Below are 100,062 nucleotides of genomic sequence, written 5' to 3'. Positions count from 1 at the left end.
AGCCTGAGATCTTCATTCTGTGGATGAAAAGGGTCGTTTTCTGATTACAGTGAACATTAACACTGTTTATAGTGAACATTCTACTCTCTATAGTGAATAAACTACTGACTACAGTGGATGCTTTACTCATTATAGTGAACGCGATCACCTTCTGAGGCCTTGTCTGGTGCGGGCTGCGACGATTGGGGATCTCTTAGGATCTCTTTTAGATCTCTATATGATCTTTCTTTAAGATCTATTCACTGTATAACTGAATAAGTTCAAGTCTGCAGCGGCTTTGGCGCGGCAATAACGGTAAAACAGCGTCATCGCTATAACATCTCATCCGATCCCTTAAAAACATCAGTTGTGTGCGATAAAGATCCTGAAGCTTCTCATTAAATGAACAACTTCCTCATTATTATTCATTTTTAAGAAACCTGTGCCCGGCGTAAGGTGGACGGCATTGAACATCACTTCACTATGACGAGGACATCTTTCATGACTGACAACGTTATCTCACGCAATCCCACTAACGGCGAAATCCTCGCAACCTATACACTGCAAAGCCCTGCTGAACTTGAGGCTTCACTGCAACAAAGCGCAGATGCATTTGCTGAATGGCGTTATACCGCCATGCCGCAGCGTGTGAAAGTGTTGCGTCAGCTCGCTGAACAGATCCGCCAGCGCCAGGATGAGCTGGCGAAAATGGCCACGTTAGAGATGGGTAAACCCATTGCTCAGGCGCGGGCAGAAGTACTGAAATGTGCCAACCTTTGTGACTGGTACGCCGAACACGGCCCAGCGATCCTTGCAGATAAACCCACACTGGTAGAAAACCAGCAGGCATGGCAATCGTTTCGGCCTCTCGGCGCGATCCTCGCGGTTATGCCATGGAATTTCCCATACTGGCAGGTTCTGCGCGGTGCAGTCAGCATGCTGCTGGCAGGTAACACCTATGTATTGAAACATGCTCCAAGTGTGATGGGCTCTGCCAACTTAATGTCATCATTGTTTGATGCCACCGACCTGCCTAAAGGCGGTTTTACCGTGATTAACGTCGATAACGAAGGCGTATCCGCGGCCATTAAAGATCCACGTATCGCTGCCGTCGCGGTTACAGGCAGCGTGCGTGCTGGCGGAGCTATTGCGGCACAAGCCGGTGCGGTACTGAAGAAAACCGTATTAGAACTCGGTGGGGCAGATCCATTTATCGTGCTTGCGGATGCCGACTTGGACGCAGCAGTGGCCTCAGCGGTCACAGGACGCTACCAGAACACCGGACAGGTGTGCATGGCGGCCAAGCGCTTCATTATTGAAGAGAGCGTTGCAGAAGCGTTTGAGGCGCGTTTTAGCGCTGCGGTGCAGGCACTCAAGATCGGCGATCCTTTAGACGAAGAAACCTACATCGGCCCGATGGCGCGTTACGATCTGCGTGATGAATTGGATCATCAGGTTCAGCAAACCCTTCAGGAAGGTGCTCGTTTGGTCTTAGGCGGTCATAAAATTGAAGGCGCAGGTAACTATTATGCGCCGACGATCCTCGCGGATGTCACTCCTGCAATGACCGCGTTTCAGCAAGAAATTTTTGGACCGGTTGCAGCCATAACGGTGGCTCGCGATGCACAACACGCTCTGGAGCTCGCCAATAACAGCGAATTTGGTCTGAGCGCTACCGTGTGGAGTAGCAATGAAACCGTTGCTAATGAGCTGGCAGAAAAGCTGGAAACCGGGGCCGTATTCATCAACGGTAACGGCGCATCCGATCCACGAGTGGCTATTGGTGGAGTGAAGAAAAGTGGTTACGGCCGTGAACTCTCCAGTTTTGGCGTACACGAGTTCTGTAACATTCAGACAGTGTGGAAAAATCGCCGCTAAGCCTTCAAGGGCGCGGCTATCGCGCCCTGACTTTCTCATTTACCACCTTCTCCTCAACGCTTATTTCCTGCTCAACGCGGTTGCCCACTGGTTAAAAATCTTGTGGGCGAGTTCAAAAAATCCACCAATGGTATTATAAAGGTATTATTTGTGGTGCTAGATTGGCCTCACCTACACCGGGGAGTCCTATTTATGAAAACAACAATCCCAAAACTGTCGTTCATGATGTTCTTAGAGTGGTTTATCTGGGGCGCATGGTTTGTACCGCTCTGGGCATTTCTCAGTAAAAACGGCTTTTCGCCGATTGAGATTGCCTGGTGCTACGCCTGTACCTCAATAGCGGCCATATTGTCTCCGATCCTGGTGGGATCGCTGGCCGATCGTTTTTTCCAGGCACAAAAAGTGTTGTCGCTTCTCACCATCGTTGGCGCAATTCTGATGTTCTTTGCTGCCCAGCAAACGCATTTTAGCGGCTTCTTCCCGCTGCTATTGCTCTATTCACTGACTTATATGCCAACCATTGCGTTGACCAACAGCATCGCATTTTCACACGTTGCGGATGTGGAACGAGATTATCCACGCATTCGCGTAATGGGAACCCTTGGCTGGATCGCATCGGGTATTGTCTGCGGCTTTCTGCCGCCACTGCTGGGATATGGCGACATCTCGGCAAGTAACGTGCCGTTACTGATCACCGCTGCAAGCTCGCTGATATTGGGCATATTTGCATTAACATTGCCGGCAACTGAACCCAAAAGCACCGGCAAATTCAGTGTTCGCGTTGCGCTCGGTCTCGATGCACTGCATTTATTAAAAGATCGGAGTTTCCTCGTCTTCTTTGTCTGTTCGTTCCTGTTCAGTATGCCCTTAGCGTTCTATTACATCTTTGCTGAAGGTTATTTAACGGAGGTCGGTTTGCCGCATGCAACCGGCTGGATGACGCTGGGTCAAATATCAGAAATTTTCTTCCTGCTGGCGTTGCCATTCTTCATCAAGCGCTTTGGTATCGGCAAAGTGCTGCTCCTGGGGTTAACCACCGCCGCGTTGCGCTATGTGTTCTTCGTGTTCGGCGGCGATCAAAACATGCTGACTTACGGTCTGCTCTTTATGGGCATTCTGCTGCACGGTGTTAGCTACGATTTCTACTTCATCACCGCCTACATCTATGTGGATAAGAAAGCACCGGTTGCGATGCGTAATGCCGCGCAGGGTCTTATCACGCTTGCCTGTCAGGGCATCGGCAGCCTGTTGGGTTACCGTCTTGGCGGGTATCTAATGCAGGAAATGTTTGCCTATGACACACCGCGCAACGGGCAAACCTTTAACTGGGCCGGCATGTGGATGTTCGGTAGCGTGATGATCGTAATCATCACCATCGCCTTTATTGTTCTGTTCCGCGACGGCAAAAAGCGCAGCGATGAACTTACCGCATTTAATAACTCAGCAACGGCTGAAAGCCATAAATAAGAGATTTCACCATGACGATGACACTGCAAGAAAAAAGGATTTTAGGCGCGTTTTACGGCCAGGCACTGGGGGACGCAATGGGCATGCCATCAGAGTTGTGGCCGCGATCACGCGTAAAGCAACACTTCGGCTGGATCGACCGGTTTCTGCCCGGGCCGGCTGAAAATAATGCCGCCTGCTATTTTGGCCGTGCCTCTTTTACTGATGATACGTCGATGGCGCTGGCATTGGCCGATGCCATCGTAACTCACGAGGGCGAGATCAATGCGGAAACCATTGGAGCGAATATTTTGCAGTGGGCGGAGGCGTTTGATGCGTTCAATAAGAACGTACTGGGGCCCACCTCCAAAATGGCGCTTAACGCGATGAAAGCTGGCACTCCAGTATCCCAGCTTGAAAACAACGGTATGACAAACGGTGCAGCGATGCGCGTTTCTCCGCTCGGTTGTCTGCTACCTGCACATGATCTTTCAGCCTTTATTGATGCCGTCGCGCTGGCGTCGAGTCCAACGCATAAATCTGACGTAGCCATTTCCGGTGCAACAGTCATTGCCTGGGCGGTGTCCCGTGCCATTGACGGTGCGGGCTGGACATCCATTCGTGATGAGCTTCCCGCTATCGCACGTGCAGCGCAGGAAAAGCGGGTGACCACCTTTAGCGCTTCCATGGCGGCACGTTTGGAGCTGGCATTGGATGTGGTGAAGCAGGGCAGGGGTGTGGAATCGACCATGCAGCAAATTTACGATCTGGTTGGCACTGGAACCAGCACCATTGAATCAGTGCCAGCAGCCATTGCCATGGTGGAACTGGCTGAGACCGATCCTAATCGTTGCGCGATCCTGTGTGCCAATCTCGGTGGTGATACCGACACCATCGGCGCGATGGCGGTCGCCATTTGTGGTGCGCTGAATGGCATCGATAGCATTGATAGCGAATTGAAAGCCGAGTTGGACGCTGCCAACGCACTGGATTTCACCCGCTATAGCGCCGCTTTCACCCGTTTCCGTCAGCAGCGGGAGGCCGCCTATGCTAACGCCTGACGATCTGGCGCGACTCGAAGGCCGTCTGCCGGTATGCGTGGTAGGTGCAGCGGTGGTTGATGTGATTGCAGATGCTTACTCATTGCCCCATCGAGGCAGCGATATTGAACTTCAGCAGCAGGGCGTCAATGTAGGCGGATGCGCGCTGAATGTGGCGATTACGCTGCATCGCCTGGGGATTCCATCGATCAACGCGCTGCCGCTGGGCACTGGCACTTGGGCCAGCATTATTCGTCAGAAACTAGCGGAATACGGTATTCACAGCGTGCTGGAAACGGCGAAAGGCGATAACGGTTGGTGCCTGGCGCTGGTTGAACCCGATGGTGAACGCACCTTTCTGTCGGTGAGCGGCGTGGAAAATCTGTGGGATGCAACGTTGCTTAGCACACTCCCGCAGCCGATCAATCGCTGGATCTATCTCTCCGGCTACCAGCTGACCAGCAAAAGCGGTGATGTATTGATTGATTGGCTGCAGCAGCAAAGCCGACCTTATCAGCTGCTGGTGGATTTCGGCCCACGTCTGGCGGATATCGGCGATACACAGTTCGAGCAGATTATGGCATGCCATCCACTGATTACAGTGAACAGACAGGAGGCGGAACTGCTGTGGTATGAGCGTCTCGGTCAGCCTGAACCTTTTGATGCTCGGCAGTTGATGACGTGCTGGCAGCAACGTTTTGCTGGTGCAATGGTGGTGCGATTGGACAGCGAAGGTGCCGGTTTCGTTAACGCAGATACGCAAGGTTGGATCCCGGCGCTGGCTACCAACGTTGTGGATACCATCGGCGCAGGCGACAGCCACGCTGGTGGCTTATTGGCGGGACTGGCATCAGGTTGGTCACTGGCGGAAAGCGTTGCGCTGGGCAACGTGGTGGCGTCTTACGTGGTATCGCAGCGTGGCGGCGATTGTGCGCCCGATCGCGCCACCTTAAGCGCCTATTGGCAACAGCGTTTTACTCAGCAATAAACACGTACATATCGCTGCGGCAGTAGCTGATGCTGTACTCCAGCGGATTGCCCTGTGCGTCCATTGCCAGTTGCTTAATCACCAGAACAGGCACATTGGCGGGCAGGGCTATTTGCTGCTGGAGCGCCTCGTCCGGCATGCGAGCGCTTACTCGACTTTGCGATTTCACCGGCAGAATTTGCTGCTGGTGGAAGTAATCATAAAGCGAAATACCAATCGCATCCGCGTCGGCTATATAGCGCGCCGGTACCCAGGATTCCTCAACCGATACCGCTTGTGCGTCGACATAACGAATACGCTTGAGCAGATAGACATCGCTACCAATACTCAGTCCCAGCTTCTCAGCAATCTCAGCGCTACAGTGAATTTTGCTTTTGTTGATCCACACCGTATCAGGTTTTTTGCCGCGCAAAACCGCCTGCTGTGACAAACCCTTTGGCTCTTTCAGCGAATATTCGAATTGGCTGGAAATCTGCGTACCATAGCCGCGTGAGCGCAGCACCACGCCCTCTTTTTCCAGGGAATCCATGGCTTTACGCACGGTGATACGTGAGATGTTCAGCAGTTGGCTAAATTCGCGTTCGCTTGGCAGGATCTCCTCATGCACTAACATTCCCTCACGCACCGCATCTTTAATTGCGGTGGCGAAGCGTTTGTACAGCGGGGTACGGCTTTCATCGGCAAGGATTGAAGTCAGCCGCGAAAATAGTGCAGTTTGATTGGTCATAGCAAAATAGATCACTCATTCCAGTAAGCGGCAGAACGCTATGATACTGACTTTTCGGCGCGTGCGAAGCACTCGATTAGCATGGATATCACTAATAAATGCTTTAAAAACAATAAAAGCCCCAGCGGGGCTTTTCACACTTTAACTACTTTCACCGCTCGTCAAATGGCACGCCGCCTTTTGATTTATGGTGTTTTGGCGTTTCGATGATGGAAACCGTCACCGAATTGGCATCGATCTCAAACGAATCCGCCACCGCCGCGGTGACCGCTCGCAATAATTTCTTCTTCTGCTCAACCGTACGACCTTCCGCCGCATACACAACGATTTCGGGCATATCTGCATCTCCTTAATGGTGGAGGTTCAGCATACCTCAGCGCAGGCCTGTCGTGCAGGGGCATCGCGATTAACGTTCAGGCGGTTGGCTGTCTCCGAGACCAAGTGAACGCTGCATCACCACGGTGTCGAGCCAGCGGCCATGCTTGAAACCGACCGACTTCATTATGCCAGTGTGCTCAAACCCGAGAGCGCGATGTAATCCCAGCGAGCCCTCATTGGCGCTATCGCCAATAATCGCGATGATCTGACGAAACCCCGCCGCTTCAGCCAGTGCGATGGCTTTTTGCAGCAGCGCACGTCCAATGCCTTTACCGGTTTGCTCCGTATCGAGATAAATCGAATCCTCCAGCGTAAATCGATAGGCATAGCGCGGGCGATACGGTGCCAGATAGCAGTAACCCAGCACGCGATCATTTTCCTGCGCCACCAGCCAAAACCCGCCGCGCTGCTGCACATCCAGCACGCGATTTTGCATTTCGCTTTCAGAGGGCGGCTCGGTTTCAAAGGTCGCAGTACCGTGTATTACGTGCCAGGCGTAGATTTTCTGAATGGCAGCAGCGTGATGAGGTCGAGCGGGAATGATGTCCATATGTTCCTGATTCTCAGCGTAGAAAATCACAGCATGCCATCAGGCCGCACGCTAATCACCGGATTTAACAATAGGAAATTGTGATGGATTGATATTTCCGGGTGCGCATCAATGCGCACCTTACGATAGAGGGCCGCCCTTAATTCTGCTCCGACAATTGTACAGCCATTGTGTCCGCTTCTAATGCTTCGAATACATGCGGTTCGTCAGCGGGGTAGCAGATGTAGTCGCCGGGATGCAGTTCGACAGGTTCATCGCTGGGGCCCACCAGCGCCCGGCCGCGCGCAATAATGATATGTTCTACCGATCCCGGAGGATGAGGTTTTGAGGCGCGCGGTGCGCCAGGCTGGCTGGTAATCAGATAAAGATCGCGCCGTCCGCCGGGCGGACAGCTTGCCAGCAATGCAGCCTGATAATCCGCCATCTCTGCTGATACCACCATCCCTTCGCCCCGGCGAATCACCTGCAAGCGCTTAACTTCAGGCTCCATTAGCCGTGCAAAAGGTATGTTCAACGCCACGCACAGTGCCCATAGCGTTTCGAGACTGGGATTCCCATTGCCCGCCTCAAGCTGTGAAAGCGTTGACTTAGCGATCCCCGCTCGGCGTGCTACTTCGGTTATCGATAGCCCCGCGCGCTGGCGTTCGCGTAATAATCCAACAGCAATAATGTCAATTGGCGTGGTCAAACCTGCTCCTGTTCTTTATATCGAACAATTTGTTCATCTTGTAAAACACTCGTGGTGCGTTCATTATAACGTCTTTCTTGTTCGATATGAGATGAAATTGTGATGCGTCTGGGTGCAGTGCCGCTTGATCGCGGTGTAATCAAAGCAATTATTCTGGTTTGTCTGGCCGATGGCATTGTCGGGCTCTCTTATGGTTCACTGGCGGCCGCTGAAGGCTTTCCGCTATGGGTACCCATTGCACTCTCAACCTTAGTGCTAGCGGGCGCGTCGGAATTTCTGTTTATCGGTATTGTCGCGGGCGGTGGTAGTCCACTGACGGCAGCCGCAGCGGGTTTACTGGTCAACGCCCGTCATCTGCCATTCGGTATCGCGGTAAAGGATTTAGTCGGCAAGGGCAGTCGCAGCCTGCTGGGCTGCCACATCATGAATGATGAAAGCGTCGTGTTTGGGATCTCCCAACCAAAGCTGGCTCAGCGTTGTGCGGCGTACTGGATTTGTGGATTAGGGATCTTCACTATCTGGCCGTTGACGGTCATCGGCGGTGCAGTGATCGGGCGCTTTATTCCTGATGTCTCGGCGATTGGTCTTGATGCGGTATTTCCAGCGATTTTGATCGCCCTGATTTTCCCGGCGTTGCGTCAGCGTCGCACGCTGATCCCAGCAACCCTTGGCACCGCATTATCCGTATTGGCAACGCCGTTTGTTCCAGCTGGCATGCCGGTGCTGTTTTCACTGCTGGGCTTACTCAGCTGGCGGGAGCGTAAAAATGCAAAATAATCTGATCGTTGCTGGCATAGCGCTGCTGGCGGTAGGAACGTATGCCATCCGCTTTGCCGGTTATCGCCTGGGAAGCCGCATGCAGATGTCCGATCGCGCGCGCAATATGCTTTCGGACGCGGCCACGATTTTGCTGCTGGCGGTGGCGGTGACGACGGCGCTATTTGAAGGTACCCACTTCGCCGGCGTGGCGCGCATCTCAGGCGTATTGTTTGCGGTATTTCTCGCCTGGCGCCGCACACCATTGATTCTGGTGATCATTGGCGCGGCGTTGATGACCGCCTTGCTGCGTTATTTAGGCGTCCCCTGATAATTTTGCTACTGTGAAGCATCACAGATTAATAGCCATCAGGAGGAGCAATGAAACCGCGTTTAGCCCGCTGCGATGAAACCGCCGCGCTGTGGCGCATTCGTAATCTCGCCATTCGCCACGGTTGCCAAACGGTTTATCCGGCTGACGTTATCGCGGCATGGACGCCCGATACGTTACCCCTCGGCTATTTCGAGGCGGTGAAAAGCAATCCGTTTTACGTTATCGATGATCCGGAACACGGCGTGGCTGCGACCGGTTTTCTCGATCTCCACAGCGGCAGCGTTGAAGCCATATTTACGCTGCCCGCCTGCAACGGCAAAGGTTACGCTAGCGCTATCATGCAGGCGATTATCGATGAAGCGAAAAAGCGCGGCTTCTCCCAACTGACGCTGGCCGCCACCCCTAATGCCAGTAGTTTCTATCAGCGCCACGGTTTTAGCGTGGTGCGCCAAGCGCTTTATCCCTCGGCGCTGGCCCAGGCTGACCTCGCCTGCGTTGAAATGGTTCGCGATCTTTAAGGCTATTATGATTCAAGGTGCAAACAACAAGGACCGGCCAAATATGGTAATCAACTGCGTCGCCTATCGTCACGGCAAGCGCGAAGAGCATGTCGATGTCGCCGACATTAGCGAAGTGCTCAAAGAGGAGAACTCCTTCGTCTGGATGGGGTTATATCAGCCCGACCCGGCCTTTATGCAGACGCTGCAACAGGAATTCAGCCTGCATGAATTGGCGATCGAAGATGCGCTGGTGGCACATCAGCGACCCAAGATTGAACAGTATGGCGATTCCGTGTTCATCGTGGTGAAAACTGCACATATGGACGATCTACAACGCATCAGCTTTGGCGAAACCCACTTCTTCTTAGGTAAAAACTTCCTGATCACCGTGCGTCATGGTTCATCAGAGGGCTATGCGGAAATTCGCAGCAAAGCAGAGAAAAATCACGCGATGTTGTGTGGCGGACCGGGCTATGCGCTCTACTGTATTCTTGATTTCATTGTCGATAATTACAGCAAAATCACCGCATCACTGAATGAGCGCATTGGTGGACTTGAAGAGGGGATGTTTACTACCCGCTTCGACAGCGATGCGCTACAAAATGTATATCATCTGCGGCGTGAACTGCTGGCGCTGCGTAACGCGGCGCTGCCGGTGACAGAAATCTGCCAGCAGCTGGTGCGCTTCCATGAAGATATCATTCCGAAAAATCTGCGCGCCTATCTACGTGATGTGCAGGATCATGCGCATCACGTAATGATCGATGCCGAAGACATGCGTGAGATGCTCACCAGCGCCATGCAGGTGAATCTGGCGCTGGTATCTGTGCAGCAAAGTGAAGTGAATAAAAAACTTGCCGGCTGGGGTGCAATTCTGATCGTACCGACAATTATCTTCAGCATGTATGGCATGAACTTCCCCGATATGCCCGAATTGCATACCCACTTTGGCTATCCGGCGGTGGTGGGCGTAACGGTAGTGATTTGTTGTGTGATGTGGTGGCGGCTGAAAAAAGCGAGTTGGCTGTAACGCATCAGACGCTTTTTTATTCAGACTTTTTTATTATCACAGCGGTCTGCAATGGACCGCTCAGGATGTGTTCCGCTGCTTGCCACGCAAAATAACGTCACCGCTGCGCAAAGCGAAAAACTGAGGGCGGATACGGCTTTAAAAAATGACTCTTCATTTTTTCGTCACCTTGCTGTCATTTTTACCGGTTTTTAGCCATCGGCTTTTCCTATTACTGCATCCTGACAAAAACAACATATCCCACATTAGTCACACTGTATGGGCTTGATTCGCACATCAACACTTGCCACTATCGTCTCATTATTGAGGCGAAAGGCAGGGCGTTAAAATGGCGGTTGAACGTAATTTATCGCAGAGTGTGCCCGATGTTCTTGGCGCATCGCAGCAAATGCACGCGGGTGAGCTGAGCAGTGAGGCATTGGTTGCGCGCTGTCTGGAAAACATAAAAACCCACAATCCCACATTGAATGCGTTTGGCGATGTTTACGCTGAGCAAGCGCTTGAAGACGCGCATCAATGTGACCTGGAGCGTCAGCAGGGCGTGCTGCGTGGTCCTTTACATGGCATCCCTTTTGGCATCAAAGATCTGTTCTCAACAGCTGGCCTGCGCACGACCAAGGGCTCGCTGACCTCACTTGATAATGTTCCCGACAGTGACGCGCCAATCATTGCGCGTCTCAAGCAAGCGGGAGCCATCCTTATTGGCAAAACCGCGACCACCGAATTTGGCTGGACGGGGTCGAGCTATTCACGGGTTTTTGGCCACGGTCGTAATCCCTGGGATCCCCGGCTTACCAGCGGCGGCTCCAGCTCGGGTTCGGCAATCAGCGTGGCGGCACGCATGGTGCCTGCGGCACTCGGTTCGGATGGCGGGGGATCGGTCCGAATTCCCGGGGCCTTTTGCGGCATCTTTGCACTTAAAGCGTCGCTGGGGCGCATTCCCACCTGGCCATGGTCCGCCACTGAAATGCTCAGCCATGCCGGGCCGATGACGCGTACGGTACGCGATAGCGCACTGCTGTTTGATCTGCTCTCCGGTCCGGATGCACGCGACCATCAGGCGCTGCCCGCTAAAACCGAATCCTGGCTGGAGCGCTGTGATGCGCCGTTAGCCCCACTGCGGGTGCGCTACAGCCCAACGCTGTTTAATACGCCGGTGGACGATCATATTGCTGCCTGTGTTGAGCAGGCCGTTGAACATATTGCGCATGCCTTACCGGTCACGCTGACCGCCCGTTCGCTGGCGTGGTCAACGCCATTCGATACCTTTGATACGTTGTGGAGCGGCGGCCGGGGTGTTGCTTACGGTTCAGCCTTAAAACAGCAGCTAGACAAACTCGATCCCGGCTTTGCTGCATTAATAGAACGCGCGCAGCATCTCGATCTGGCTGATTATCTTGCGGCACAAAAACAGCGCGCGGCCTTCGCCAATCAGGTACATGCGCTGTTCGATGAGGTGGATTTGCTGATTACGCCTACGTTGCCGATTCTGCCTTTTGCTGCCGATCGCCACGTGCCGGAAACGCAACCTGCGGGTGAGAGCGGCGTGGAGTGGGCGCGCTGGACGCCCTTTACCTGGCCGTTCAATTTGAGTGGTAATCCCGCCGCCACCCTACCCTGCGGATTTACCCCTGAAGGTCTACCGGTGGGATTGCAGGTTGTTGGCCGGCGTTACGCCGAAGCGGATGTCCTGCAGTTCTGCGCGGCGCTGGAAGCGTTGATGCCGTGGGACCAGCATTGCCCTGCGCTCTAACCGTCGCGAGCGGATTAATCGCGTGTTGGCAAAGCGGAGATCAACTTACAGGTATACTTGGTTTTTTCTCCGCAAAACATAAGGGTAAGCATGATCAATCAGCCGCGACTCGATGAAATTAAACGGATTTTAAGCCACGAAAAACGGGTGCGCGTGACCGAGCTGGCGCAAAAGTTTGTGGTCTCGGAAGAGACTATTCGACGTGATTTGAAGTTTCTTGAAGAGCAGGGCGTATTACGGCGAGTGCACGGTGGGGCCATTTTGCCGGTCTCCAGCGAGGAGCAGCCGCTGCAAATTCGCAGCCGTATCAAACCGCGGGCGAAAGTGCGGATTGGACAGTTAGCCAGCGATCTGGTGGAGGAGGGGATGGCGCTATTTCTTGATACGGGCACCTCAACCCTGGCGCTGGCACAGCAGTTAACGCGCTTTTCGCGTCTGAAAATTATTACTAATTCGATGGATATCGCCGCGTTGCTAACGCAACAAAGCGAGAACGCTGTGACGCTAACACCAGGGCGCGTTCGGCGAAATGATAACGCACTGATTGGCCCCCATACGCTGGAGTTTGCCCGGCAGTTTCACTACGACATCGCTTTCATGGGCATTGGCGCAGTGGATCGGGAAAACGGCTTTATGGACTACGAAGAGCCTGAGGCGTTGTTACGGCGCGTGCTGAGCACGCACTGCCGTCAGAGTGTGATTCTGGCGGATGAAGGCAAATTTGGACTGCGAACCTTTGTGAATACGCTGCCGTTTAGCGCGGTCGACACCTTAGTGACCAATGCGCCTCCTGCGGCAGCTTTTGTAGCGAGTCTGGAGAATGCACATGTCAACATCCTCCATCCCGGCACGGCCGCGGATGACATCACAAGACTATCAGGCGTTTGACGCGCTTTTCGCGCTGAGCAGCAGCATTGGTTCCACTGACGCGGGTGGTCTGCATCGTCTTACTGCTTCGGCTGCGGATAAACAGATGCGCGATGCCTTTTGCCTCTGGCTGAAGCAGCAGGGATTTTCGGTTCATGTCGACGAAATTGGCAATATTTTTGGCTTAATGACGCTGGTCGAAGGAGCGCCGTGGATCCTGTGCGGCTCACATCTTGACAGTCAACCGCAGGGCGGACGATTCGATGGCGCATACGGCGTAACCGGCGCAGCAGCCACTATCGCGGCGCTGGTGCGTCAGTTAAGCGAAAAACCAGCGCGTAATCTGGCGGTAGTAAACTGGACCAACGAAGAGGGCGCGCGATTTCAACCCAGCTTAACCGGGAGTGCTGTCTTTACTGGCGCACTGTCGCTTAAACACGCGCTGGCCTGTGAAGATGCTGAAGGTGTGACATTGCAAGCCGCACTGCGCAGCATTGGCTATGACGGTAACGCATTGCCCCCGCTGCCGTTAGCGGCCTACCTCGAGTTGCATGTTGAACAAGGTCCACATCTTGAGCAACAGCAAAAACAGATTGGGGTAGTAACGGAAACCTGGGCAGCACTGAAGTGGCAGGTGACCTTTTGCGGCGAACAAAATCACACCGGTCCGGCATTGATGTCGCGCCGACGCGATGCGCTGTTAGCTGCGGCACTGACCATTGTAGCGGTGCGCGCTGAAGCCGATCGCCACGGCGAGGTGCTACATACTTCGGTTGGCCGTCTGGAAACGGCGCCCAATTCACCTAATGTGGTGACCCGTGAAGCAACGCTGTTTATCGAATTTCGTTCTGCTGACGAAGCACTGCTGCAGCAACTACGTGACAGCTTCAGTCAGCAGATGCAATCCATTGCCCAGCAAACCGCGACGGATGTCAGCCTCGACCGCGCACAATTTCGTCCGCGTCAGCAGTTGGATAACAGCCTCAGTCAGCTGGCGCTGGCGCAGGCGGAAAAACTGGGATTCAGCGCCATGCCAATGCGCAGTGTCGCGGGGCATGATGCCATCAGCCTGAGCTATCACTGCCCCAGCGCGTTGCTGTTTGTTCCGAGCGTGAATGGGCTTTCGCATAACGAACGGGAATTTACCGCCGAGCAAGATCTGCATCGCGGATTAGATGTGCTGATGGCGATGCTCAGTGAACTCAGCTTAGCGCCGGAGGCCGCAGAATGATGAGACGTTTAGAGCAGGCGCTGGCGCGCTGGCAGCCTTCGCAACGCGTGGTGATAGCGCCGGGTACCGCAGGTGTGGCTTCGCCGCATCGCTTAGCAACGGAGTGGGCGGGATTTTATGTTACAGCGTCGGAGACACGCTATTACGCCAAAGTCCTGTTTGATGATCAAAAATCGCTGATCGACCTGCAGCGCACCACGGAAATTAGCCGCCAGGCGGGAGAACTGGGCATTGCGCCAGCACTCTGTCACGTTGACGCCGATTTAGGTGTGTTGATTTTTGCGGCGCTGGATGCCGATTATCGCTGGGCGAAGCTGGAGACCTTCCGCGATCCGCGTCACTTTAGCTCGCTCACTCGTACCCTGGATAAACTGCATCACGCCGGTTTACCACTGCCAAGCCAGCAGCGTCAGCAGGATATGTTGCAGCTGCGTCAGCACATTGCCCGGCAAAATGTGGTGTTACCGGACGAACTCCTTTGGCTCGGCGAGTGTGTTGATTTGGCCTGGCAGGCACTGAATGCTGTGCCGTATCAGCCCGTGCTGATTCACGGCGACAATATTGCCAGCAACTGGATGATCAACAGCAAAGGCAACTGGCAAATGCTGGATTTTGATTATGCTGCGCAGGGCGATGCCTGGCACGATATTGCTACTTTGATCCACGAACAGTTGCCCACTGACGATCGCTGGCGCGATGCGATTCGTGCCTGGCGTGGCGCCTGTAGCGAAGCGGATGTCGCGCGCTGCCGCCTATACGCGCTGGTTGATGATTATCACTGGACGCTGTGGGGCATGTTGAACGGCAGCATCAGTTCTCGTGGTCTTGAGTTTGCCAAGCTAGGGCAATGGATGCTGCTGCGCTGTCGACAAAGCGCCAGCGATCCTCGTTTTGAACGATGGTTAACCCTAACGGCGGAGGCAGCATGATGAGCAAACGTCCCGGAGAAGCACAAAACTGGCAGGAACAGCGCGTAGAGCAGGCAATTGCAGCCATGCCAGAATGGCAGGGCAGAGCGGTACATTATCGTCCGGTCAGCGGCGGGATTTCCAACGCAAACTGGCATGTCTCAGTCGACGGTGCGCCGTGCGCCTACTTTGTCAAAATTCCCGGCGAAGGCACCGAACGCTTTATTAACCGCGAAACCGCACATGAAGCGAGCCTGAAAGCCGCACAAACCGGTTACGGCGTGCCGGTGGTGGCCTTTCTACGCGAGTTAGGTGTTGAAGTCTTCGAATTTATTGATGGCTGGCGCGCTTCGTCTAATCTCGATTTTCAGCAGCCGGCCATTCGCCATCGCGCGCTGCATGGGCTGAAAAGCTTTAACGATCAGCCTTTGCTCAAGCAGAACAAAACGGTGTTCGACATGCTCAACGAACACATTGAACAAGTCAAAGCGCTCAATGTGGTCTTTACAGCAGAGGCGATATGGCTGCACAAACAAGCCGAGCGAGCACAACAGGCGTTAGAGGCCGCCGGTTTGGATTTAGTACCCTGCATGAACGATACGCTTGCCGGCAATTTCATGCTCAATGCGCAGCAGGATATTCGGCTGGTGGATTTCGAATATGCGTCAAATAACGATCGTTGCTATGAATTAGCATTGTGGTTTGGCGAAATGTTTTTCACACCGCAAATTGAACACGAATTACTGGAAGATTATTTTGGCAAAGTGGATAGCGCTTTATTTGCGCGCGTGCAGATCCATAAATATCTTGCCGATATGAAGTGGTCTACCTGGGCTATTATTCAGCATCATGTGGCAGATATTGATTTTGATTTTTCAAAATATGGTGCCTGGAAGAATTTACGCGCTCGCAGTGTATTACATCATCCCGACTGGGAGAATTGGCTGCGAGCGGTATAAAACGCCGGTCGCCACACTGGGTGTACATTCATAGGCACCTGCTATTCAATCTGTTTTAGCTTGAAGTGTTTTAAGTTCACCAGGAAGATGCTGTTTTCAGCAGGTAAGGGAGTGCGCAAACCGTCAATAAACGTTGAGGAGATCGCTATGAGTTCGATGGTCATCGGGCAACAACTGCGCGCCCGCATAAGTATTAAAAATAAAGTCTTTTCCATATATCTGCTTGCATTATTACTGTTAGCGCTTTGCCCACCACTTTATTTAAGTGTAAGTGGCAGCAGCGCTCTGTTTCTTGGGATTCCGCTACCGATTATTTACTGGCTGGCGATAGCCGTATTTTTAGGTATTGGTTTATGGGTAATGTATCTCGCGGAATGCGCATTTGGTGAAATTCCGGCCGATGAGGAAGTATCATGAAAATCAGTGCGGCAGAACCCCACTACGTCATTACTTTCGGCATGATTGGCCTATTTCTGGCCATCATGATCGCGGTGCTTTATGCCACCAATCGTAAAAGCACGTCATTTTCCGATTATGCCGTCGGCGGGCGCTCGTACGGGCCGTGGTATATCGCCATGAGCTATACCAACTCATGGTGGCCGGGCGCAACCTTTACCGCGTTCTTTGCCCTGTCGGTCAGTGGCGTGATCGGTTTTTACGGTGCGGTTTACTCCACGTTAGGCGTAACGGCGATGTATTTGATGGCGCGTCGCGCGTGGAAATGGGGGCAACACTTTAACCTGACCACGCAACCCGATCTGCTGGGCATGCGCTTCAACAGTCCGGCAGTGAAACGCGTGGCGTCAATCATCGGCATTATCTGCGTATTCCCGTGGGTGGTCATGGGGATTCAGGCTCTCGCGCTACTGGTTGAATTCGCCAGTTTTGGCCGCTGGGGCGTCACCACTTGCCTAATCGCAGGCGTATTGTTGATTCTGGTGCGGCAGTACTGGACGGTGAGCATGGGCATGCGTGGGCTGATCATGACCGATATGTATCAGGGCATTATCGCTTACGGGCTGGGCGCGTTGGTGTGTGTCATCCTGCTATTTAGCGGCGATCACGGTTTTGGTCAACTCGCCTCGCTGCCACCGGCAATGCTGCAAATTCCAGGTGCGGAAGGCTCGCATTACGGTCCGTGGTACATGTTCAGCCTGATCTTCACCGGCGTTATCGGATCGATGTGCTGGCCGATGAGCTTCCAGCGCATCTATACCGCCAGCGGTATTCGCGCAGTGAAGAAAGGTACGCTGCTGACTATTCTGCTGGTGGGCGGTTTCTACGCCATCCTGATGCTGTTTGCGACCGCGGTGAGCCAGGACGCTAACGTGCAGGCCAATCCACAAAACGGCTTCTTTACCGCGTTGTTCGATCAAGGCGGCCCGTGGCTGCTGGCAATCGCCCTGGTGATTGTGCTGGCGGCAAGCATTGGTCACGTGGATGGGTGTGTGCAGGTATGTGGCACGCAGTTCGCCAATGACCTCGCCACCTGGAATAAACCGCGAAGCGATCGTCAGTTAACGGTGCTGGCGAAATCAGGCATGGTGGTGTTTATTGTCGCCGCCGCGTTGCTGGCTTATTTCACCTTTAACTATTCGCGGTTGCAGCTGCTGGCGCAGATCTCGTATCAGGGCATTATTCAGCTGGCGGTACCGCTGTTCTTCGGCATCTTTAGTCGTTTTGGCAACAAGCAAGGCGCGCTGCTCGGCATGATGAGCGGCATCATTATCGCCATTGTGCTGACGGTATTCTATCCGGATGACATACCGGCTCTGGGTTCACTGACCAGCGGCATTGTCGGTCTGGCGGGTAACGTCGCGGTGTTTGTGATCTGCGGCCTGCTGATCCCGGTTGATGCTAAAGAGAAAGAGCGGGTGGCAGCACTGTTTGCACTGGCAGACGGTGTGAAACAGCCGCAGGCCAAACCCCTGCTGAATTAATCCATTGCGTTCCTTTGAAAAGCAAGGCCATGATAACGCTCTGATTGCTCATGGAGATTATCATGGCCGCTTCTTCGTCTATGACTATTGGTTTGCTGCTGTATCCCAACGTAACGCAACTCGATCTGACCGGTCCGTGGGAAGTCTTCGCCCGCATGCCGAACGTCACTAATTATCTGATTTGGAAAGATCGGCAGCCGGTGATGTCCGATCGTGGCCTGGCCATCGTGCCCACCGCCACGTTTGCTGACTGCCCCAAACTCGATCTGATCTGCATCCCCGGCGGTCCCGGGCAGATTGCGCTGATGGACGATGACGACACGCTGGAGTTCGTGCGCCGCATGGCGGAGAACGCACAGTGGGTAACGTCGGTGTGTACCGGTTCGCTGATTTTGGGTGCTGCAGGCTTATTGCAGGGATATCGCGCAACCTCGCATTGGGGTTCGCTCGATCAGCTTAGCCTGCTGGGCGCCACGCCGGTGTCAGAGCGCGTGGTACGTGACCGCAACCGTATCACGGGCGCAGGCGTTACATCGGGCATCGATTTCGCCTTAACGGTAGCGGAAGAGCTGTTTGGACGTGAGATTGCGGAAAATATCCAACTGCAAATGGAGTACGATCCGGCACCGCCCTTCCATTCTGGTTCTCCACGCAGTGCCTCACCGGCGCGCCTGGCAGAGGCGAAAGCGCAGATAGCAGAATTTATTGCCCGCCGTCGCGTGGCAACCGAGCAGGCCGCAGCGCGTCTTAAGCGCTGACTAACTGTCCCCATTCCAGCTTCAGGCAGCGGTCGGCAAGATGGAAGTAGCGGTCGTCATGTGTGATAACCAAGACGGTTTTTCCTCGCGCTTTCAGCGCCGGTAACAGCTGATGGTAAAACACCTCGCGGAACGCCGGATCCTGATCGGCTGCCCATTCATCAAATAGATAGAAAGGGCGATCTTCCAGCCATGCCACCAGCAGCGCCAGTCGTTTACGCTGTCCCGTGGAGAGCGCTAACGTGGAGAACGTTCCATTTTCAAGCGTCACTTTCTTCTCCAGCTGTAGCGATCGCAGCAATCTCTGCACATCGTTATCTAAGTGCGCGCTATCTATGCCTTGTAAATCGTCGAACAGGTGAAAATCATTGAATACCGTTGAAAATAGCTGGCGATACCCTGCGCGGTTCTTCTCATCGATCGCGACGTCGTCCAGCAACAAGGTACCGCTTTCGGCCTGATACAAACCGGTGATCAAGCGTGCTAACGTTGTTTTGCCGCTGCCATTGCCTCCGGTGAGATAGACCAGTTCGCCGGGCTGAAACTGTAGACTGATCGGACCGAGCTGGAAAACGTCATGCTGATAAGTCAGCGCACGCAGTTCCAGCCGCTGAAATGATTGTGGGGGCTTATCGAAGGCGGTGTGCTCCGGCGGCAGTTGCTGCTGCATTGCGGCGATACGTTTAAGCGCCACCTGCGTCAGGGTGAGGCCGGGCAGGGCGGAAAGCGCGTTTTCAATCGGCACGATCATGTATAGAAACACCATGGCAAAGCCGGACATCACGCTGCCCTGCAGATCCAGTACACGCGCAAGCAAAAACATCACAGCCCCGATAAACGCAAAGAAAAATACGCTGGCCCAGATATTCGCCAGCGCATAGAGCACGTAGCCACGCGTGCGTTCAACACGCACCTGTTCAATGGTGTGGAATAATTTATTATGCATGAAGGCGTGTTTGCGCGGAGCGTGCAAGCGTAGCTCTTTCGCGCCACTGAAAAGCGCACTGACTTCGCCCGTTAACGCCTCCTCGCGCTGGCGCGACTGACGCATCAGCTGCAGCGCGCGCCGATGGACGCTGCTGTAACCAAGTGAGCCAATCAAGATGGTGATGAGCGCAATCACCATCACAGTGAGCGATAAGTAACCGAGATAGGCTATGCAGCCGGTAATCACCGCCAGTGACATCACAAAGCTGGGCAGCGAGATAAAAAACACCACAACCTGATCGAGATCCTGCGTCAGAATACTGAGCGCACGCGGCATGCCGTGCTTTTCCAGATTGGCAAAGCCGGCGTCGGCCACCTGCTGTACCAGCTGGCGCCGCAATTCGGCCTTGCTGCGCTGGCCCATCGCCATAAATAGCGACTGACTCAGCGTTCGCGTGCCGAGCATCAACAGCGCCAGCAGAGCAAACTGCCATGCCAGCTGCAAACGTTGTGCATCGCTGGCGTTCAATCCCTGGTTAATTAACGCCAGTAGCGCGGCATTACTTAATCCACCCATCACGCTGCAACCCAGCGCAATAAAAAATAGCGCGCCGCTGGTGCGCAGTAACCGCCGATATATTGCCACATCATCTCCTATGCGTTGGCGCTATTGAGTGGTCGCCACAGCAGCAGTGCCAACCATGGCCCGCCAATTAATGTGGCCATGAGTCCAGCCGGAATTTGTCGCGGGTAGAGCAGATTGTTGCCCGCCCAATCGGCCAGCATTATCACTATTGCGGCGATCAACACCGCCAGCAGCAGGTGCGCCATCGGTTTGCGCGCGCCAAGCTGGCGTGCCAGCTGCGGCGCAAGTAAACCGATGAAGGATAATGGTCCGACAATGAGCGTAGCGACGCCCGTCATGGCGGCGGCCAGAAGCATCAACAGCAGGCGTGCATGGGCAACATTGAGTCCCAGCGACGGTGAAATGTTATGGAGCGGCAACAGCAGCAAGGCGCGCCGCAACAACGGTGTCAATGCCAGCAGCAGCAAGGCCAGCACGAAAGCGAGAGTCGCAATGGGCGTGCTGACATAATAGGTGGAACCGGTCATCAGCTGGCGCAGCATGGCGGCGGCAACACCGTTATTACTGATGACGATCGCCGCGACGGATTGAAACAGCGCGGTAATGGCCAACCCGCTAAGCAGCATGCGCTGAGGATTGAGCGCATAGCGGCGTGCCTGCCACAGCGTTAATCCAAGTGTGAAGAGAGCCCCTAGCGCGCTACTGGCTATCATCACCGCCATTCCCGCCAGTGGCCACAGCAGCAGCTGTGCAGTAATACCCAGCGATGCGCCTGCCCCAATACCGAGCAGTTCCGGACTGGCCATCGGGTTACGGCTAACGCGCTGCAAAATCACGCCGGCGGCGGCCAGCAGCACACCCGACGCGAGCGCGGCGAGCAGTCGCGGCACGCGGAATGGCAGCATCTGGCGCATTTCTGCCAGTGAATTCCAGTGCCAGCCGTGCAGACCTCGCGCAAAATCAAGCGCGATAGCCAACATCAGCAGAAACATCATGATCACCGGCAGCATTGCTATCTGATGGGTGGGAAAAGGAGCGGACGACGGTTCATTGACATCCGGTTGGAAAATGTGGCGCAGGCGCGGCAAAAACCACAGCAGTAGCGGTCCGCCAGCCAACGCAGTCATCATGCCGGTCGGTAACAGCAAACCGTTGATGCCATTCAGGCGACTCACGCCTTGATCGGTTAACCACAATAAGCCAGCAGCCAGCAGCGGCGACCAGATGAGTTTCTGATAGAAATTTTTCGCACCGCTTAACGCAGCGAGATGAGGTGCGGCAAGGCCGATAAAGCCAATCACGCCGACCACGCTGATAACAAGACTGCTGATGGTTAACGCTGAGAGCAGCGAAATAGCACGCACCCATCCTGCCGGTAAACCCACTGAGCGGGTGACGCGCTCATCCAGCGCCAGCAGGCGCAGAGGGCGCAGAATGAATAACACCGGCAGGGCGGCCATTACCAGTCGCGGCAGTAACCACCACAGCGCATGGCTGTTCTCCTGCGTCAATGCGCCTCCGCCCCAGATAAATACGGCAGACAATGAACGATCGTAGAGGATGGATAACAGCAGATTGACGGCACCGCAGTAGAGATTGACGAGCATCCCCGCCAGCGTTAACGCTAGCGGCGTAAAACCCTGGCGCAGGCTCAGCAAAAATACCACCGCAAAAGCGGTAATGGCGCCGCTTAAAGCGATCCATTCACGACTGGCCAGCAGCCAGGTTGGGCCAATCAGTGTCGCCAATGACAGTGCCAATGTCGCCCCGGACGCTATGCCAAGCGTCATCGGCTCTGCTAGCGGGTTACGCAGGGCTTGCTGCATGACAACGCCGGTAAAACCGAGCGCCAGGCCGCACAGCAGTGCCATGCCTTGACGCGGTAACCACATCAGCGTGAACATCTGCTGTTGCAGGCTCGGCATGGCGGTGCCACGTAGCGCTTGCCAAATCGCGCACCACGACAATTGATGGGCAAGTTGTTCAAGACACAACATGAGTGCCATCGCGAACAGCAACAATGTTAACCCGGCGCAGTGACGATTCATGTGTGCGCCTCTAATGCGGCTACTAATGCCTCGGCGAAGCGCACGGCGGTCAGAACGCCACCTTCGGCCGATAAACCGTCCGGCAGCGTCAGTAATCTGTGCCCACTCGGGCGCGTTAAGATGTGCCATAGCGGTGATTGGAGTATCGGATTGAGATCGATTTCCGGCCATGACGGCAACAGCACGAGCCAACCCGGCGGCAAGGAGGTGAGCTGTTCCAGCTCTAGCGTGGCGTAACCCTGCGCACCGACCGCAAATGGCGTGCTGTACGGCAAATCGAGTAAAGCCAGCACGTCATTAAATAAGCTTCCCGTGCCGAGCAGCATCACATGCAGCGTATCAAGAGGATGTAATAAATAGATCGGTTTGTCCTGAAAGCGTGCGGCGCGTTGCCGTGCGACAGCCAGCCGTGCTAGCAGACTGCGCATTACACTCTCGGCGCGCTGATTCGCACCGGCCAGCTGCGCTAGCGTATGCAGATTTTGCTGCGCGCGTTGCCAGGGCTGTGGGCCACTCACGGGAAAGTAGTGCAGCGGTGCGATACGCGAAAGTTGCGCTTCAGCCAGGCGATGCGCGGGCGTCACCAACAGCTGCGTCGGCTGTAACTCATACAGCGTTTCGTAATTGGGTTGAAACAGCAAACCCACATCTGCAACCTGCTGCGGCAGCGCAGGTTGGCTGAACAGGCGGCGATACCAGTCCGGCGCGGCCACCCCCACTGGCGTGACGTTGAGCAGCAGCGCCATTTCGGTCAATCCCCAATCGAGGATCACCCAGCGCGGCGCGGTATCCGCCCATGTGGGAAATGAATACAGGGCAGCGCCTGTCAGCGCGCCCAGTAAAAGTTGTCGACGACTGATTACCACTGATAGCTCACCGTGGCGATCAGTTGGCGACGTAAACCAAAGTGGCAACCGAGATCGTTACAGTTGCTGATGTACTGTTTATCGGTAAGGTTCTGTAGGTTGAGCCCCAGTTGCCAATCCTGCCAGCGATAGCGCATCATCGCGTCGTAAACCAGTGCTGCCGGCACTTTCAAGCTGTTGTCAGTGGTGGCATAGCTGGTTCCGACGTAGCGTCCGCCACCGCCAATCGTTATGCCCTCTAGCATGCCAGGCAAGGCGTATTCTGTCCACAACGTGGCGCTTTGGCGAGCAATGGCGACGGGCTGCTTACCTTCAGTGTCATCATTGGCAGACAACACTTTCGGGTTGGTCAGCGCATAAGAGGCGTTCACCAGCCAGCGCGAAGTAAGGTTAGCTTTGGCATCCAGCTCAAATCCCTGCGAACGGATTTCGCCGGTTTGTACTGAATAGTTAGCATGCTCGGGATCGGCGGTCAGCACGTTAGTTTGGCGCAGATCGTAAAGAGCGGCGCTGAACAGCGCGTTAAGGCCATTCGGCTGATACTTCACGCCAACTTCAGACTGCTTGCCTTTGGTGGGGGTAAAAGCGTTTCCGTCAAACGAGGTGCCGGCCTGCGGCTGGAAGGAGGTACCGTAGCTAATATAGGGCGCGATGCCGTTATCAAAGTGGTACATCAGGCCTGCTCGACCAGTGGTGGCGTAATCATTCAGTTCAGTACGCGAACCGGCAACCCAGTTCTGGCTGCGAGTTTGTGACCGATCGTAGCGCCCGCCTAGATTCAGGATCCACTGGTTCCACTTCATGCTGTCCTGCAGGTAGAAGCCGAGCTGAGTCATAAACGAGCGATTATGGTTATCGATCAACAACGGATCGACCGGCGTACTGTAATCAGGATTGAGATAGCTGATATCTGACGCCGTACCATAGCCGCTGTTTTGCCGCAGATCGTCGTGCACGTAATCAACACCAAGCGTCAGCGCGTGGTTGACTGGCCCCGTATCCAGATTGCCCTGCAGATTGGTATCCACGTCAAAGGCGTTAAACGACTCAATCACCCGCATGCTGTCACGGCTCACCGTGGCCGAACCGTCATTCACGGTGGCGTTTGGATAGACCATTTGATAATCGCTGCTGGTGTGCAGATAGCGCAGATTCTGGTGCACGCTCCAGATATCATCAAATTTATGCATAAAGTCATAGCCGATACTGGCTTGTTCACGGCGATAGTAATCAAAGCCCGGCTGGCCGCCGTAAAACTTATCGGAGTAATTGCCCTGCGCCAGTTTGATCAGGCTGCCTTCCAGCGGTAGCTGATTATAAAATCCGGTGTAGGGATCTTTGCGGAACTGCCCGAGCAGCGTCAGACGCGTGTCGTCATTCGGCTGCCAGGTGAGGGCAGGGGCGATGTCATAATGTTTGTATTTGGTGTAATCGACCTGGGTGTCATTGCGTGACCAGGTTCCGGTCAGGCGTCCCAGCCAATGTTCTTCGTTATCCAGCGCGCCGGAGAGATCGAGGCCGGTTTCAAACAGGTTATTGCTGCCGGTACTGACAAAAATCTGGTGGACCGGCTCAGCGGTTGGGCGCTTGCTGATTAGGTTTACCACGCCGCCGGGACTTGCCTGGCCGAACGTAACCGAACTTGGGCCTTTCACTATTTCAAGGCGATCTAATAGATAAGTATCGTAATTCGGACGTGACCAATAGGTAACGGTGGGTAAGCGCAGGCCATCCAGATACTCATCGGCAGAAAAACCGCGAATTGAGATGTCATCAAAGCGATAATCTGCGCCGCCACCCTCCGCGCCAATCCCGCTGTTATAACGCAAAGCCTGCGAGACATTCAGCGCCGCCTGCGAGGCCATCTGCGCCTGCGTTATCACCGAAATACTCTGCGGCGTTTCAATTAATGGACGCGTACTTTTAGTGACGCTATCGGCTTTTTTCGCCACCTGATTCCAGCTGTCAGCATCGCCGCTATCGCTCTCAATGCTGCTGGCGGTAACGGTAAGTGTGCTGTTATCAGCATTGTTTTTCTCCGCCGCCCAGCCCGATGCGCTGCTGATGATCATCAGTAAGAGTGCGCTTAAGGGCGTGCGTTTGAAGGTGCAGTGACCCGGCATTTATTTTCCCCGATATAGTCCAATGGCCTCATTTAGTGATACAAATGATAATCATTACTATTTTATTTAATAGCGTCCTGCTGGCGGCTTTACGCGGTATCACCGACGAATCGCGCACAACGGACATCAATCGGCAATCTAACGGGATTGGATGAGATGGTGTTGCAGAAATTAACGCAGGCGGAAGCGCTCCCGCCGCAGCCTTTAGTCGCCACGCGCGAGATGCATTACCACGCTGGACGTGAGGAGCGCTGGCACGCGCATGAAGTCGCGCAGCTGATACTCTGTTTTCAAGGAGTGATGCGAGTACAAACGCAGACCGCATCATGGACGTTAACGCCGGGCCGTGCGCTGTGGCTACCGGGGACTATTCCGCACGCCTTAATGGCATTAAGTGATATTCGCAGCCTGAGTTTGTACCTTGATCCCAAACTGGCGCGCGCCTTTTGGCCGCAGACACATAGCATGATGATTTCGCCGCTGCTGCAGGCGCTGATGCAAACGCTGCTGGAGAATGAGCAGCAGGCGCAGCCCGAGGCGGCGCGCGTAGAGTTAATCATGCCGCTATTACTGGATGAGATTCGTCGCGCACCGGCAGGCCCGGTGTGTAATTTGCCACTGCCCAGCGATCGCCGTTTGCTGAGTATTTGCCAGCAGCTACTGCAAGCGCCGGCCAGCAGCGATACGCTGGAAGCATGGGGACAGCGCGTCGGCGCGAGTTCACGCACGTTGGCACGTTTGTTCCGCGATCAAACCGGCATCACCTTTACGCAGTGGCGGCAGCAGTTACGATTATCCGAGGCACTGGTGCAATTGGCGCAGGGGCAAACGGTCGTTCGTATCGCCAATCAGCTGGGCTACCAAAGCCCCAGCGCATTTATCTCCATGTTTCGCCGTTTGATGGGGGAGACGCCGCAGCGATTTTTACGGATTTCAGCCTGAAATCGCCACGGCTTTGCAGGTTAATGGGCGCTGGCTTTGGGGCGTACGGTGATTTCACTGGTATCAACGTCGCCAGGTTGATCGATGGCCCAGCTCACCGCTTTGGCAATCGCTTCGGGTTTGAGTGCAATCTGGCGATAACGCTTCATGGCTTCCTGCGCCACGCTATCGGTGATGGTGTCAGCCAGTTCAGATTCCACCACGCCGGGATTAATCACCGTCACGCGCAGCTGTGGTGATTCCTGGCGTAAGCCATCGGAAATGGCGCGCACCGCGAACTTGGTGGCGCAGTAGACTGCAGCGGTCGGCGAAACGGTTAGCGCACCGACGGAAGCGATATTAATAATGTGGCCATACTGCTGCGCCTGTAGGGTGGGCAGCACCGCCGCGATACCATAAAGCACGCCGCGAATATTGACGTCCAGCATCAAGTCCCACTCCTCAACCTTCATTGAACTCATCGGCGACAGCGGCATCACGCCCGCGTTGTTGATCATCACATCAATGCGGCCATATTTCGCCAGGGCAAAATCGGCCAGCTGTTGTGTATCAGCGCGCTGCGTGACATCGGTGGCTAAATAATCCACGCTGGCGCCAGAAAAGCGGAGCTCTTCGCACAGCGTAGAAAGACGGTCGGTGCGGCGCGCGCCGAGCACGAGCTGATGACCAAGCTGTGCCAGATGGCGCGCAATGCCTTCGCCAATACCGCTGCTGGCGCCGGTTAAAATAATAACTTTTGGATTGCGTTGGGTCATGACGTATTCCTCGTTGAGTTGACGAGGTTATTGTCGATGCATCACGCCAGGCACAACAGACCGGATTGTGGCGCATGTTTGCCTGATTATCTCGCCGTCGTTGCGCATCGCTGATTTTAAACGCTATCCTTTGCCTGAATCTCTCACAGGAATAGTGATCATGTCGCGTACCGTTCAACAGCAAACCTGCGCATTACTTAGTCAGCTGGCACGTCAGGAAGGCTATACCGAATCACTGCTGGACAGCGTGCGCTTTATGCGTACCGATCGGCAATGGGCGCGCACGCCGGTGCTGTATGAACCGAGTATCATCATCATTTGCCAGGGATCGAAACGCGCCTTTCTCGCCGATAAAATGTATCGCTACGATGCGCAACATTATCTGGTGCTGTCGGTACCTCTGCCGTTTTCTGCGGAGACGGAAGCCACTTCCGAAGAACCATTGCTGGGCATTGCTATTCGTTTGGATGTTGCGATGGTGGCGCGGTTGGTGGCGCAATTAGCTCACGGGCAAACAGCCATTACTGCTGCACCAGCGAGCATCATTTCTACGCCTATCGATCGGGCGTTAGCCCAAAGCACGCTGCGCTTGCTCGAAGCATTGAGCGATCCGCTTGAGGCCAAGGTGTTAGGACCCGCACGGGTGGAAGAGATCTGTTTTCGCGTGTTGATGGGCGAACAGGGCGGCGCGGTGCGCGCGGCATTAACCTATCAGGGCCATTTTGGCCGGGTTGCCCGTGCTTTGCAGCGGATTCATGCCGACTGGCGTCAGCCGCTGGATGTGCCTTCTCTGGCAAAGGAAGCTGGCATGAGCGTGCCGCGTTTCCATCTGCATTTCAAAACTGTGACACAAACATCGCCGATTCAATATGTTAAATCGCTGCGTTTGCATCAGGCGCGTCTGATGATGATTCGCGACAATCTGACGGCCGCTGGCGCTGCGGCGCGGGTAGGATATGAAAGTGATTCGCAGTTTAATCGGGAGTTTAAACGGATGTTTGGACGTAGTCCGGCGGAGGAGGCGCGGGAAATGAAGCGGGCTTTTGAGCTGTTACCGCCGGAGCATTTGTCCGGCAGGCTACAGGCACACTGACTTAACGAATGCTCATCACCGCAACCACCACGAGAATCCAAAACAGGCCACAACCCGTCAGCATCCATTGCCACACCCGGCGGCGCTCAGCGGCAAAAAGTCTGGATAATTGTGAACGTAAAATAGGATGCATAGTGGCCTCACTTCAGAATATCAATAGAGAGATTGGCGGGCGAAATTAGGGTAATAGCGTCCGCGAACGTGAACATTCTGACCGTTTGTAAGGCGTAAGAGCGACGAGACCCGTCTTGCTTTTTGAGGGTAAAACGGCAAAGCCGCCATAAGGTGAGGATCTCTGGCGGCTTTACGAGACATGCTGCTGATCAGACGTTGCGCGTCACGCCGCCATCAACGCGAATATTTTGCGCCGTAATGTAGGCGGCACCCGGCGAAGCGAGGAAGGCGATGGTCGCAGCCACCTCTTCAGAAGTGCCATAGCGTTGTAAAGGTACGCTGTTACGGCGCTCATCGGTTTTCGGCAGGCTATCAATCCATCCCGGAAGCACATTGTTGATGCGAATATTATCTGCCGCGTAGGTATCTGCGAAAATTTTAGTGAACGAGGCTAAACCCGCGCGGAAAACGGCCGACGTGGGGAACATATCGGTAGGCTCAAACGTCCACGCCGAAGAGATATTGATGATGCTGCCGCCGCCTTGTTTCTGCATGATCGGCGTCACCAGCCGCGCGGCCCGTACCACATTGAGGAAATAGGTCTCCATGCCGCGCTGCCAATCCTCATCGCTTAATTGCAGAATCGGCGCACGAGGACCATGACCCGCACTGTTCACCAGCACATCGATACGGCCCCAGCGCGCCAGCGTTTGATCCACCAGCTTTTGCAAATCATCTACCGACTGGTTAGAACCCGTCACGCCCAAACCACCTAATTGCTTTGCTAGCGCTTCACCTTTTCCGGAAGAGGAGAGGATTGCCACTTTGTAGCCTTCGCTCGCCAGCTTCTCAGCCGCTGCTGCGCCCATGCCGCTGCCGCCAGCAACGATAACTGCAACTTTTTCTACTGTCATAGTATCTCTTCCTTATAAGTCAACATCGCTTAAACCCAGTATAAGTGCTAATTTCGACCGCAGAGAGCCACTCTTTTTGCCAGTTGACGATAGGAAAACTACAGGATGAACCAGGGATTTAGCGCGCTACCTCCGCTGAATGCGTTGAAGGTCTTTGAAGCGGTAACGCGCCATCTCAATTTTCGTTTGGCGGCGGAAGAATTAGGCGTGACGCAAGGCGCGGTGGCACAACAAATTCGCGGGTTGGAAGCCAGCCTCGAATTGAAACTGTTTGATCGATTACCACGCACGCTGGCCTTGACCAGCGCGGGGGCGGGTTATGCCGTGAGTATCCGCCAGGCATTTGAATTAATTGATGAAGCTACGCGCACGCTGCGCCCTGAACCGAACCGTTTAACTCTCAGCGTAACGCCAACCTTTGCCAGCCGCTGGATGCTGCCGCGCTTACCGGATTTTACCGCTGCCTGGCCGGATATCGATCTACGCGTGCTGGCTTCCGAACGTTTGGTACAGTTTCATCATGAAGGTGTCGATTTAGCAGTGCGCTATGGCCGGCCACCGTTCGGCGCCGGTCTTGATGCCCGTATGCTTTTCAGCCAAACGGTGCTGGCGGTCGTAAGCCCCACGCTGCTTGCCGAGTTGGGTGATCCTGCCGAGATCAATCATTGCCTGCGCTATGCGTTATTGCATGATGGTCATCACCTTTGGCCCGCATTTCTCTCATTCATCTTCCCCCATGAGTCGCTGCATCATCAGCATCATCTGCGCTTCAATCAAACGGCACTGGCGCTCGAAGCGGCGATCGGCGGGCAAGGTATCGCGCTCACCAGCCCACATTTTGTGCAGAACGATATAGCGAGCGGGCGATTGGTCGTAGCGTTTGGCACGCAAATGACGATAGATGCGGGTTGGTATTTGGTGTGGCCAAAACGCCCACGTGAGCCTGCGACGGTGCAAGCGGTGCGTGACTGGCTTTTAACGCAGGTTCACGGTTGATTTTTGTTCAATAACGAAATCAGTAAAACTGATGATCCGCGCTGGATCATGAATGTTATAACTGCTTAATGATGCAGAAGTGAGTTTTTATCCTGCCAGAGCAGTGGATTAGAAAAATAGTGCGCAAATTCAGTAAGTAACAATAAGCATTGTGCGTTGCATTCTGCCGGGTGCTGTGAATAAATACGGAATCAATTTTAATAAAAATGCCATAAAGGCCAGGTTTACGCCTGAGAAAGATCTCCGCAAACATGACCGATCATAAAGATGTTTTAGCCAGGGACATCAGCGCCAAAAGCGAAAGCATGCAGGCGCATCTCATCGCCATTCGTCGTGATATCCATGCGCATCCGGAGCTGGGTTTTGATACCCAGCGTACCGCCACGCTCGTTGAGCAGGAACTGCTGCGCCTTGGACTGGTGCCAAAGACGGGCGTCGGCAGAACCGGTGTCATGGTGGATATCGTGGGCGCGCATCCCGGTAAAACCGTACTGTTACGCGCTGATATGGATGCCTTGCCGATCCACGAACAAACCGGCCTGTCGTTCAGCAGCCAGTATCCGGGCAAAATGCACGCCTGCGGGCATGATATTCATACCGCGACCCTGCTGGGTGTGGCGGCGATTGTGCCGTACTACCGTGCACAACTGCATGGCACCCTGCGGTTAATTTTCCAGCCAGCGGAAGAGACGCCAGAAAGCGGTGCCGAAGCGATGATCGCCGATGGCGCGGCGGACGGCGTCGATCTCGCCATCACCCTGCACAACAAACCGGAGCTGGCCGCGGGCGAAATTGGCCTGACGCGTGGTGCCAGCACCGCATCCAGCGACGAATTTGATGTGGTGGTGCACGGTAAATCGACTCATGCCGCCCGTCCGCATATGGGCACCGATCCGATCATTGCGGCGGTGAACCTGGTCAGCCAGTTGCAAACCATCATTTCACGCGAACTCGATCCGGCCAATTCGGCGGTGCTGACCATTGGCCACATTCATGGCGGCACCACCCACAATATTATTTCTGATAGCTGCCTACTGCAGGGCACGGTACGCGCCAAATCGCCAGCCGCGCGGGCGCATATCGAAGAAGCGTTTAAGCGCATCTGCGCCGGTGTGGCGCTGTCGTTGAATGTGCGCGTTGAGGTCAATTATCAGCGCGGCGTACCGCCGTTAATGAACGACGATGGGTTAATCGACGCGTTGGAACTGATTTTGTCGCATCAGTTTGGTAAAGCGATCGTTGCTAAACCGAGCGCCAGCTTTGGTGCCGAAGATTTTTCACTGTTTACCGAGCGCGTGCCCGGCTGTCAGATCCACATTGGCTCCGGCGCGCCAGGGCGCGACGATCATCTGCACAATTCGGATTATCAACCCGACGAGCGCAGCATCCATGCCGGCACGCAGGCGCTAGCCCGTTTAGCCATTGATTTACTCTCTTAAAATAACGAACTCTGAGGTTTTATGATGATGCGTAAAGGACTGTTTACCGCCTCTGTGGGCATGTTGCTGCTTGCCTCTTCCGCGCTGGTGCAAGCCAAAGATTTTGGCACGGTGAAATTTGCTACCGAAGCCGCTTATCCGCCGTTTAACCAATCTACGCCAGGCGGCAAAATCGTTGGTTATGAACCGGATATGGTGGCGGAAATCGCTAAGCGCGCCGGTTTTAAATACGAAATCGTGGCGCAGAAATGGTCCGGTATGATTCCAGGTTTGGTCGACGGTAAATATGACGCGGTAATCGATGCCGTGACCGTCACGCCAAAGCGTGAAGAAGTGGTGGATTTCTCCCGCCAATACACCGTGAGTATTTCGGGTTTCGTTACCCTGAAGGGCAGTGCGGTTGATACGCTGCCGGGCAATGGCGAAGTGGTATTGGCGAATGACGAAGCGGGCATGACCAAATCCATTGACGCGCTGAAAGCGAAATTCAAAGGCAAAACCATCGCGGTGCAGGTTGCCACCATCCAGGCTGACTTCCTTAACAAATATCTGGCCGATGTGGCGACGATTCGTACCTATCAGGCCGGCCCGGAAACCTTCGCCGATCTGCTTAACGGCCGCGTTGATGCGGTGATGGCATCACGCACCAACCTGAATGCCTATGTGAAAAAACATGCAGATACCGTGAACAGCACCGGTTATGGCTTCTCAGGCGGCGTGTTGGGCCAGGGGTCGGCGATTGCGATTCAGAAAAACAATCCTGAGCTAAAAGCCGCACTGGATAGCGCATTAAATTCAATGATCAAAGATGGCACGCTGAAGCAGCTGTCTGAAAAATGGTTCGGCGAAAACGTCGCACCAGCGGAGTAATTTCAGGCGCTTATGGCTATTGATTGGCAACTCTTAGGGTTTGGTGACGAAGGTTGGGGCGGCGTGTTGCTTAACGCCGCCACGGTGACCGTCACCGTTTCATTGTGTGCATGGGTTCTGGGGGCGATCCTTGGCAGCCTGCTGTGCTGGATGCAGATTGGTGGCGCGCGTTGGCAACAGCGCCTCGCTAGTGGCTACATCACGCTGTTTCGCGGCGTACCGGAACTGCTGGTGATCTACCTGTTTTACTTTGGTGGACGTCAGGTGGTGTCGTTCGTAGGGGAAAGCCTCGGGCTGCAAGGTCCGTTCGATGTGAACGGTTTTGTCGCCGGCGCCATCGCCATCGGTCTGATTTCCGGCGCTTATCAAAGTAGCGTATTCCGCGGGGCATTTTATGCCATACCGAAAGGTACGCTGGAAGCCGCTACGGTGACGGGGATGGGCCGCCTGATGCTGTTCCGCCGCATGATTGTGCCGCAGGCGCTGAAAACCGCGCTGCCGGGCATGGGCAATCAGTGGCAGTCGGTGATCAAAGAGTCGGCGCTGGTGTCGGTGACCGGTCTGGTGGAAACCATGAATCAGATTTCCACCGCGTCGAACTCCACCCAGATGCCGTTTTTCTTCTACAGCGTGGGAGCGGTGATCTACCTGATTATCACCACCTGTTCTGACTTTGTTTTCCGCTATGTGGAAAAAGTGGCCATGCGCGGCCAACAACGCGCGCGGTTGTAAGGAGCCACAATGGACATTACTTTTCTGCAAAACACGCTAGCGGCATTGCTGCGTGGCCTGCCGCTGACGCTCAACCTGGCGCTGCTATCCCTGCTCGGCGGCGGCATACTGGCGCTGCTGCTTAACCTGCTGCGACAACATCGGCTTGGCAGCTACGTGACGCGTTTCTACGTCTGGGTATTTCGCGGTACGCCGCTGCTGATTCAGATTTTCATGATTTATTATGGCCTTGGCAGTTTGCCGGCGGTGCGTGAAAGCGTACTGTGGCCACTGCTGCGCGATCCTTACTGGTGCGGCTTGATTGCGCTGGTGCTTAATGATGCAGCCTACACCTCAGAGATTCTGCGCGGTGGCCTGAATGCGGTAAGCGTGCAGTCGCTGGAAGCCGCGAAGGTGAGCGGCATGTCGCGCTTTACCACACTGCGCCGTATCACGCTGCCGCTGGCGGTGCGTCAGGCACTCCCGGCTTACAGCAACGAAATTATCTCGATGATCAAATCCACGTCGCTGGTGAGTACCATTAGCCTGATGGAGATGACCGGCATTGCCGATTCGATCGTCTCTGAGACGTTTCGCGCGCTGGAGGTCTTTATCAGCGCGGCAATTATCTATCTGCTGCTGACCGTGCTGGTGAGTAAAGCCGTGGCGCTGCTGGAGCGCCGTTTGTCCCCTTATCACGTTGGAGCACGTCCATGAGCAAACCCACTATCGCCCTGAGCCATCTCAGAAAAAGTTATAGCGGGCATGAAGTGCTGCATGACATCAGCCTGACGGCGCAGGATGGCGATGTGATATCACTGATTGGAGCCAGTGGTTCGGGCAAAAGTACCTTGCTGCGTTGCATCCCGTTTCTGGAGGTGCCGCAGGGCGGAGAAATAGCGGTGGGTGACGAAGTGGTCACCATCGACAACGCCGATGAGAAACTGAGCCGCGAGCAGCAACGCCGCATTAAACTGATGCGTATGCAGCTGGGTTTTGTCTTCCAGAGCTTTAACCTGTGGCCGCATAAAACGGTGTTGCAGAACATCATCGAAGCGCCCGTGCATGTGCAAAAGCGCAGCAGCAAAGAGGCGATAGAAGAGGCTGAAGCGCTGCTGCACAAAGTGGGTCTGTATGAAAAACGCAACGCCTGGCCGTCGCAGCTTTCTGGCGGTCAGCAACAGCGTGTAGCCATTGCGCGTGCGCTGGCGCAGCAGCCGAAAGCGATTCTGTTTGATGAGCCAACGTCGGCGCTGGATCCGGAGCTGGTGGGCGAAGTGCTGCGCGTCATTCGCAGCCTGGCGGAGGAGGGGCGCACCATGATTATCGTGACCCATGAAATGGGTTTCGCGCGCGATGTGTCGAATAAAGCGGTGTTCCTGCATCAGGGCAAGATTGAGGAAGCCGGTTCGCCGCAGCAGGTGTTTAGCGATCCCCTGTCTGCACGCTGTCGCGCCTTTGTCACGAGTCACTTGCAGCGCAACAGCTAACCAGAATAGTGCTAATGGTTTTCCCAAGCAAAGTGTGGAAAAATCGCCCTCCTCTCAACGGAGGGTTTTTTCATTGTCGAGCGACGGAAAATTATGCCTCACACTTACCGCCCATGGATGAAAAGGTATTGGCTGGCCTGGCTCCTGCTTGTGCTGATCACCTTGATAGCGCTGTTTGCCGATCAAATTTTGCAGCAGCAGCGTGCGGCGGAAGCGCATTTTCATCAGCAGTTTAATCGCCTGGCTGCCTATCAAACGCAGAACGAAACGCTGTTGCCGCTGCTCACTGGCGATGAAAAGCTTGCCGATCTGCAAACAAAATTCCCGCAGATTGTTCTGCTGGAGCATACCGTTAATCGTCCGCTTACCGCGCCGCGCTTTGAAGAGGTGAGCGGCGGACGCTACTGGCTTTACAATCCTTATCGGCAGATCCGCATGCTGGTGGATTTGCATTTTGCCTTGCAAACGCCGGATGTCGCGCTCGCGCTTGCGTTCCATATCCATGCGCAGCCCGCCATTCAGGCGGCGGCCTATTCTGAGATTGCCCGCTGGCAGTGGCAGCGGCCGTTTATCAATCACTATCAACCTTTCTTACTGAAAGGGAGTGCGAATCCTGACTGGCGAGCTTTGCACCTGCTGCCTTTTGTGCTGGCGCTGCTGGTGTGGCTGGCGATCGGTGCACTTGGCGGATGGCTGCTGCGACACTGGCGCCAGCATGTGGCAATGCGCCTGCGCGCTGAATATTTTCAACGTTCACGTCGCGAAGCGCTGGGAGAATTTACCGCGGGCATTATTCATGAAATCAACCAGCCGCTGACCGCGATTAACACCTGGCTGCACAGCAGTCAGCTGCTGTTAAAGCAGGGCAAATACGAGAATCTTCCGCAAGCGCTTAACGCCATGAGCCTGCAAACCGAGCGTCTCGCCGGCTTGCTACAGCGCTTTCGCGATATTGTCAGTGAACGTCCGGTGACGATGAGTGCCGTCAACCCGGAAGCGGTATGGCGCCGGGTGACGCTATTGCTGCAACAAGAACTGGAAGAGGGCAATGTCGCGCTGCATCAGCAATTCCAGCACCATCAGGTGCAGGTAATGAGCGATCCTCAATGGCTGGAACAGGTATTCCACAATGTGCTTCAGAACGCGATATATATGCAGCAAGGCCGCGCTGAAGCAGGGGTAAAAATTGTTTCGGAGCATGCTCCGCACGGCATCAAGATCACCATCAGCGATAACGGCCCAGGTTTTTCTGCGGAAGGATTGGCGCAGGCCTGCATGCCGTTTTACAGCTCACGCGCCAATAGCATGGGATTAGGCATGACGCTGGTAGAGAGCCTGATGTTACGCATGAATGGTCAGCTCAGGCTGGCGAATCGCGCTGAGGGCGGCGCGGAAATAACCTTAATTTTCCAACTGGCGGAGTAACGGAATGAGCGCGAAGGTTTGGTTAGTGGATGATGATTTATCCGTGCGTGAATCGCTCGGTTTTCTGCTGAAAGCGCTGGATTATGAGGTGGAAGATTTTGCCGACCTAGCCGCGTTTGAAGCAGCCACACAATCGCGTGAACCGCTGCGCGGTTGTTTGCTGTTGGACGTGCGGATGCCGGGGATTAGCGGACTGAGTTGGCTGGCGGAGCAGGGCTATCGCCACCCGCTGTTGCCTGTGATTATTATGACAGGCCACGGGACAATCGATGCCTGTCGCCGCGCGTTTCGCCAGGGAGCGTTTGAGTTTTATACCAAACCGCTGGACATCGAACCGTTACTGGAAACGCTTCATCAGGCGATGAATGAAAGCCAGCAGCGTGCCGATCGCTGGCAGTCGCAGCAGGGGCTGCAGGCGCGCTTTGCCTTGCTTTCCGCACGTGAAAGTGAAGTCATGCAGCTGATGATTGCCGGTCACACCAGCAAAGCGATCGCGCGCGATTTATCGCTGTCGCCGCGTACCGTTGAGGCGCACCGTGCCGCAGTGTTTGCTAAGCTGGAGCTCAATAATCTCGCGCAACTGATTCACGCCTGGCAGCAGTTGAACCAGGTATAACTACCTGGCCGAACGCGTAATCGCCCGAATATTTCTTTTCCTGCCTGCGGATTACAGTGTCACTCACTATTAAACAGGAGTGACACATGAACATGCGCCTTTCTCTCATCGCCGCTGTGGCGGCCGTTGTTTCTTTCGGCAGTCACGCTGCATTAACCGAATCCAACCTTTCACTGGCGGATGCGCAGAAGATCGCTAGCGCAGCAATTCAGTCGTGTGCGGCGAAACACTATAACGTTACCGTCACCGTGGTGGATCGCGCCGGGCTGGTTAAAGCCGTACAGCGCATGGATAACGCCGGTCCGCACACCGTCGAAGCCAGCCAGATGAAAGCGTATACCGCGCTGAGCACCAAAAACCTCAGCGGGAAAGTGATGGAAACCGCGCAGAGCAATGCGGGCGCGCAGAATATGCGTGACGTTCCTGGCTTCCTGCTATTGGCAGGCGGCGTGCCGGTGAAAAGCGGTGAACAGGTGATTGGTGCGATTGGCATCGGCGGCGCGCCGGGCGGAAATCTGGATGAAGCCTGTGCGATGGATGCGTTGAAAGCGATTCAGTAATCGGCACCAGGTCGCCATCAATGGCGACCCTACAATCTACGCACTGGAATACAGTAGGGTGCGCATTAATGCACACCGAACAAAAGCACAAACCGTGACTTAACCGATCGGCGTTACGCCATCAGTGGCGACCCTACAACCTACGCACTGGAATACAGTAGGGTGCGCATTAATGCGCACCGAGCAGAAGCACAACCGTGGCTTAACCGATCGGCGTTACGCCATCAGTGGCGACCCTACAACCTACGCATTGGAATTCAGTAGGGTGCGCATTAATGCGCACCGAGCAGAAGCACAAACCGTGGCTTAACCGATCTGCATTACGCCATCAGTGGCGACCCTACAACCTACGCACTGGAATACAGTAGGGTGCGCATTAATGCGCACCGAGCAGAAGCACAAACCGTGGCTTAACCGATCGGCGTTACGCCATCAATGGCGACCCTACAATCTACGCACTGGAATACAGTAGGGTGCGCATTAATGCGCACCGAGCAGAAGCACAAACCGTGGCTTAACCGATCGGCGTTACGCCATCAATGGCGACCCTACAATCTACGCACTGGAATACAGTAGGGTGCGCATTAATGCGCACCGAGCAGAAGCACAAACCGTGGCTTAACCGATCGGCGTTACGCCATCAATGGCGACCCTACAATCTACACACTGGAATACAGTAGGGTGCGCATTAATGCGCACCGAGCAGAAGCACAAACCGTGGCTTAACCGATCGGCATTACGTCATCAGTGACCACCTTATACGCGGCGTGACAGCGCAAAGCTGATTAGCGGCACTGGCAAGGTAAACAGCAGCAACAGCCACAGCAGCACATACACCGCATCAATCCCGTTGTTTTGCAGATTATTATAGAGCTGCACCGGCATCCCCTGAGGGAAATAGGCAAAGATCATCACAATGCCAAACTCACCCATGGCGCGTGCCCACGCCAGCGCGCTGGCTGAGGCCAATCCCGGCGCGGCGAGCGGTATCGACAAGCGCCAGAAACGTTGCCACGGTGAAGCACCTAGCGTGCGGCCCGCCTCCAGAATATCCATCGGCACGCCGGCAAATGCCGAGCGAGCGCTGGTAATGAAATAGGGGAGTGCGCCATACCACTGCGCGAGAACAAAGGCGGCAGGATTGTTGACCAGCGTCCAGCCAAACTTGCTCAGCAACTCGCCTGGCACGCTGTAAGGCCCGTAGGCGCTGACCAATAAAATCCCCATCGCCAGCGGCGGCGTCAGAAGCGGAATCATCACCAGCAGTTCAACCATCAACCGTGCCTGTCCCCGGGCCTGCGACAGCCACCATGCCACCGGCAAGCCACTGATAAAAATCAGCAGCAGCGCGATGGCTCCTAAACCTAGCGAGGTCACAATCGCACTGCCATCACCCCACGCGAGTTGCAGGTGCTGCCAGTGGGTGACGCCAATCAGCGTGAGAAACGGCACCGCCAGCAACAGCAGTGCCGGCAGTGACAGCCACAGCGCGGTAGCGTGACGGATTTTCATTACGGGTAAATTGAACCGCCTTTTGGTACGGCGTATCCATTCTGTTTAAATAACGCCTGGCCTGACGGGCTGAGCATGAAATCAACAAAGGCTTTGCCGGCCGCACTGCCGTGTGGGGCATTTTTCAACACGGCCGCATAGTAGACCAGCGGCTGCGTATGCAACACTTTGTCTTTGCCCTCGCTGTCTTTCACGCTAAAGCTCACCGTGTCATACCACTGTTTCGCCATCGCGGGATTACTCAGATTTATCTCGTCGGGCAACGCCACATAAGGCAGATGCGCGGAGATCACTTCGCTCTCATAACCGGCTGCGGCATCAACCTGACCGCTTTCCAAACGCGTCAACAGGCCGCCTTCGAGATGGGTTTGCGCCGGGTTTTGATAGCCGCCCATAATTTTATCGGCGATGCCCGGCTGCTGGTAATACTTCTCCGCCAGCAGCAGGGTGAAGATAATGTTCTGACCTTTAGGATCGTTGATCGGATCGGTGCGACCAAACTTGATACCCGGTGTTGCCAGCACTTTCAGCCAGCTGGCATCGCTACCTTTTGCCTGAGCAAACTGCTGCGCATATTGACCTTTCGGGCTGTACGCCACCACCATGCTGGTGCTCGCGACGGGAACCGCATCGTCAATTAAGCCGGCATCTTTCAGGATCTGCATTGGGCCGGGCGTGATGGATACGAATACATCGGCGGTAATTTTTTTGCTCGCCAGCAAGCGCGCCATACCATATGCGCCCTGTCCCTGGCCTTCGTACTTGCCACCGCTCTCTTTAGCAAAGGCTGGACCTAAAGCTTGATCCATGACTTTGCCCATGGAGCCGGCATAAGTGACGCGAATATCGGTATTGGCTTGAGCATGCAAACTCAAGCCCGCGCCAGCGGTGAGCAGCAGCACGGTGAGGTGTGTGAATCGCATTCCCTTTCTCGCTATATAATTAGGTAGATAGCGATTATCGGAAATCGCCTTCGTAGTGCAAGGGAAAATCTATTGCGAAATCATACTAAAGGCCTGCCGTCGCAGGCCACAGGAGTCAGGCGAGGATACGTTTGGCCCAGGATTCGATGTCATCACCGCTGCCGATATCCAACTGAACTAAACCGTTGGTGATAAAGGTAGGCGATACGTGAATGCCGTTCTGACGCGAATATTTACTGTGCCATTTGATCTCGTTTTGCAGCTCGGCACGCAGGAAAGGTTCGCGTGCATTCACACCGCTGTACTGCTCCAGGCGATCGAGAATCTGGTTTGGCGTGGCGTCCATATTTGGGCCATGGCTGTGATCGGTAAACTCAAACTCTTCACGATGATCGGCGACTGCCTGCAGCACTTTTTTTGCAGCTGCTTTACCTTCCGGTAAGGTCGAGGCAGCCAGGATATAACGCACTATTACACCGGAATACATATGCCACGGCTGCGACTGCAAACGGATCTTTAACGTCATTTTATCTTCACCCACCAGCCGCAGCAGCGCATCAAACTTATTAAACGCGCGCACGGAAAACGGGCAGGTGGGTTCCAGAAACGCTTCAAACACCTTTGGACCGTGGCCCCAAACCAACGGATCGGCATGTAATGCAGTGGATTGGCTCATCGTAATTCCCTGTTATGTGACTAGACGTGGCCTTACTTTGGCAAAGCACTGCGCGGACAGCCAGCGCCAGCTTGTGCTTTTTTGTTACAAGGCCATTCGAACGAAGCAAAAAAATCGTTTTATAGATCCGCAAGCTACAAGAAAGTAGAGGCTCCAGCGGGGTTGCTCAGAAAATAAGCGGCTATAGTTAATCCTGTTTCACGCTTATAAGCCTGCCGCATCCGCGGCATTTTGATTCATTTGCCTGGAGCCGAACGTTAAGCATCGAGGTTCAATGTGTTTGCCAATATCTCCTGGAAAATTATTCATCAGGTACTTATCGAAACCATTACTGAAATGATGGATGAGCAGCAAACGATAGACGTGCCCACCCTGCGCAGTCGCCTCATGGAGATGGCGGAAAGCGAATCAGATGAAGCCATGGTGCTGTGTTACTGGCAAGCCAGCAAAGTGTTGATGCGATTGCCGCCCACGGTCACCGCTAGCCAGTTAATTGAAGAGGCGCGCGTTGCGTACCGCACGCCGCTTAATCACGATCGGCTTTAACCCTGAATGCTTTTCATCTCGGACATCGCGGTAAAGCGGTTAAGTGGCGGAATTATGGCCATAGCGGTGAATAGCGCTCTGCTAGACTTGCTCTGTCAAAAACGCTGATACAGAGGACAGTAATGAAAATCAAAAGTTATGCCGCCTTAAACGCCGGCGAGGCGCTGGTGCCTTACGAGTATGAGGCCGGTCCACTGGCTGCGGAAGAAGTGCAGGTTGAGGTCGATTACTGTGGCGTTTGCCACTCAGATCTTTCGATGATCGATAATGAATGGGGTATTTCTTCGTTTCCTGTGATTGCAGGCCATGAAGTGATTGGTCGCATTAGCGCCTTAGGCGACGCGGCACAAAACAAAGGTTTGAAAGTGGGCCAGCGTGTGGGGATTGGCTGGACGGCAAAAAGCTGTCAGCACTGTAATGCCTGCATTAATGGCGAGCACGTTAACTGCGAAAACGGTTCTGTGCCAACCATCATGAATAAAGGCGGTTTCGCCAGCCATCTGCGTGCTGACTGGCAATGGGTGATCCCGCTGCCGGAAGCGTTGGATTTCACCTCTGCGGGCCCGCTGCTCTGCGGCGGCATCACGGTGTTTAAACCTCTGCTGATGCATCACGTTACTGCTACCAGCCGCGTGGGTGTCATTGGTATCGGTGGTTTAGGCCACATGGCGATTAAGCTGCTGCGTGCAATGGGCGCCGAAGTGACGGCCTTTAGCTCCAACGCCAGCAAAACCGAGTCGATTAAGGCGATGGGCGCCGACCGCGTGGTAAACAGCCGCGATCCCCAGGCGCTGAACGCGCTAGCTGGACAGTTTGATCTGATTATCAGCACCGTAGCGGTAGATCTTGATTGGCAGCCATACTTCCAGGCGCTGGCACCGCACGGCAAATTCCATACTGTGGGAGCGGTGATGAAACCGTTTGAAGTACCCGCTTTCAGCCTGATTATGGGCGATCGCGCGGTGACAGGTTCCTCCACCGGTTCACCTGGGCAGCTTCGCTCGCTGATGAAACTGGCATCACGTGCGGATATCGCCCCGCATGTTGAAGAGTTCCCAATGTCGAAAATCAACGACGCGCTGGAGCACGTACGCGCCGGTAAAGCCAATTACCGCGTAGTGTTGAAAGCTGATTTCTAAACTCGGATGACCAGGTCGGCAGCAATGCCGACCCTGTGATATTAGGTGCGCATGTATGCGCACCGTTTCATAGACTGCAGTTATCCCCGCGAATCATCCTTTTCGCCGAGGAAGAAGTACCATAGCGGAATGGAGGTTAATGCGGTAAACACCGTGGTATACAACGCGATCATAAAGCCCTGCGTGATATACATGGTTAGCGACCAGTGGCTGAATGGGATGCCGTATTGATCGATCACGCCGCCGATAATCGCGTTGCTCATTACCGTGCCGACAATCAGCGCGAGGATAAACAAACCGCGCAGGAAGTAACGCATCTCTTTCCGTTTCACCGCAAAACGCGCGCGAATAATGCCGAGTGGCGATTGCTGCGACGCCAGTAGCGCCGCCTCATCCAATGGCGCTCGCTGTTGCTTACGCCAGCGCAGGATATCCACCCCTAAAAATGCCAGCAAACTCGCGCCCATCAGCGGCAGAGCATAGCCCAGCGCCAATGCCAGCATCAGCCACGCTCCTTTGGCGTAGTGCGGTAATGCCACCCAGGTTTCGGTCAGTGTTTGTGCCGGACTGGCATCGACATCCCTGGGTCGACGGATCCACCACATGCGATAACCGAAACCAATCATGCTGCATAAACCAAGGCCAAAGAAGGCCAGCAGTAGCTGATTCGGCAAACCGAACAATACGCCCATGTGCGCATCCACGCCCCAGCGCGTTAACTTTGCTACCAGCGGGAAACGGTCAAAATAGACGTGATCCACCACGCTGAAATCCTGTGGATTGACTGAAACAGCATCCACCCGCGTTGGCCAGCTGCGATCTATTTCCGTCACCGCCCAGGCTTTATCCACGCTTTTCGGCTGGCGCAGTTCGAGTTTCGATGCGCTCAGCCCATCCTGCCGTGCTGCATTCAGCACGCGATCCCAATCGCTGTCGGCGGCATTATTCGGCATCGGTTTTGCTGCTGCGGCCGCAGGTTTGGTCATCGCTGACATCGGCATACTCATGTCCGACATATCCATATCCGGCATGTGGTCGGCATGGGGATTGGCGGGAGCTGCTGGTGCCTCGCTGTTGAGTGAGGTGTTCACCTGCGGCGTTAACCAGTTCAGTTCGGTACGCATGCGGTCGATATTACCGCCCGCCCATTGCGACCACGTCAGGCCGGTGATCGAGAAAAACACCAAACCCACCACCAACGTCAAACCGAGCGTGACGTGCCAGTGGCGACTGAACGCGAAGCCCTTGCGCGGCTGCTTCAGCTTACGTTTCGGACGTGTTCCCAGCCATAGCACCACGCCACCAAGTGAGGCTATCCATAACCAGGACGCCGCCAGTTCGCTGTAGTTGCGACCAAAATCGCCAAGCAGCAAGCTGCTGTGCAGCAGGTCAAGCGTAGTGCGCAGCGGTAATACACCGCTGGTGCCGTATACCGGCATATCGCCCTTTACCTTGAGGCTGTAGGGATCGATAAAAATTGCGCGAGATTGTGAGGCACCGAGCGCGGGATCGCTGAATTGCACGCGGGTGGTATCCGTGGCATCCGGAGCCGGGCGCACCGCATAAATATGCTGGTTTTCACCCGCATAGGCGCGTGCCGCGCTGATTTGAGCTGACAGCGGCTGTGCATTGCCCTGAGGTTCAGCGGTAAGCGCATCGGCATAAATCAGGTTTTCCAGCTGAGGCGTGAGTACATAAAGTGTCCCGCTGAGTGCCGCCACAAAGATAAATGGGGCGACAAACAGGCCAATATAAAAATGTAAGCGACGTAGCAAATTTAGCACCGCGCCGCGCGGTGCTGCAGAGTGAGCAGCAGACAAAGCCGTCTTCCTTCCAAAAAGAAATGGTGTTAGCGCAACGCACAAGCAGAGCGTGCACCGTAGTGAATAAGATCAGCAGGGAAGAAGTGCGGGAGGTGCGCGCGGGCGATGAATAGTGCTGAAGCGACGCACGATCGGCGCAACCACGTGAGGCAGCGGCGGCGCGCGCGAAATCACCAGAATTAACCAGATAAACGGAATGAATACCCACATCAACAGCGGCACGTGCACCAGCAGGTCACAATAGCCACAGGCAAACTCGCCGTCATCCATCATGTGATGGCTCATGCCCGGCATCGGCATGTCCGCCATCATCTCGTGGTGGCTCATTGAGCTATCCATCATGCTGTGCTGCGGCATCGCCATCATCTGACTGTGACGTTCCATCAGGGTTTTCGACACAATCGGCGCGACGAACAGCAGCAGCACCGCCACAATGGCGACGCAGGCAGTCAAACGTTGGCGGAAGTGATGTGAAAACGTCATGGTAGCGAGTGGATAATTCCGTAAATGAGGCGGAAGTGTAACGCGATTGCCGTTGATGGGTTAAAAAAACTCAGCCTATTTTAGAAAAAATTCGCACCTTTTGAAAAAAGTCACTTAATGAAGCGGAGCTTTTAACTTTAGTGCAACCTGATAAGAACAACGCGGAAACATTATGGGCGGGGCCATAAAAATAGCATTGCAGGTAAACCAGTTGCGCTCATTCTTTGGGTCGCATTAATCAGAACAATTAAAAAATCGATCTTCCCAGCCGCTCGGTGAGTTTCTCCAGCAGCGCGGTACCGGCTAATGAATTGCCCGAATGATCCAGCGCGGGCGACCAGACGGCGATACTCATATCGCCGGGAATCACGGCCACAATGCCGCCACCGACGCCAGATTTGGCCGGCATTCCGACGCGCCAGGCAAATTCTCCGGCGCCATCATACATGCCGCTGGTCATCATCAATGCATTCACCTGCCGCGCCTGACGCGGCGAAATCACCGCCGATTCTCCATCCTGGGTGCGGCCATGGTTGGCAAGATAGAGGAAGGTGCGCGCTAACTCTTCGCAGTTCATCGCCAGCGAGCAGTAGTGGAAGTAGGTTTCCATCACTTTGCTGACATCGTTATGAAAATTGCCGAACGATTTCATCAGCCAGGCAATCGCCGCGTTGCGCGCTGAGTGTTCGTATTCGGAACGCGCTACAGCGCGATCGTAATTGATGTCATTTTGCTGCGCCAGACGGCGCACAATTTCCAGCATGCGCTGACGCGGTGCGGTGAGGCGGCTTTCCAGCAGGTCGCACATCACCAGCGCACCGGCATTAATAAACGGATTGCGCGGTTTACCCTGTTCCAGCTCCAGCTGCACCAGTGAATTAAACGCCTGCCCGGAGGGCTCTTTTCCCACGCGTTGCCAGATCTCGCCATCTTCATACAAGGTGAGCGCCACGCTGAGTGATAGCACTTTAGAGATCGACTGAATTGAAAAGCGTGTCGTTGCATCACCCGCCTGGAAACAGCGTCCATCGGGCGTGCAAATGGCAATGCCGAGGTGGTCAGCATCGACCTCTGCCAATGCCGGAATATAATCCGCCACTTTACCCTGCTGCGTTAATGGACGAACTTCGCTCACAATCTCTTCAAGCAATGCATTACTGAGTTCCGACACCTTGACGCTCCGTGCAGTAAATCGTGGCCAGGATAATGGTGATTTGTGCGCAGCGCGTCAATCAGCGGCGCAAAATTCTGTGAGGCTTCTGGGTAATGGTTGAACAGCCAATGCCCTCTCTCGGGGTTGAGAGAGGGCAGCGCTTCCCGTAAACGGCGAATGAACTGAGAACTTCACCATGTGCGAAAGATATTTTCCATGGTATAAAATATGGAATTTTTATTTCAAATTGAGAGGAATCTATCATGTCATCGCTCCCGTCTCTGGAAATCCTATTACAGCAGGAAGCTGAGCACCGTTTACCGCAGTTTGATTTTGATTTGGCGTGGCAAATTGGGCAAAGCATTCAGCAGCGCGCTCGTGAGGATAACGCGCCTGTTGCTATCGAAGTCTACGCCTTTGGTCAGGTGCTGTTTCTGGCTGCGCTGCCGGGATCAACGCCGGAAAACCTGGTATGGATGCGGCGCAAGCGTAACACCGTGCTGTTGACCGGCCACTCGTCGATGTATGTGGGGCTTGTGAATGAGCAGAAGGGCGAACGTATGGCAGAGCAGCGTCATATCCGTCAGCAAGATTATACCGATCACGGCGGTTCTTTCCCGCTGCTGACGTCGCAGGGCGCGATCATCGGCGCCGTCACTATTAGTGGGTTACCGTCAGAAGAGGATCATGCGTTAGCGCTGTGGGGAATCACCCAGCTGCTGCGCTAATGATCCCGTGTGAAGCGGCACCATGAATGGCGTAATGCCGATCGGTTAAGCACCGTATCAAATTACTGCACTTTTCGTAGCGGCGCGATTTATCGCGCAATGAATTGCGCCGCTACGATAGTGCTCTCGGTAATGAGGGTTTTTCATGACTTAACTGGCGAGCATTATGCGATAAATCGCGCCGCTTCAGCATGTGATGAAAATAATGACATTTATTTCATCGCCGGCACCTTCAACTTATCGCCCGCGCCGGTGACTTTACGCACTTCCGCAACCTGGCTGGCTTTCACTTCTGCGCCCTGATTGCCCCACGAATTCCTTACGTAGTTGAGCACGTCGGCCATCTCCTGATCGTTAAGCTTCCAGGAAAATGACGGCATGCCTGCGGACGTTGGGCGGCCTTCGGTGTGCGGCGCCCGCGCGCCATCCAGCAGCGCATGAATCATGTTGGTGGGATCGTTTTGCATCGCACCATTGCCAGCAAAGGCAGGTACCATGCCGGTGATACCCTCACCGGCCAAACCGTGGCAGGCAGAGCAATCCACTTCATAACGCCGAGCGGCTTGATCGTAACGGCTTTTATCCATGACAAATCCAGCGGCTTGCAGCGTGGAAGACGCCGGTAAACTGCGCAGATAGGTGGCGATGGATTGCAGATCGCGATCGTTAAAATACTGCGTTGAGTGCTCAACTGCTTCCGCCATTGGGCCTGCCGCCACGCTCTCGCCGTTAGAGCCGGTTTTCAGGTAGTTGGCGATTTGCGCATCGCTCCATTTGCCAATGCCTGCATGTGGATTTGGCGTGATATCCGGTGCGTACCAGCTGCCCAGATTGCCGCCTTGTAGATATTGGCTCGCAATCTCGCCGCCCAGCGCGTTACGCGCGGTGTGGCAAACGCTGCAGTGCGCGGGACCATCCACAATGTATTTGCCGCGATTCCATTCGTCGTTCTGCGTGGTTTGCGGTTTAAACGCGTTGTTATCAAAAAACAACAGGTTCCAGCCTGCCATCGCCAGGCGAATGTTATACGGGAAGTTCATGCCCGCATTTTCATCTACGGCGTTGTTCACCGGTTTTTGCACCGAAAAATAGGCCCAAAGATCGTGCATATCGCCATCGCTCATCTGGGTGTAAGCGGTGTATGGCATCGCCGGATAGAGGAAGCCATGTTCGCCGCGCCCCTGACGCACCGCGTTGAAGAAGTCGCGCTCGGTCATTTTGCCGATTCCTGTTGCGCGATCCGGCGAAATGTTCGAGGTTTTCAGCGCGCCAAACGGCGTGTCAATCTTGTAGCCGCCGGAGAAGTTGGCATTGTGGCAGGCGGCGCAGTCCGCGAGTCGCATCACATATTCACCGCGCTTGATGGCAGCAGAATCATTGCTGTGAAAATCGGCCAACTGCACCTTATCGTCGGCCACATTGGAGCGGGCACTGTCCAACACCACCCATAATCTGCCTGTTGCCCCAATGCCAGTCAGCACCGCCAGCGCGGCGAGCGTGTAGGTTATCTTCTTTGCTTTCGCCATGATTACGCCCCCACCAGCGGTGCCGGGTTATTGATGTACTTCTGGTGAATTGCCTGCGCGGCGCGAACCGCCAGCGCACCCACGGTGATAGTTGGGTTGTAACCACCGTTGTTAGGGAAGGCTGACGCGCCCACCACAAACAGGTTGTGTGCATCCCAGCTTTGTAGATAGGGATTAAGGGCCGAGGTGCGAGGATCGGCGCCCATCACCGCGCCACCGATGGTGTGTGAGCTTTGCTGTTGGTAGGGGTTCCAGCGCTTCTCTGCCTGGTTATCGACCACCCAATGCTGCCCGCCCATCTCTTTCATGATGTTGATGGCGCGGTCGGTAACATATCTCGCCATGCGCACATCGTTCTGGTTCCAGTCGAAGGTGGTGCGGATCAGCGGTTGGCCGTGACGATCTTTATAGTTCGGATCAAGATCGAGATAGGCTTCGCGCATCGGCATTGAGGTGCCCTGACAGAAGATGGTGCCAGCACTTTGGTAATCGCGCTTATAGCCCGCTTTCCACTCGCTGCCCCAACGTTTGGTACCGGGACGCAAGCTATTCATGTTTTGAATCGGACGGCCGTTTGTGGAGAAGCCCATGATGCCCGCGCCGCCGATGAAATCGAGTTCGCTGTGATCGAAGTTATCGCCGTTAAAGTCATCAATCTGCACTGCTAACGCACCGCCACCGATGAACGGGTTCATATATTCGTTATCGAAGTATCCGGTGACCGTGGAGCAGGTTTGGTAATTGTAGTTTCGGCCAATGGTGCCGCGGCCAGTGAGCGGATCGTATTGCTCGCCCACGCCGGAGAGCAGCATCAGACGAACGTTATCCATCTGATAGGCGGTGATGCAGACGATATCGGCAGGCTGGAAACCTTCTACGCCATCCTGCGTGATGAATTTAACGCCTTTCACCGTTTTGCCATCGTCATGCTTCACGGCGTGCAGTACTTCAGTTTCGGTCAGCAGCGTGAAGTTTGGACGACGCATCAGCACCGGCAAAATGCACGCTTGCGGTGAGGATTTGGAGAAGTTGCCGCAGCCGTGGAAGTCGCAGAAGCCGCAGTACGTGCACGGGCCCATGCTGATGCCGAGTGGATTCACGTAAGCCTGAGAGAGATTACCGGCAGGGATCGTGAAGGGGTGATAACCCATGCTTTCGGTAGTTTTGCGATATTTGCTCATCCAGTGCGTATCTTTCAGCGGAGGCGTGGGATAGTCGCGCGAGCGCGGCCCTTCAAACACGTTGCCGCCTTTCTGCAGCTGACCGTTGAGATTGCCGGCGATACCGGATGTTCCGGCAATACGCTCAAAGCGATCGTAAAACGGCGCCATGTCGTCGTAGGTTACGCCCCAGTCCTGTAGCTGCAAACCCTGCATCTTTTTTGCGCCATAGCGTTCGCGGGTTTGCTTTGCCACTTCAAAATCCCACGGCGAGAAACGCCATGACATCCCCGCCCAGTGCGTGCCTGCGCCGCCGACGTTCCAGCCAAACTGAAACGCTGACCAGTTACGCACCGGGGCGGCCACCTGATCGCTACGGTTGCGGAAGGTGGTGGTTTCCACGCTCATGGGCTGCAGGATTTTACGGCGCGTATGAAAACGCAGTTCGTCGGCATCAATGGCGACCGGGAAATCGGTAGAAGTATCGCGCCAGGCACCGCGTTCGATGGCAACCACGTTCAGTCCCGCGCGGGTGAGCTCTTCCGCCATCACCGAACCGGCCCAACCCAGGCCGACGATCACGACGTCAGCTTTATTTCGTACTAATGACATTGACTCAGCTCCGGCTATTTAATCGTTAGGAATCAGACTGACGGGAATAAGCGCCAGATTTTCGTTACGGCGTTCGATATAAGGGCGATAGTCATAGCGTGCGCCGGGAAAACCGATCATCTTCCAGCCCGCCATATTTTTATTTCCGCCATAAATCGGATCGGCCAAATAACTTTCGCGCGCGTTTTGCAGCATTAATTCAAACAGCGCCTGGCTATTAACGTCTTTTCCTAAATCGATTTTTCCGTCTTCCATCTTCGTCAGGAAGTCATCGATCTGCTGAACTGATAAGGTGTGGAAAGAGGTTTGATGATGTTGCTGTGCCCACTTTTCTAATGCAGCTAAGCCGGTTAAATAACGCTCTTTCGGTGGCGTGAGGAATTGCGGACTGCCCATTAAGGCTTCTTCATTTTCCGGGTGTAGCGGCGCCTGCAAATAGAGCGCTGCGCCGGAGCCATAATCACCCGCTAATTGGTTATCGAGGAATTCAATCCCACCCGCTTCACTGGCCGATGGGCCGAGATCATCGGCGGGGATGAGGCGATCAAAAATGGCGGCCAAATTCTGCCGATCCAGCGGGTTAGTGAGCACCCGATAACCATTTTGCCATGCCGGTTGCGGCAGGTGATCGGAGCTGAGTTGGGTTTCCAGTGGAACATTGTGTAGCTCTTTAGCGCGCAGCTGCGGCGCAACGGCGAGTGATGCCACAATGCCACTGAGCGAAAAGAGCGCTTCTCTTCGGTTCATACTTCTTATCCCTTAATCATTCCATCTAAGATGGACACCACTGATTATTATTTACAGAGCACGACGTTCTGAACTGTCAAACACGGTGATGCACTATGCAAATAGCGCACAGGCATCAACGACGAATCCACGTTCGTTATTATTTTTGGCAGAAAGTATTTAAATACGGCACGTCATTTATCAGGCCGCCAGGGCCATTATTATTCACGGAAAATCCGTTAATTGAATTTACCTTTATTAATATATTTGTTCATGTCTTCATAGCAGTGACGGGAAATATCCCAGAGATCCTGTTCCCAGTTGCGCGGGCTTAATAATTCCGGCGACCATACACCATCGTAACCGGTGGCTTTTACCGCTTCGACCCAGGCGGAAATATCAACCTCTCCTTCCCCCGGCGCGTAATTACGCTGTACCCACTCGTCCCAGGCTTCGCCTGGTTTGGCTGCGCGGCCATCGCAGAAGTGCACGCCATAAATCAAATCTTTATCCATGCGCGCCACTTCCGCTGGCGTGGTAGCGCCGCCCGCATGCAGATGCCAGAAATCCACCACGACGCCAAGGTTCTCTTTGCCGCTTTGTTTGATTAAGTGGAGCGCGTGTTGCAACGAATTGAAGGCGGTAAAGGCGACGACTTCTATCTGGAATTTGATGCCGTGTGATTTGCCGATATCCGCGATGGTGGAGATGTTGTCCAGCAGGATGGCATCGCGCTCGGCATCAGTCAGGTGATCAAGTTCGGTCAGCGCCATGATTTGCACCACTGGACAACGCAGTTCAACCGCGGCCTGACAGATTTTTTCCGCTTCGCGCAACAATTCAGCACGCGCTTCAGGTTGATGGCGACCAATGCGTTTCAGTGCATTGATGCAGGTAATCTCGATGCTGTATTTCGCCATCAAATCGCGGTAGGCGGCATAGCTGCCACCGTTATCCAGATAGCGATACAGATGTTCTGGCAGGATTTCTAATCCGCTAAAGCCCGTTTCATGGGCGATGCGTAACTGAGTGACGGCATTGCTGTACCAAACAGACACGCCATGCAACGACAACTTCATCTCTCCTCCTTGTTACCTCACGGCTTCAGGTGAGAGCGACGAATACGCAATTCTCCCTGAGACCAAACGCCACCTGGAGTGGCACGTCCATCAATCAGCCGGTTTAAGGCTTCTGTGATGATCAAATCAATGCGCTGGCTGAACGAAGTGAGCTGCCAGCTGGGCAAGCTGGCTTCGTCAATATCATCGAAACCCACCACCGCCATAAATTTATTGCCTGCACCTTCACGTAAAGCCGCCAGTGCGCCAAGCGCCAGCACATCATTCTCGCAAAACAACGCTTCAACACGCTTGTCGGGGGCCTGCGCGTTCAGGTAGTCGGTTAACGCTGCGTAGCTGCACTCACGGGCATATGCGCCAGCCGTGAGCAGCACATCAAGCGGTAATCCCGCCTCATTTAACGCCTGCTGCAGGCCTTCCAGGCGGAGCGTGTGATGGCTTCTGGTGGCGGGCCCCATCATGTAACCGATACGCGTATAACCTTGTGCCAGCAGCAGTTCACCCAACTGTTTGCCTGCCCGCAAGCCATCGACGCTCACCACCTCAATACCCGGTTCGTCATTATTACGACACACCTGAACCAGCGGAATGTGGTGCATTTCGCGCGCAACGGCGATGAGCTCATCGCTCAGCACCGTGCCGAGAAACAGCATGCCATCGACCTGCAGCTGGTCGGCCAGCGAAAGCACCGCGCGATAATTTTCGCCGCTGCCGATATTCAGCAGCAGCGCCATGTAACCGCGCTGCTGAAGCTGGCGGGTAACGGTATCAAGCATCAGCATGGTGTGCGGATTTTTCAGCTCGTCGATCACCACGCCGATAATGTGCGTCTTCTTTTGCGACAGGCTGCGCGCCAGCAGGTTAGGGCGATATCCCAGCTCGCTGGCGATGGCCATCACGCGTTCACGCGCTTTCTCTGAGATCGACGCGCCTGGCGTAAAGGCACGCGATACCGTCCATTTTGAGACGCCTGCCAGTCGTGCCACGTCGCTGGCTGTGGCTTTGTGTGGTTTGTCGGTTGGTTTACTCATAGCACCTGCGTAGGGGTATTAGCGGAAGACCCCCAGCATTGAACGTGAAACCCAACCGAAAATAAACACCCAAGCGCGGCATTTGGCGGAAAGCGCGACAAATAACCCTGTTTTTATGATGTTGCGATTATGTTTGATCAGTGCACCCGATTGCAACATTTTTTGCAATCGGGTGCATTACATTAACTTTATGTGATCCATTTCGCTCATTTTCACTTTGCCGGATTGACTGCCAGCCCGATATCGCTGACATTTTGCACAGTAGAAAGCGCGAAATAGCCATTTATACGCGTGAGTGCAGGCTTTTTTGCACCCGGTATCAAATCTGGCATTGGCGAGAATAGATATCCTTCCATCTTACTTTATTTCAAATTGCACCCGGGTGCAAAAAGGAGTTGCTATGCTCAACGGTGAAAAGAGTATCCCACGTCCACTGCGCTGGGCCATGATCGGCGGCGGTCGTTTGAGTCAGGTTGGCTATAAACACCGTTCCGGTGCGCTGCGAGATAATACCGCTTATCAAATGGTGGCCAGCGCGTTTGATATTGATGCCGAGCGCGGACGCGATTTCGGCATCAATCTCGGCCTGGCGGCAGAACGCTGCTATGACACTTATCAGCAGCTGCTGGTCGAAGAGGCGAAGCGGGAGGATGGCGTGGAAGTAGTGTCCGTTGCCACGCCAAACGGCACCCATTTTGAGATCGCTAAAGCGGCACTGAATGCCGGTATTCACGTGATTTGCGAGAAGCCGCTGTTTTTCACCCGTGCCGAAGCGCAGGAAATCAAAGCGCTGGCGGCGGCGAAAGGGTTGATCGTCGGTGTCACCTACGGTTTTTCCGGACATCCGCTGCTGATGCAGATGCGCGCAATGATCGCCAATGGCGAAATCGGCGATGTACGCATGGTTGAGCTGCAATACACCCACGGTTTTAGCGCTAATGATAGCGCCGACAAGTTCAGCGAAGCGCAAAAGTGGCGCGTCGATCCCAAAATCGCCGGGCCTTCATTCGTGCTCGGCGACATCTCTACACACACCTTCTACATTTCGCAGCTGGTGCTGCCGCAGCTGAAAGTGAAATCGCTGTTGTGCGATCGCCAAAGCTTTATTCCTTCCCGAGCACCGCTGGAAGATAACGCCATGGTGTTGATGCACTACGACAACGGCGCAGTCGGGCGCATGTGGGCGTCATCCATTAATGCCGGTTCGATGGATAGCCAAAGCATTCGCGTGATCGGATCACGCGCTAGCCTGGAGTGGAGCGATTACAACCCCGGCGAGCTGAAGTATGAAGTGCAGGGCCAGCCGAATCAGATCATGCATCACGGCATGCCATATCTGCATGAAAGCGCCCTGGCAGATGAACGTCTCGGGGCGCTGCACACCGAAGGGCTGGCGGAATCCTGGGCCAACATCTATCTCAAATTTGCTATCGCCATCAGCGCCACGCAGCGCGGTGATCAGCAGACACTCAACAACCTGATCTACCCGGATATTAACGCCGGGATCGAAGGGGTGCGCTGGATCGAAAACTGCGTACGGTCTGCGGATAACGGCGCGAGCTGGGTTAATTACGAATAAGGAATGCCATGAAACTCTCTTTCTGTACCGATAGCCTGGGTCATCTGCCGTTTGAACAAATGCTGGATAAACTGTTGGAGCTTGGCGTTTATGGCGTTGAGATGACCACCGGCGGCTGGTCATCGGCACCGCATCTGCGCACTGAAACGCTACTGGGCAGCGCCACGCAACGTCAACAGCTACTCAGGGCGCTGGAGAGTCGCGGCATGTCGATTGCGGCGCTGAATGTGTCGGGAAATCCGCTCGACCCGGGCGAACTGGGCAATAAGCACAAGCGCGATACGGAAAACGCGTTGGCCTTGGCCGGTGAACTGGGCGTGAAAAAAATCGTCATGATGAGTGGTCTCCCGCCAGCCAGCCCCCATGACACCATTCCCAACTGGATCACTTACACCGTGAGTTGGCCGCCCACGCTGAAAAACTGCCTCGATTATCAGTGGAATGAAGTGGCGATTCCCTATTGGCAAGGGCTGGTGGCGCGCGCTAAAGAGAGCGGCGTGGAGAAGTTTGCGCTGGAAAACTTCAGCTCGATGCTGGTGTGGAATCCGGAAACGTTGTTCCGTCTGCGTAATGCGGTGGGCGATATGGTTGGGCTGAATCTCGATCCCAGCCATCTCTTGTGGATGGGCGCAGATCCGATTGCTGCGGCGCGTGCGCTCGGCCCGGCGATTCATCACTGCCACGGCAAGGACGTGCGGCTGGAACGTGGGTTGGTGAACATTAACGGCTTACTGGAAACCAAACCGGTGGAAGACGTTGCCAACCGCGCCTGGAACTATGTTGCGGTGGGTTGCGGCCAGGATTTGCAGTGGTGGAAGGAGTTCTTCTCGGTGGTGCGCATGGTGGGCTACAACGATTGGGTATCGCTGGAGATGGAAGATCTTACCATGTCGGTGGATGCGGGAATTACGTCATCGATTGCAGCACTCAAGCAAACCCTTAGCCAGTAAGGTGCAGTTCGCGGCGGGTAACCGCTCGCCGTGTTCTGTACATCGCGAGGCGATGCCCTGATAATTCGTGTTTACACGAATGAATGGGGCAGGTAATGCGAGAGAATCATCCATCACGCGAGGAGATTCGGCTGGAAAATGTGCTGGCGGCATTGGGCAATCCAATGCGCATGACCGTGGTCAGCATTCTGGCGGATGGCGGTGAACATACCTGCGGATCGCTGCTGAAAGGCGTATCGAAATCCACCTTAACTCACCACTGGCGCGTACTGCGCGAGGGCGGCATTATCTGGCAGAAACCCTCTGGCCGTGAAAATTTATTATCACTGCGACGCGACGATCTGGATGCGCGTTTTCCCGGATTGCTGGATTCGTTGTTGAGTGCGACTGAGCAAGATGCGCTCACCACCGCCACGCTAAATGCGTTCCACCCTAAATAACCCGCGCGCGGCCCGCCAGCGTGGCCACCACTATCTGCACAGCCGCAATCACTAATAGCATCGTCAGTGGCCACTGCCAGCTGCCGCTGATGTCATGCAACAGACCAAAGCACAACGGTCCGAGTGCCGCCACTCCATAGCCAACGCACTGCGCCATGCCCGATAACTTCGCGGCCTGCAGATGATCCGCGGTGCGCAGATTAAACAGCGACAGGCAAATCACCATTGATGCTCCCGCGCCTAGCCCGGCCAGAATCAGCCACAGCAGCGCGTAATTTGGCGCAGCCAGCAATCCTGCCACGGCCAGCAAGATGGCAAGTGACGCGAGGAAACTAATGGCGCGCTGATCGCGCATTTTCTTCAGGGCGCTCATACAGGCGAGATTCGAAACGATCGCCACTACCTGATAAACGAACAGCATGCCGCCAGCTTCCAGTTGGCTAATGCCGCTGTCCTGTGCGAAAGGGGTGAACCAACCAATTAAGGTGTAAAACACCAGCGACTGACAAGCCATAAACAGGGAAACCTGCCAACCTAATGCGGCGCGCCACGGCGATCGCGTGGGTACGGCATTGGCTGTGCCTTTTTTCTGAGTGGCGGATTTTTTCAGATACGGCAGCCAGGCGAGCAGCGCAATTACGGCCGGAATCAGCCATACCGCCAGCGATAGACGCCAACCTGCGCTACTGAGTTCTGCCAGCGGCACCACCACGCCAGAAGCGATGCTGGCAGTAATCGCCATTGTCATCGCATACAGTCCAATATAACGCGCGGTATGCTCGGTGAAATCACGCTTGATCAGCGGCGGCAGAAGCACATTGGCGGCAGCGATACCGGAACTGAGAATCACGGTGCCAGCCCATAAGGCATTTTCACTGCCGCTAATGCGCAGCACCGATCCCAGCGTAATCAGCAGCAGTGCGCCCCACAAACTGCGCTCCAGACCAAAGCGATTGCCGAACCACGCAGCCGGTGGCGCTAAGGTGGCAAACATCAGCAGCGGTAAGAAGTTAATCACGCCTGCCGCGCTGGCGCTCAGTCCAAACGTCAGACGAATGTTTTCCAGCACCGGACCCACCGCCGTAATCGGCGTGCGCAAATTGGCCGCCGTCAGCAGCAGCAAGAACAGGAAAAAACCAGAACGACGCAGGGCAGGATTCGCAGATAAAACGGTATGGGTCATCTTTTCGCACCATAGCAATGAGGCAGACCAAGTCTGCATATGGTGCGTTGGTTGACGTTAACGCTTACGCAGCGGCGCAGGCCGCTGAAAGGAGGGCAATACTAACGAGGGGATGTGCTGATGTAAAGTTCTCAGAACCCATCGAAGATAAAATCAATCGAATCTTTAATGCGCTGTCGATCAACATGCGCATCCATAACTTGATCGCCGAGAAGTGATGCGCGTACGCTAGCCATTTCGTGGGTCATGACTAAGTATTCCTCACCTTCAACATTAATCACCGGATTGAGCCGCTTCACTTGGTTTTTTTTGAATAGATTAACGGGATAAAGTGGAATAACGATTCGCGAAGCCAGCTCGCCGATAATCTCGCTTTGGGCATCCATCAAAAAAGGGTATTCGCTATTCTTGTTGGTGTTGCGGTAAATGAAATATTGCATTGCTAAAACGTCCTGTATTCATCCGACAATAATCCACGTTCTTCGATGATGCGGTTCAACTCTTGTAAACCTTCGCTATTTTCACGCTTCCATCTTTCTGCTTCTATTGCTCGGATTTCATGTTGCAAAGCTCGGGAGAGGATTGCTGATAGATTAAGGCCAGCTTCTCTCGCTTGTTCAAGCAATGTGGGTTCAAGTGTCACACTGACTGTTTTTTTTTGTCTTACAGATGTAGATGGCATAATTTCCCCGTGTACAGTACACGTGTATAAACATGTGTGGTGAGTATGTGTGATGTTTGCTGATAATTCAATGCGCGCCTCCCATAAACCTGAAAAACTCAATCATCTTACCTTGCGCCATCCGCTATCCGCGTCCACCTTTAGTATTTCCCCCTTTTCCCACAAATGGACGAACAATGCTCTGGTTATGGAACGTGCTTATCTTGCTGGCAACCGTGGTGGTGATGGAAATCGTCGCGGCGCTTTCGCATAAATACATCATGCATGGTTGGGGATGGGGCTGGCATTTGTCGCATCATGAACCGCACAGTGGCAAGTTTGAACTTAACGATCTGTATGCGGTGGTGTTTGCCGCGCTGGCGATTGTACTGATTTATGTCGGCGTGCAGGGCTTGTGGCCGCTGCAGTGGATTGGTGCGGGCATGACGGCCTACGGCGCGCTTTATTTTATGGTGCACGATGGACTCGTGCATCAACGCTGGCCTTTCCGCTACATTCCGCGCAAAGGCTATCTCAAGCGCTTATACATGGCGCATCGTATGCATCATGCGGTGCGTGGACGTGAAGGCTGTGTTTCCTTCGGCTTCCTTTACGCACCGCCACTCAGCAAGCTGCAAGCCGCGTTGCGCGAACGCCATGGACGCAAAATCAACGAGGACGTTGCCACAGACCAGCCGGACGCGGCACGTAAAAATTCACACGTAAAGTGATGGGCCGGTGCTCGCCTTTTTCAGCAGCAAATACTCGTCATCTTCACTTTAGGTTCCGATCTTTTACCTTCTTCACAAAGAAAATCTAACATTGCTATCGTTCATTCAAGGCAAGGTTAGATTTTCATTTCCAGTATTTTTTCACAATAATAAAGTCAATTATGAAAATAACGACTGCACATACGGCAGTGATATTCCATGCATGGTCAGGCCAGCGATCATAGGAAAGAGAGCCAACTGTTATAATCAGAATGAGAGGTATGCTGGAGGAAAGGAATAGCCAAATGGAAAATCTGAAAAAACATTGTAGCATCCTGCTCATTTTATTAGATCCCTATCTATGGTTTATTAAAAATTGAAACCTTGCAAAAAAATGTCTTTATACGAGTGAAAAAATTCATCAGTGCGTTGGCTTAATTATACGGCAAGGCTATCGCTTATTTAAAGAATACAAATTTCTGAATTTCGTTTAAGGAATTTGTCATCTTCGCAAAGCAAATAGCCTTACCTGCATGAATTCGGTAATGAGCATAGCCGCCAGCGCCATGGACGCAAACTCAACGAGGACGCTGCCACAGACCAGCCGGACGCGGCTCAGGATGCGCCACGCGCGAAGTGAGCGCCATACCTGCGCCTTTCAACAGCAGAGCCAGCTTCTCTCCTTTGCTGGTGCGTTGGCGTGTATCCCAGGCATGCGCGCCAGCGTGCTGGACCTTCACCCCGATTTCGCGATAAACGCCGCGCGCGGTAGCGATGGCCCACGCCGAACGCAGCGGCAATCCAGGTAAGCCAGATCGCGCAGATTGATAATAAGGTTCCGCTTCCGCCACTAAACGCGCAGCCAGCGTTGCCAGGGCTGTTCGGTGCTGTGGAGCGCTCAACGTAGCGCCATTTAATCCTGCTTCATCAAGCCAGGATTGCGGCAGATAACAGCGACCATTTTCAGCATCCTCGACAATATCGCGCGCAATATTCGTAAGCTGAAAGGCCAAACCTAAATCGCAGGCATGATCCAGCACCGCTTCATCGCGAACGCCCATCACGCGCGCCATCATTAAGCCGACGACACCCGCAACGTGATAGCAGTAACGCAGCGTGTCCGCGAAGGTTGCGTAGTGTTCATCGCGCGCATCCATGGCGAAGCCTTCCAGATGATCAAAGGCCAGCTGCTGAGGTAACTGGTGAATGATCGCCACTTCCTGAAACGCCTTAAACGCCGGCTCATCCATGTGCGCACCGCTGTAGGCGCGGCGCGTTTCGATCTGCAGATGAAGCATGCGCGCCTGCGCATCCTCCACCGCGTGTTGCGTGCCCGCTTCGCCAAGCGTTTGCCCATCAATCACATCGTCGCAGTGGCGACACCAGGCGTAGAGCATCAGCGTGCTGCGGCGCGTTGGCGCATCAAATAACTTTGCGGCGGTAGCAAAACTCTTCGATCCCACGGCCATGGTTTGCGTGACTTGCTCAAGCAGCGGCTGTCGATTCATTTAGCGCTATCCTCCAGCATCAGCTGGGCGGTGGCTTTGGCGGATCCGATGACTCCCGGCACGCCCGCACCGGGATGGGTGCCCGCGCCGACTAAATAGAGATTGCTGATATCAGCATCACGATTATGCGGACGGAACCAGGCACTTTGCGTCAAAATCGGCTCCAGCGAAAACGCCGAGCCATGATGAGCATGCAGCGTGTCGCGAAAATCAAACGGCGTAAACATCCTGTGTGTCACCAATTGCTGACGTAGTCCCGGCATATAGTGCTGCTCCAGATAAGCAAAAATTCGATCGCGCAAGCGCGGTCCTTCCTGTTGCCAGTCGATATCAGCGGTACCGAGATGCGGCACCGGCGCTAACACATAAAAACTGCCGCAGCCCGGCGGTGCAAGCGAGGGATCGCTGCTGCAAGGTGCGTGAAGATAAAGCGAAAAGTCATCTGCCAGCTCACGGCTGTTGAAAATTTCATCTATTAACTCGCGATAGCGCGGACCAAAACAGACTGTATGATGCGCGAGCTGTTCATGAGGATGATTCAGGCCAAAATAGAGAACAAACAGCGAGTTACTCATACGCTTACGTTTTAGCGATGCGGCGCGCTTGCGGGCCTGCGGATGATGATGCAATAGCCTGTCGTAGGTGTGAACCACATCTGCATTCGAGGCCACCGCCGCCGCAGCAAAACGTCGTCCGTCCTTCAGTTGAATACCGCTAATGCGATCGTCGTGGGTTTCCAGCTGACTCACTTCGGCATTCAGCAGCAACTCGCCGCCCAGATCTTCAAATAGCCGCGCCATACCGCTAACCAGCGCGCCGGTGCCGCCACGCGGAAACCACACGCCCCATTCGCGCTCCAGCGCATGAATCAAGGTATAAATCGATGATGTTGCAAAAGGATTACCGCCCACCAGTAATGAGTGAAAGGAGAATGCCTGCCGCAGGTGATCGTCCTGAATAAATTTTGCCACCATGCTGTAAACGCTGCGCCATGCCTGTAAACGTCCCAGCTGCGGCGCGACGCGCAGCATATCGCGGAAGTGCAGAAACGGCACCGTGCCAAGTTTCAGATAGCCCTCTTGAAACACCTCGCGAGAATAGGCGAGAAACTGGCGATAGCCAGCGACATCCTTTGGGTTGAACGTGGCGATCTGCTGCTCGAGCAGCGGCTGGTTGTTATCATAATCAAGCTGTTTACCGTCTTCCCAACACAGGCGGTAAAAGGGCGTTACGGGCATCAGCTCGACGTAATCGCTGAGTGATTTTCCCGCCAGCGTGAACAACTCTTCAATGGCGCTAGGATCGGTGATTACCGTCGGCCCCGCATCGAAGATAAAACCTTTATCCTCGTAGACATAGGCGCGTCCGCCTGGTTTATCGCGCTGCTCCAGTAGGGTGGTTGGGATGCCGGCTGCTTGCAGGCGAATTGCCAACGCCAACCCACCAAAACCTGCGCCAATCACATAAGTACGTTCCATTATTTCTTCCCTGGCGTTGCTGAGGTCATCATTAGCGCGCGCAGCGCTTCACCGAGTGGCACCGGCGGCTTGCCGCACAAAATTCGGGCTTTATCGCTCAGGCGCAGTTGCCCGGCGTAAAAGCGACTAATTAATCCGGCATCGAGCCGATAAAAGCGCTGCATTACACGCCAGCGCTGTTCAGGAGGTCCGGCGAGAAACAGCATGCGATTGAGCAGGCGAAAAAAGCGCTGCTCGCGCCACTGCTTACGGGCGAAGCGTTCAATGTGCTGATTGAGAGTGCCGGCCGCGGTGGGCAACAAGGTTGCGATTAACTCCGCCAGCGCTACGGCGGAGGGCAACGAATAGCCGGTAGTGGCGTGAAACAGTCCGGCGCGCAGGCCGCTGCTGGGCTGGCCGCGCTGCTGCTGCCAGAATCGATCGACATCGCCGCTTAATGTGATGGGTAATACGCCATGCTCTTCACGCAGCAGCCTGCTGAGCATCCAGCCTTGCTGCTGCGCATAGTCGCCGATATGTTGGCGTGTCGCGTTTTCAGCCAGCGTAGGTTGATTGACGTAGTAGGTGTCTTCAATGAGCAGGCGATCGGCGCTGAGCGGCAGCGTGTAAACAAAACGATAGCCTTCGTGCTGATCGACGGTTGCATCCATCAGTATCGGTTGTCGTAAACTGTGCGGCTGCGCCAGCTGCCACTCCTGGCCAAGAAAGACCTGATAACCGAGCTGTAAGTGCGGTGTAGGCTGCAATCCCCGGCCATCGATAACAACTTGCGCATGAAGTTCGCGGCCATCTTCCAGCGTCACCTGCGTAGGGCTCATCTGGCTGACGGGCACGTTACACCATAGATCGTCGCCCATTACACTAGCGAGCTTGTGGGCAAAATCGTCTGAGAAGATCGAACCATAAGCCCCATTCAATGTGCGACGCAGCGCAGGGAAGCGCACTTGATAACCCGACCAACGTACCGAAATCAGAGGTTCGAGCCAACTCAACTGTTCAGCGGTGAGATCGCTGTGATGAAAGGACCAGGTATGATTCCCCGCCGGATGTGCGTGACTCTCCAGCAGCAAGCATTTTAGTTCGGGTTGCAGCTGACGCAGGCGTAGCGCGATCAGGCCGTTCGCCAATCCGGCTCCCACCAAAATCACATCGTATTGCATCTGCATCAGGTTGCCTCCGCGAGCACAACGTGCTGCTGGCACAGCGCTTGTTCAACGATCTCTGCTGCACGCTGGCAGCCGCCTGCGCGCTGCAACTGCGCCTGAATCGCTGACATACGTAACGTATAACTGCCGTCTGCCAGCACTTTTTGCAGATGCCGTTCCAGTCGATGTATTCCGCTGAAACGCGATGCGCGGCACCCAACGCCGTGCCACTCAATCCGCGCCGCTACGCCGGGCTGATCAAAAGCAATCGGCAGTGCCAGCATCGGAGTGCCGCACGCCAGCGCTTCCAGCGCGCTGTTTAATCCAGCATGAGTAATAAACAGCTGCGCGTGCTGCAACGCTGCGCGTTGATCGACAAAATCCGTCACCCAGGCAGCACCGGCCAGTTCAAGTTGATGCGTTTGCTGCATGTTTAAACCACCGCAATGTGCGATGACTAATGACAATCGCAGATTTCGGCACGCCTGCGCCAGATGCAAAAACAGGCGAAAGCGATGACCTTGTAGCGTTCCGAGCGAGGCGAATACCACCGGCTGACGCAGCGCTGGCCAGGGCGCGTTGAGCGGTGCAACTGACACCGGCTCGCGTAAGGGCCCAACGGCGTGATAGCAGTCCGGCAACTGCTGACGTGGAAAATCAAAGGCAGGCACCATCTGGCTGATTTGCGCCAGCGGCGAAAGACATTGATGCAAACCGCGCCGTTCCGTTAAGCCAAACGCTCGGGCATGTTTGAGAATGACCTCGCCATGGCGATGCATGATGCGATCGTAGATATCGCTGCTAGCCTGAAAACGCTTTAAGGCTTTCTCATTCTGCGCAAAACGGAAAGGCATCACCGCGAGGGGAATGCCCGCTTCGCGATTCACCGGTAAGGCGCAGGCCACAGAGACAAAAGGCAGATGCAGCGCTTCCGCAACCAGCCCGCCCGCAGCTTCCATCTCATCGGCGATCACGCCGTCAACTTTCAGTGCCTTTAGCAGCTCTGGTAATTCGCGACACAGCATATCGGTACAGTCTGCCAAATCCTTTATTACCCGAAACAGCGACAAGCCACCCGGCGATGCCAGTCGATGTAATACCGGCGCCAGAGAGCCGGCCGGATGCGTTTGCTGCCCGACGGTAATAAATTCGATGCGTTCATCGTTCAGTAAAGTGCGTGCATCGGCTTGTTGAATAAACGTGATGCGATGCCCGCGTGCCAGCAGCGTTTGTGCCAGCGCCTGCAACGCATGAAAGTGGCTATAAAGCGGAGGCGCAATCACCGCAAAGTGGCCCATCAGCGGATCCGCGCTCAGTTGAACATCGCCAGCTGTTGGTTAAACAGGGCGTGCATATATTGGCGGGTAGCGATACCACGATCGCAGGCACAGGCAAGATGCGCATCGGCGCTGCGGAGGTGATCGCGCAGACGCCGTTCAGCACCATCAGCACCCAGCATCTGCACCAGCGTTGATTTACCTTCGTCTTGATGCATATCTTTGCCGGTGAGATTGCAGCCATCTGCGAGATCGTCGAGCAGCTGAAATGCCTGACCTAAATCCTGAGCGAAAAAGCTAAGTCGCTGACGTATCTGTGGTGATGCGTCCGCAGCAATCGCTGCCATTTGCAGCGTGGCGCGAAACAGCACGCTGGTTTTCAGTTCATTGGTGAGGGCAATGGCTTCCGGACTTCGGCTTTGCGCACCATTGTGCAAATCCTGGAATTGTCCTTGTACCAGGCCCTGCAAGCCAACGGCGGAAGAGAGTTCGGCAATCGCCTCAGATTTATGCAGCGCGGATAAACCCGGTGCAATCGCAATGACTTCAAAGGCGCGACTGAGCAGCGCGATTGCCGCCAAAATCGCCACGTTCTCACCAAACTCGCGATGCACCGTCGGGCGGCCACGTCGCATCTGCGCGTTATCCATGGAGGGAATATCATCAAGTATCAAAGACGCCGCGTGTACCATCTCCACCGCACAGGCGAGATCGAGAATGCCATGTTGAGTGAGCTCGCAACCCATGTCGCGCGCCGCCAGCATGAGTAATAAAGGACGAATGCGCTTACCTTGTGCCAGCGTACCGGCACGCATAGCGGCTCGCACGCGATCGGCTTGCTGTCCAGCAGGCAACAAATGTTCAAGGTGCGCCTGTAAAATCTGTTGCAGCTGAAGAAGTTCGCTATCCTGGTGTGCTGTGGTGTCGACATGGGCGGTCATAGTGGCTATCCATGGTTGGTGAAATTTTTATACTTTTTTGATTAACCGTAGACTGCGTAAGGGGAGTTCGCCAGCGCGTGCCGCGCATTAGGGCTGAAATTAACCGCAATGAATATGAGAATTTAATGCCATTTACTGCGTGATCTTATTAGCGAAAAAAGTAACAACTGCGTCGTAACATAAATAACTCCGTTAGGCTGGTGATAAATAAATGCACCTGATGGAAAATATAATGACGAATTCGCAACCTGCCATCCTGATTATTCAGCCGCTAATGCCGCAGCTGGATGAAAAACTCACTCAGCACTTTCACTGTCATCGCTTATATGTGCAGCAAGATCCCGTAGGATTTATTCAACAGCATGGCATCGCGATTAAGGCTATTGTTACGCGCGGTGATATTGGTGTAGAAACCGCAATTCTGGAACAACTGCCCGCCTGTAAAGCGATTGCGGTATTTGGCGTTGGCACCGATCGTATTGACCTTGACTACACTGCAAAACACGGGATTCAGGTGAGTATCACCCGCGATATTCTCACTGAAGATGTGGCGGATTTGGCGCTGACGCTGATGCTGGCATTTTCTCGTAATCTAGTGGCCTATCATCAGTTTGCGAAAGCTGGCGCATGGGAAAATAGCAGCGTTGAACTTTCCACTCGTGCCAGTGGAAAGCGCATCGGAATAGCTGGGCTGGGCGCGATTGGCTTAGCCATCGCGCGCCGTGCCGAAGCTTTTGGTATGCAGGTTGCGTACACCGCGCGCACGGCTAAAGACGTAAGCTACAAGCGCTGCGACAACATTGAGCAGCTCGCCGCCTTTAGTGATTTTCTGGTGCTGGCATTGCCAGGCAGCGCGGAAAATCTGCAATTAGTTGATGCAAAAGTGCTGACAGCGCTTGGCAAAGAAGGTGTGCTGATTAACATTGCGCGCGGGACAGTCATCCATGAAGCCGATCTCATCACCGCATTGCAACAGGGAACCATAAAAGGTGCGGCACTTGATGTTTATCCACATGAACCGATGATTAACCCCGCTCTGCGTGAATTGGATAATGTCCTTTTAACACCGCACATTGCCAGCGCAACGCATGAAACCCGCGCGCAAATGACGAGTAATGTACTGGAAAATTTACGCAATTATTTTTCCGAGGGGAAAATGATTACCGCACTCTAAATTTTACCTTTGATTGCCGAGCAAACCGGCGGCACAGTAAAGCCATTTTTTATAAAAATGATATTTTTATGCCAATTTTGCGTGGATGAACGCGTTAACTTGTTACTAATATGTTATTGGTAAGGCGGTTAACGATTCTTTTATCTCACACGGAGGCAGCATGAAAATAGGCATTGTGGGTTACGGTACCGGCGGTAAACATTTCCACGCCCCCTTTATTGTTGCAGCACAGGGATTGGAGCTGGCAGGAATAGTCGCTCGTGCGCCTGCGACTATTGCAAAAGTGAAAGCGGATTTCCCCGATGTGCCCATTTTCGCTAGCCTGACAGAGATGCTGGCAGCGGGTGTGGATATCGTCACCATCACTACACCACCGCAGACGCGTCGTGAGCTGGTATTGGAAGCGATCGATGCGGGAGTTGCGGTGATCGCCGATAAACCCTTCGCGCCGGATGCCAAAACCGGTCGCGAGCTGGCGGCTGCAGCGCGTGCGAAAGGCGTGGTGCTGAGCGTTTATCATAACCGCCGTTATGATGCTGACATCCTGACGCTGAAAAAAGTGATTGAAGAACAGCGCGTTGGCAAACTGTGGCGCTTGCATAATCGCATGGATTTCGATGATGCCCTGACGCTGGAAGGCGGTGAAACCGGAGGCCTGCTGCGCGATTTGGGCAGCCACATTGTTGATCAAGCCATCTGGCTGATGGGGCCGGTGAAATCGGTCTATGCACAATTGGATATTGTTGAATTACCAGAAGGACCAACGGATGCCAGTTTCGTGCTGACGCTGACCCACCATAACGGCACGCATTCCTATGTTTCCGCCACCAAACTCAACCGCATGGTATGCCGCGAACTGCGGCTGTACGGCGAGAAGGGCAGTTATTTGTCGCAGGGCAGTGATGTGCAGGCGCAGGCGATTTTTGCGGGTAAACGTCCCGCTGATGATTTGGCGGGATGGGGTTACGAGCAGCGCGAACGTTGGGGCGTTTTGCAACGTGCCGAAGGCAACGAAGCAGTGCCATCTGAACAGGGCGCCTATCACGCTTATTATGAAGCTTTTGCTGATGCAGTGCGTAACGGCACCGAACCGCCGGTGACGACCGATCAAGCGATTGAAGTGTTGGCGGTGCTGGATGCGGCGTTTATCAGCGCGCGCGAGAATCGCGTGGTGACGATCGCGTAACGCATCTCGATGATTTGTATCGGTCGCCAGGCACGGCGACCCTAGGTAGTAAGGTGCGCATTTACGCGCACCACGCATTTCAGCCTGCTAGAATGGCCGTCATTTAGTGGTGAAAGCAGTGAGGTAAGTTGTGTCGGCGTTAGTATTTAGAGAAGCGAATCTTACGGATGTGGATCGGTGTTATGCCATTGAAACAGAAGCTTACGAAGGAGACGAAGCGGCAACCCGCGCGAAAATAGCGACTCGCATTGCGCAGTATCCGCAAGGTTTCCTGTGCCTGGAAGCAGACGGCAAGGTCATCGGTTTTATCAATGGCGGCTGCGCGTGGGATGTAGTGATGTCGGATGAGGAATTCAAAGCGCTAGTCGGCCACGATCCGGCTGCGCCTAACGCGGTGATCATGTCGGTAGTGCTCGATCCAGCATATCAAGGCAAAGGTTACGCTACGCTGCTGATGCGCCATTTTGTCCAGCTAATGAAGCAAATGGACAAGCAAACCATTCACTTAATGTGCAAAACCCATCATGTCGAACTGTATAAGAAAATGGGTTATCAGTACATTAAACCGTCCGAGTCCGATCATGGCGGCATGGCGTGGCATGAGATGCTGATGACACTATAATGTGTCAGGTCGCCGAATTATGGCGACCCAAATCTTATCTCACGCAGCAACGCCTTTCGGTAGCGACGACAGATGCCCCGCCCATAAACTGGCGACCCATTTCACCCCTTTAGCGGTAAAACGCGCTTGAGAAAACGCGTGCTGATTCTCACCATGTCCAGAACGCAGCGTAAAGTAACCCGCCTGGAGGTGATGCTGCTGCGGTGCCAGTGAACCTTTCTCGCGGTACATGATATTGCGCTCCAGCAAGAACTCACGAAATTCCGTTTCCTTGACTTTCAACATCTTGCACAACTGGCGAAAGCCGAGCGAATCTTCGATTTCAACAAAGCGGTCAAAAAACTCAGCTTTGGGCGCAGACAGTGCGAGTTGCTGCTCAGCCGCTCGTCGCTGCTCAAATTGTTCGGCCCACGCACGGGCTGCTTCAGCTGGATTAGTGAAATCAGGCAAATGCGTAAACTGTTCCCGTTTTTGCCAAAGATCGAGTAACTCTGCGGTGAACCCTGGAGAGAGCCGCGCAACGGCTAATAATGAATCGCGCTTGTTGAGATGAAACTCCTGACGCATTTCACCCTGATGCTCATAAAGATTTACCGCGATGGGCTGAGAAAGACGCTGGGCAGTTTCCAGGCTTTTGATCAGACGCTTCACTTCACCGTGAGTAATACCCGTAACGCTGGCTATTTCGCGGCTGCTCATCATCATTGATGAATTCAGAGCAGACAGACTTTCCGTTGAGATCATCATTATTCGCACCTCTTGCAGACTTACTTAGCCGTGTGGCTGTCGAATAAGTATACTGCATACTGGTTTTATATCCAGTATTTATTTTAACCGTTTTCGTAAGATGTTCTGCTTTGCGTGGCGTTGCACAAATCAATGCCAGTTCACGTTATTCCACTCTGCGTATTCTCTTAAAGTGGTGCGTTTCAGGTTTATTAAATTGTCGTTATGGATGCCGTTTGCTAATTTTGAGCCAATTTTCCGGGTTTTTATTGGCTTTCTGCGACCGTTTGGCGCAGCGCCGATGTAGACCTTTTTAACAGCAATGATCACATCACTGGCAGCAACCCTGCTGGAGAAGAAATGAAAAAAAATAAACTAAAAACACACCTGGTTTCACTCGGGCTACTGGCGGAAAAAAAGCTAACCAAACGCAAAACGTTACCCGACTACAACCCGGCCGCAGAGCAGGATATCAATTTGCAGCCGCGTCAGACGGCACCTGCTGCCATTCCGCGTCAAATCTGGATGTACTGGGAAAGTGAACAACTGCCAGCAGAAGTGCAGATTTTTGTTGATAAAATCGTCCGTGAGAATCCAGGTTATTTGGTCACGGTTATCAATAACCTGAATATTAAAAATTACCTGCCAGACCTGCATTTTGTGCATCAGGATATGCGTGCGTCACACAAAAGTGATGTCATCAGGCTGGAACTGTTGCACCGATATGGCGGTATCTGGATGGATGCCACCATTATTCTCAATCGTACGATGGATGAGCTGCTGGCGGTAAATATTGATGACAGTTATGACCTCATCGCTTTTTATCGCGATGGATCGACACTAGATAAAGCCTATCCGGTGGTTGAATCCTGGTTTTTGGCCGCGCCAAAAAATAACCCTTTTATCGCACGCTGGCTGCACTATTTCCGGCCAATAGTTGAGATCGGCGCTGATGAATTTTTCCGCCGCCTGCAGGCGTTGCCTGACTACGCAACCCTGGTGCAGGGCATAACGCCACCGGATTATCTGGTGGTGTACATCGCGCAGCAGCAGGCTTTACGTGAAAATAACCAGTACAATTTCTATCTGCGCAAATGCGAAGCCAGCGCGTTGCTCTATCAGAGTTTAGTGAAGTGGCGCCCGGTAAAACTGAGCCGCATGCTGATGGTGGATCGCCTTCCTGCCGTCTTACCGCCGCTGACTAAGCTGACGGGATTTGACCGCAAATATCTCGACACCAATCTGAAATATGGTGTGGTGAACCAAGATAGCTTACTGGGTCAGATTCTCTTAACCAGCCAGAAGGGCGCCCGCCCGCAAACCCCGCTCCCGGCGCTGACGGGCAAGGCGTAACCGATCACGGCTTGGTCAACTGCTGCAGTGCCGAGGCGCTAATTTCATCGTCCGGCACATACACCAACAGGCGGTCACCGTTGCGCGAAGCGGACCACCAGTTATTTTGCCGCAGCGTGAGTTCACCCACTTGCGCATGGTAAAAACGTTTCACGCGGTTCTCCACCTGGCCCAACTCATAGCGCTGCCAGGTGTGCGCAAACTCATCTGAACTGTGCAACAGGCGCGCAAGAAAGCTTTCCCAATGCGGATCGCCAAGATGTTCACCCATCTGACCCCGAAACATCGCCACCATTTGCGGCATCACTTCATCCCAGTCATTGATGGCCTGGCGCCAGGCGGGATGATTGAACGCCAACCAGATGCAGTTGCGATCTTCTGGCGCAATCTCTGCTAAATCGACGCCCATTAATGCACACCACGCGGCGTTGTAGCCAAGGATATCGAAGCGCGGCGTCTCAATAATGGCCGGTAACTGGATGGCATCGAGCATTTGCTGATTGTGTGCGGCAATTTTACAGCACGCTGCCACCACGCGCACCGACGGTAATGTATGTCCGGCCAGGGAAAACAGATGCTGAGTTTCCACATCGTTGCACTGCAGCGCGGCGGCGATGGCGGTGAGGGTTTTCGGCGAGGCTTTAATATCACGCCCCTGTTCTAGCCACGTATACCAGGTCACGCCAACATCCGCCAACTGCGCAACTTCTTCCCGACGTAAACCCGGCGTGCGGCGATGGCGCATGCGCGGTAAACCCAGGCGATTGGGATCGAGGTTTTCGCGGCGCGTGCGTAGGAACGTACCGAGTAGCTTACGATTGTTTAGTTCAGTGTTAACAGGCGCGGATGCCAGGCTCATACACAGATCCTTCAGCAAGACGGGTAGTGTTTATACCATGATAATTAAGAACTGGTACCCGTTTAATGGTTAGGTGATGCTATGCCGTACTGAAACGAAAAACAAGGGTAAAACCGATGCAGACATCGCAACTTCAACGCACAGGATTGATGGTCCTGCTTGCCGGGCAACTGCTGCCCATGATCGACTTTTCTATCGTTAACGTGGCCTTAGACGCGATGGCTCACACGCTGCAGGCCACGGCGATTGAGCTGGCGCTGATTGTCGCGGTATATGGCATCGCCTTCGCCATCTGCCTGGCGATGGGCGGACGGCTGGGCGATAACTATGGGCGCCGTCGCGTGTTCCTTGCGGGAGTATGGATCTTTGGTATTGCATCTTTATTATGCGGCATTGCCAACAGCGTTGGTTTGCTGATGTTTGCTCGCGCACTGCAGGGCGTTGGCGCGGCCTTTATCGTGCCGCAGATCCTGGCAACATTGCACATCACCTTGAAAGGTCGAGCGCATGCACGCGCCATCGGCTTGTACGGCGGCATTGGTGGGCTGGCATTTATCGTCGGCCAGGTGCTGGGCGGTTTTCTCATCAAAGCCGATATCGGCGGTTACGGCTGGCGCAGCGTGTTCCTGATTAACCTGCCGATCTGTCTGTTTGTGCTGATCACCGCGCGCCGTTTCGTGCCAGAAACGCAAAACACGCAGCGCGTACCGGTCGATGTTAGCGGCACGTTGCTGCTGGCAGGTGCGATCGGTTGCCTGATGCTGGCGTTGGCGCTTGGGCCGCTGCTGCACTGGTCGTGGCCATGCATCTTGCTGCTGGTGCTGTTCCCGCTATTTTTACACCGTTTACGCCAGAGTTCGCTGCGGCTGGAAGCGGCAAACGGCGCACCGCTGCTGCCACCCTCGCTGCTGCGTCTTCCCAGCGTGCGCTTTGGCCTGACGCTGGCGGTGCTGTTTTTCTCGTGCTGGAGCGGGTTTATGTTCTCAGTCGCGCTGACGCTGCAAGCCGGCTTAGGCATGACGGCGTTCCAGTCGGGTAATGCTTTTATTGCGCTCGGCGCCGCTTATTTTATTGGTGCGATGCAATCCACCCGCATCGTCGAGCGTTTAGGAAAACGCGGCGCTCTGCTGATGGGCTGCGGTATTCAAATGGTTGGCCTGGTAGCGTTAATCGCTACGCTGCAACTCGCCTGGCCACAGGTAGGCATTTTCACGCTAATTCCCGCCACGGTGCTGATTGGTTTTGGTCAGTCGTTTATTGTCAGCACCTTCTACCGCATCGGTATGAGTAGCGTGCCGCATCATCAGGCGGGGGCGGGCAGTGCAGTGTTATCAACCGTTCAGCAATCGGCGCTGGGTTTAGGCCCGATGCTGCTTGGCGGCGTATTTACGCAGATCTATGCACACGGAAATCATCTAACGGCGATTACCGGTACGCTTGGCGTTGAGCTGGGGATGATGGCGCTGCTGGTGATTTTCACCAGCCTTAATCGCCGTACGTTTCAGTCAGTAGCGGCAGAAGGGTAATTCTTGTGAGGGTATTTCGACAGGAGCGTTTCACCATAGTGTAAAACAACCGAAAATCCGTGAGTTACGCTGAATTTACCTTTGGCTGAGCGGTCTTTTTTCCGGAACATATCGCCGCAGTTAACGGGCTGGACCACGTGTTCAGCCCGTTTTTATGGGGTGTGGAAGCAAGGCGCTTGAATCAGGCACAGGAAAAACGGCAGGCTCATAGCAGATGAAGAAGATGTTAACCGGGTTACTTTTCATGGTAACCACCACTGCCTTTGGTGCAGATGATTTCACCCTCAAGGATATTCACTTTGATGGTCTCCAGCGCGTTGCGCCCGGCGCGGCGCTGCTGCATATGCCGTTGCGCGTTGGCGACCGCATCAACGATGATGATATTCGCAATACCATTCGCTCGCTGTTCGCCACCGGCAACTTTGAAGATGTGCAGGTGTTGCGTGACGGCGATATGTTACTGATCAAAGTCAAAGAGCGCCCGGCCATTGCCAGTATTTCGTTCTCCGGCAACAAAGCGATTAAAGAGGATCAACTCAAGCAGAACCTCGATGCTTCGGGTGTACGCGTAGGTGAAGCGCTAGACCGCACCACGCTTGCGGATATCGAAAAAGGGCTGGAAGATTTCTACTATAGCGCTGGGAAATACACGGCTAGCGTTAAAGCGGTCGTTACGCCGTTGCCGCGCAACCGCGTTGATCTGAAATTCATTTTCACCGAAGGCGTGTCGGCGAAAATTCAGCAAATCAATATCGTAGGCAATCATGCTTTCACATCTGACGAGCTGATCTCGCATTTCCAATTGCGCGATGATGTGCCGTGGTGGAATGTAGTCGCTGACCAGAAATATCAGAAACAGAAACTCTCAGGCGATTTAGAGACGCTACGCAGTTATTATCTTGACCGCGGTTACGCGCGATTTAATCTCGATTCTACCCAAGTCAGTTTAACGCCGGATAAAAAGCATATTTACCTCACAATAAATATTCATGAAGGCGATGTTTATCGTGTTAGCGGCGTGACCTTGACGGGCAATATGGCCGGATACCCTGCGGAAATTGAAAAGCTGGTGCGCTTCCCTGCGGGCACATTATACAGCGGAGCAAAAATCACCCAAAATGAGGAAGCGATTAAAAAAGTATTAGGCCGTTACGGCTATGCGTTTCCGCAGGTGACGACGCACTCGGAGATTAACGATAACGATAAAACCGTGCAGCTGCACATCAATGTGGATGCGGGGCGACGTTTCTCGGTGCGTCAGGTGCGCTTCTCCGGTAACGACACCTCGAAAGATGCTGTGTTACGTCGTGAAATGCGCCAGATGGAGGGTGCCTGGCTGGCAAGTAACCAAGTGGAACAGGGTAAAGCGCGACTCAATCGTACCGGTTACTTTGAAAGCGTTGATGTAGAGACGCAACGTGTGCCGGGCAGCCCGGATCAGGTAGACGTGGTGTACAAAGTGAAGGAGCGCAATACCGGCACCTTCAACGTCGGACTGGGTTACGGCACCGACAGCGGCATCAGCTATCAGCTTGGCGTCAGTCAGGATAACTGGATGGGCACCGGTAATACCGTAAGCTTTAGCGGTACGAAAAACAGCTATCAAACCTATGTTGAAATCGCCGCTACCGATCCCTATTTCACCGTTGATGGCGTGAGTCTGGGCGGCAAGCTGTTCTATAACGATTACAGCGCGGAAGATAACGATCTCTCTGAGTACACGTTGAAGAGCTTCGGCGCGGGCAGCACCTTAAGCTTCCCTATCAGCGAAAACAGCACGGTGAGCAGCGGGCTAGATTACGTTTATAACCGCGTGAGCAATATGGCGCCGCAGGTTGCAATGTGGCGCTACTTGGGTTCTCAGGGCATTCACCCGAAAGTGATTACCAGTGACGACGACGACGATGATGCCACGGTTGCGGATAAATTCACTGCCAATGATTTCTTCTGGAATATTGGCTGGAGCTACAACTCTCTGGATCGCGGCTTCTTCCCCACATCGGGCGTGAGTGCCGGTTTTAACACTAAAGTGACTATCCCCGGTTCCACCAACAGTTATTACAAGAGCACGCTGACCGCCAACGGTTACCTGCCGCTGAGCCGCGATCATCGCTGGGTACTGATGGGACGTAGCAAGGCCGGTTATGCCGATGGCTTAGGTGGCAATGAAGTGCCGTTTTATGACAACTTCTACGCGGGCGGTTCGAGTTCAGTACGCGGTTTTTCCTCCAACACCATCGGTCCGAAAGCGGCTTATTACCGCTGTAGCGGCAGCGAAAGCAGCTACGGTGGCTGTCCGGTGGAAAAGTCGGATGATGCGGTAGGGGGCAATGCGATGGCGGTTGTCAGTGCAGAGTTGATTGTCCCCACGCCATTTATTAGCGAACGCTATGCCGATTCTCTGCGCACCTCACTCTTTGTCGATGCGGGTACAGTATGGGACACCGACTGGCAGAATACGGCAGCGACCAAAGCGGCAGGCATTCCGGATTATGGCGATCCAAGCCAGATTCGCGTGTCGAGTGGCGTGGCATTGCAATGGCAATCCCCGCTGGGTCCGCTGGTGTTTTCCTATGCGTTGCCGATTAAAAAGTATGAGGGCGATAAGTCGGAGCAGTTCCAGTTTAATATCGGAAAAACCTGGTAGATGTATTTAATTCGTTAAAAGACGAGATCAGTTTTACAGGATCTTTAAACGACTAAGACAGAATAAAACAGCCGGTAGCGTAAAATATCCAATGTGCAATGCTTAAGGAACGAGCGTTCGCGAATATCGTTGTTATGCATCAGATGAATATTATTTCGCCACCCAGTATCGGGTGGCTTTTTTTATTGGGTAAAGCGGTCGCCATAAATGGCGACCCTACAACACTCTGGTGCGCATAAATGTGCGCCAGAGAAAGATAAAAATTAAGATTCACCTAACCTAAGTCCGGTTTCCGCATCAAACAGATGAATCTTCTCGGCGTTAAAGCCCAACATAATGCTGACGCCGCTCACCGCCGGGTGACGACCGGCAACCTGCATATGCAACGCATGGCCGTGCCAGTCGAGGTGCAGCAGGGTTGATTCGCCGGTGATCTCTACCACGTTCACCTGTGCTGCTGCGTTGCTGCTGGCCTCCAGCAAATCATGCGGACGTACGCCAAGCGTTACGGCGGAACCCTCACGCTCACGCGCCGCCGCCTGCCAGCGTGCGGGCAGCGGCTGCCACAGATCCTGGCACTGCACGCCGGGCACGCCATCACGCGTGCTGAGCTGCGCCGGTAACAGATTCATTGGCGGCGAGCCGATAAAGCGCGCCACAAACGTATCCGCCGGACGATCGTAAATCGCCAGCGGCGCGCCCTGTTGCACAATACGGCCATCTTTCATTACCACAATCTGATCGGCGAGCGTCATGGCTTCCACCTGATCGTGCGTTACGTAAACCATGGTGGTTTTGAAGCGCTGATGCAGCGATTTAATCTCAGCGCGCAGCTCCATGCGCAGCTGGGCATCCAGATTCGACAGCGGTTCATCAAACAGGAACACTTTGGGATTACGCACCATCGCGCGCCCCATCGCCACGCGCTGACGCTGGCCGCCTGAAAGCGCGCGCGGGTAGCGCTGCAGCAGCTTGTCGATGCCGAGGATCCCGGCGATACGCGCAATTTTACTCTGCTGCTCTTCGCGCTTAACCCTCTTCACCTGCATATGGAACGCCAGATTCTCCGCCACCGTTAAGTGCGGATAAAGCGCGTAGCTCTGAAATACCATGGCAATATCGCGGTCTGCCGGATCGCGATCGTTGATCTGCACGTTATCCATCAAGATTGCGCCATCCGACAGGCTTTCCAGACCGGCCAGCAGGCGTAGCAACATGGATTTGCCGCAGCCGGAGGGGCCAACCAGCACGGTAAAGCTGCCATCAGGAATGGTGAGATCGAGCGGATGCAGCACCGACTGTTTTGCGTAGCGTTTGGCCACTTTTACGAGTTCAACACTGGCCATAAATTAACACTCCTGAGAAAGTTGCAGTTGATGCCAGTCGGGATAGCGACGCGGCAGGGTGCTGATGGCCAGCGACGCCACCGCGATCCCCCATTGCAAAGCCGTGGCGAGATCTTGCTGATGCACGAGCGCGGTAAGGAAACCGGCATTAAAGCTGTCGCCCGCACCAATGGTATCCACCACCGTCACCGGACGTGCAGGCTGGCTAATCGAGCGTTCGGCCTGCCAGCAGTGTGCGCCCTGCGGGCCGCATTTCACCACGCAGCCACCGCGTCCGCTGAGCTGCTGAACCAGGGTTTGTGCGCTGGCGGGCAGATTGTTTGCGGCGCCCAGACCCAGCGTTTCCACTTCATTTAGTAGCAGCCAGTCGCAAAGCGGTAGCCATTGCATCACCTGCTTGCGCACCTCGTCACTCCATCCCTGCGGCGGCCAGCCGGTATCAACGGCGGTGATAAAGCCGCGCTGCCGCAGCTCGCTAAGCAGCGCGGGATATTCGTCATACAAGCGCAGGCATAAGAAAGTGCCGCACAGCAAAACGATATCGCCGTCAGCCGCTTCAGCGGGTAGCTGCGCCAGCACATCCTGCGCGCTGAGTTTCACGATATGTCCAAGATTGCTCAGAAACGAGCGTTCGTGATCTGAATGCGTGACGCCAACGGTGAGCGAGGTTTCGCAGCTGTAGCGCGTCCAGTGCGCGGCGCTGTGCGGAAAATGGCTCGCCAGCCAGGCGCTCAGGCCATCGTCACCCTGATTCGCCACGGCGCGATGGCGCACCTGCATCGCTTCCAGCGCCAGCGCACAGTTGCCAGCCGATCCGCCAGGACGTAGTTCGCTGTGATTGAGCATCACTTCGGTACCGCGCTGCGGCCAGCTATCCAGCGTGCCCATAATCAAATCGACATTAATATTGCCCACCACGTACAGCGTGGCGGTGAGTTTATGTTCCATCATCCTTTACTCCCGCCACTGGCAAGGCCGCTGACCAGCGTCTTTTGCAGCCAGATGGCAATAAATAGCGGTGGCACCGATGCCAGAATGCCGACGGCGGCGATCAAGCCATCATCGGTCGCCCGACCGGCGGTGAACCCGGCAATGGTGACCGGCAGGGTTTGTGCCGCGATATTGCTGGTGAACAACAGCGCATAGAAGAACTCATCCCACGCCAGCAGCCAGCCAAACAGCGCCGCAGCGCCTAGAACGGGTTTTGCCAGCGGCAGCGTAATGCGCAGCAGAACCTGCCAGACGCGTAAACCATCGAGCCGCGCTGCCTGTTCAATATCCTGCGGCAACGTATCGAACTGGTTTTTCAACATCCAGGTGAGGAACGGCAGAATCAGCGAGCAGTAAACGATGGTAAGCCCAGGCCGGGTGTTGAGCAGATCGAACTGCTGTAGCAGGAAGTAGAGCGGCAAAACGAATGCCACCGGCGGGACCATGTAGATGGCGAGCGAAGCGAACAGCCAGCCATCGCGACCACGATAGCGTGAGAAGCTGAACGCTGCCGGAATCGCCAGCAACAAACAAATTATCGTTGCGCCGGTTGCCACCAAAAGACTGTTGCCGAGCGCATGCAGGAACAGCACGCCCGGCTGGCCGGGCTCCAGCGACAGCAGCTTGCCGTAGCGGGTGAAATCCCACTGGCGCGGCAACCACTCCAGCGGCACGCGGGTCAGATCGCTGGTGGCGCTGACGCTCATCAAAAACAGCCAGCCCATCGGTGCCAGCACGGAAATCGCCACCAGCAGCGCGGCGGCGTATTTGCCAACATGGCGTAAGTTAGCCTTCATACGCGCTTCCTTTGCGGCGCTGCCGCCACAATAACAACATGTAAAGCGTGATCAGCACCGCGCACAGCAATGTCATCAACATCGCATAGGCCGCGCCGCTGCCAGCACGCAGATAGCTAAACGATTCCTGATAGACGTAAAAACTGAGTGTTTTGGTACTGTCGACCGGGCCGCCGCGCGTCATCACGTAGATGATGTCGAAGATTTTGAAGGCGTCGATGGTACGCAGCACCAGCGCCACGCTGAGCGGACCGACAATCGCCGGGAAGGTGATGGCGCGAAAACGGCGCCATGCTGACGCACCGTCGAGTCGCGCCGCTTCAAACAGATCGTCAGGAATGGATTGCAACGCCGCCAGCACCAGCAGAGTGACCAGCGGATAGTTTTTCCAGATATCGGCGAACATCACCGCATTAAGCGCCGAACCGGGCGAGCCCAGCCAACTGCGATAGCCATCGATGATGCCTAGCTGTGTCAGCAGGGCGTTGATGCTGCCGTAATCGGGGTTAAAGTTCAGGCGCCACATCATGGCATTAACGATGGTTGGCAGCGCCCACGGCAAAATCACCAGCACGCGCAGCACGTTACGGCCAGTGAATTTCTGATTCAGCAACAGCGCCACCAGCACGCCGATCACGCCCTCAATCGCCACCGAGACGACGGTGAAGTAGAGCGTGCGCCACAGTGAACTGCGAAAATCGGCATCGGTGATGGCGAACAGGTAGTTTTCAAAACCAATCCAGCCCGGCGCTTCACCGCTGCCTATTAAGGCAGCATCAGTGAAGCTCAGCCAGATAGTGCGTAACAGCGGCCATGCGGTGAGCAACAGCATCACCAACAGCATGGGTGCCAGCAGCACCCATGCCTGCCGTTGTTCGCGTTGACGCAAACTCAGCATTGTTGCCCCTTAGCGCAGACGCGCCGCACTCTTATCTACCGCTTGCAGCGCGACATCAGGCGTGGCGCTACCCACCAGCACCTGCTGCAACTGCTGCTGCAAGGTATTGGAGAGGCGCGAATAATCCGCGGTTTCCGGGCGCGATAGCATTACGTTGAGCGATTTATCCGCCGCAGCGATCAGGCTCTCCTGATTTTTCAGCACTGCTGGATCCTGATATGAGCTTTTCCAGATCGGCAGACTCAGCGTGGCGTAGTTGTTCTGCACCGGCTGAGAGGTCATATAGCTGATGTATTGCCATGCCTGATCCGCATGAGCACTGCCTTTGGTGATGCCAAGGCCCATCGAACCGTTAACCGCACCAAATTTGCCCGGCGCGTCGCCCGGTGCCGGAACAATACCGACCTGCCCGGCGACTTTACTCTGCTTCGGATCGTTGGCCATGTTGTACATGTAGGTCCAATTAAGCGCGAAGGCGGCATCGCCATTGGAGAAGGCTTTACGTACGTCCTCTTCCAGATACTCGCGTGAGGCCGGATTGCTTAAGCCTTCATCCAGCGAGCTTTTCATCAGCTTGACGGCTTGCAGCGAGGCAGGGGAGGAGAAATCAAGTTTGTCGTTGTTATAGAATTTGCCGCCGAAGCCGGATACCAGCGTGGTGTAATCGCACACCAGCGCTTCCGCCTGCGACCAACTCCAGACCAGCGGATATTTGACGATATTCTTCTGCTTGATAATGCGCGCATCATCTATCACCTGCTGCCAGGTTTGTGGCGGTGTGCTGATGCCGGCTTTTTCCAGCATCGCTTTGTTGTAATAGAGATATTTGGTATCAAGGATCCACGGCATGCCGAGGGTTTTGCCTTTGAATACCACGGTGTTCATCGCACCGGGGAAAATCTGCGCTTTTTCATCGGCGCTGATACGGCTGCTCACGTCCTGCAACAGATCAAATTTGGTAAATTCAGCGGGCCAGATGGCATCAAACAGCACCACATCGTAGCCATTGCCGCCCGCGCCACGCGCAGCGACAATTTTGTCATGCAGCGCTTCGTAAGGTACAAACTCAAGATTAACCTGCACGTCCGGGTGCGCTTTCTGAAACTCCTGCGTCATGGCGCGAATATCATTTTCGCTGTACGCCGCCTGCGTCATAAACAGCGCATTTAACGTGGTTGCCGCCGCCGCGCTGCCAACGCTGGCTAACAGAACCGCTGCAAAACAACCTTTTATGACTGGATTGAATCGGATTTTCATGGTGTTTTCGCCTTGATGCAAAAAGAGGGTGTTTAATTAAATCAATTTGATTGATTTAATAACGCGCACAGGTTGTCAGATTGCTGCGGCTGACATCGGTTAGCTAAAGCAATTGACGTGCCAGGGCATAAATCTCGAATGCCGCTGCACACTTTTTGGCACAGAATTTTGTGGCTGTCAGGTAAACAGGTTGTAAATTGTGTGGCCGATCATAGATATTCAGGTAGGTATAAATGAGGGCAAGCCTAAGAGCTGATTACAACTCTTTTCAGGATGCATGGTTCTGGTGCAAATGCGTTGTGAGTTGCTACATAAACGCGCATTCCACAATGGCAAATTAACGTCATGAGTATCCGTTGCTGACAGCAGATGATGTACCGACGCTATTGTTCCTCCATCAACACGTATTCATCTCAGGCCAAAGACCATTCACTTTTTCACGATTGGGATCACGCTGACTGCATCGCCTGTTCCAAAAAAGCAATAAAGGCTCTGACCTTTGAGTTGAGCGCTGAACGATCGTTGACGCACGCGTAAATGTTCATAGGGGAAGATGCGATATGGGTTTCATCGCTTTGGCTGGATTGAAATAACGCGATGAGTTGTCCATTGTCGATAAGCGGTTGTGCAATAAAACTCGCAAGGCGAGCAATACCACCACCATTGATTGCGATATTAGCAATGATATCAATATCGTCACTGATAAATTCGGGATTGAGTTTCGCCGCCACCTTTTGACCGTCAACCATAAATGTCCAGGGCAAAAAGCGTCCATCAGTTGGATAGCGAAATACCAGGCAGGCATGCTGACTCAATTCTTCGGGACTTTCTGGTATGCCCGCACGCTCCAGATATGCCGGGGCTGCGCAGAAGATAAAAGGTAATGATGAAATTTTCAGGGCAATCAGCTGTTCGTTCAGTTGTGCCTCGATGCGGATGCTGACGTCGACTCCCTCTAGTCGATGATCAACGTTACGATCGGTACTGATCAGCTCAATATCAATATCGGGATAAACTGATTTGAATTCTGGCATCAGTGGTGCAAGAACGTACCGGCCAAACGCCGCAGTCGTAGCGATGCAAAGTTGCCCCTGCGGTTTTGTTTCGAATGCAGCAGCCTGCGACGCGAGATCAACATCATACGGAATGTGGCGAACTTTATCGAAATAGCGTTTACCACTTTCGGTAAGGGTCATACTTCGGGTTGTGCGTGATAGCAGGCGTACCCCCAGATACGATTCCAGACGAGAAAGGCTCTGACTGACTGCTGCAGGGCTCATTCCTTTAGCGCGTGCAGCCGCTGCGATACTGCCGTTCTCCACTACACGGATATAGGTACTGATTAACCCCAACAAGTCCATAAGACCTCAATGCAAAATTCGTTACTTTTACTTAATGGTGATTAAAGCTGGACCGTTCTACTAACACGTTGACTTACTTGGTAGCTTTGCGACTGTTTCGCTAACTCTCGGTTAAACAGGGTAACACTATGACGGATGCAACAACGAACAAGATCGCCAGAATACGCTTTCCAAAACACACTTCACCTTACATCTTTGCGCTTTATATGGCGACCATCATGGCCTTTCTGATGAGTTTAGTTATTACCTTTTCGGAATTCGGTTTCGGGCCTCATTATATGTTAAATGTTATCAATGCTTACAAGGTCGCCATGCCCGCCGCCTTTGTCTGCATACTATTTGTACGCCCGATCGTGGTCAGGATGGTGGGGCTAACAGTTCATGGGCATTAAAAAACTTTGCCTAATCCATTCTTGGCGCTCAAGTGTCGTAGGCAAAGCCAAAAGGGCAGCAGTGAGCAAACAGCAGACAGGTTTGAGGACCTTCCCAGCACATTGGACGTGCTCGGTAATTAAATTATGCGAGGTATAGCCTTCGATGAATGATTGACTATTTTCGGAAGCATATTAATCATCTTAAACCATTATGAAATATCCCAGCTTTGATAGCAGGTCTTAATATCACGAGGTAATGTCAACATCACTTTTGGAATGGTTACCTGCTCGAAAATCTTCTTGTGAAGATGGTGGTTTTTAGGCGCAATATGCACAATGTATTTAAGCATTTCCCACGTCACATGCTCTCTTCGGATATTGAGACCACCGATCCTGGGCTTTGACGAGTAACATCGGCGTATATAGCGCTGCAGCGCTATCGCCATTGGCACATCAAGCAATATCAGCCCTGTAGCACGTTCAAGTCGGGAATAAATACACTTGGTGTAATTGCCCTCTATTACCCATTTTTCTCCACGAACAGCTTCTTCATGTAACCGATAAAAATCTTCTGGTTCACGGGGAACCCATTTTGTATCAGGTAAGTGATGCAATTGATCAAGATGAATTAGAGGTAATGACGTCTTAGAAGCGATTGCTTTTGCCAGTGTGGATTTACCACTATTTGATGGCCCCATAATACATATGCGTGGGCCAAGGTCATCTAATGTTAAAGTAGTGTTCACCCATCTCACCTAAAAGCTCAATAAATTCATGCGATAACAAAAGATATATTAACATCTGATTTAACTACAATGCTACCTGGTTAAATTGTGATCCGCTATTCTGTAATAAATACTAAGCGGAATTGGCAACGTTCGCTCCTGGTACTCAGATGTCGGAGGCCAGCAATGAGCTGTGAGTTCAACCGATGGATGCTTTCCAGAATGATTGTTTAACAACAGAAGTGGGTAGATTGACTTAATTTATATTTCGATTATTCTGGAAATATGGATTTAAGGAGGTTTTATGGATCTGAATACAGCGGCCAGCGCGTTAAAAGAGCTCGGCCATCCGACAAGGCTGGCCGTTTACAAAACGCTGGTTAAGGCCGGGCACGGTGGGCTGCCGGTTGGCGATTTACAGAAGCAGCTGGATATACCCGCATCCACGCTAAGCCATCACCTTTCCGCGCTGATGTCTGTCGGGCTCATCCGTCAGGATCGTCAGGGGCGCACGCTGTTTTGCCTGCCACAGTATGAACGTCTGGAGCAGCTGCTGGCCTTTCTCGTCGAGGAGTGCTGCAGCGGAGAAGGTGGATGTGGACTGAGCCTGCCAACACAGTTAACAGAGAGAACAGAATGAATCTAACGGATATGTCGCTACCCAATATCGATACTGGCCTGGTTGATGCACCGATTACCACAGCAAAACTGGCAGCTGACGAGCCTGCACATGCACCGCGCATACTGATGCTGTACGGTTCAGTACGTGAACGCTCTTTCAGCCGGTTCGCCACGGAAGAGGCGGCCCGCCTGCTGATTGCGATGGGCGCAGAAGTCAGAATTTTTAATCCATCCGGGCTGCCACTTCCCGATGACGCCCCCGAAACGCACACTAAAGTAGCTGAACTGCGTGAACTGGTGTTGTGGTCTGAAGGCATGGTGTGGTGTTCGCCAGAGCGCCACGGCGCAATGACCGGCGTGATGAAAGCGCAGATTGACTGGATCCCGCTCTCAACCGGCGCGGTGCGGCCGTCACAGGGCAAAACGCTGGCGGTGATGCAGGTCAGCGGCGGCTCCCAGTCGTTTAACGCAGTTAACCAGATGCGCATTCTGGGACGTTGGATGCGCATGATCACCATTCCTAATCAGTCATCGGTGGCAAAAGCCTGGGCGGAGTTCGATGAAGCGGGGCGGATGAAGCCATCGGCATATTACGAGCGCATCGTGGACGTGATGGAGGAACTGATGAAGTTCACCGTGCTGACCCGTGGACGCAGCAAATATCTGACCGACCGCTACAGCGAGAGAAAAGAGAGCGCGGAGCAGCTCTCTGCCAGAGTTAACCAGCGCAGCATCTGAAAAAAACCGGCGAAACGCCGGTTTTTTTCATCCTGCCTGATTACTGGCTGACGCGTTTACCGTCCGCGCCAATCACCACTTCGCCATCTTCCTTGGTGAACGAACCTTTTTGCTGATCAGGCAGAATGTCCAGCACGACTTCGGAAGGGCGGCAAAGCTTCGTTCCCAGCGGAGTCACCACTATCGGACGGTTGATCAGAATCGGGTGAGCTAGCATGGCATCCAGCAACTGTTCATCAGTAAAGCTGTCGCTGGCGAGGCCCAGCTGTTCATAGGGATCAGTGTTTTTACGCAGCAGCGCCCGCACTCCGATTCCCGTCGCTTCAATCAGCCCCTGAAGCGTTTCACGCGTCGGCGGAGTTTCAAGGTAGTGAATAACGGTAGGTTCCGCGCCGCTGTTCAGGATTAGCGCCAGTGTATTACGCGAGGTGCCGCAGGCGGGATTGTGATAAATGGTAATGTCAGACATGGTAAAACCTCGTGTGATGGGGCTGCATACGCCGCCCCGGATTATCATCAGACAGAGAGGCGCAGCGCGAGCGCAGCAAGCGTAACGGTCATTACCGGCAGCGTCATAACGATACCGACCCGGAAGTAGTATCCCCAGCTGATGCGGATGTTTTTCTTGGACAGCACATGCAGCCACAGCAGCGTAGCCAGGCTGCCGATAGGCGTGATTTTCGGTCCAAGATCGCAGCCGATAATGTTGGCGTAAATCATTGCTTCACGCACGACACCCTGCGCAGTGCTGGCATCAATGGAAAGTGCGCCAATCAGCACCGTAGGCATGTTGTTCATTACTGATGAGAGGAGTGCGGTGATATATCCGATTCCCATCGCCGCGCCCCATACACCGGCATCGGAAAAATCGTTAAGCAGCGCGGCCAGATATTCTGTCAGTCCGGCATTGCGCAGTCCATAGACCACCAGATACATGCCAAGTGAAAACACCACAATCTGCCAGGGGGCGTTGCGCAGCACTCTGCGGGTATCAATCACATGGCCGCGCCGTGCGACCAGCCAGAGGATTAGCGCGCCGATGGCTGCAACCAGGCTGACCGGTACGCCGAGCGGTTCCAGCGCAAAGAAGCCCGCCAGCAGTAGAACGAGGACAACCCATCCGGCGCGGAAGGTGCTGATATCGCGAATGGCCTCACGCGGCATCCTGAGCCTGGCTTCATCATACTGCGCGGGAATCTCCTTGCGGAAAAAGAGGTGCAGCATGGCGAGTGTTGCCAGCACCGAAGCGATATTGACCGGCACCATGACCGAAGCGTAATCCCTGAATCCCATATGGAAAAAGTCAGCTGAGACGATATTCACCAGGTTAGATACGATGAGTGGCAGGCTTGACGTATCAGCGATAAATCCAGCCGCCATCACGAACGCCAGCGTGGCACCCTGGCTGAATCCGAGTGCCAGCAGCATGGCAATCACGATGGGCGTCAGGATCAACGCCGCGCCATCATTAGCAAACAGCACTGCTATCGCCGCTCCTAGCAATACAATATAGGTGAAAAGCAGCTTTCCGCTGCCGCCGCCCCAGCGTGCCACGTGCAGCGCCGACCACTCAAAAAACCCTGATTCATCCAGCAGCAGGCTGATAATGATCACCGCAATAAACGTGGCCGTTGCGTTCCAGACTATCTGCCATACCACGGGAATATCACCGATATGAACCACGCCGGTTGCCAGCGCCAGCGCGGCTCCGGCAACAGCGCTCCATCCGATACTAAGCCCGCGTGGCTGCCAGATAACAAATATCAGTGTAAGAATAAAAATTGCGCCTGCCAGCAGCATGCTTCCTCCGTTGATAAGTCTTAGAAGTCTAAAAACACATTCGATAATTCGGATGTGTTTGGCTAAATTTTTTTACAGGCAGACAGCCCTGCCGTTAGTTGTGGCATGATCCAGCTGTGAATGATCGGCCAGGTCACGAATTTCATCACGCTGGCTCAGCCACGCCTGATCAATGACAGAAGCCGCCCACACTGGCATGTGTGGAGACAGGCGATAGTGGATCCACTTGCCGTCGCGCCGGTCACTGAGTAACCCGCTGGATCGCAGCAATGCAAGGTGGCGGGAAATTTTAGGCTGAGGAAGGTTCAGTGCCCCAGTGAGTTCACACACACAGAGCTCTCCCTTTTCTTTCAGCAGCAGCACCAGTGTGAGACGTGTTTCGTCCGAAAGGTTTTTAAAAAGTTGTAGTGGTGTCAGAGATAACATGTTGAAACCCGATTAAGGAAAGCCTGAAGGTATTGGCAAGAGGATAGAACAAAAACATATTCAATAAAAGGAATATGTTTTAGGGAAGACCATACTATCTCATGGGGTATTTAAAATTTCCCGCTTTTGAATAATGCACCTAAAAATTAGCAAGACCCGCTTCTGGCACAGAGCGGCCAGATATGAGAGCCCTGTGCGGTATGAGCGAGGAGCAGACGTCAAAATGATGGCGACATGCAAATTTTGCCAAATTAACATAACAGTGCTGTTGTGAAGCCGAAATTTTCTGGCTATAAAAACAGTAAGATAACTCATTGAATGAATCAAAAACTCAGGAGAAATTTTGCGGCTAACCACCTCCCGACTGCATCTTCGGCTTGTAATCACCTCAGACGCAGATGACCTTTTCAGAATTTATGGCGATCCTGCCACGAATACATTTAATCCCGCAGGCCCATATCCTGATATTGATTATGCCCGTGATGTTTTGGCTCGCTGGCTTAAACACTGGGAAGATTACGGTTTCGGAAACTGGGCTATCTCGCTGAACGATGATCCTAAAAGGCTCATCGGTTTTGGCGGGCTGAATATCCGCAGTTATGCCAATACCACTATCAATAACCTAGGATATCGGTTCTCTGCTGAGTCATGGGGAAGAGGGCTGGCGACAGAGTTTGCTAACCATGCGGTCAGTTATGGATTTGGTGAGCTAAAACTGCCGGATATCTCTGCAGTAGTAAGAGCAAACCACCTTGCATCGCAAAAAGTCCTGACTAATTCCGGACTCAGGTATGTACGGGACATTCAGGATGTGACAAATGCGCCCGCCAGCATGCTGTTTACACTGACTCACGCCGAATGGGATAAAAAGTCAGAGTAAGAGAGCAATTCAGTCGCTTTTACATAAGACTACTTTCGCTCACCCGTTTGTGTTGACCCAGAACGCAGATGTCCGCTTCTGGCACAGAGCGGACAGATATGAGAGCCCTGTGCGGTATGAGCGAGAAGCGGAAGTTCACCATTTTACTCGTCTCTGATCAGGTTTTAACGACCCAGCGTATCAGCCAAACGGTAACTCGTCGGAATGCAAAACTAATGGTTATTGGACGCTGAAGGTCCGCTGTGAGCGAAAAGCGGAAGCTAAGAATGGATATTTACATCGGAATGTCCTGCGCAATGGTGAGCTGGTTACTCAACACCAAAAACGGGTACATAATTAATGATCCTTTTTTCGTTGCCTGGATACATAGGCATCTCCCCAAGCTTTCATCGTCTCGAGTACAGGAGCGAGAGTAAAACCTAATTCAGTGAGTGAATATTCAACTCGTGGGGGGACCTCTGCAAATATTTTCCGGGAAATAATGCCATGAGCCTCAAGTTCTCTAAGTTGTAGCGTCAATGAACGCTGCGTCACACTACCTATGAGTTTACGAAGTTCTCCAAATCGCTTGGTCCCACTGAGCAGATAATAAATGATCAACGGTTTCCATTTACCCCCGGCTACTGTAATGGTTGCTTCTACGGTGCATTGGTAATTCTGTTCTTCCTCGATTTTCATCAATTTAGACACTCCATTAGTATACTTATTATCCCTATGTATCATAAGAGTGCCTACTTTTAAATACTATCCATAGAGCTTAAAGTACACCAAGGAACAAGACTAAAACGTATAATGATTTATTTTCAATTCATACATAGGGTTACAACTAATGAAAGCCGCATATTATGACACTCAAGGTAATGCATATGATGTACTGAAAATTGGTGAAGTTTCTAAACCCAGCCCCGGTCCGAATGAAGTACTCGTGCGTATTTACGTTTCAGGAATCAATCCATCAGACATCAAGGCAAGAACAGCTTTCTCTGCGAGCATGCCATATGCCCGCATCATTCCCCATCAGGATGGCGCAGGTGTGATTGAAGCAGTTGGTGAGAACGTATCGTCAGAACGACTTAATGAGCGTGTCTGGCTTTATGAAGCACAATATGGACGGGCGTCAGGAACGGCAGCAGAGTTCGTTGTCGTACCAACAAGTCAGGCTGTAAGACTCCCCGATAATGTTTCGTTTGAAACAGGCGCTTCACTTGGAATTCCAGCCCTTACCGCTCACCGCTGCCTTTTTTCAGACGGTGACCTTAAAGACCGCCGGGTACTCATTCATGGCGGAGCTGGAGTGGTGGGAACTGCAGCAATTTTATTAGCTAAATGGGCCGGTGCATGGGTTGTTACCACGGTGAGAAATGCTCAACAAGCGGCGATAGCAAAAATTAATGGTGCTGATTTAGTACTCGACCATACAGCTGGCGATGTGGCAAATATCATCATGGCGAATACAGATAATCAGGGGGTTCATCATATTGTCGATGTGGCTTTGAAAGAGAACCTTGATATCAACCTGGCTTGTTTGTCTCAAGGAGGAGTTATTAGCTCTTATGCTACGAGTAGCGCAACAGAAACAATTTCTGTTCCACTTCTCAAAGCCATGATGCACGGCTGTGTACTCCGCTTTGTCTATATATACAAAGTTCCCATGGACGTTAAAAAAGCCAGCGCAGAAGATATTAATTCCTGCCTTGAAACTGGAAGTTATGCACCTTTAATAGGCTTAAATCTGCCGCTTGAGAAAATAGCCGACGCTCATTATACAGTGGAACATGCAAAAGTGATCGGTAAAGTCCTTATACACATATAATGGCATCCTTAAAAATCAGTGCGCTAAGTGGTGACTGAGTTCCGCTTCTGGCGCGAAGCGGACGCAGAAGAAAGTCAGCTATGAGCGAAAAGCGGAACTGGGATTGAGGCCGATTACGCATTAGTAACCGGACCCTCTAAGAGTTAACTTTGCTTGTTCTGGTAAAGATCCCAGCGGTTGCCGTAGATGTCTTCAAACACAACGACCATCCCGTACTCCTCCTCTCGCGGCTCCTGGCAGAAGTGGACGCCTTTCGCCTTCATAGCGTTATAGTCGCGCCAGAAGTCGTCAGTCTGCAGGAACAGGAATACCCGTCCGCCGCATTGGTTGCCGATAAAGCATTCCTGCCGCTCGTTTGAAGCACGGGCCAGGAGAAGATTACAGTCGCTTTCCGTATTCGGCGTCACAACGACCCAGCGCTTACCCGGCTGCGGCGTGTCTTCTACCAGCGTAAAGCCCAACTTGTCGGTGTAGTACTCAATCGCGCGGTCATAGTCGTCGACCACGATGGCCACATAACCCATACATCTTTTTTGCGTTCTCATTTCTGCTCCATCAGATTTCAGACACAGCTGTCTTGAAACAACTTTTTAACACAGTCGAACGTTACTAGCTGCATTGATAAGTCCAAAATAATAACGTCCGCTTTTAGCACAGGGCTGCTGTTGCAGCCCTGACAAGTTAGACTTCAATCGACTCTGATATTTCCAGGGCATCATCTACTTCGATGCCTAGGTAACGTACTGTGCTTTCGAGTTTTTTGTGACCCAAAAGTAACTGGATCACACGAAGATTTTTCGTTTTTTTATAGATCAGATATGGCTAGGTTCTGCGCATGGAATGCGTACTGTAAAGCGTTTCATCGAGATCCAACTTCTCAATCCATCCATGAAAAATACGATTATATTGTCTGGTTGAAATGTGTCTTGAAGAACCAATGCGGGACTGAAAAAGATAGTCGCTACTACGTAGATGAGCCATTTTGATCCATGCGGCTACTGCTTCTCTGGTTCCCTTCGTCAGTTCAAACTGGACAGGGCTGCCCGTTTTTTGCTGAAGCACAGTCGCTCTGCCCGAAACAGTGTGTCCATAGGCCACATCAGAAACTTTCAACTTAACCAGATCACAGCCCCGAAGTTTACTGTCCAGAGCCATGTTAAACAGAGCCAAATCTCGGACTTTTCCTTCCAGCTCAAGACGGATACGAATTCCCCAGATATGAGAGATCTGAAGAGGTCGTTTCTGGCCAATAATGCGGCTTTTGTTCCAGGGGGATATTGTCATGTTCAATCTCCATTGGGTAAGGAGATGTGATTATGGTTGTCTCATTTGAGCGATAAGCCGACGCTGGCCATTCATCTATCTACGATTTTTTTATTGACCTGCCCAGACGTATAGCATTAATTCAGAGAATCATTAGCATGCCCGGAGGTTGCATATGTTGGTATATAACGTTTTTGGGCGGCATATTGGCGTTCAGCGTGAGAATGATCGGTGGTTGGTATTTCGTGTTGACCTGACAGAGAGAAAGTTTTCTCGGCTCTATGACGTCGCGATTCCAGACGATATGACAGAAGGCGAGATTGCTGGCTGGCTGAGTGATATATTTCATGAAGCCGCAACCGAGCGTCATCCAAATGTGGAACGCATCGAATAAGGATTTGATGAATAGCATGACTCTGAGTCCGCTTTTGGCACAAAGCGGACTGACGGTAGGCTAAGGTCCGCTATGAGCGAAAAGCAGACTGCGTGATATAGCAAGTCCTGCTTTTTGAAGTCAAAATCATGACTCTAGCAAACCATGAGCTCTCCTTCCTGCGATACCTGAGTCAGAAATCCCCTGCTCTCCCGGAGAGGTTTTTTGTAACCTACACTCAAAGCCCTCAAACAATCTCACAACCCTCATTGACCTTCAAGTTGACTTTAAACCTATACTACAGTCACGGTTGATTCAGAGCCGGTGAAAGGATCGGTACTTATCAGTTCGTTCTGCCCTTTACGAAGAGTTGAGCAGGATAAGCACAGTCCATTGACAGTTTATCTGAGTGGAGAAGTGACATGGGTTATGTAACAACTCGCGATGGCGTTGAAATCTTCTACAAGGACTGGGGTCCAGGGGATGGTAAAGTTATTTTTTTCCATCATGGCTGGCCTCTGAGCAGTGATGACTGGGATGCCCAGATGTTATTCTTCGTAAATAAAGGCTTCCGCGTTGTGGCACATGACCGGCGCGGGCATGGTCGCTCAGGACAGGTGTGGGATGGCCACGACATGGATCATTACGCAGATGATGTTGCAGCCGTTGTGGAACACCTTAATGTACAAGGCGCGATGCATGTTGGCCATTCAACCGGCGGTGGCGAAGTTGTACGTTATATAGCCAGGCATGGTGAAGATAAAGTTTCAAAAGCCGTGTTAATCAGTGCCGTACCGCCATTGATGGTGAAAACCGACAATAATCCACAGGGAACGCCGAAAACAGTATTTGATGACATGCAGGCGCAACTGGCTGCTAATCGCGCTCAGTTCTATTATGACGTTCCTGCTGGACCATTTTATGGATTTAACCGCTCCGGTTCGGCTCCTTCCGAAGCTGTCATTTATAACTGGTGGCGACAGGGCATGATGGGTAGCGCCAAAGCGCATTACGATGGGATCGTTGCTTTTTCGCAAACCGACTTTACTGAAGACCTCAAAGGAATATCCATCCCCGTACTGGTGATTCATGGCGATGACGATCAGGTTGTCCCTTATGATGATTCCGGTAAGTTGTCGGCTGAACTGGTCCAAAATGGGAAACTCAATACTTATAAAGGAGCTCCCCACGGCATACCCACTACACACGCGGATCAGGTGAACGCAGATCTACTTGCATTTATAAACAGTTAATCCAGCTGATAAAATATATAAGTTGAAGACTCCGTTACCGGTACAAAATACCGGTAACGGAGTCTTCATGCTTGTGAACAAGGGAACCGTGTCTTACAAATCAGACTTCGTTAATTCACTCTTCATTCTGAAACAGACCTGGCGCAATGTTTGCCAGATTACTTAATAGAATGAAGAACCGGCGTATCAACCTGCATTAGCCTCATAACCCGCAACATATTTTCCTGGCATGAAATACCCTCCGGCCTGTTTTCGATGCCGCTGATTAAATGCAGTATCATGGTCTGATTTTCCCTGAGTTGCTGCTGCAGGAGTCGGATCTCCTCAACCCTGGATTCAAGAGAAGCAATTAATCCTTCATGGTTCCAGCTTTCTTTCCCCTGAGGTAATACCTGACGGATTTGCTCAAGCGTGAATCCAAATCCCTGTGCCCGGTCAATAAGCATGAGGATCAGGGCGGTCTCAGGCGGATAATGGCGATAGCCATTATCCTGTCGGGGAGGGGCACTTATCAGGCCTTCCGCCTCGTAATAACGGATGCGGGAAGGTGTAAGCCCCGTCGCTTTTGCAAGATCTCCTATCTTCATTTCATCTCCAGTGACCGCCCTTGACATTAAAGTTAACTTTAATCTTATACTTTTAAAAAAGTCAAAGTCCCGGGACTTCCATCAAAAATTGTATGAAGAGGAAATAAATGCAAACGATTCTGGGAGCAAGCGGACAGATTGCCCGGGAACTTGCCCGCGAGTTAACACATTCCTTCAGTGCTGAGCTGAGGCTTGTCAGCCGCAATCCGCATAAAGTCACTAAAAGCGACACCCTTATGTCGGCTGATTTGCTTGATGGCAGTCAGACTCTGGATGCGGTAAAAGGAAGCCGCATTGTGTATTTTGCGGCAGGACTGCCACCGGATTCCTCCCTCTGGGAGGAGCAGTTTCCTGTAATGCTTCAGAATGCACTGAATGCCACCCGGCAAGCAGGGGCTCATTTTGTCTATTTTGACAATACGTATATGTACCCTCAGGACGGCAGACTGCAGATGGAAGATATGCCGTTCCAGCCATCAGGGCGAAAAGGGCGAGTCCGGGCTAAGATGGCGAATATGGTTCTGGAGGAGATGCTGCGGGGTGATATTCCTGTACTCATTGGTCGCGCCCCTGAATTTTATGGGCCCGGGAAAACCCAGAGTTTTACCAATGCCCTGGTTTTAGACAGACTTAAAGCTGGAAAAAAACCACTCGTCCCATTGCGTGATGACTCATTACGTACGCTCATCTGGACCCCTGATGCAAGCCGGGCTTTAGCGCTGCTGGGTAACACGCCAGATGCCTACGGTCAGACATGGCATCTGCCCTGTTGTGAAGAACGAATCACCTATGCGCAGTTTGTTTCTCTGGCGTGCAGTGTATTTGGAAAAGAACCGTCATGGTCAGTTCTGAGGAAATACTCCTTATATATTGCGGGTATATTTTCTAAAGGGCCTCGTGAACTGCGGGAACTCCTTCCCCGCTATGAAGCTGATAATCTTTTTGACTCATCAAAATTTAAGATGCGCTTCCCGGACTTTCGTATAACAAGTTACAGGCAGGGGCTGGAAAGTATATACGCTGAATGGAAAGCCACCTCCGCGTTGAAGAAAGATAATTAACCATTATGGCTGGTTGTGAATAACAGGCTCTGACAAACACCAGAAGGTTTTGCATGATTCGGACTATTTTACATGTTTGAACCATAGGAAAGTAATGTCCGCTTCTGGCACATTGCGGACATCTAATTATGAAAAGTCTGCGATCAGCGAGAAACTCACTGACCCGCTTTCCAATGAATAACCATCAAGATAGGCGCCATCCTTCATAAGCAACGCGAAGTTAACTCATCCGTGTTCGTTAGCTATGACGTTAATTTTGCGTCCGTACCGGCATGACCAATTTGCTGTTGCGCTTAGCCAACCCCCATTCAACGTCCCGAAAGGGTTGTAATTACTGTGGCCGATCATAGATATTGATGCGGCTATTCACAGCGCGGTTGAATGAGGGAAGAAAGCAAGGTGAAAACGTCGGGAACCAATCTGGAACATGCACGGGCGCATAATCGTCGCGTGATCATTGAAGCCATTCGCCTGCACGGCGAACTCACCCGCGCCGAACTGGCTCGCCTGACCGCGCTCACGCCGCAAACCGTTTCAAATATCGTTGCCGAACTGGAGCAGGCGGAACTGCTCACCAGCCGTGAGCCGCGCAAGCAAGGACGTGGGCAACCGGCCATTCCGGTGACGCTCAATCCTGCCAGCGCCTTCTCAATTGGCATCCATCTGGATCACCAAACGCTGCTGATTGTGCTGGTGGATCTCACCGGTGAAATTCACTTCCGCCGTCTTATTCTGGTGCAAAAGCCCGAGCCAGATGCCACTTTAGCGCGCATCGAAGCGGTGCTGGCTGAAATCAAAACGCAACTCGGCGAGCGCTGGCGCAAAGTGCTGGGCATTGGTGTGGTGATGCCGGGTCCGTTTGGTGTCGAAGGCATCTCCTCGGTAGGACCCACCACGCTGCACGGCTGGGAGCAGGTGGATATTGAAGCCAAACTGGCAGCGATGAGCGGCGTGCCGGTGACGCTGGAGAACGATGCCACGGTGGCGGCGATTGGTGAACGTTTTTATGGCGTGGCGCGCCAGCTCAACTCGTTTATCTATCTCTATATCGGCACCGGTTTGGGTGCTGGCATCATTATGGATGGCCACGTTTACAGCGGCCATGCGCATAACGCCGGTGAAGTGGGGCATGTGGTGGTTGAGCCTGGTGGACGCGAATGTTATTGCGGCAATCATGGCTGTCTTGAGCGCTATGTATCGCTGCAGGCGGCATATGAGTTTTGCGGTCTCGATCCGATGACGGCGCTGCCGGAAGATTTACTGGAGGTCGATCCGGCGCTGTTTGATCGCTGGATTGATACCGTGCTCACGCCGCTGCGCCAGGCGATTAATCTGCTGGAGTGCATTTTCGATGCTGAAAGTGTGATTATCGGCGGCATGATACCGGCTGCGCTGCTGGACAAAATCATTCGCCGCCTGCCACCGCTGTATCAATCAGTACGCGGCCGCTACCTTACCGGCACCCGCTTAAAAATCGGTATGACCGGCAGCGATACCGCCGCGCTGGGTGCTGCAGCGCTGCCGATTTTTGACGAATTTAATCCGCAGTTTCAGGTGCTGATGAAGTGATCAGACCGGGTAATCGCCCGGTCTGTCGCTGCTACGCTTCTCTTCGAGTACTTTGCTCATCCAGTTTCTGATTGAACTGGCTCGGGCTCCACTCTTGCTGCAAGGCCTCGTGCACCAAAGCCTGCTGCGTCTGCGGAACCATGCCGCCTAACGGTGGATCGGTATCGAGATTAGTGGGGAAGGAGTAACCGCGCGCCGCCACGTTGACGACCGTATTGAGCTCCTGCTGGGTAAGCTGGCTGTTTTGCAGCAGCGGGTAAATCAGCTTGAGCAACTGTTCGTGGTTTACTTTCTCCATCGGAACGCCAAATGCGGAGGAAACCTGCAGCAGGTTGGCGGTTCTAACATGATCGCTGGTGGTATTGTTACCTGCGGCATGGAACAGCGCCGGATTGAAGAACAGGCCATCACCTTTTTCCAGCGGCAGCTGGACGTAATTGTGATTAAAGAATTCAACGAACTCTGGGTCACGATAGGCGATATAACCCAGCTCATACTGATGTGACCACGGCAGTAAACGGGTCGGGCCGGATGCCAGCGGCATATCCGTGTGTGCCACGGCACCTTGCAACGTCAGATATTGCGAAAGGATCTGTACCGGCACCGGGAATTCAGATGCGAACGCACTCTGCTGGAAGCCCAAATGGTAATCCCGGTGCGGCTGCTGGGCTTCGCCGCCGGGGCGCACCTGATTCACTTGCGAGGTCATGCTCCACGCTGGGCCCAGCCACGCCTGACAAATCAACTCCAGCGTCGGATTCGCGTAGTAATCAACAAACGTTTGCGGGCTGGTTTCCGCCAGTTTTTGCAGCGCGTTCCAGATACGTCCATTGTTGCCCGCGCGTGAGAAGTGATCGGCCTGAATTTTAGATTTGGCCTCATGACTCATGATGGTTTCGAAAGCCTGCGAGGTGCGATCAATGACGTCGAGATCGCTGTATAAACCACGTACCACAAAAACGCCGGGACCATAAGAAAGGGCTTTGTGCAGTTCGCTGAGCAGCGCTTTTTTATCCGTTTTCGCCGCGGTGTCCAGCGTCTCTCGATCGTAAACCAGCACGTTGGCAACCGCTTCGCTCGCCAGCGGATAATCACTGGTATCGAGCTGCTGAGTACAAAATGTTTTGAAGTCTTCAACAGAGACCTGATCTTCACGGGCAAAATAGGGTGACATCATAACGACCTCATTTTAGAGATGGAGTGACAGAGCGTTATCAGCCGCCAGTGCAACATTACCTGGCGTCGTGATAGGGTTGATGAGAGTTAAAATAGCAGTTACATTTCTTTAACAGCACATCAAAAACACCTCACTCCTACATCATGTGACCTATGCCAAAATTTACGCAAAAACAGATTTCAGCCCAGTCCGGATTAAGCCTCGCCACCATCGATCGTGCGTTGCATAACCGCGGCCGGGTACATCCGCAAACGCAGCATCGAATTCAGCAAGCATTAGCCGATTTGGAGTTGCAGCAAAAAAGCAGCCTGGCGCAAGGGCGGACAATTTACTTCGATGTCATCATGCACACGCCAGAGCGTTTCAGTGAGTTGGTAAAAGAAGCCTTTAGTAGCCAGATATCCAGTTTCGCCTCTTTCCGCATCCAGCTTAGATTCCATTGCAGTGAAGAGATGACGGTGGAGGAAGTGGAACGATTGTTGAAAAAGTGCTCGCTGAGCACCCATGGCATTATCCTGAAGGCGATGAATTCAAGCCAGCTGGTGCCGGTTATTAACAATCTGATTAAGCAGCGCATTCCGGTTGTTACGGTGGTTACGGATATCACGGGTAGCCATCGGCTGCGTTACATTGGCATGGATAACGTCAGCGCGGGACAGTCGGCAGCCTTCCTGATGGCAAAATGGTTGGGTAACGAACCGGGCACGATTGCCGCCATCACCGGCAATAAAGCGTTTGTTGGGGAACAGGATCGCATCCGCGGTTTTCAGGAGGGAATGAAATCCTTTTCCCCCCAACATCAGATAAAAATCGTCGCCGGTGGATCGGGCATAGATCATCTGATGTACCAAACCCTGCAAACCTTCCTGCAGGATAATCCCCAGATTGATGCGGTTTACACCGTGGGTGGCGGAAATGCCGGCATTTTGCGCGCATTAGAAGAACGCAACATTCAGCCTAAGGTGTTTGTTGGGCACGACCTGGATCGGGAAAATCGCGCGTTGATGCAGGCGGGTAAAATCGACGCGCTGATTGAGCATAATCTGCAACTGGATGCGCAGCACTCATTTAAAACACTGCTGGAATTCCACGGGTTTTTACCTGAAACGCGTAGCAACGCAACCTATTCACGCATCAATATCATCATGCGCTACAACATGTATACCTAACGAAGCCTGACGGCGTCAGGCTTCTGTTGGCATCAGCGATATTTTGGCTGCTTCCATACCGTACCCTGTTGATGGCTATCGACCACTGCATCGACAAAGGCTACCCCCTTTAGGCCATCATGGATTTGCGGGATAAGTGCGCCAATGCCAGAAACCGCGCGCTGTTCGTCACGCGCGCGCAGTGCCGCAGCAAAGCCGCTGTACAGATTGGTAAAGGCTTCGATATAGCCTTCAGGGTGGCCTGGCGGTGTGCGAGTGCGCGCCCGGGTTATCGCATCCAGATCGTCACGCCCCCGTTTAATAATCTGGGTATAGCCTTCCAATGAGGTGTAAATCAGTTCGTTCGGCTGCTCTTGCGCCCAGGTCAGGCTACCGGTTTCGCCGTAAACTCGCAGCCGCAGCGCATTTGAACAGCCTATGGCAACCTGCGATGACCACAACATGCCGCGCGCGCCGCCCTCATAGCGAATCAGCACATGGGCGTTATCGTCCAGCGCTCGCCCTTCCACAAAGGTGGCTAAGTCAGCGGCCACGCTCTCCGCTTTCAATCCGGTTACATAACCGGCGAGATGATAGGCATGGGTGCCAATATCGCCAATCGAGCCGCCGCGTCCATTCTTTTGTGGATCGACGCGCCATGCTGCCTGCTGGTTATTTTTCAGCTCGACGCCGGTCGCCATCCACTCCAGCGGATACTCCACTTGCACGGTCCGCACCTTGCCAATCAGTCCAGCCTGGACGCGCGCGCGGGCTTCCACGATCAGCGGATAGCCGGAATAGGTGTAGGTCACGCCAAGAAAACGGCCGGTCTGGCTCACCACTTCGGCCAGCGCTTCGGCATCCTGCAACGTGGTAGTGAGCGGTTTTTCACAGATCACATCGATGCCGGCTTCAAGAAAGGCCTTGGCGATGGGGAAGTGGGTGAAGTTAGGCGTACAAATGGCGACAACATCAATACCGTCTGCGCGCGCCGCCTCAAACTGCGCCATGGTGGCGTAATCGCTATAAGAACGCTCAGGGGCGATATAGTTTTGCGTGGCAAAGCGGTGCCCGCGCTCGGCGTCAACGTCAAACGCGCCCGCTACCAGTTCATATTGATCGTCAAGACGCGCTGCAAAACGGTGAATACCGCCAATGTAGGCACCCTCGCCACCGCCGACCATGCCTAATCGGATACGACGTCCATTCAAAGGTGATCTATTCATCTTTCGCTCCTGTAATACCCAAAATTTTGCGGTTAAGTGACCGATCGGCGTAGGACTTACAAAAATCATCAAACGATTTATCGGTGACGCGAATAATGTGGTCGCTGATGAACTGCGCGCCTTCACGTGCGCCATCTTCCGGATTCTTAAAGCAGCACTCCCACTCCAGCACCGCCCAACCCTCAAAGCCATAACCGGTTAACTTCGAGAAAATCCCGCCAAAATCAGTTTGGCCGTCACCAGGTGAGCGGAAGCGTCCTGCCCGGCTGGTCCAGGGTTGATAGCCGCCGTACGCACCGGTTTTGCCATTCGGCCTGAACTCGGCATCTTTGACATGGAAAGCCTTGATGTGCTGGTGGTAGTGATCGATATAGCTCAGGTAATCAATGCCCTGTAATACCAGATGGCTGGGGTCATACATGATGTTGCAGCGTGGATGGTTGTGGGTTTTTTCCAGGAAACGCTCGAAGGTCACGCCGTCATGCAGATCTTCCGTAGGATGGATCTCATAGCAGAGATCGATTCCCTGTTCATCGAAAGCATTGAGAATCGGTATCCAGCGCCGCGCCAGCTCGCTGAAGCCCTCATCAATCAGGCCTTCTGGCCACTGCGGATAGGGATAGAGATAGGGCCACAGCAGCGTGCCAGAGAAAGTGACATGCTTCGTCAGGCCTAAGCGGCGTGATGCGCGTGCTGCCAGGTAAAGCTGCTCAGTGGCCCACTGCTGGCGCACGTGCGGATCATTACGCACGCTTTCAGGGGCGAAGCTATCGGCGGGTAAATCGAAAGCCGGATGCAGTGCGACCAGCTGGCCCTGCAAGTGGCTGGCTAAATCGGTCAGCGCCAGCTCGTGCTCAGCCAGTACGCCAAGAATTTCATCAGCATAGGTCTGGCTTTCAGCGGCTTTGCGCAGGTCAATCAGACGAGAGTCCCAACTGGGGATTTCTACGCCCTTAAATCCTTTTTCCGCCGCCCAACCCGCCATGCCAGCTAAAGAATTAAAAGGCGCATCGTCGCCAGCGAACTGCGCCAGAAATACCGCGGGGCCTTTAATCGTTTTCATAACTTCTCCGAATTAAAAAAAAGGCACCTGCTGCCTTCACAGGTGCAAACAACAGACACAGAAGAAAGCGAAAGTTAATTAGTCATAAACTTCTGGTAGTTTTGCGGTGTGACCAACTGGAAAGGAATAAAATTAACATCCTGGATTTTTTCACCTTTGGCGGCTTTTTCTGCCATATCCACGGCGCCATAGGCTTGTGATTTCGCATCCTGGAATACGGTGACAGTGAGTAAACCGGTTTTTATCGCCTGTAAACCATTCGGACCGCCGTCGGTGCCGCCAACTAAAATATCTTTGCCAATTTTAATGCCGTTACTTTTAATGGCCATGGCGGCACCAATAGCCATTTCGTCCGCGTTAGCGGAAAGAATATCAATTTTGTCGCCCGACAGAATCCAGTTATTCATGAGATTCATGCCGTCTTCACGCATCCATTTCGCTGTGTCTTCAACAATTACATGCATATTAGGATGTTTGGCAATAATCTCTTTCGCGCCTTGCGTTCTGAAACGGGTGGCATCATTACTTAATAAACCTTTCATGATGGCGACATTAACGCTTTTGCGATCTTTAACCAAATCTGCCAGATACTGCATCTGCAAACGTCCCGCTTCAATTTCATCGCTGCCGATATAGCTCACGCCATCGCCCATTTTGGCGTCTGAAGGCATACGGTTAAGAAATATCAGGGGGACTTTGGCGGCGCGTGCCGCGTCAGCCATATTCTTGGTTCCCTGGGTATCAACCGGATTAACAATGATGACGTCGACTTTACCGTTAATAAAACTTTGCACCTGGCTAAGTTGTTTATCTACGGCGCCCTGAGCGTCCTCAAATTGAATTTTCATATCAGGATGCGTTTTCGCCTGCTCGATAATATATCCTCTCAGGCGTGAGAGAAATACGTCATCCATTTGGGCGATACTTACGCCAACCTGTACGGCATTAACAGCAGGGCTTAGCGAAAGTAAGGTAAGGCAGAGTAAGATGATTTTTTTCATAATAGCATTCCACATTTATGATTAATCTCAGAACCAGTCTGATGTCGG

General features: G+C 53.5%; 99 protein-coding genes and 1 pseudogene. 50 read left to right on the top strand and 50 right to left on the bottom strand.

The window, feature by feature from the left end; genetic code table 11:
- The first annotated feature begins 480 nt into the window (after nt 1–480).
- The 4 genes from AC07WB_RS22915 to AC07WB_RS22900 all read left to right on the top strand — a co-directional run bounded on the left by AC07WB_RS22915 (nt 481) and on the right by AC07WB_RS22900 (nt 5,331).
- The gene (locus AC07WB_RS22915; RefSeq protein WP_097098218.1) at nt 481–1,857 is read left to right on the top strand and encodes an aldehyde dehydrogenase family protein; all 1,377 of its coding nucleotides are present in this window, start codon (nt 481–483) and stop codon (nt 1,855–1,857) included.
- A gap of 192 nt (nt 1,858–2,049) precedes the next feature.
- Nucleotides 2,050–3,324 (top strand): nucleoside permease, encoded by a 1,275-nt coding sequence (locus AC07WB_RS22910; protein ID WP_494941439.1) that lies wholly within the window; start codon nt 2,050–2,052, stop codon nt 3,322–3,324.
- A 23-nt stretch (nt 3,325–3,347) separates the two neighbouring features.
- Nucleotides 3,348–4,364, top strand: a complete 1,017-nt coding sequence (locus AC07WB_RS22905; RefSeq protein ID WP_345830828.1) for an ADP-ribosylglycohydrolase family protein — start codon at nt 3,348–3,350, stop codon at nt 4,362–4,364.
- Nucleotides 4,351–5,331 (top strand): PfkB family carbohydrate kinase, encoded by a 981-nt coding sequence (locus tag AC07WB_RS22900; RefSeq protein WP_345830315.1) that lies wholly within the window; start codon nt 4,351–4,353, stop codon nt 5,329–5,331. The genes AC07WB_RS22905 and AC07WB_RS22900 overlap by 14 nt, the downstream gene beginning before the upstream one ends.
- Here AC07WB_RS22900 and AC07WB_RS22895 read toward each other — a convergent pair.
- The 4 genes from AC07WB_RS22895 to AC07WB_RS22880 all read right to left on the bottom strand — a co-directional run bounded on the left by AC07WB_RS22895 (nt 5,318) and on the right by AC07WB_RS22880 (nt 7,674).
- Nucleotides 5,318–6,058 (bottom strand): GntR family transcriptional regulator, encoded by a 741-nt coding sequence (locus tag AC07WB_RS22895; RefSeq protein WP_494941438.1) that lies wholly within the window; start codon nt 6,056–6,058, stop codon nt 5,318–5,320. The genes AC07WB_RS22900 and AC07WB_RS22895 overlap by 14 nt on opposite strands.
- 151 nt (nt 6,059–6,209) lie before the next feature.
- Nucleotides 6,210–6,395, bottom strand: a complete 186-nt coding sequence (locus AC07WB_RS22890) for a tautomerase family protein (RefSeq protein ID WP_007886101.1) — start codon at nt 6,393–6,395, stop codon at nt 6,210–6,212.
- Between the two features lie 69 nt (nt 6,396–6,464).
- Complete coding sequence (locus AC07WB_RS22885) at nt 6,465–6,986, bottom strand: GNAT family N-acetyltransferase (RefSeq protein ID WP_097098213.1); 522 nt, start codon at nt 6,984–6,986, stop codon at nt 6,465–6,467.
- Between the two features lie 139 nt (nt 6,987–7,125).
- Nucleotides 7,126–7,674 carry a helix-turn-helix domain-containing protein gene (locus AC07WB_RS22880; protein ID WP_097098212.1) on the bottom strand — a complete coding sequence of 183 codons (549 nt, stop codon included), beginning with the start codon at nt 7,672–7,674 and terminating at the stop codon, nt 7,126–7,128.
- A gap of 102 nt (nt 7,675–7,776) precedes the next feature.
- On the opposite strand from AC07WB_RS22880, the gene AC07WB_RS22875 reads away from it, so the two are divergent.
- The 12 genes from AC07WB_RS22875 (at nt 7,777) to AC07WB_RS22820 (ending at nt 18,710) form a co-directional block, all read left to right on the top strand.
- Nucleotides 7,777–8,451 (top strand): AzlC family ABC transporter permease, encoded by a 675-nt coding sequence (locus tag AC07WB_RS22875; RefSeq protein WP_494941437.1) that lies wholly within the window; start codon nt 7,777–7,779, stop codon nt 8,449–8,451.
- Nucleotides 8,441–8,761, top strand: a complete 321-nt coding sequence (locus AC07WB_RS22870; RefSeq protein WP_494941436.1) for an AzlD domain-containing protein — start codon at nt 8,441–8,443, stop codon at nt 8,759–8,761. The genes AC07WB_RS22875 and AC07WB_RS22870 overlap by 11 nt, the downstream gene beginning before the upstream one ends.
- Before the next feature lie 50 nt (nt 8,762–8,811).
- Complete coding sequence (locus tag AC07WB_RS22865) at nt 8,812–9,282, top strand: GNAT family N-acetyltransferase (RefSeq protein WP_494941435.1); 471 nt, start codon at nt 8,812–8,814, stop codon at nt 9,280–9,282.
- A 43-nt stretch (nt 9,283–9,325) separates the two neighbouring features.
- Nucleotides 9,326–10,294 carry a magnesium/cobalt transporter CorA gene (gene corA, locus AC07WB_RS22860; RefSeq protein WP_494941434.1) on the top strand — a complete coding sequence of 323 codons (969 nt, stop codon included), beginning with the start codon at nt 9,326–9,328 and terminating at the stop codon, nt 10,292–10,294.
- A 328-nt stretch (nt 10,295–10,622) separates the two neighbouring features.
- Complete coding sequence (locus tag AC07WB_RS22855; protein ID WP_494941433.1) at nt 10,623–12,047, top strand: amidase; 1,425 nt, start codon at nt 10,623–10,625, stop codon at nt 12,045–12,047.
- 90 nt (nt 12,048–12,137) lie between these two features.
- The gene (locus tag AC07WB_RS22850) at nt 12,138–12,935 is read left to right on the top strand and encodes a DeoR/GlpR family DNA-binding transcription regulator (protein WP_097098206.1); all 798 of its coding nucleotides are present in this window, start codon (nt 12,138–12,140) and stop codon (nt 12,933–12,935) included.
- Nucleotides 12,874–14,145 (top strand): Zn-dependent hydrolase, encoded by a 1,272-nt coding sequence (locus tag AC07WB_RS22845; RefSeq protein ID WP_494941432.1) that lies wholly within the window; start codon nt 12,874–12,876, stop codon nt 14,143–14,145. The genes AC07WB_RS22850 and AC07WB_RS22845 overlap by 62 nt, the downstream gene beginning before the upstream one ends.
- Nucleotides 14,142–15,074, top strand: coding sequence for a phosphotransferase (locus AC07WB_RS22840; RefSeq protein ID WP_494941431.1), 933 nt, complete (start codon nt 14,142–14,144; stop codon nt 15,072–15,074). The genes AC07WB_RS22845 and AC07WB_RS22840 overlap by 4 nt, the downstream gene beginning before the upstream one ends.
- Nucleotides 15,071–16,012 carry a choline kinase family protein gene (locus tag AC07WB_RS22835; protein ID WP_320204530.1) on the top strand — a complete coding sequence of 314 codons (942 nt, stop codon included), beginning with the start codon at nt 15,071–15,073 and terminating at the stop codon, nt 16,010–16,012. Before AC07WB_RS22840 ends, AC07WB_RS22835 begins: the two co-directional genes overlap by 4 nt.
- Nucleotides 16,013–16,159: 147 nt before the next feature.
- On the top strand, nt 16,160–16,429 hold the full coding sequence (locus AC07WB_RS22830; protein ID WP_097098203.1) for a hypothetical protein: 270 nt from the start codon (nt 16,160–16,162) through the stop codon (nt 16,427–16,429).
- Nucleotides 16,426–17,952 (top strand): sodium:solute symporter family protein, encoded by a 1,527-nt coding sequence (locus tag AC07WB_RS22825; protein ID WP_097098202.1) that lies wholly within the window; start codon nt 16,426–16,428, stop codon nt 17,950–17,952. Before AC07WB_RS22830 ends, AC07WB_RS22825 begins: the two co-directional genes overlap by 4 nt.
- 62 nt (nt 17,953–18,014) lie before the next feature.
- Nucleotides 18,015–18,710 (top strand): DJ-1/PfpI family protein, encoded by a 696-nt coding sequence (locus AC07WB_RS22820; protein ID WP_345830328.1) that lies wholly within the window; start codon nt 18,015–18,017, stop codon nt 18,708–18,710.
- Here the strand turns inward: AC07WB_RS22820 and AC07WB_RS22815 are convergent.
- Genes AC07WB_RS22815 through AC07WB_RS22800 form a run of 4 tightly spaced genes read right to left on the bottom strand, consistent with a single transcriptional unit; the run spans nt 18,700 to nt 25,260 of the window.
- The gene (locus AC07WB_RS22815; RefSeq protein WP_494941430.1) at nt 18,700–20,283 is read right to left on the bottom strand and encodes a cyclic peptide export ABC transporter; all 1,584 of its coding nucleotides are present in this window, start codon (nt 20,281–20,283) and stop codon (nt 18,700–18,702) included. The two genes, AC07WB_RS22820 and AC07WB_RS22815, sit on opposite strands and share 11 nt — an antisense overlap.
- 8 nt (nt 20,284–20,291) lie before the next feature.
- Nucleotides 20,292–22,271, bottom strand: coding sequence for a Fe(3+)-hydroxamate ABC transporter permease FhuB (fhuB, locus tag AC07WB_RS22810; RefSeq protein WP_494941429.1), 1,980 nt, complete (start codon nt 22,269–22,271; stop codon nt 20,292–20,294).
- A complete protein-coding gene (locus AC07WB_RS22805) occupies nt 22,268–23,137 on the bottom strand; it encodes an ABC transporter substrate-binding protein (RefSeq protein ID WP_494941428.1) in 870 nt (289 codons plus the stop codon). The genes fhuB and AC07WB_RS22805 overlap by 4 nt, the downstream gene beginning before the upstream one ends.
- Nucleotides 23,131–25,260 carry a TonB-dependent siderophore receptor gene (locus AC07WB_RS22800; protein ID WP_494941427.1) on the bottom strand — a complete coding sequence of 710 codons (2,130 nt, stop codon included), beginning with the start codon at nt 25,258–25,260 and terminating at the stop codon, nt 23,131–23,133. Before AC07WB_RS22800 ends, AC07WB_RS22805 begins: the two co-directional genes overlap by 7 nt.
- 156 nt (nt 25,261–25,416) lie before the next feature.
- Between AC07WB_RS22800 and AC07WB_RS22795 the strand changes: the two genes are divergently transcribed.
- A complete protein-coding gene (locus AC07WB_RS22795; RefSeq protein WP_494941426.1) occupies nt 25,417–26,202 on the top strand; it encodes an AraC family transcriptional regulator in 786 nt (261 codons plus the stop codon).
- Between the two features lie 20 nt (nt 26,203–26,222).
- Here AC07WB_RS22795 and AC07WB_RS22790 read toward each other — a convergent pair whose 3' ends face one another.
- On the bottom strand, nt 26,223–26,957 hold the full coding sequence (locus AC07WB_RS22790) for an SDR family oxidoreductase (RefSeq protein WP_494941425.1): 735 nt from the start codon (nt 26,955–26,957) through the stop codon (nt 26,223–26,225).
- Nucleotides 26,958–27,117: 160 nt separating this feature from the next.
- Between AC07WB_RS22790 and AC07WB_RS22785 the strand changes: the two genes are divergently transcribed.
- Entirely contained in the window at nt 27,118–28,050 is a 933-nt protein-coding gene (locus AC07WB_RS22785) for an AraC family transcriptional regulator (RefSeq protein ID WP_494941424.1), read from the top strand.
- A gap of 1 nt (nt 28,051) precedes the next feature.
- On the opposite strand, the gene AC07WB_RS22780 is transcribed toward AC07WB_RS22785, so the two are convergent.
- A complete protein-coding gene (locus tag AC07WB_RS22780) occupies nt 28,052–28,183 on the bottom strand; it encodes a hypothetical protein (RefSeq protein WP_494941423.1) in 132 nt (43 codons plus the stop codon).
- 190 nt (nt 28,184–28,373) lie between these two features.
- Complete coding sequence (locus AC07WB_RS22775; protein ID WP_097098198.1) at nt 28,374–29,078, bottom strand: SDR family oxidoreductase; 705 nt, start codon at nt 29,076–29,078, stop codon at nt 28,374–28,376.
- Nucleotides 29,079–29,183: 105 nt separating this feature from the next.
- Between AC07WB_RS22775 and AC07WB_RS22770 the strand changes: the two genes are divergently transcribed.
- The 9 genes from AC07WB_RS22770 to AC07WB_RS22730 all read left to right on the top strand — a co-directional run bounded on the left by AC07WB_RS22770 (nt 29,184) and on the right by AC07WB_RS22730 (nt 37,185).
- Nucleotides 29,184–30,074: a LysR substrate-binding domain-containing protein gene (locus AC07WB_RS22770; protein WP_345830343.1), complete on the top strand. Its 891-nt coding sequence runs from the start codon at nt 29,184–29,186 to the stop codon at nt 30,072–30,074.
- A gap of 251 nt (nt 30,075–30,325) precedes the next feature.
- Nucleotides 30,326–31,513, top strand: coding sequence for a M20 metallopeptidase family protein (locus tag AC07WB_RS22765; RefSeq protein WP_494941422.1), 1,188 nt, complete (start codon nt 30,326–30,328; stop codon nt 31,511–31,513).
- A gap of 21 nt (nt 31,514–31,534) precedes the next feature.
- Complete coding sequence (locus tag AC07WB_RS22760) at nt 31,535–32,383, top strand: transporter substrate-binding domain-containing protein (RefSeq protein ID WP_176519240.1); 849 nt, start codon at nt 31,535–31,537, stop codon at nt 32,381–32,383.
- A gap of 12 nt (nt 32,384–32,395) precedes the next feature.
- On the top strand, nt 32,396–33,115 hold the full coding sequence (locus AC07WB_RS22755; RefSeq protein WP_097098194.1) for an ABC transporter permease: 720 nt from the start codon (nt 32,396–32,398) through the stop codon (nt 33,113–33,115).
- A gap of 9 nt (nt 33,116–33,124) precedes the next feature.
- On the top strand, nt 33,125–33,811 hold the full coding sequence (locus tag AC07WB_RS22750) for an ABC transporter permease (protein ID WP_345830347.1): 687 nt from the start codon (nt 33,125–33,127) through the stop codon (nt 33,809–33,811).
- Nucleotides 33,808–34,584, top strand: coding sequence for an ABC transporter ATP-binding protein (locus tag AC07WB_RS22745; RefSeq protein WP_097098192.1), 777 nt, complete (start codon nt 33,808–33,810; stop codon nt 34,582–34,584). Before AC07WB_RS22750 ends, AC07WB_RS22745 begins: the two co-directional genes overlap by 4 nt.
- A gap of 93 nt (nt 34,585–34,677) precedes the next feature.
- Complete coding sequence (locus AC07WB_RS22740; RefSeq protein WP_494941421.1) at nt 34,678–36,009, top strand: sensor histidine kinase; 1,332 nt, start codon at nt 34,678–34,680, stop codon at nt 36,007–36,009.
- 4 nt (nt 36,010–36,013) lie between these two features.
- Nucleotides 36,014–36,625 (top strand): response regulator transcription factor, encoded by a 612-nt coding sequence (locus AC07WB_RS22735; RefSeq protein ID WP_494941420.1) that lies wholly within the window; start codon nt 36,014–36,016, stop codon nt 36,623–36,625.
- Nucleotides 36,626–36,711: 86 nt separating this feature from the next.
- On the top strand, nt 36,712–37,185 hold the full coding sequence (locus AC07WB_RS22730) for a GlcG/HbpS family heme-binding protein (RefSeq protein WP_494941419.1): 474 nt from the start codon (nt 36,712–36,714) through the stop codon (nt 37,183–37,185).
- Nucleotides 37,186–37,941: 756 nt separating this feature from the next.
- Here AC07WB_RS22730 and AC07WB_RS22725 read toward each other — a convergent pair.
- From AC07WB_RS22725 to AC07WB_RS22715, 3 genes are all read right to left on the bottom strand, one after another.
- The gene (locus AC07WB_RS22725) at nt 37,942–38,697 is read right to left on the bottom strand and encodes a molybdate ABC transporter permease subunit (RefSeq protein ID WP_494941418.1); all 756 of its coding nucleotides are present in this window, start codon (nt 38,695–38,697) and stop codon (nt 37,942–37,944) included.
- A complete protein-coding gene (locus AC07WB_RS22720; protein WP_494941417.1) occupies nt 38,697–39,620 on the bottom strand; it encodes an extracellular solute-binding protein in 924 nt (307 codons plus the stop codon). Before AC07WB_RS22720 ends, AC07WB_RS22725 begins: the two co-directional genes overlap by 1 nt.
- Before the next feature lie 115 nt (nt 39,621–39,735).
- Nucleotides 39,736–40,296, bottom strand: a complete 561-nt coding sequence (locus AC07WB_RS22715; RefSeq protein WP_097098186.1) for a thioredoxin — start codon at nt 40,294–40,296, stop codon at nt 39,736–39,738.
- Between the two features lie 276 nt (nt 40,297–40,572).
- Here AC07WB_RS22715 and AC07WB_RS22710 point away from each other — a divergent pair, with 276 nt between their 5' ends.
- Nucleotides 40,573–40,842 (top strand): hypothetical protein, encoded by a 270-nt coding sequence (locus tag AC07WB_RS22710; RefSeq protein WP_097098185.1) that lies wholly within the window; start codon nt 40,573–40,575, stop codon nt 40,840–40,842.
- A gap of 122 nt (nt 40,843–40,964) precedes the next feature.
- Nucleotides 40,965–41,981: an NADPH-dependent aldehyde reductase Ahr gene (gene ahr / locus AC07WB_RS22705; protein ID WP_097098184.1), complete on the top strand. Its 1,017-nt coding sequence runs from the start codon at nt 40,965–40,967 to the stop codon at nt 41,979–41,981.
- Nucleotides 41,982–42,061: 80 nt separating this feature from the next.
- Here the strand turns inward: ahr and AC07WB_RS22700 are convergent, their stop codons facing one another.
- The 3 genes from AC07WB_RS22700 to glsB form a co-directional block, all read right to left on the bottom strand.
- Complete coding sequence (locus tag AC07WB_RS22700; protein ID WP_494941416.1) at nt 42,062–43,801, bottom strand: DUF2534 family protein; 1,740 nt, start codon at nt 43,799–43,801, stop codon at nt 42,062–42,064.
- 72 nt (nt 43,802–43,873) lie between these two features.
- The gene (locus AC07WB_RS22695) at nt 43,874–44,287 is read right to left on the bottom strand and encodes a DUF2946 domain-containing protein (RefSeq protein WP_097098182.1); all 414 of its coding nucleotides are present in this window, start codon (nt 44,285–44,287) and stop codon (nt 43,874–43,876) included.
- A gap of 247 nt (nt 44,288–44,534) precedes the next feature.
- Nucleotides 44,535–45,458 carry a glutaminase B gene (gene glsB, locus AC07WB_RS22690; RefSeq protein ID WP_097098181.1) on the bottom strand — a complete coding sequence of 308 codons (924 nt, stop codon included), beginning with the start codon at nt 45,456–45,458 and terminating at the stop codon, nt 44,535–44,537.
- Nucleotides 45,459–45,703: 245 nt separating this feature from the next.
- Here glsB and AC07WB_RS22685 point away from each other — a divergent pair, with 245 nt between their 5' ends.
- On the top strand, nt 45,704–46,168 hold the full coding sequence (locus tag AC07WB_RS22685) for a heme-degrading domain-containing protein (protein WP_494941415.1): 465 nt from the start codon (nt 45,704–45,706) through the stop codon (nt 46,166–46,168).
- Between the two features lie 212 nt (nt 46,169–46,380).
- Here the strand turns inward: AC07WB_RS22685 and AC07WB_RS22680 are convergent, their stop codons facing one another.
- The 5 genes from AC07WB_RS22680 to AC07WB_RS22660 all read right to left on the bottom strand — a co-directional run bounded on the left by AC07WB_RS22680 (nt 46,381) and on the right by AC07WB_RS22660 (nt 52,302).
- The gene (locus AC07WB_RS22680; RefSeq protein WP_494941414.1) at nt 46,381–47,694 is read right to left on the bottom strand and encodes a c-type cytochrome; all 1,314 of its coding nucleotides are present in this window, start codon (nt 47,692–47,694) and stop codon (nt 46,381–46,383) included.
- A 2-nt stretch (nt 47,695–47,696) separates the two neighbouring features.
- Nucleotides 47,697–49,466: a GMC family oxidoreductase gene (locus AC07WB_RS22675; RefSeq protein ID WP_494941413.1), complete on the bottom strand. Its 1,770-nt coding sequence runs from the start codon at nt 49,464–49,466 to the stop codon at nt 47,697–47,699.
- An 18-nt stretch (nt 49,467–49,484) separates the two neighbouring features.
- On the bottom strand, nt 49,485–50,213 hold the full coding sequence (locus tag AC07WB_RS22670) for a gluconate 2-dehydrogenase subunit 3 family protein (RefSeq protein ID WP_400457376.1): 729 nt from the start codon (nt 50,211–50,213) through the stop codon (nt 49,485–49,487).
- Nucleotides 50,214–50,431: 218 nt separating this feature from the next.
- The gene (locus AC07WB_RS22665; protein ID WP_494941412.1) at nt 50,432–51,271 is read right to left on the bottom strand and encodes a sugar phosphate isomerase/epimerase family protein; all 840 of its coding nucleotides are present in this window, start codon (nt 51,269–51,271) and stop codon (nt 50,432–50,434) included.
- A 17-nt stretch (nt 51,272–51,288) separates the two neighbouring features.
- Nucleotides 51,289–52,302 (bottom strand): LacI family DNA-binding transcriptional regulator, encoded by a 1,014-nt coding sequence (locus AC07WB_RS22660; RefSeq protein ID WP_097098175.1) that lies wholly within the window; start codon nt 52,300–52,302, stop codon nt 51,289–51,291.
- Nucleotides 52,303–52,702: 400 nt separating this feature from the next.
- Here AC07WB_RS22660 and AC07WB_RS22655 point away from each other — a divergent pair, with 400 nt between their 5' ends.
- From AC07WB_RS22655 to AC07WB_RS22645, 3 genes are all read left to right on the top strand, one after another.
- Nucleotides 52,703–53,881, top strand: a complete 1,179-nt coding sequence (locus AC07WB_RS22655; RefSeq protein WP_494941411.1) for a Gfo/Idh/MocA family protein — start codon at nt 52,703–52,705, stop codon at nt 53,879–53,881.
- A gap of 8 nt (nt 53,882–53,889) precedes the next feature.
- The gene (locus AC07WB_RS22650; protein ID WP_097098173.1) at nt 53,890–54,831 is read left to right on the top strand and encodes a sugar phosphate isomerase/epimerase family protein; all 942 of its coding nucleotides are present in this window, start codon (nt 53,890–53,892) and stop codon (nt 54,829–54,831) included.
- A gap of 95 nt (nt 54,832–54,926) precedes the next feature.
- The gene (locus tag AC07WB_RS22645; RefSeq protein ID WP_097098172.1) at nt 54,927–55,271 is read left to right on the top strand and encodes an ArsR/SmtB family transcription factor; all 345 of its coding nucleotides are present in this window, start codon (nt 54,927–54,929) and stop codon (nt 55,269–55,271) included.
- Here AC07WB_RS22645 and AC07WB_RS22640 read toward each other — a convergent pair.
- The 3 genes from AC07WB_RS22640 to AC07WB_RS22630 form a co-directional block, all read right to left on the bottom strand.
- Nucleotides 55,264–56,454 carry an MFS transporter gene (locus tag AC07WB_RS22640; RefSeq protein ID WP_494941410.1) on the bottom strand — a complete coding sequence of 397 codons (1,191 nt, stop codon included), beginning with the start codon at nt 56,452–56,454 and terminating at the stop codon, nt 55,264–55,266. The two genes, AC07WB_RS22645 and AC07WB_RS22640, sit on opposite strands and share 8 nt — an antisense overlap.
- Nucleotides 56,455–56,585: 131 nt before the next feature.
- Nucleotides 56,586–56,894: a CcdB family protein gene (locus AC07WB_RS22635; RefSeq protein WP_494941409.1), complete on the bottom strand. Its 309-nt coding sequence runs from the start codon at nt 56,892–56,894 to the stop codon at nt 56,586–56,588.
- A 2-nt stretch (nt 56,895–56,896) separates the two neighbouring features.
- Entirely contained in the window at nt 56,897–57,136 is a 240-nt protein-coding gene (locus AC07WB_RS22630) for a type II toxin-antitoxin system CcdA family antitoxin (protein WP_494941408.1), read from the bottom strand.
- A 176-nt stretch (nt 57,137–57,312) separates the two neighbouring features.
- Here AC07WB_RS22630 and AC07WB_RS22625 point away from each other — a divergent pair, with 176 nt between their 5' ends.
- Complete coding sequence (locus tag AC07WB_RS22625) at nt 57,313–57,846, top strand: sterol desaturase family protein (RefSeq protein ID WP_494941407.1); 534 nt, start codon at nt 57,313–57,315, stop codon at nt 57,844–57,846.
- Between the two features lie 557 nt (nt 57,847–58,403).
- Here AC07WB_RS22625 and crtB read toward each other — a convergent pair.
- The 5 genes from crtB to AC07WB_RS22600 are packed head-to-tail and all read right to left on the bottom strand — an operon-like array spanning nt 58,404 to nt 64,174.
- Entirely contained in the window at nt 58,404–59,333 is a 930-nt protein-coding gene (gene crtB / locus AC07WB_RS22620; RefSeq protein WP_097098167.1) for a 15-cis-phytoene synthase CrtB, read from the bottom strand.
- Nucleotides 59,330–60,811 carry a phytoene desaturase gene (locus AC07WB_RS22615; protein WP_494941406.1) on the bottom strand — a complete coding sequence of 494 codons (1,482 nt, stop codon included), beginning with the start codon at nt 60,809–60,811 and terminating at the stop codon, nt 59,330–59,332. Before AC07WB_RS22615 ends, crtB begins: the two co-directional genes overlap by 4 nt.
- Complete coding sequence (gene crtY, locus AC07WB_RS22610; protein ID WP_494941405.1) at nt 60,811–61,977, bottom strand: lycopene beta-cyclase CrtY; 1,167 nt, start codon at nt 61,975–61,977, stop codon at nt 60,811–60,813. The genes AC07WB_RS22615 and crtY overlap by 1 nt, the downstream gene beginning before the upstream one ends.
- Nucleotides 61,977–63,254 carry a glycosyltransferase gene (locus tag AC07WB_RS22605; protein WP_494941404.1) on the bottom strand — a complete coding sequence of 426 codons (1,278 nt, stop codon included), beginning with the start codon at nt 63,252–63,254 and terminating at the stop codon, nt 61,977–61,979. Before AC07WB_RS22605 ends, crtY begins: the two co-directional genes overlap by 1 nt.
- Nucleotides 63,255–63,268: 14 nt before the next feature.
- Entirely contained in the window at nt 63,269–64,174 is a 906-nt protein-coding gene (locus AC07WB_RS22600; protein WP_494941403.1) for a polyprenyl synthetase family protein, read from the bottom strand.
- Nucleotides 64,175–64,406: 232 nt separating this feature from the next.
- Here AC07WB_RS22600 and AC07WB_RS22595 point away from each other — a divergent pair, with 232 nt between their 5' ends.
- The 3 genes from AC07WB_RS22595 to AC07WB_RS22585 all read left to right on the top strand — a co-directional run bounded on the left by AC07WB_RS22595 (nt 64,407) and on the right by AC07WB_RS22585 (nt 67,156).
- On the top strand, nt 64,407–65,348 hold the full coding sequence (locus tag AC07WB_RS22595; RefSeq protein WP_494941402.1) for a 2-hydroxyacid dehydrogenase: 942 nt from the start codon (nt 64,407–64,409) through the stop codon (nt 65,346–65,348).
- Between the two features lie 160 nt (nt 65,349–65,508).
- Nucleotides 65,509–66,534: a Gfo/Idh/MocA family oxidoreductase gene (locus tag AC07WB_RS22590; protein ID WP_494941401.1), complete on the top strand. Its 1,026-nt coding sequence runs from the start codon at nt 65,509–65,511 to the stop codon at nt 66,532–66,534.
- 130 nt (nt 66,535–66,664) lie between these two features.
- The gene (locus tag AC07WB_RS22585) at nt 66,665–67,156 is read left to right on the top strand and encodes a GNAT family N-acetyltransferase (protein ID WP_494941400.1); all 492 of its coding nucleotides are present in this window, start codon (nt 66,665–66,667) and stop codon (nt 67,154–67,156) included.
- Between the two features lie 39 nt (nt 67,157–67,195).
- Here the strand turns inward: AC07WB_RS22585 and AC07WB_RS22580 are convergent, their stop codons facing one another.
- Nucleotides 67,196–67,903 carry a phage antirepressor KilAC domain-containing protein gene (locus tag AC07WB_RS22580; protein ID WP_494941399.1) on the bottom strand — a complete coding sequence of 236 codons (708 nt, stop codon included), beginning with the start codon at nt 67,901–67,903 and terminating at the stop codon, nt 67,196–67,198.
- A gap of 339 nt (nt 67,904–68,242) precedes the next feature.
- On the opposite strand from AC07WB_RS22580, the gene AC07WB_RS22575 reads away from it, so the two are divergent.
- Nucleotides 68,243–69,235, top strand: a complete 993-nt coding sequence (locus tag AC07WB_RS22575; protein ID WP_494941398.1) for a glycosyltransferase family 32 protein — start codon at nt 68,243–68,245, stop codon at nt 69,233–69,235.
- A 4-nt stretch (nt 69,236–69,239) separates the two neighbouring features.
- Here the strand turns inward: AC07WB_RS22575 and AC07WB_RS22570 are convergent, their stop codons facing one another.
- A complete protein-coding gene (locus AC07WB_RS22570; protein ID WP_494941397.1) occupies nt 69,240–70,094 on the bottom strand; it encodes a helix-turn-helix transcriptional regulator in 855 nt (284 codons plus the stop codon).
- Nucleotides 70,095–70,210: 116 nt separating this feature from the next.
- Between AC07WB_RS22570 and AC07WB_RS22565 the strand changes: the two genes are divergently transcribed.
- Both AC07WB_RS22565 and bamA read left to right on the top strand, forming a co-directional pair.
- A complete protein-coding gene (locus AC07WB_RS22565; protein ID WP_494941396.1) occupies nt 70,211–71,620 on the top strand; it encodes an MFS transporter in 1,410 nt (469 codons plus the stop codon).
- Between the two features lie 214 nt (nt 71,621–71,834).
- A complete protein-coding gene (gene bamA, locus AC07WB_RS22560; protein ID WP_494941395.1) occupies nt 71,835–74,267 on the top strand; it encodes an outer membrane protein assembly factor BamA in 2,433 nt (810 codons plus the stop codon).
- A 263-nt stretch (nt 74,268–74,530) separates the two neighbouring features.
- On the opposite strand, the gene AC07WB_RS22555 is transcribed toward bamA, so the two are convergent.
- The 6 genes from AC07WB_RS22555 to AC07WB_RS22530 form a co-directional block, all read right to left on the bottom strand.
- The gene (locus tag AC07WB_RS22555; RefSeq protein WP_494941394.1) at nt 74,531–75,613 is read right to left on the bottom strand and encodes an ABC transporter ATP-binding protein; all 1,083 of its coding nucleotides are present in this window, start codon (nt 75,611–75,613) and stop codon (nt 74,531–74,533) included.
- A 3-nt stretch (nt 75,614–75,616) separates the two neighbouring features.
- Complete coding sequence (locus AC07WB_RS22550) at nt 75,617–76,561, bottom strand: carbohydrate kinase family protein (protein WP_494941455.1); 945 nt, start codon at nt 76,559–76,561, stop codon at nt 75,617–75,619.
- On the bottom strand, nt 76,561–77,400 hold the full coding sequence (locus tag AC07WB_RS22545; RefSeq protein ID WP_494941393.1) for a carbohydrate ABC transporter permease: 840 nt from the start codon (nt 77,398–77,400) through the stop codon (nt 76,561–76,563). Before AC07WB_RS22545 ends, AC07WB_RS22550 begins: the two co-directional genes overlap by 1 nt.
- Nucleotides 77,390–78,298 carry a carbohydrate ABC transporter permease gene (locus AC07WB_RS22540; protein WP_494941392.1) on the bottom strand — a complete coding sequence of 303 codons (909 nt, stop codon included), beginning with the start codon at nt 78,296–78,298 and terminating at the stop codon, nt 77,390–77,392. Before AC07WB_RS22540 ends, AC07WB_RS22545 begins: the two co-directional genes overlap by 11 nt.
- Before the next feature lie 9 nt (nt 78,299–78,307).
- A complete protein-coding gene (locus tag AC07WB_RS22535; RefSeq protein ID WP_494941391.1) occupies nt 78,308–79,555 on the bottom strand; it encodes an extracellular solute-binding protein in 1,248 nt (415 codons plus the stop codon).
- A gap of 449 nt (nt 79,556–80,004) precedes the next feature.
- A complete protein-coding gene (locus AC07WB_RS22530; protein WP_345830406.1) occupies nt 80,005–80,916 on the bottom strand; it encodes a LysR family transcriptional regulator in 912 nt (303 codons plus the stop codon).
- A 128-nt stretch (nt 80,917–81,044) separates the two neighbouring features.
- Here AC07WB_RS22530 and AC07WB_RS22525 point away from each other — a divergent pair, with 128 nt between their 5' ends.
- Nucleotides 81,045–81,308: a DUF2798 domain-containing protein gene (locus tag AC07WB_RS22525; RefSeq protein ID WP_494941390.1), complete on the top strand. Its 264-nt coding sequence runs from the start codon at nt 81,045–81,047 to the stop codon at nt 81,306–81,308.
- 191 nt (nt 81,309–81,499) lie between these two features.
- On the opposite strand, the gene AC07WB_RS22520 is transcribed toward AC07WB_RS22525, so the two are convergent.
- Nucleotides 81,500–82,036 carry a P-loop NTPase family protein gene (locus AC07WB_RS22520; RefSeq protein ID WP_494941389.1) on the bottom strand — a complete coding sequence of 179 codons (537 nt, stop codon included), beginning with the start codon at nt 82,034–82,036 and terminating at the stop codon, nt 81,500–81,502.
- Between the two features lie 283 nt (nt 82,037–82,319).
- Here AC07WB_RS22520 and AC07WB_RS22515 point away from each other — a divergent pair, with 283 nt between their 5' ends.
- Nucleotides 82,320–82,655, top strand: a complete 336-nt coding sequence (locus tag AC07WB_RS22515) for an ArsR/SmtB family transcription factor (RefSeq protein WP_097098149.1) — start codon at nt 82,320–82,322, stop codon at nt 82,653–82,655.
- Nucleotides 82,652–83,374 carry an arsenical resistance protein ArsH gene (gene arsH, locus AC07WB_RS22510; RefSeq protein WP_494941388.1) on the top strand — a complete coding sequence of 241 codons (723 nt, stop codon included), beginning with the start codon at nt 82,652–82,654 and terminating at the stop codon, nt 83,372–83,374. Before AC07WB_RS22515 ends, arsH begins: the two co-directional genes overlap by 4 nt.
- A gap of 40 nt (nt 83,375–83,414) precedes the next feature.
- Here arsH and arsC read toward each other — a convergent pair whose 3' ends face one another.
- From arsC to AC07WB_RS22495, 3 genes are all read right to left on the bottom strand, one after another.
- Nucleotides 83,415–83,843, bottom strand: a complete 429-nt coding sequence (gene arsC, locus AC07WB_RS22505; protein ID WP_097098147.1) for a glutaredoxin-dependent arsenate reductase — start codon at nt 83,841–83,843, stop codon at nt 83,415–83,417.
- A gap of 47 nt (nt 83,844–83,890) precedes the next feature.
- On the bottom strand, nt 83,891–85,174 hold the full coding sequence (locus AC07WB_RS22500) for an arsenic transporter (RefSeq protein ID WP_494941387.1): 1,284 nt from the start codon (nt 85,172–85,174) through the stop codon (nt 83,891–83,893).
- Nucleotides 85,175–85,246: 72 nt separating this feature from the next.
- Entirely contained in the window at nt 85,247–85,600 is a 354-nt protein-coding gene (locus tag AC07WB_RS22495; RefSeq protein WP_494941386.1) for a metalloregulator ArsR/SmtB family transcription factor, read from the bottom strand.
- A gap of 343 nt (nt 85,601–85,943) precedes the next feature.
- Here AC07WB_RS22495 and AC07WB_RS22490 point away from each other — a divergent pair, with 343 nt between their 5' ends.
- Entirely contained in the window at nt 85,944–86,480 is a 537-nt protein-coding gene (locus AC07WB_RS22490; protein WP_494941385.1) for a GNAT family N-acetyltransferase, read from the top strand.
- Nucleotides 86,481–86,816: 336 nt separating this feature from the next.
- On the opposite strand, the gene AC07WB_RS22485 is transcribed toward AC07WB_RS22490, so the two are convergent.
- On the bottom strand, nt 86,817–87,158 hold the full coding sequence (locus AC07WB_RS22485) for a winged helix-turn-helix transcriptional regulator (protein ID WP_097098143.1): 342 nt from the start codon (nt 87,156–87,158) through the stop codon (nt 86,817–86,819).
- A gap of 151 nt (nt 87,159–87,309) precedes the next feature.
- On the opposite strand from AC07WB_RS22485, the gene AC07WB_RS22480 reads away from it, so the two are divergent.
- Nucleotides 87,310–88,293: an NADPH:quinone reductase gene (locus tag AC07WB_RS22480; RefSeq protein WP_345830417.1), complete on the top strand. Its 984-nt coding sequence runs from the start codon at nt 87,310–87,312 to the stop codon at nt 88,291–88,293.
- A 143-nt stretch (nt 88,294–88,436) separates the two neighbouring features.
- On the opposite strand, the gene AC07WB_RS22475 is transcribed toward AC07WB_RS22480, so the two are convergent.
- Nucleotides 88,437–88,838 carry a VOC family protein gene (locus tag AC07WB_RS22475; RefSeq protein ID WP_494941384.1) on the bottom strand — a complete coding sequence of 134 codons (402 nt, stop codon included), beginning with the start codon at nt 88,836–88,838 and terminating at the stop codon, nt 88,437–88,439.
- Nucleotides 88,839–88,974: 136 nt separating this feature from the next.
- Nucleotides 88,975–89,577: pseudogene (locus AC07WB_RS22470) on the bottom strand (tyrosine-type recombinase/integrase).
- Nucleotides 89,578–89,731: 154 nt separating this feature from the next.
- On the opposite strand from AC07WB_RS22470, the gene AC07WB_RS22465 reads away from it, so the two are divergent.
- Nucleotides 89,732–89,950 carry a DUF7661 family protein gene (locus AC07WB_RS22465; RefSeq protein ID WP_400457418.1) on the top strand — a complete coding sequence of 73 codons (219 nt, stop codon included), beginning with the start codon at nt 89,732–89,734 and terminating at the stop codon, nt 89,948–89,950.
- A 401-nt stretch (nt 89,951–90,351) separates the two neighbouring features.
- Complete coding sequence (locus tag AC07WB_RS22460) at nt 90,352–91,182, top strand: alpha/beta fold hydrolase (protein ID WP_494941383.1); 831 nt, start codon at nt 90,352–90,354, stop codon at nt 91,180–91,182.
- A 158-nt stretch (nt 91,183–91,340) separates the two neighbouring features.
- Here AC07WB_RS22460 and AC07WB_RS22455 read toward each other — a convergent pair whose 3' ends face one another.
- Nucleotides 91,341–91,769, bottom strand: coding sequence for a MerR family transcriptional regulator (locus tag AC07WB_RS22455; protein WP_345830420.1), 429 nt, complete (start codon nt 91,767–91,769; stop codon nt 91,341–91,343).
- 107 nt (nt 91,770–91,876) lie between these two features.
- Between AC07WB_RS22455 and AC07WB_RS22450 the strand changes: the two genes are divergently transcribed.
- Together AC07WB_RS22450 and AC07WB_RS22445 are read left to right on the top strand one after the other, a co-directional pair.
- Nucleotides 91,877–92,830, top strand: coding sequence for an NAD-dependent epimerase/dehydratase family protein (locus AC07WB_RS22450; protein ID WP_494941382.1), 954 nt, complete (start codon nt 91,877–91,879; stop codon nt 92,828–92,830).
- A 399-nt stretch (nt 92,831–93,229) separates the two neighbouring features.
- Nucleotides 93,230–94,399 (top strand): ROK family transcriptional regulator, encoded by a 1,170-nt coding sequence (locus tag AC07WB_RS22445; RefSeq protein ID WP_494941381.1) that lies wholly within the window; start codon nt 93,230–93,232, stop codon nt 94,397–94,399.
- A 31-nt stretch (nt 94,400–94,430) separates the two neighbouring features.
- Here the strand turns inward: AC07WB_RS22445 and AC07WB_RS22440 are convergent, their stop codons facing one another.
- Nucleotides 94,431–95,576: a phytanoyl-CoA dioxygenase family protein gene (locus AC07WB_RS22440; protein ID WP_494941380.1), complete on the bottom strand. Its 1,146-nt coding sequence runs from the start codon at nt 95,574–95,576 to the stop codon at nt 94,431–94,433.
- A gap of 152 nt (nt 95,577–95,728) precedes the next feature.
- On the opposite strand from AC07WB_RS22440, the gene AC07WB_RS22435 reads away from it, so the two are divergent.
- The gene (locus AC07WB_RS22435; protein ID WP_345830423.1) at nt 95,729–96,745 is read left to right on the top strand and encodes a substrate-binding domain-containing protein; all 1,017 of its coding nucleotides are present in this window, start codon (nt 95,729–95,731) and stop codon (nt 96,743–96,745) included.
- Between the two features lie 32 nt (nt 96,746–96,777).
- Here the strand turns inward: AC07WB_RS22435 and AC07WB_RS22430 are convergent, their stop codons facing one another.
- From AC07WB_RS22430 to AC07WB_RS22420, 3 genes are all read right to left on the bottom strand, one after another.
- Nucleotides 96,778–97,950, bottom strand: a complete 1,173-nt coding sequence (locus AC07WB_RS22430) for a Gfo/Idh/MocA family protein (RefSeq protein WP_494941379.1) — start codon at nt 97,948–97,950, stop codon at nt 96,778–96,780.
- Complete coding sequence (locus AC07WB_RS22425) at nt 97,943–99,013, bottom strand: sugar phosphate isomerase/epimerase family protein (protein ID WP_097098136.1); 1,071 nt, start codon at nt 99,011–99,013, stop codon at nt 97,943–97,945. The genes AC07WB_RS22430 and AC07WB_RS22425 overlap by 8 nt, the downstream gene beginning before the upstream one ends.
- 74 nt (nt 99,014–99,087) lie before the next feature.
- On the bottom strand, nt 99,088–100,014 hold the full coding sequence (locus tag AC07WB_RS22420; protein WP_097098135.1) for a substrate-binding domain-containing protein: 927 nt from the start codon (nt 100,012–100,014) through the stop codon (nt 99,088–99,090).
- Between the last annotated feature and the right edge of the window lie 48 nt (nt 100,015–100,062).

This window comes from Pantoea sp. GW821-FHT03E06 (assembly GCF_059420725.1).
Note: the sequence above shows the minus strand (reverse complement) of the source record. Positions and strands in the feature narration are given on the sequence as shown.

Coding starts and splice junctions, on each gene's coding strand:
- AC07WB_RS22500 (WP_494941387.1), bottom strand. CDS start 85,174: ATGCTGCTGGCAGGCGCAATTTTTATTCTTACACTGATATTTGTTATC.
- AC07WB_RS22425 (WP_097098136.1), bottom strand. CDS start 99,013: ATGAAAACGATTAAAGGCCCCGCGGTATTTCTGGCGCAGTTCGCTGGC.
- AC07WB_RS22895 (WP_494941438.1), bottom strand. CDS start 6,058: ATGACCAATCAAACTGCACTATTTTCGCGGCTGACTTCAATCCTTGCC.
- AC07WB_RS22530 (WP_345830406.1), bottom strand. CDS start 80,916: ATGGACTTGTTGGGGTTAATCAGTACCTATATCCGTGTAGTGGAGAAC.
- AC07WB_RS22765 (WP_494941422.1), top strand. CDS start 30,326: ATGACCGATCATAAAGATGTTTTAGCCAGGGACATCAGCGCCAAAAGC.
- AC07WB_RS22640 (WP_494941410.1), bottom strand. CDS start 56,454: ATGACCCATACCGTTTTATCTGCGAATCCTGCCCTGCGTCGTTCTGGT.
- AC07WB_RS22535 (WP_494941391.1), bottom strand. CDS start 79,555: ATGAAAATCCGATTCAATCCAGTCATAAAAGGTTGTTTTGCAGCGGTT.
- AC07WB_RS22655 (WP_494941411.1), top strand. CDS start 52,703: ATGCTCAACGGTGAAAAGAGTATCCCACGTCCACTGCGCTGGGCCATG.
- AC07WB_RS22915 (WP_097098218.1), top strand. CDS start 481: ATGACTGACAACGTTATCTCACGCAATCCCACTAACGGCGAAATCCTC.
- AC07WB_RS22835 (WP_320204530.1), top strand. CDS start 15,071: ATGATGAGCAAACGTCCCGGAGAAGCACAAAACTGGCAGGAACAGCGC.
- AC07WB_RS22910 (WP_494941439.1), top strand. CDS start 2,050: ATGAAAACAACAATCCCAAAACTGTCGTTCATGATGTTCTTAGAGTGG.
- AC07WB_RS22555 (WP_494941394.1), bottom strand. CDS start 75,613: ATGGCCAGTGTTGAACTCGTAAAAGTGGCCAAACGCTACGCAAAACAG.
- AC07WB_RS22695 (WP_097098182.1), bottom strand. CDS start 44,287: ATGACGTTTTCACATCACTTCCGCCAACGTTTGACTGCCTGCGTCGCC.
- AC07WB_RS22850 (WP_097098206.1), top strand. CDS start 12,138: ATGATCAATCAGCCGCGACTCGATGAAATTAAACGGATTTTAAGCCAC.
- crtB (WP_097098167.1), bottom strand. CDS start 59,333: ATGAATCGACAGCCGCTGCTTGAGCAAGTCACGCAAACCATGGCCGTG.
- AC07WB_RS22725 (WP_494941418.1), bottom strand. CDS start 38,697: ATGAAAATCCGTCACGCTACCGCGCTGTGGCTGTCACTGCCGGCACTG.
- AC07WB_RS22540 (WP_494941392.1), bottom strand. CDS start 78,298: ATGCTGAGTTTGCGTCAACGCGAACAACGGCAGGCATGGGTGCTGCTG.
- AC07WB_RS22550 (WP_494941455.1), bottom strand. CDS start 76,561: ATGGAACATAAACTCACCGCCACGCTGTACGTGGTGGGCAATATTAAT.
- AC07WB_RS22870 (WP_494941436.1), top strand. CDS start 8,441: ATGCAAAATAATCTGATCGTTGCTGGCATAGCGCTGCTGGCGGTAGGA.
- AC07WB_RS22830 (WP_097098203.1), top strand. CDS start 16,160: ATGAGTTCGATGGTCATCGGGCAACAACTGCGCGCCCGCATAAGTATT.
- AC07WB_RS22675 (WP_494941413.1), bottom strand. CDS start 49,466: ATGTCATTAGTACGAAATAAAGCTGACGTCGTGATCGTCGGCCTGGGT.
- AC07WB_RS22875 (WP_494941437.1), top strand. CDS start 7,777: ATGCGTCTGGGTGCAGTGCCGCTTGATCGCGGTGTAATCAAAGCAATT.
- AC07WB_RS22430 (WP_494941379.1), bottom strand. CDS start 97,950: ATGAATAGATCACCTTTGAATGGACGTCGTATCCGATTAGGCATGGTC.
- AC07WB_RS22750 (WP_345830347.1), top strand. CDS start 33,125: ATGGACATTACTTTTCTGCAAAACACGCTAGCGGCATTGCTGCGTGGC.
- fhuB (WP_494941429.1), bottom strand. CDS start 22,271: ATGAATCGTCACTGCGCCGGGTTAACATTGTTGCTGTTCGCGATGGCA.
- AC07WB_RS22435 (WP_345830423.1), top strand. CDS start 95,729: ATGCCAAAATTTACGCAAAAACAGATTTCAGCCCAGTCCGGATTAAGC.
- AC07WB_RS22720 (WP_494941417.1), bottom strand. CDS start 39,620: ATGCGATTCACACACCTCACCGTGCTGCTGCTCACCGCTGGCGCGGGC.
- AC07WB_RS22480 (WP_345830417.1), top strand. CDS start 87,310: ATGAAAGCCGCATATTATGACACTCAAGGTAATGCATATGATGTACTG.
- AC07WB_RS22650 (WP_097098173.1), top strand. CDS start 53,890: ATGAAACTCTCTTTCTGTACCGATAGCCTGGGTCATCTGCCGTTTGAA.
- AC07WB_RS22740 (WP_494941421.1), top strand. CDS start 34,678: ATGCCTCACACTTACCGCCCATGGATGAAAAGGTATTGGCTGGCCTGG.
- AC07WB_RS22785 (WP_494941424.1), top strand. CDS start 27,118: ATGTCGCGTACCGTTCAACAGCAAACCTGCGCATTACTTAGTCAGCTG.
- AC07WB_RS22605 (WP_494941404.1), bottom strand. CDS start 63,254: ATGGGCCACTTTGCGGTGATTGCGCCTCCGCTTTATAGCCACTTTCAT.
- AC07WB_RS22865 (WP_494941435.1), top strand. CDS start 8,812: ATGAAACCGCGTTTAGCCCGCTGCGATGAAACCGCCGCGCTGTGGCGC.
- AC07WB_RS22450 (WP_494941382.1), top strand. CDS start 91,877: ATGCAAACGATTCTGGGAGCAAGCGGACAGATTGCCCGGGAACTTGCC.
- AC07WB_RS22515 (WP_097098149.1), top strand. CDS start 82,320: ATGGATCTGAATACAGCGGCCAGCGCGTTAAAAGAGCTCGGCCATCCG.
- AC07WB_RS22755 (WP_097098194.1), top strand. CDS start 32,396: ATGGCTATTGATTGGCAACTCTTAGGGTTTGGTGACGAAGGTTGGGGC.
- AC07WB_RS22685 (WP_494941415.1), top strand. CDS start 45,704: ATGTCATCGCTCCCGTCTCTGGAAATCCTATTACAGCAGGAAGCTGAG.
- AC07WB_RS22780 (WP_494941423.1), bottom strand. CDS start 28,183: ATGCATCCTATTTTACGTTCACAATTATCCAGACTTTTTGCCGCTGAG.
- AC07WB_RS22800 (WP_494941427.1), bottom strand. CDS start 25,260: ATGCCGGGTCACTGCACCTTCAAACGCACGCCCTTAAGCGCACTCTTA.
- AC07WB_RS22730 (WP_494941419.1), top strand. CDS start 36,712: ATGAACATGCGCCTTTCTCTCATCGCCGCTGTGGCGGCCGTTGTTTCT.
- AC07WB_RS22615 (WP_494941406.1), bottom strand. CDS start 60,811: ATGGAACGTACTTATGTGATTGGCGCAGGTTTTGGTGGGTTGGCGTTG.
- AC07WB_RS22630 (WP_494941408.1), bottom strand. CDS start 57,136: ATGCCATCTACATCTGTAAGACAAAAAAAAACAGTCAGTGTGACACTT.
- bamA (WP_494941395.1), top strand. CDS start 71,835: ATGAAGAAGATGTTAACCGGGTTACTTTTCATGGTAACCACCACTGCC.
- AC07WB_RS22460 (WP_494941383.1), top strand. CDS start 90,352: ATGGGTTATGTAACAACTCGCGATGGCGTTGAAATCTTCTACAAGGAC.
- AC07WB_RS22495 (WP_494941386.1), bottom strand. CDS start 85,600: ATGTTATCTCTGACACCACTACAACTTTTTAAAAACCTTTCGGACGAA.
- AC07WB_RS22775 (WP_097098198.1), bottom strand. CDS start 29,078: ATGACAGTAGAAAAAGTTGCAGTTATCGTTGCTGGCGGCAGCGGCATG.
- AC07WB_RS22745 (WP_097098192.1), top strand. CDS start 33,808: ATGAGCAAACCCACTATCGCCCTGAGCCATCTCAGAAAAAGTTATAGC.
- AC07WB_RS22760 (WP_176519240.1), top strand. CDS start 31,535: ATGATGATGCGTAAAGGACTGTTTACCGCCTCTGTGGGCATGTTGCTG.
- AC07WB_RS22545 (WP_494941393.1), bottom strand. CDS start 77,400: ATGAAGGCTAACTTACGCCATGTTGGCAAATACGCCGCCGCGCTGCTG.
- AC07WB_RS22900 (WP_345830315.1), top strand. CDS start 4,351: ATGCTAACGCCTGACGATCTGGCGCGACTCGAAGGCCGTCTGCCGGTA.
- AC07WB_RS22465 (WP_400457418.1), top strand. CDS start 89,732: ATGTTGGTATATAACGTTTTTGGGCGGCATATTGGCGTTCAGCGTGAG.
- AC07WB_RS22890 (WP_007886101.1), bottom strand. CDS start 6,395: ATGCCCGAAATCGTTGTGTATGCGGCGGAAGGTCGTACGGTTGAGCAG.
- AC07WB_RS22595 (WP_494941402.1), top strand. CDS start 64,407: ATGACGAATTCGCAACCTGCCATCCTGATTATTCAGCCGCTAATGCCG.
- AC07WB_RS22855 (WP_494941433.1), top strand. CDS start 10,623: ATGGCGGTTGAACGTAATTTATCGCAGAGTGTGCCCGATGTTCTTGGC.
- AC07WB_RS22635 (WP_494941409.1), bottom strand. CDS start 56,894: ATGCAATATTTCATTTACCGCAACACCAACAAGAATAGCGAATACCCT.
- AC07WB_RS22825 (WP_097098202.1), top strand. CDS start 16,426: ATGAAAATCAGTGCGGCAGAACCCCACTACGTCATTACTTTCGGCATG.
- AC07WB_RS22665 (WP_494941412.1), bottom strand. CDS start 51,271: ATGAAGTTGTCGTTGCATGGCGTGTCTGTTTGGTACAGCAATGCCGTC.
- AC07WB_RS22600 (WP_494941403.1), bottom strand. CDS start 64,174: ATGACCGCCCATGTCGACACCACAGCACACCAGGATAGCGAACTTCTT.
- AC07WB_RS22455 (WP_345830420.1), bottom strand. CDS start 91,769: ATGAAGATAGGAGATCTTGCAAAAGCGACGGGGCTTACACCTTCCCGC.
- AC07WB_RS22795 (WP_494941426.1), top strand. CDS start 25,417: ATGGTGTTGCAGAAATTAACGCAGGCGGAAGCGCTCCCGCCGCAGCCT.
- AC07WB_RS22715 (WP_097098186.1), bottom strand. CDS start 40,296: ATGAGCCAATCCACTGCATTACATGCCGATCCGTTGGTTTGGGGCCAC.
- AC07WB_RS22770 (WP_345830343.1), top strand. CDS start 29,184: ATGAACCAGGGATTTAGCGCGCTACCTCCGCTGAATGCGTTGAAGGTC.
- AC07WB_RS22670 (WP_400457376.1), bottom strand. CDS start 50,213: ATGAACCGAAGAGAAGCGCTCTTTTCGCTCAGTGGCATTGTGGCATCA.
- arsH (WP_494941388.1), top strand. CDS start 82,652: ATGAATCTAACGGATATGTCGCTACCCAATATCGATACTGGCCTGGTT.
- ahr (WP_097098184.1), top strand. CDS start 40,965: ATGAAAATCAAAAGTTATGCCGCCTTAAACGCCGGCGAGGCGCTGGTG.
- AC07WB_RS22845 (WP_494941432.1), top strand. CDS start 12,874: ATGTCAACATCCTCCATCCCGGCACGGCCGCGGATGACATCACAAGAC.
- AC07WB_RS22735 (WP_494941420.1), top strand. CDS start 36,014: ATGAGCGCGAAGGTTTGGTTAGTGGATGATGATTTATCCGTGCGTGAA.
- AC07WB_RS22645 (WP_097098172.1), top strand. CDS start 54,927: ATGCGAGAGAATCATCCATCACGCGAGGAGATTCGGCTGGAAAATGTG.
- AC07WB_RS22570 (WP_494941397.1), bottom strand. CDS start 70,094: ATGAGCCTGGCATCCGCGCCTGTTAACACTGAACTAAACAATCGTAAG.
- AC07WB_RS22590 (WP_494941401.1), top strand. CDS start 65,509: ATGAAAATAGGCATTGTGGGTTACGGTACCGGCGGTAAACATTTCCAC.
- AC07WB_RS22840 (WP_494941431.1), top strand. CDS start 14,142: ATGATGAGACGTTTAGAGCAGGCGCTGGCGCGCTGGCAGCCTTCGCAA.
- corA (WP_494941434.1), top strand. CDS start 9,326: ATGGTAATCAACTGCGTCGCCTATCGTCACGGCAAGCGCGAAGAGCAT.
- AC07WB_RS22625 (WP_494941407.1), top strand. CDS start 57,313: ATGCTCTGGTTATGGAACGTGCTTATCTTGCTGGCAACCGTGGTGGTG.
- AC07WB_RS22575 (WP_494941398.1), top strand. CDS start 68,243: ATGAAAAAAAATAAACTAAAAACACACCTGGTTTCACTCGGGCTACTG.
- AC07WB_RS22525 (WP_494941390.1), top strand. CDS start 81,045: ATGACGGATGCAACAACGAACAAGATCGCCAGAATACGCTTTCCAAAA.
- AC07WB_RS22660 (WP_097098175.1), bottom strand. CDS start 52,302: ATGAGTAAACCAACCGACAAACCACACAAAGCCACAGCCAGCGACGTG.
- AC07WB_RS22885 (WP_097098213.1), bottom strand. CDS start 6,986: ATGGACATCATTCCCGCTCGACCTCATCACGCTGCTGCCATTCAGAAA.
- AC07WB_RS22580 (WP_494941399.1), bottom strand. CDS start 67,903: ATGATGATCTCAACGGAAAGTCTGTCTGCTCTGAATTCATCAATGATG.
- AC07WB_RS22565 (WP_494941396.1), top strand. CDS start 70,211: ATGCAGACATCGCAACTTCAACGCACAGGATTGATGGTCCTGCTTGCC.
- AC07WB_RS22485 (WP_097098143.1), bottom strand. CDS start 87,158: ATGAAAATCGAGGAAGAACAGAATTACCAATGCACCGTAGAAGCAACC.
- AC07WB_RS22420 (WP_097098135.1), bottom strand. CDS start 100,014: ATGAAAAAAATCATCTTACTCTGCCTTACCTTACTTTCGCTAAGCCCT.
- AC07WB_RS22790 (WP_494941425.1), bottom strand. CDS start 26,957: ATGACCCAACGCAATCCAAAAGTTATTATTTTAACCGGCGCCAGCAGC.
- AC07WB_RS22475 (WP_494941384.1), bottom strand. CDS start 88,838: ATGAGAACGCAAAAAAGATGTATGGGTTATGTGGCCATCGTGGTCGAC.
- AC07WB_RS22820 (WP_345830328.1), top strand. CDS start 18,015: ATGGCCGCTTCTTCGTCTATGACTATTGGTTTGCTGCTGTATCCCAAC.
- crtY (WP_494941405.1), bottom strand. CDS start 61,977: ATGCAGATGCAATACGATGTGATTTTGGTGGGAGCCGGATTGGCGAAC.
- AC07WB_RS22680 (WP_494941414.1), bottom strand. CDS start 47,694: ATGGCGAAAGCAAAGAAGATAACCTACACGCTCGCCGCGCTGGCGGTG.
- arsC (WP_097098147.1), bottom strand. CDS start 83,843: ATGTCTGACATTACCATTTATCACAATCCCGCCTGCGGCACCTCGCGT.
- AC07WB_RS22440 (WP_494941380.1), bottom strand. CDS start 95,576: ATGATGTCACCCTATTTTGCCCGTGAAGATCAGGTCTCTGTTGAAGAC.